Raw genomic sequence first — 111,571 nt, forward strand, 5'->3', positions numbered from 1 at the left:
ACGCCGCCCAAGGCGCCGGGCCCGCTGGATGGCGCGAACGTCACCGACGGTTCGGCCTGCACCAACGATGTCTACACCGCGACGATTGGTCAGGACGTGTTCTACTTCGATCTGGCCGCCAAGTCGGGCGCCGACAAGATCGTTGGCTTCGGCGCGAATGATCTGCTTGTGACCAGCGCCAAGATCTACGACGGCAATGGTGACGGCATCATCGCGTTGAGCGGTGGCAAGGTGGCGATCGACGCGCCGAAGGGAACCGACACGGTCACCCTTTCAGCTGTATCAAATCTGCGGTTGCTGGGTTCGGACGAGAATGGAAACTTTGTGTACGCCGATGCTTCGGTTCGTCCGAAGGGCGCCCTGGAAGGCGGCCTTGGCGCCGACGTCCTGAAGGGCGATGCGACCGACGCCAAGAGCCAGCTTTTCTTCTTCGACAACGGCCTGGGATTGGGCCTTGGTCTGGACAAGGTGACCAACTTCGGCGCCAAGGACGTGATCGTCACCACTTCCGCGCTGAAGGTGGACAGTTCGGGCCGCGTCGTGCTCTCCGCCGACGGGGCAATAAGTCTTGCCGGCAGCGCGCGGACCTATGATCAGGGCGCCGTGACGGTCACGGACCTGAAGGGAGCGGCCGTGACTAAGCTGGAATACGACGGCTCCGTGTTGCTAAGCGGCGTGAAGTACTACCTCTACAGCACCGGCGGCTCCGCCATAGGCCTCGACGTGCTGACCTAATCTTATCCGGTTCAGATGGCTTCATCTAAACCGGACAGGTTGTAAGCGCCGCCGTCCTCTTTGTTTAAGGCGCGCGCCCTGCGTGTTCCGTTGCGTCGTCAGGAGATCAAATCTCGATGCTGGAGAGATCCACGCGCCCGGCATTGGGGGTGGTATGGATCAGGTGCCGGGCCCGCCCCTCCAGCCGAATGGCGCTGAGAACGCCAGTCGCGTAGGCGCCGGTATCGAGACCGATTCGCCGATCGTCCACATGAACTGTTTCCGTCGGCGTATGTCCGTGCACGACCATCTTGGGGAACAGGCGTCGTCCGTTGAGGAACGGCTCTCGGATCCAGAGCATGTCGTTTTCGCGCTGTCGTTGCAACGACACCCCGGGGCGCAGGCCCGCGTGGACGAAGACATAATCCCCGATCACGCAGCGCAGAGCCAGGGTCTGCAGGAAGGCGCGATGGGCCAGCGGGAGGGTGGCGTTGAACTTGGCGCGGGTCGCCTCCCAAGCCGGCGCATCGAGCGGGTCGGCCGGGGCCTTGATGTTGTAGGAAGCCAGCGTCTCGCGGCCGCCGAATTCGCACCAGGCCGGACCTGCGGCGGCGTTGTCCAAGAAGTCGACCAGCACGTGCTCGTGGTTCCCGCGAAGGCAGCGCATCTCGATCTTGGGGTGGGTATGCAGATCGACGAGCGTGTCTATCACCTCGCAGCTCTGGGGGCCGCGGTCGACATAGTCGCCCAGGCCCACCAAGATGACGCGCGAGGCCGGAGTGTCCTCGGCTTCGGCGCGCACCACGTCGAGGATCCGGTCGGCGAGATCGGCGCGGCCATGGATGTCGCCGACAGCGAAAACCACCACGCCCTCAGGGATGGAAGGCGTGCGGGCTGAACCTTGGAAAAGGTCGCTCCAGCGCATTTAAATAAACCGTCTCCGTCGAACCAAGCGGCCTCACGCGAACGGCTATCGTGTTCCTTTACCGCTGAACGAAGTTTAAACCCCGCCGCGGAACCCGCGCCGTCAAGGCGCGGGGTAGAAGGTCTTGTACCACGTCGCGAAGCGACCCAGGCCTTCTGCTAGCGCCACCTTCGGCTTGTAGCCGGTAAGTGCGTGGAGCTTGCTCACGTCCGCATAGGTCGCGGTCACATCACCCGGCTGCATGGGGCGCATGATCTTGATCGCCTCGCGGCCGATGGCCTGTTCGAGCGTCGTGATCATGTCCATCAGGCCGACGGGATCGCTGTCGCCAATGTTGTAGATCTCGTGCGAGCCCGACGGCGGCGGGTTGTCGAGCACGCCCACCACGCCGGCGACGATGTCGTCGATGAAGGTGAAGTCGCGGGCCATCTTACCTTCGCCGTAGACCTCGATCGGCTCGCCCGCGAGAATCTTGTGGGTGAAGCCATAATAGGCCATGTCCGGACGTCCCCACGGACCGTAGACCGTGAAGAACCGCAGGGCCGACATCGGCGCGCCGTAGAGTTTGGCGTAGCTGATGCTCATCAGCTCGTCGGCGCGCTTGGTGGCAGCGTAGAGCGACACGGGCGCATCGACGGGGTCAGTTTCCTTGAAGCCCGCGCCGGCCAGGGGGCGATCGCCATAGACCGAACTCGACGACGCATAGACGAGATGCTCGACCTCGTTACGGCGCGCGGCCTCCAGCACCGTCAGGTGGCCGGCCAAGTTGCTTCGTTCATAGGCGAACGGATTGTCGATCGAGTAGCGGACCCCGGCCTGGGCGGCCAGGTGGACGATGCGCTTGACGGCGTTCTCACGCACCAGGGCGTCGAACGCCGCGTTGTCCGCGACGTCCATGCGCACCATGGTGAAGCCTGGGCGGCCCTCGAGCCGGGCGTGCCGCGCCTGCTTCAGGCGCGGCTCATAGTAGTCGTTGAAGTTGTCGACGCCGATCACGGTCTCGCCGCGATCCAGCAGGTGTTCGGCGACGTGCATGCCGACGAACCCCGCCGCCCCGGTTACGATTACCGGTCCCTTGATCATGCGCGGCCCACCGAAGCGTAGGTGAAGCCGGCGCGTACCATTTCATGAGGCTTGTAGACGTTGCGCAGGTCGACGACGACCGGAGCGTTGAGCAGGCCCTTCAGGCGCTCCAGGTCGAGAGCGCGGAACTGGTCCCATTCGGTGAGGATCAGCAGCACGTCGGCGCCTTGCGCGGCCTCGTAGGGACCGGCGACGAAGGTGACGCCCGGCAGCAGGTGCTCGGCCTCGTGGCGGCCTTCGGGATCGAAGGCCTGAACCTTGGCGCCCTTGGCCTGCAGGGCCGGCAGGATGTCGAGGCTGGGGGCGTCGCGCATGTCGTCGGTGTTGGGCTTGAAGGTCACGCCCAGCACGCCGACGGTCTTGCCGGCCAGATCGTCCGTGCCCAGCACGGCGGCGACCTTCTCGGCCATGGCCTTCTTGCGCGCGTCGTTGACCGCCACCGTGGTCTCGATCAGGCGCGTGGGGGCGCCATAGTCGGCCGCGGTCTTGACCAGGGCGATGGTGTCCTTGGGGAAGCACGAGCCGCCGTAGCCGGGGCCGGCGTTGAGGAACTTGGCGCCGATCCGCTTGTCCAGGCCAATGCCCTTGGCCACCTGCTGGACGTCGGCCCCGACCTTTTCGCACAGGTCGGCCATTTCGTTGATGAAGGTGATCTTCATCGCCAGGAAGGCGTTGGCGGCGTACTTGATCAGCTCGCTGGTGCGGCGGCCGGTGAAGACGATCGGGGTCTCGTTGAGGCTCAGCGGGCGATAGAGCTCGCGCATCACCGCCTGGGCGCGCTCGTCTTCCGTGCCCACCACCACGCGGTCGGGGCGCTTGAAGTCCTCGATGGCCGCGCCTTCGCGCAGGAACTCGGGGTTGGAGACCACGGCGAACTGGGCGTTCGGATTGACCCGCCTGACGATGGCCTCGACCTCGTCGCCGGTGCCGACCGGTACGGTCGACTTGTTGACGATCACCGTGAAGCCGTCGATCAGGCCGGCGATCTCCTCGGCGGCCGCATAGACGTAAGACAGGTCGGCATGGCCGTCGCCGCGGCGCGTGGGCGTGCCGACGGCGATGAACACCGCATCGGCGTCCTTGATCGCCTGGGCCCCTTCCAGAGTGAACGACAGCCGGCCTTCGCGGACGTTACGGGCGACCAGATCGTCCAGCCCCGGCTCGAAGATCGGGATCTCGCCGGCCAGCAGCCGCGAGATCTTGCGCGGATCCTTGTCGATGCACGTCACCACGTGACCGAAGTCCGCGAAACACGCACCCGACACCAAGCCGACGTAACCAGTCCCGATCATCGCAACGCGCATGGGTTTCCTGCTGTCCTGTTTGAACGCTAGGCGGGCCTTTTAGCTGACCAGTTGGCACGTGCACATGCTTTCCTTGGCGCATCAGCGAAATTTCATACGACCGCTCTCGGCTTGAGCATGTCTCTGACGGCTTTTACCGGTTTCCGACGATTTCGAGCTTGGTTTAGGCCGGCGCTAAAGACTTTAGTTTCAGTTAAAACGATGTGACGAGCCGCTGGCTCAAGGCCGAACTTGTTTCTTCTGCGCCTAGTATGCGTAATTAAGGAAATCGCGAACGCATCGCCTGCGTAGCGCGTGGATAGCCGCCGCGGGCGCGGCGCCTGCATTTGCCGCTCGAGCCAAGATAGAAACGCTTTTTTTGCATCTTCCCCTTTAATGATGAGCCGTACCATCTGGGGGACTGCCATTGCTGAAGGTTCTGACCTGCCTGACCGGGCAGCATGACTTCCGGCTCGTGCTCATCGCTGGGCTCGTTTGCTTCGCCGCGTGCTTCACGGCTTTCCGGTTGTTCTCGCGCCTGAGGGGCGCGCGAGGGCTTGTCCGGGGCGCCTGGCTGCTGCTGACCGGCCTCGTCGCCGGCTCGGGGGTCTGGGCCACGCACTTCATCGGCATGGTCGCCTACGACCCGGGCCTGAAGACGGGCTACAGCCCCGCCGGCACCCTGCTGTCCCTGATGATCGCCGTGCTGTTCATGGCGGCCGGCTTCGCCGTGGCCTCGGCCGAGCGCACCCGCACCAACGACTGCGCCGGGGGCCTGATGCTGGGCCTGGGCATCGGCGCCATGCACTACACCGGCATGTCGGCCTTCGTGACCCAGGGCCACGTGGTCTGGGAACAGGCCACCGTCGCGGTGTCGGTGCTGATCGGCGTGGCCCTGTCGTCGACCGCCCTGGTCATCGCCGGCCGCGCCCGCAGCCTGACCAAGCAGTTGATCGGCGGCGGCGTGCTGACGCTCGGCGTCTGCGGCCTGCACTTCACCGGCATGGGCGCGGTGACCATCATGCCCGACGCCAACGTCATCGTCCCCGAGCAACTGCTGTCGGGCGGCGTCCTGACCCTGGCCGTGACCTCGATCACCGGCCTGATCATCCTGGGCGGCCTGGGCGCGGTGACCATCGAATCGTCGACCAGCCGTTCGGCCCTCGACCGCATCCGCCGCCTGGCCAACGCCGCCTATGAAGGCATCGTCGTGGTCCAGGACGGCCGCATCAACGACGCCAACGCCGCCTTCTGCGAGCTGGCCGGCGCGCCGCTGGCCACCCTGGTCGGCAAGCCGCTCTACAACGCCATGCTGACCTTCGACGGCAAGGAGCAGTCGCGCGACGACGTCCGCCGCGAAGGACTTCTTCAGCCTGCCGAAGGCGGCCGCGCCATTCCGGTCGAGGTGTTCTCGCGCCTGATGGACGACGGCGCCCGCACCGAGACCTCGGGCCTCACCGTGCTGGCCATCCGCGACCTGCGCGAGCGCCGCTCGGCCGAGGAGAAGATCCGCTATCTGGCCGAGCACGACGGCCTGACCGGCCTGCCCAACCGCAATTCGCTGCAGACCCGCCTGGCCGCCGCGCTCGATCGCGTCGAGGCCTCGGGCGAGAGCCTGTCGCTGGTCTGCATCGACCTCGACCACTTCAAGGAAGCCAACGACCTGCACGGCCACCTGGCGGGCGACGCCCTGCTGGTCGAGGCCGCGCGCCGGCTTCAGGACTCGGTGAGCGCCCCGTCCTTCGCCGCGCGCCTGGGCGGTGACGAGTTCATCATCGTCCAGATCGCCGCCGGCGATCAGGCCGCGACCGCCGCCGAGCTGGCCGGGCGGGTGCTGGAACAGCTGTCCCTGCCCGCCCAGTACGAGGGCCAGGACCTGGCCATGGGCGCGAGCCTGGGCGTGTCGATGTTCCCCGACGACGGCCGCACGGCCGAGGCCCTGCTGGCCAACGCCGACATGGCCCTCTACCGCGCCAAGGAAAGCGGCCGCGGCGTCTATCGCTTCTTCAAGCGCGAGATGGACGAGACCATCCGCGAGCGCCGCACCCTGGCCCGCGAGCTGCGCCAGGCGATCATCGACGAAGAGCTGATGGTGTTCTACCAGCCGCTCGCCCGCGCCGCCGACGGCGAGGTCTGCGGCTTCGAGGCCCTGGTCCGCTGGAAGCATCCGGTGCGCGGCATGGTCCCGCCGCTCGACTTCATCCCGGTGGCCGAGGAAAACGGCCTGATTACCCAGCTGGGCGAATGGGTCCTGCGCCGCGCCTGCGCCGACGCCGCCAGCTGGGACCGCCCGCTGCGCATCGCCGTCAACCTGTCGCCGCTGCAGCTGAACCAGCCCAACCTGCCGACCCTGGTGCACGAGGTGCTGATCGCGTCCGGCCTGTCGCCGTCGCGGCTGGAACTGGAGATCACCGAAAGCGCCCTGTTCAAGGACTATCAGCGCGCGCTCGACAACCTGCGCCGCCTGAAGGCCCTGGGCGTGCGCATCGCCATGGACGACTTCGGCACCGGCTTCTCGTCGCTGTCGACCCTGCAGTCGTTCCCGTTCGACAAGATCAAGATCGACAAGAGCTTCGTCGAGAACATCCACCGCCACGACCGCGCCACCGTCATCGTGCGCGCCGTGCTGGGCCTGGGCCGCAGCCTGGAGATCCCGGTCGTGGCCGAGGGCGTCGAGACCCAGGAGCAGATCGACTTCCTGCGCGGCGAGGCCTGCGCCGAACTGCAGGGCTACGCCATCGGCCGTCCGGGTCCGATCGACAGCCTGACCGCCTGGACCCTGGCCAGCGCCACCGTCGCGGTCGCGCCCCAAGCCGCCGCGGAGACCGTGTCCGAGACGTCCGAGACCCTGGTGCGCGGCGCGGCCTGACCGCGCCCTGCCGTCTTTAACCTTGGCTGGAACCTTGGCCAATGATGGGCGTTAGCGAAAACGCCCTCCAGGGGGCGTGCGGCGTGACCTAGGGCGACGGCATGGGCCAATTCCTCAGTCGGACGGCGATCCGTTTCGCCTCGTCCGTCGATCGGCCGATCCTCCGGTTCTGCCTGGCCGCCGCCGCCGTGGGCGTGGCCGTGCCGGCACGCTATCTGGCGGCCGCGGTCACCGACTATCCGACCAACTTCCCGACCTTCTTCGTCGCCGTCATGGTGGCGGCCCTGGTCGGCGGACTTTGGACCGGCCTGCTTTCGGTGGTCGCCGCCGGCCTGATCGTCCGTATAGTGTGGATGGACGCGCTCAGCGCCACCGAGACCGCCCAGCTGGCCACCTTCTGCGCCTGCGGCGCGGTCATCGTGCTGGTCGTCGCCGCCCTACGCCTGGCCGTGCGCAGCGGCCTGGCCGCCGAGGAGCGGTTCCGCATCGCCCAGGAGGCCTCGCTCGACGCCTTCGTCATCCTCGAGCCGATCCGGCGCGGCGGCGAGGTGGCCGACTTCCGCTGGACCTACGCCAATCCCGCCGCTCAGGCCATGCGGCCCAAGGGGGTCTCGACCTTGGTCGGCCGCCGGGTGCGCGACGTCTTCCGCGACGCCACCGGTCCGCAGATGATCGACCGCCTCAAGCGCTTGCTCGACGAGGGCGGGCCGGACGACCTGGAGGTGATGCGGGTGATCGATGGCGAGGAGCGCTGGGTGCGCTCGTCGGGCGTGCGGATCAGCGAGGGCCTGGCCATCACCTTCCGCGATGTCAGCCGCGAGCGCCGCGCCCAGGCGGCCCTGCGCACCAGCGAGGAGCAGTTCCGGGGCGTGGCCAACGCCGCCCCGGTGATGATCTGGATCTCCGACGTGCGCGGCGACTGCACCTGGTTCAACGACGCCTGGCTGAAGTTCACCGGCCGGTCGCTGGAGGAGGAGCATGGGCGGGGCTGGGCCGACGGCGTCCACCCCGACGACCTGGAACCGGCCGAGGCCGAGGTGCGGGTCGCCACCCAGGCCCGCCGGCCGTTCCGCGCCGCCTTCCGCCTGCGCCGCGCCGATGGGGCCTGGCGCTGGATCAGCAGCGCCGGCGCGCCGCGCCACGACGCCTACGGCCAGTTCCAGGGCTATATCGGCAGCTGCTTCGACAATACCGAGGTCATCGAGACCACCCTGGAGCTGGAGGCCCGCGTCATCGAGCGCACGGCGGCCCTGGAGGCCAGCATCGCCGAGCGCGCCAAGACCGAGGCGGCCCTGGCCCAGTCCCAGCGGCTGGAGACCGTCGGCCGCCTGACCGGCGGGGTGGCCCACGACTTCAACAACCTGCTGACGGTGATGATCGGCGGGCTGGACATGATCCTCAAGCGGCCCGACGAGGTCGCCCGGGTCAAGCGCCTGGGTGAGGCGGCCCTGGCCGCCGGCCAGCGCGGAGAGCGCCTGACCCGCCAGCTCCTGGCCTTCTCGCGTAGTCAGGAGCTGAAGCTGGAGGTCGTCGACGTGGCCGGCCTGATCCTGCAGGTCGAGCCGCTGGTCCGCCGCGCCGCCGGCGACGCCAAGACCCTGGTGGTCGAGGCCGATCCCAAGGCGGGCTCCAGCCGCGTCGACGCCGCCCAGCTGGAGGCGGCCCTGCTCAACCTGGTGGTCAACGCCGTCGACGCCACGCCCGACGCCGGGACCATCACCGTCTCGGTCCGCGCCGAGCGGCTGGCCGACGGCCAGGCGGGCGAGGCGCCGGCCGGCGACTATGTCTGCGTGGCGGTGACCGACACCGGCCATGGCATGTCGCCCGAAGTGCTGGCCCGGGTGTTCGAGCCGTTCTTCACCACCAAGGAGGTCGGCAAGGGCACGGGGCTGGGCCTGGCCCAGGTCTATGGCTTCGTGCGCCAGTGCGGCGGAGCGGTGACCATCGACAGCCAGGAGGGCCGGGGCACTACCGTGTCGCTCCACCTGCCCGCCGCCGAACCCGACGCGGCCGGCGCGGTCACGCCGCAGGCCGCGCCCGCCGCCGACCTGTCGGGTCTGCGGGTGCTGCTGGTCGAGGACGACGCCAGCGTGCGGGCCATCACCGAAGGGGCGTTGCTGGAAATGGGCTGCGCTGTCGTGGTCGCCGAGCACGGGCCGGCCGCCCTGGCGTTGCTGGAGGTCGAGACCGAGCCGTTCGACGTGCTGCTGTCGGATCTGGTCATGCCCGGCGGCGTCAGCGGCGTCGAACTGGCCCGCGCCGTCGTCCAGCGCGCCCCCGACACCGCCGTCCTCCTGACCACCGGCTACGCCGGCGACCGCCTGGCCGCGGCCCTGGAAGACCTGCCCTGGCCGGTCCTGCGCAAGCCGTTCCGCATCGAGCAACTGGCGCGGGCGCTGGCGGAGTCGGTCAGGGCATAGAAACCCTCCCCCTCCTGGGGGAGGTGGCGCGAAGCGCCGAAGGGGGGCCGTTTTCAGCCTCCGCCGAGATGGTCGACTTCGCAGCCGCTTCCCTCTCCGTCCGCTTCGCGGACACCTCTCCCTTCAGGGAGAGGGTTTGAAAACTACCGCCTTCTGCTCAGGCCCCCCAGCAGCCCGCGCATGATCTCTCGCCCCGCCTGGGACGCCACCGTGCGGATCAGCGACTTGGCGAAGGTCTCGGCCATGCCCTGGCGGTTCGAGGCGCGGGGGCGCGAAGCCCGCGCATCCTCGCGCTCTTCCCGCACCCGTTCGCGCTCGCGCACCTTCGCTTCCGCCGCCCGCTGACGCTCAGCCTCGGCTGCGTCCTCCGCGGCGGCGGCGTCCTTCTGGGCCTGGGCCGCGCGGCCTTGCAGAGTCTCGTAGGCCGAGGCGCGGTCCTGCACCTGGTCGTAGAGGCCCGCCACCGGGCTCTTGGCGATGGCGGCGGCGCGCTCTTCCGGCGTCAGCGGTCCAAGGCGCGAGGCCGGCGGGCGGATCAGGGTCTTTTGCACCACGGTCGGCGCGCCCTTGGCGTCCAGCACCGAGATCAGCGCCTCGCCCACGCCCAGGGCCTGGATGGTCTCGGCGGTGTCGAAGGCCGGATTGACCCGGAACGACTGGGCCGCCGCCTTCAGCCCCTTCTGGTCGGCGGGGGTGTAGGCGCGCAGGGCGTGCTGCACCCGGGCGCCCAGCTGGCCCAGCACCGCGTCGGGAATGTCGGCCGGGTTCTGGGTGACGAAATAGATGCCCACGCCCTTGGAGCGGATCAGCCGCACCACCTGCTCGATCTTCTCGATCAGCGGCTTGGGGGCGTCGTTGAACAGCAGGTGCGCCTCGTCGAAGAAGAACACCAGCTTCGGCTTCTCCGGATCGCCGACCTCGGGCAGTTCCTCGAACAGCTCCGACAGCAGCCACAGCAGGAAGGTCGAATAGAGCTTGGGCGACTGGATCAGCTTGTCGGCCGCCAGGATGTTGACGTAGCCGCGGCCGGTCACGTCGATGCGCATGATGTCGGCCAGCTTCAGGGCCGGCTCGCCGAAGAAGTGCTCGGCGCCCTGGGTCTGCAAGGTCAGCAGCTTGCGCTGGATCGCCCCCACCGTGGCCGGCGAGACGTTGCCGTATTGGGTGCCGATGTCGGCGGCGTGGTCGGCGACGTATTTCAGCGCCGCCTGCAGGTCCTTCAGGTCCAGCAGCAGCAGGCCGTCCTTGTCGGCGACGTGGAAGGTGATGTTCAGCACCCCTTCCTGCACGTCGTTGAGCTCCAGCAAGCGCGACAGCAGCACCGGACCCATCTCCGAGATGGTGGTGCGGATCGGGTGGCCCTTCTCGCCGAACAGGTCCCAGAAGATGGTCGGCGGCGCGCCAGGGGCGAGCGCGATGTCCATCGCGGCGGCGCGGGCCAGCATCTTCTCGTTCGGCGTTCCCGGGGCCGCGACGCCCGACAGGTCGCCCTTCACGTCGGCGGCGAACACCGGCACGCCGGCGTCGGCGAAGGCCTGGGCCATGACCTGCAGGGTCACCGTCTTGCCGGTGCCGGTGGCGCCGGCCACCACGCCGTGGCGGTTGGAGCGGTCGAGCCGCTGGGTGACGGGGCCTTCACTCTCTCCGCCTTGAGAGAGCCCGATCAGGATCTCGCCGTCGCCGATCGCCAGGGTCATGCGCAACTTCCCTACTTGTTTGAGGCTTAAGCCTAGCTGCGCCCTTGTCTCCCGCCAATCGGCCTGAACAATGGCTCCCGAGACTTATGTGAGCAGAGATTCCCGTCGATGACGACCGCCACGCCTTCGATCACCAGCCGCAACGCCGTCGTCTTCCTGGCGGTGGTGGCCGCCGGGGCCGCCATGTACTTCATGCGCGGGATCCTGACGCCGCTGGTCCTGGCCATCTTCCTGGCGGTGATGATCGACAGCTTCGCCCGCGTGCTGCTGGTCCGGGTGCCGAAGTTCCCGCCCAAGCTGGCCCTGCCGATGGCCATCGTGCTGTCGCTGCTGCTGTTCGGCGGCTCGGTGTGGATCGTGGTCGAGAACGGCGCTGGCTTCGTCGGCCAGGCCAAGGCCTATGCCCCGCGCCTCAACGAGGTGATCGCCAAGGTCACGGGCCTGGTGGGCATGCGCGTGCCGCCGACCATCGACGACCTGATCGCCCAGCTCAATCCGCAGCAATATGTCGGGGTCGCCGCCCAGAGCTTGCAAAACTTCGCCTCCAACGCCGTGCTGGTGCTGATCTATCTGGGCTTCATCGTCGCCTCGCGCCGGGGCTTCTCGCGCAAGATCGTCGCCCTGTTCCCCCACAGCGCCGAGCGCGACCGCTCGATGGAGCTGTTCCAGCGCATCCGCAACGGGGTCGAGCAGTACCTGTGGATCCAGACCGTCACGGGCCTGATGATCGCCGTCGGGGCCTGGGCGGTGATGGCCCTGGTCGGGCTCGACAACGCCTTCTTCTGGGCCTTCCTGATCTTCATCGCCAGCTACATACCGATCATCGGCGGGGCCATCGGCTGCATCCTGCCGCCGGTCTTCGCCCTGGTGCAGTTCCCCCACTCCCTGCTGCCGGCGGTGATCCTGGCCGTGGCCTTGCAGGTGATCTTCTTCGTCGTCGGCAACGTGGTGCAGCCGCGAATGCAGGGCGACAGCCTGAACATGGACCCGACCGTCGTCCTGCTGTCCCTGGCCGTCTGGGGCGCCCTGTGGGGCGTCACCGGCATGTTCCTGTCCACGCCGCTGACGGTGGCGGTGATGCTGATCCTGGCCCAGTTCGACGGCACCCGCTGGATCGCCATCCTGCTGTCGGAAGACGGTGATCCCAGCGGCGACAAGGCGGTCGAGCACGGCCCGGCCGGCGTAGCCAAACGAGGTTCGGCGAGAAAAAAGCCAAGTTTGAAAAAAGGGGCTTAAATTCCGAAAGGGCGCGCCTATCTAAGTCTGGAGCCGGGAGCCCCCAGCCCGGCCACCGCGCGACGCCAGCCTGCTTTACCTGGCGCGTCGTAAGCGGAAAACGCCCGCCTCCCCCCCCCAGGCGGGCCTGCGCCGCCGGTCTCCCCCCACCGGCGGCGCTTCCGTTTTCGGAACGGCATTTCCGAACAATCGACGGTCATGCAGCGCCGCTAGAAATGTGGGTGGCGCGATCTTCGGATATTGGCGCATTAGGCAAAATATTGTTCGGTTCTCGGGCGTGTCGGTTGAACGCGCACGGGAAAGAGCTAGGTTTGTCGCCAAAAATTCGCGAGGAAAACCCATGGTCGGCGAAATTGACCGCAAGGCGAACCAGCAGGCGTCCAACGCTTTAGGCGCGGCCCTGGCAACGGCGCTGGGCGGCGCGCTCTCTCCGGCCCAGGCCCAGTTCGCGACCCTGGCGTCGGAAGACTGGTCGGCCGAGGAGCTGCCGGGCGCCGAGGCCGGCGACGTCGCCGCCGAACTGGCCGCCCTCTGGACCTTCGCCGAAGCCTCCGCCGACCAGCCGCTGGCCCTGCGGGTGCGCACCGTCAAGGGCGGCGACGTGCTCGAGATCGTCCAGCCCGACCGTCCCTTCCTCGTCGACTCGATCATGGGCGCCATCGCCGAGACCGGCTTCACGGTCCGCGCCATGTTCCACCCGATGGTCGAGCTGGCCGGCCAGCGCCGCTCGCTGATCCAGGTCTGGCTCGACCCGGTCGGCGCCGACCGCGAGCAGGCCCTGCTGACCGCCGTCCGCGACGCCCTGGGCGACGCCCACCTGGCCGTCGACGACTTCGACGCCATGCGCGCCCTGATGCGCCGCACGATCGACGAACTGCGCGGCGCCGGCGTCGACCTGCCCGCCGAAGAGCGCAACGAGGGCCTGGCCTTCCTCGACTGGCTGGAGGGCGACCACTTCGTGTTCCTGGGCGCGCGGGTCTACGACTATCCCCGCACCGCCGACGGCGGCTATGCCGCCGAGGAGCCGCTGTACCAGCCGGAAGGCAGCCTCGGCGTCCTGCGCGATCAGACCCGCACCGTCCTGCGCCGCGAAAGCGAGCCGGCGATCCTGTCGCCCCAGGTCCGCGACCACCTGCTGCTGGGCGCGCCCCTGGTCGTGGCCAAGTCGAACCTGCGCTCCAAGGTCCATCGCCGCGGCTACATGGATTATGTCGGCATCCGCCGCTACGGCGCCGACGGCAAGCCCTCCGGCGAGGTCCGGTTCGTGGGCCTGTTCACCGCCGAGGCCTACGAGACCCCCGCCCACGAGGTGCCGCTGATCCGCCGCAAGGTCGAACACGTGCTCGATCAGGCCGGCAAGGATCCCGACAGCCACAACGGCAAGCGCCTGCGCAACATCCTCGAGACCTGGCCGCGCGACGAGCTGTTCCAGATCGAGGAGGGCGACCTGCTCTCCATGGCCCTGGGCGTGCTGCACCTCTACGACCGTCCGCGCGTGCGGCTGTTCACCCGCCGCGACCCGTTCGACCGCTTCATCTCGGCTCTGCTGTTCGTGCCGCGCGAGCGCTACGATTCCGGCGTCCGCCAGCGGGCCGGCGACCTGCTCAGCCAGGCCTTCGAGGGCCGGGTCTCGGCCTATTATCCCAGCTTCTCCGACGCGCCCCTGGCGCGGGTGCACTACATTCTCGGCGTCAAGCCGGGCCAGCACGGCGACCCCGACGTCCCGGCCCTGGAAGCGGCCATCGCCGAGACCACCCGCACCTGGGACGACCGCTTCGAGGCCATTGTCCGCGAGCGCGGCGCCACACGTCCGGTGGTCGACACTCTGTCGCGCTGGGCCGGCGGCTTCCCGCCCGGCTATCGCGACCAGTACGACGCCCCCGAAGCCCTGGCCGACATCGCCGTCGTCGACGACATCAAGTCCGGCGAGGCCGTGCGCGTGCGCGCCTTCCGCCGTGAAGGCGACGACGCCATGACCTTCCGGTTCAAGCTCTATCGTCCGGGGGCGGCCGCGCCCCTGGCCGACGTGCTGCCGATCCTCGAGCACATGGGCCTGAAGGCGTTGATCGAGGACGGCTTCAAGCTGAAGCCGATCATCGACGGCCTGATCTCGCCGACCTGGGTGCACGAGTTCGTGCTGCGCGACGAGCAGGGCGAGCACCTGGCCTTCGCCGACGTGAAGAGCGCCTTCGAGGCCGCCTTCGTCGCCATCTGGACCGGCCGCGCCGAGAGCGACGGCTTCAACCGCCTGGTGCTGGAGCTGGGCGTCGACTGGCGCGAGGCGGCTCTCGTCCGCGCCCTGGCCCGCTATCGCCAGCAGACCGGCCTCGACCCGTCGCAGGCGGTGCAAGAAGCCGCCTTGTCCGACAATCCCGGCGTCGCCCGCCTGATCCTGGATCTCTTCCGCATCAAGTTCGACCCGGCGATCGCCGCCGACCTGGCCGCCCGCGAAGAGCAGGCCAAGGCGGTCGAGGAGAAGATCACCGAGGCCCTGCAGGCGGTCGAAAGCCTCGACGCCGACCGGGCTCTCCGCCGCATCGCCGCCCTGGTCGGCGCGATCCAGCGCACCAACTTCTACCAGTTGGCCGAGGACGGCGCGCCCAAGCCGCATATCAGCTTCAAGATCGCCTCGCGCGAACTGGCCGACCTGCCCGCGCCCAAGCCCTATCGCGAGATCTATGTCTCGGCCCCGCATGTCGAGGGCGTGCACCTGCGCTTTGGCCCCGTCGCCCGCGGCGGCCTGCGCTGGTCCGACCGCCGCGACGACTTCCGCACCGAGGTGCTGGGTCTGGTGAAGGCCCAGCAGGTCAAGAACGCCGTCATCGTGCCGGTCGGCTCCAAGGGCGGCTTCTATCCCAAGCAGCTGCCCCGCGGCGGCGACCGCGACGCCATCCAGGCCGAGGCCATCCGCGCCTACAAGACCTTCCTGTTCGGCCTGCTCGACATCACCGATAACATCGACGCCGACAACAAGGTGATCGCCCCGACCTCCGTGGTCGTCCACGACGGCGAGGATCCCTATCTGGTCGTCGCCGCCGACAAGGGCACGGCCACCTTCTCCGACATCGCCAACGGCGTGGCCGAATCCTACGGCTTCTGGCTGGGCGACGCCTTCGCGTCGGGCGGCTCGGTCGGCTACGACCACAAGGTCATGGGCATCACCGCCCGCGGCGCCTGGGAAGCGGTCAAGCGCCACTTCCGCGAGCTGGGAAAGGACATCCAGACCCAGCCCTTCACCGTGGTTGGCGTCGGCGACATGTCGGGCGACGTGTTCGGCAACGGCATGCTGCTGTCCAAGCAGACCAAGCTGCTGGCCGCCTTCGACCATCGCCACATCTTCCTCGACCCCGATCCGGATCCCGCGACCTCGTGGGAAGAGCGCGACCGGATGTTCAAGCTGCCCCGCTCGTCCTGGGCCGACTATGACGCCAGCAAGCTCTCCAAGGGCGGGGCCATCGTGCCGCGGAACCAGAAGGAGATCCCGCTGTCGCCCGAGGTCCAGGCCATGCTGGACCTGAAGGCCGCCAGCGTCTCGCCGGCCGAGCTGATGACGGCGATCCTCAAGTCGCGGGCCGAGCTGCTCTATCTCGGCGGCATCGGCACCTATGTGAAGGCCAAGGGCGAGACCAACGCCGAGGCCGGCGACAAGGCCAACGACGCCATCCGCGTCAATGGCGCCGACCTGCGGGTCAAGGTGGTGGGCGAGGGCGCAAACCTGGGCCTGACCCAGGCCGGCCGTATCGAGTTCGCGCAGGCTACCGGCCATCTCAACACCGACGCCATCGACAACAGCGCCGGCGTCGACAGCTCCGACCACGAGGTCAATATCAAGATCCTCACGGGCCTGCTGGAGCGTTCGGGCGAGCTGACCCGTCCCGACCGCAACACCCTGCTGGCCTCGATGACCGACGACGTCGCCCATCACGTGCTGGAGCACAACTACGACCAGACCCTGGCGCTCACCCTGCTGGAAAGCGACAGCGCCGAGGAGCTCGACTCCCACGCCCGCTTCATGAGCGAGCTGGAAGGCCGCGGCCGCCTCGACCGCAAGGTCGAGGGCCTGCCCGATCCGACCGTCCTGGCCGACCGCGCCCAGGCCAAGAAGGGCCTGACCCGGCCGGAACTGGCCGTGCTGCTGGCCTACGGCAAGCTCGACCTGTTCGACGACATCATCGCCTCGCGCGCCCCGGACGATCCCTGGTTCGAAGCCACCCTGCACGGCTATTTCCCCAAGGCGCTCGGCGTCTATGGCGAGGCCATGCAGAAGCACCGCCTGAAGCGCGAGATCATCGCCACGGTGGTCGGCAACCAGATGGTCAACATGTGCGGCCCGACCTTCCCGAGCCGCCTGCGCGCCGCCGCCGGCTGCGACGTCGAGGCCCTGGTGGTCGGCTTCGCCGCCGCCCGCGAGATCCTCGGCGTCGACGCCCTGTGGGACCAGGTCTCGGCCCTCGACAACCAGGCCGGCGCCGACGGCCAGACGGCCCTCTATAAGGCTTTGGCCTACGCCCTGCGCAGCCTGACCTTCTGGCTGGCCCGCCGGGCCTTCCGCGACAAGTCGAGCGTCAAGCAGCTGGTCGAGGCCTATGGCCCGTCGGTCGCGGCCCTGAAGGGCCTGACCCCGTCCATCCTGTCGGGCTTCGAGCAGAAGACCACGGCCAAGCGCGCCAAGGCCTATGTCGCCGACGGTGCGCCGCAGGCCCTCGCGGAAGCCGTCGCGGCCCTGCAGCCGACGACCACGGCCGCCGACCTCGTCGACATCGGCAATGCCTCCAGCTGGTCGGTCGAGAACGTCGCCCGCCTCTACCACCAGGTCGGCGCGGCGCTGGGCTTCGACCGCCTGCGCTGGGCGGCCGGCCAGTTCGTCGGCGGCGACAGCTTCGAGCGCCTGGCCGTCCGCCGCCTGATCGAAGACCTGCTGTTCGAGCAGGCCGCCATCACCCAGGCGGTCCTGAAGTTCGCCGCCAACGCCCAGGCCGGCGACGACGAGTCCTCCGCCAAGGCCGCCGTGACCTCCTGGGCCGCCCTGCGCGCCGACCGCGTCAAGGCCGCCAAGCGCACGGTGGAAGACATCGAACAGGCCGGCGGCGGTTGGACCTTCGCCAAGCTCACCATCGCCAACGCGGCGCTGCGCGAGCTGTCGGTGCAGGGGTAAGAGGGGGGGGAGGGGCAGAGCAACTCCCCTCTCAACCCGTCATTCCCGCCCTTGTGGCGGGAACCCCTCTGTCAGCCGCAAAGGTGATAGGGGCGACGTGCTGAGCACGTCGCTTGCTCCTCACGTGCGTACGGAACCAGGGTTTCCCGCCACAAGGGCGGGAATGACGGGCGTTTGGAGAAGCACGGGTCGCAAACCAGCTACCCGCCGCCCGCGAAGCTCGTCACCATCCCCCGACTCAACCCCGGGGCAAGCGCCGCATGGCCGCTGACAAAGACCGCATCATCCTGCTCGACGCCCTGCGGGGGCTGGGCGTGCTGGGCATATTGCTGTGCAACGCGCCCGGCTTCGCTTTTCCGACCGACCTCAGCGACGCGGTGCTCGACTGGCCGTTCGGGACGGGGCCGCAGACGATGTCGGTGTGGCTGGTCACCCAGTGGCTGTTCCAGCGCAAGTTCGTCACCCTGTTCTCGATGCTGTTCGGGATCTCGATGTTCCTGGTCGGCGGCGAGCGGTCGCCCAAGGGCGATGGCCTGCTGCATCGGCGCCTGCTCTGGCTGCTGGTGTTCGGGATCGCCCACGGCTTCGCGATCTGGTGGGGCGACGTGCTGCTGAGCTACGCCCTGGCCGGTTTCGTCGTAGCCCAGGCGCGATCGTGGCCGGCGCGGCGGCTGCTGGGCTGGGGAGCGGGGCTGTGGCTGCTGTTCGCGGCCCTGACGGCCCTCGGCCTGGCCCTGCTGTCGGGCGAGCCGCCGTCGGAGACCGCGTCGGAAGCCGCCCGCGAGGCGGCCAAGGGCGCGGCGGCGATCGCGGCCTATCGTGGCGATTTCCTGCAGTCGATGATCATCAACGCCCGCGAGCGGCTGGAAGGCCTGCCCTACGAGCCGATCATCTTCCTGCTGACCAGCAGCCTGATGATGATCGGCCTGGGCGCGTTCAAGCTGGGCGTCTTCACCGGCCAGGCCTCGCGGCGCACCTATGGCGTGCTGATCGCCGTCGGCCTGCTGGCCCTGGCGGCGACCGGCTGGGCCTATTTCGCCTTCGCGCTGGGCGGCAGGGCCATGCCGGTGCTGCACCTGGCCGAGGGCCTGCAGACCATCACCGCGCCCCTGACCACCCTGGCCTATGTCGGGCTGATGGCCCTGGCCGCCCGCTCGACCGGCTTCTGGCGTCGGATCCCCGCCGTGCTGGCTCCGGTCGGCCAGATGGCCTTCACCAACTATCTCTCGCAGTCGCTGATCATGACCGCGATCTTCTACGGCGGACGCGGCCTTGGCCTCTATGCCCGTCTCGACCGCCCGGCCCTGGCCCTGATCGTCGTGGCGATCTGGATCGTCCAGATCCTGTGGTCGCGGTGGTGGCTGGAGCGCTTCTCGATGGGGCCGCTGGAATGGGTCTGGCGGCGGCTCTATCGCGGGCCGACGCCGCTGCGGCGATGATGCTCCCCGAATAACCGTGTGCGTCATATGGTTGTCGCCAGGCGGGACTAACGGCGCTTCAGACGCCGTGGGCGTCCAGTCGGGGAGTGGATTCCATGAAGATCGATCGTCGCGGGCTTCTGGCCCTGCTCGGCACGGGCGCGGCCACCCCCGTCGCCGCCATGGTCCCCAAGGGCCTGCACCCGGGCGAGATCCGTTTCGCCCACGGCCTGGCCTCGGGCGACCCGCTGGCCGACCGCGTCGTGCTCTGGACCCGGATCACCACTGAAGCCGCGACCCTGCCGGTTCCCGTCCGCTGGGACGTGGCGACCGATCCCGACTTCAAGACCATCGTCGCCCAGGGCCAGGCGACCACCGACGCCGGCCGCGACTTTACGGTGAAGATCGACGTGGCCGGCCTCAAGCCGGGCACGGACTATCACTACCGCTTCCGGGGCGTGAAGGCCGGCAAGCCGGTCGGGGCCGGGATCTCGGGTCGCACCCGCACCCTGCCGGAAGGCTCGGTCGAGGACGTGGTCCTGGCCGTGACCTCCTGCTCGCTCTATCCGAACGGCTACTTCACCGCCTACGACGCCATCGCCAAGCTGCCCCGCGTCGACGCGGTGCTGCACCTGGGCGACTACATCTACGAATATGGCGGCGGGCCCAAGGACTACGGCATGAACTCGCCGGTCGCCGCCCAGCGCCGGCCCGACCCGGCGCACGAGATCGTCTCCCTGAGCGACTACCGCCGCCGCCACGCCCTCTATAAGACCGACACCATGCTGCAGGCCGCCCACGCCCGCGCGCCGTGGATCGTCGTCTGGGACGACCACGAGACCGCCAACGACAGCTGGGTCGGCGGGGCCGAGAACCACGATCCCGACAAGGGCGAAGGCGACTGGGCCGCCCGCAAGGCCGCCGCGCTCAAGGCCTATTACGAGTGGATGCCGATCCGCGAGCCGGGGCAGGGGACGCTGCCGGAAGCCGCCTGGCGCCGCTTCCAGTTCGGCGACGTCGCCACCCTCTTGATGGTCGAGACCCGCCTGACCGCCCGCAGCGAGCAGCTGACCTACGAGCGCGACCTGCCCAAGACCGCCGACGGCAAGCCCGACGTGGCCGCCTTCGTCGCCAAGTGGAAGGATCCCTCGCGCCGGATGATGGGCGAGGGCCAGGAGCAGTGGCTGGCCCGCGAGGTCGAGGCCTCGGTCAAGGCCGGCACCGCCTGGCAGGTGCTGGGCAACCAGGTGGTCATGGCCCGCGTCGCCCCGCCGAACCTGAAGGCGACCATGGGGGCCGAGAAGTTCGACGCCCTGATTGCGGCCCTGCCCGACTACGCCAAGGGCCGGGTGGCCGGCAGCGTCGCCATGTCGGCCTACGACATCCCCTCCAACCTCGACGCCTGGGACGGCTATCCGGTCGATCGCCAGCGGGTCTACGACATCTTCAAGGCCAGCAAGGCGACCCCGATCGTCCTGGCCGGCGACAGCCACATGTTCTGGGCCAACGAGCTGTGGGACGACGCGGGCTCCTCGCGCGTCGCCGCCGAGTTCGGCGCCACCTCGATCACCTCGCCCGGCTATGGCGACCTGATGCCCGGCGCCCCGCTCGGCGAGGCCTTCGTCGAGCGCAACAAGGAGGTGAAGTACGCCCACCCCAGCGCCAAGGGCTTCGTCCTGCTGACGCTCGAGAAGGGCAGGGCGACCGGCGAGCTGGTGGCGGTCTCGACCATCCTGTCGACCGACTACACCACCAGCGTCCTGAAGACGTTCGTGGTGACGCCGGCCGATGGGGGCGGGGTGAAGGCGTTGGCGGAGGGGTGATTCCAAGCCCCTACTAAATCTCCCGTCATTCCCGCCCTTGTGGCGGGAACCCCTGGTTCCGCTTTCACGTGAGGCGCAAGCGGCGTGCTGAGCACGCCGCCCCATTCGCCCGTGCGGCTGGAAGAGGGTTTCCCGCCACAAGGGCGGGAATGACGGGAGTTATTGAGCTCAGCGCCGCTCCAGCGCCAGCCGCAGCCCGAAGGCGATGAACACCCCGCCGCTGATGCGGTCCAGCCAGCGCACCACGGCCGCCTCGCGCAGCAGGCCGGCGAGGGGGGCGGTGGCGGCGATCAGCAGGCCGGCCCAGGCCAGGCCCAGCAGCACGTGGATGCCGGCCAGCAGGCTGCCGAACACGCCGGGGTTCGCTCCGGCCGGGATGAACTGCGGCAGGAACGAGATATAGAACACCCCGACCTTGGGATTGAGCAGGTTGGTGAACAGGCCGCGCCGGAAGGAGTCGGCCAGGCCGCCGCCGGTCGGCGCCACCGCCCCCGGCTCGAAGCGGTCTCGGGGCTTGATCAGCATCTTCACGCCCATCCACACCAGATAGGCCGCGCCCGCCCACTTCAGGGCGGTGTAGGCCAGTTCCGACGCGGTCAGCAGCGCCCCGGCCCCGAAGGCCGCCGCCATGCCCCAGGTCATGCAGCCGGCGCCGATGCCCACGGCCGCCGCCGCCGCCCGGCGCGGCCCTTCGGTGGCGGCGCTGCGCAGCACCAGGGCGGTGTCCAGCCCCGGCGTGATGGTCAGCAGGGACGCCGCCAGGGTGAAGGCGACCAGGGCCTCAGGCGTGCTCATGGACTTCCTCCCGCTCGACCAGTTGGCCGTTCTCCCAGACGCGATAGAAGCACGAGCGGAAACCGACGTGGCAGGCCCCGCCGTCGCCTTGCGGGCGCACCTTGATCAGCACCGCGTCCTGGTCGCAGTCGACGCGGATCTCGCTGACGATCTGCAGCTGGCCGCTGGTCTCGCCCTTCTTCCACAGGCCGTTGCGCGAGCGGCTGAAATAGTGGGCCACGCCCGTCTCGACGGTCAGCTTCAGGGCCTCGTCGTTCATCCAGGCCAGCATCAGGATCTCGCCGGTGTCGGCGTGCTGGGCCACGGCCGCCACCAGGCCGTTGGCGTCGAAGCGCGGGGCGAGGGCGCGGCCCCGTTCCAAGGCTTGCTTGTCGGGGGCGGCGGGGAAGAGAGGGCTGGTCATCAAAGACATATGGCGCAAACCCCCCGGTTTGGGCTAGCCTGCGGCTTCGGGACGGGAAATGACGGGACGATGGACCTCAAGTCCAGGATCAAGCACGGCGTGGCGGCGCTTGACCGCGCGGCGCGACCGTGGGCGGAGCGCTCGAAGGCCAACGCATGGGCCTACGAGTTCCTGCTGTTCGGCCTCAAGCAGGCCTGGGCCTGCCTGTTCGGCGCCGTGATGCTGGCCCTGATGTTGGGCACCTTCCTGTTCTGGCCCGAGCAAGCGGTCCTGGCCCGCTACGATTTCCTGGTGATCGCCGCCGTCGCCATCCAGGCCATGCTGCTGCTGTCCAAGCTCGAACGCTGGGACGAGGCGGCGGTGATCCTGATCTTCCACCTGGTCGGCACGGCCATGGAGATCTTCAAGACCGCCCACGGCTCGTGGATCTATCCCGAGGACAGCGTGCTGCGGATCGGCGGCGTGCCGCTGTTTTCCGGCTTCATGTACGCCTGCGTCGGCAGCTACATCGCCCGGGCCTGGCGCCTGTTCGACATCACCTTCGTGAAGTACCCGCCGTTCTGGAGCGCCCACATCCTGGCGGTGCTGGTTTACGTCAACTTCTTCAGCCACCACTATGTCACCGACATGCGCCTGGGGCTGTTCGCCCTGTCGGTGCTGCTGTTTGGCCGCACCTGGTTCGTCTTCACCCCCGACCGCCGGGCGCGGCGCATGCCGATGCTGCTGGGGCTGATGCTGGTGGCGACGTTCATCTGGCTGGCCGAGAACCTCGGCACACTGGCCGGGGCCTGGATCTATCCCAGCCAGGCCGAGGGCTGGCGGATGGTCGGGATCGAGAAGCTCGGCGCCTGGTACCTGCTGATGCTGATCAGCTTCGTCCTGGTCAGCCTGGTCCATCGCCCGCTGGACGCCTGCGTCGAGCGCCTGCGCGAAGGCATCCGCGCGGCCGTCTGACGTCCCGCCCGATCCATAGAAATCCCGGCGTGCCATCGCGCGGCGTGCTATAAGCCGGCATGCGCCGAAGAGCGCGCCCAGAGGCTTCCGTTCGCGGCGTCCTCGACCTGGTTCGGCGGCCCGCCGGTTTCATGCCGTTTTCGTTCATCGCCGCCGCTTCCGGCGCGCCGTCCCCTGGTCGGGACGGGCGTCGGCTCGCGCCTGGAGGACCTGGATGCCCCGCCCTTCGCAGCCCCAGCCGAGCGCCTCGCCGTTCGGTCGCCACGACTACGAGATCACCTATGGCTGGCGGGACGCGGCGCTGAACGTCACCATCGCCGGCCTGTCGGCGACGCCGCCGGCGATCGGCGACATCTACACCCTGGGCTCGCCCGACGGCGGCATCGAGGACTTCACGGTCATGCAGATGACCCGCGAGCGCGGGCGCGGCTGGCTGGCCCGCTGCGCGGTCGCCTCTCGGCCGACGCTGCTGGAGGGCTCCGATGACTGAGGATCCCGACCGTCTCGCGCGGGAAAACGACTATCTCAAGCGCCGCAACGCCCAGCTCCAGGCCGAGGTCAGCGACCTGACAGCCGAGGTGGTCCGCTTGCAGCAGCGGCTGGGCGCCTTCGCCATCCGCGTCGCCACCGCGCCCAACCCGCTGTCGGGCGGCCAATAGGATGGCGCTGGCGCCCGAGCAGGTGACGGCCCTGCGCAACCTGGCCCGCAAGAAGCAGGGCCACGACGTCGACTGGATCAACATCGCCGACGCCCGCGGCCTGACCGAGCTGGGCCTGGCCGAGCGCGGCCGCACCGGCTGGATCATCACCGCCGCCGGCGAGGCGGAGCTCTTGGCCTACGAGCGGGGATAGCTGGGGACCTTCTCCCTGAAGGGAGGGGTGTCGGCGAAGCCGACGGAGAGGGCGGCGCGGCCGAGGCTGTTCAGCGCCTCGGAAGCTGAAAACGCCCCCTCTCCGACCCTTCGGTATTGAAGAAAAGCCGGGGCCCTTCTCCCCTTGCGGGAGAAGGTGGCGGCCGAAGGCCGACGGATGAGGGGTCTCTCAAACGCAAAACGCCGCGACAGCTGACCAGCCGTCGCGGCGTTTCTGTGCGGTGCGACCCCTCACCCGACCCGCGTCGCGGGCCACCCTCTCCCGCAAGGGGAGAGGGGCCTACTTCCGCACCAGATCCATGAACCGCTGCTGCAAGACCTTGTCGGTCTTGAACACGCCGCGGAACTGGGTGGTGATGGTCGAGACGTCGTGGTGGTGGACGCCGCGAGTCGACATGCATTGATGCTCGGCGTCGATCAGCACGGCCACGCCGGCCGCCGAGAGGTGGTCCTCGATGGCGTCGGCGACCTGCATGGTCATGGTTTCCTGCGTCTGCAGGCGCTTGGCGAAGATCTCGACCAGGCGCGCCAGCTTCGACAGGCCCACGACCTTGCCGGTGGGCATGTAGGCGATCCAGGCCTTGCCCAGGAACGGCGCCATGTGGTGCTCGCAGTGGCTCTGGACGTCGATGCCGCGCAGCATGACCATGTCGTCATAGCCTTGCACGTCCTCGAAGGTGCGGGAGAGCTCCTTGGCCGGGTCGCCTTCATAGCCGGCGAACCACTCGCCATAGGCGTCGACCACGCGCTGGGGCGTGTCGAGCAGGCCTTCGCGGTCGGGATTGTCGCCGGCCCAGGCCAGCAGGGTCCGCACCGCGGCCATGGCCTCGTCTCGGGAGGGGCGCTGGGCGGGTTCAAGATCAAGACCGGCGTTGTCGTCAGAGCCGATCAGGGTTCGCTCGCGGGTCAGTGCGTCCATGTTTTCGAAGGGGACTTTCCACGGGCTGAGTTGCGCCGGAGCGCCGTTCGCTCCGGAATTACGCGTGCCACCCGTTAAAGGGCGCGCCTCTCACGTCGCAAAGACGTGGTTCGAAGGCGCGCTCCCCGCTATATGGGTCCGGTTTTTCGTTCCGACAACACCCTTCCGCTGCGTCAAGGCGACCGAGTTTTCATGACCATCAGGCTCTACGACACCATGGCGCGCGAGAAGCGCGACTTCGTTCCCGCCGATCGCGACCGGGTGACGATGTATGTCTGCGGACCGACGGTCTACGGCTACGCCCACATCGGCAACTTCCGTCCGGTGGTGGCCTTCGACGTGCTCTACCGCCTGCTGCGCCACGAATTCGGCGACGAGGCGGTGGTCTATGCGCGCAACGTCACCGACGTCGACGACAAGATCAACAAGAAGGCCGCCGACGAGGGCGTCGAGATCAAGGTCATCACCGACCGCTATCTCGCCGCCTATCACGAGGACGCCGATGCGCTGGGAGCCCTGCGCCCCAACCTCGAGCCCAAGGCCACCGACCACATCGACGCCATCGTCGAGATGATCGGCAAGCTGGTCGACAATGGCAGCGCCTACGCCGCCGAAGGCCACGTGCTGTTCGACACCCAGAGCTTCGCCGACTACGGCCAGCTGTCGGGCCGGCCGCTGGACGACATGATCGCCGGCGCCCGCGTCGAGGTCGCCCCCTATAAGCGCCACCCGGCCGACTTCGTGCTGTGGAAGCCCAGCAAGGAAAACGAGCCGGAATGGGCCAGCCCCTGGGGCGCGGGCCGTCCGGGCTGGCACATCGAGTGCTCGGCGATGATCGAAAAGCAGCTGGGCCTGCCGATCGACATCCATGCCGGCGGCATCGACCTGCAGTTCCCCCACCATGAGAACGAAGTGGCCCAGGGCCGCTGCGCCCATGGCCTGCCGACCTACGCCCGCTACTGGATGCACAACGGCTTCCTCGACATGGCCGGCGAGAAGATGTCCAAGAGCCTGGGCAACGTCATCATCCCGCACGAGCTGGTCAAGACCGTGCCGGGCGAGGCGGTGCGCTGGGCCCTGCTGTCGGCTCACTACCGCCAGCCGCTGGACTGGACGCCGGAGCTGGTCGAGCAGTCCAAGAAGTCGCTCGACCGCCTGTACGGCGCCCTGCGCCGGGCCAAGGACGTCGTTCCCGACCAGGCCGTCGAGGCCCCGCAGGAGGTGATGGACGCCCTCTGCGACGACCTCAACACGCCGGCCGCCGTCGCCAAGCTGTTCGAGGTGTCGAGCGCCATCGAGAAGGCCGTCACCGCGGGCGACCTGACCGAGGTGGCGATCCACAAGTCGCGCCTGCTCGAGGCCGGCGCCCTGCTGGGCTTCCTGCAGGCCGATCCGGACGCCTGGTTCGAGGGCGACGCCTCCGACGACCTCAAGGCCCAGGTCGAGGACCTGCTGGCCCAGCGCGTCGCCGCCCGCGCCGCCAAGGACTGGACCGCCGCCGACTCCATCCGCGGCCAGCTCGACGCCCTGGGCGTCGTGGTCATGGACAGCCCGACCGGCGCCACCTGGCGGATGAAGGACTAAAATCCTTCTCCCCTTGCGGGAGAAGGTGTCGGCGTAGCCGACGGATGAGGGGTCTCTCAAAAGCAAAACGCCGCGAAAGCTGATCGGCTTTCGCGGCGTTTCTGTAGGTGCGACCCCTCACCCGACCCAGCTCTGCGGGGCCACCCTCTCCCGCAAGGGGAGAGGGGATCAGCGCTTCGTAGAGCCACCCTTCTCCGGATCCGGCGGCAACCCCGTTTTCGGATCGCGCGGCACGGGCGCGAAGCCCTCGGCGATGAACAGGTCGGTCCGCCGGGCGCGCTTGCGGTCCAGCCGCACCCGGACGATCTCGTCGCCGGAGGTCGCCTTGAAGTCCTGCTCGATCTTGGCCTTGTAGACCCCCTCCAGGCTGGCGATCAGCGTCCGGCGGCCATAGGCCTGCGTCATCGGGGCCTCGGTCTCGGCCTGGTTCTGCGGATGGGCTTCGTGCACCCAGATGCGCAGCGGCGGGGCGCCGACCGTGCCCCAGTAGTCGCGCCCGTAATAGGCGGCCACGTTGAACAGGAAGCGGTCGTCGACGGCCACCGAGCTCAGGCGCGCGCCGGCCTGCTCCTCGCGGGCCCGGTTGATGATCGCCTGCACCGTCTGGTCCCAGCCGCGCACCCGCTTGAAGCTGTTGGCCAGGCCGATGCCGTCCGCCAGCCGCGGGCTCATCAGGCAGGCCACGAACAGGCCGGCGAAGGCCGCCTGCAGGGCCAGGCCCGCGATCAGCCAGCGCCGCGCGCCCCAGCGCAGCATCCAGCCGGCGGCCAGCACCGAGCCGGCGACATAGGCCGCCGCCGCCCAGTTGGCGTTGGCGCGGCTGACGAAGGCCTGGCCGGCCACGGTCAGCAGCGGCGGCAGGGCGAAGCACAGCAGCAGCACGTCGGCCGGCTGCAGGCGCTTGCGGACCGCCAGCACGATCCCGCCGCCCAGCAGCACGCCGAACGGCACGGGGCCGAACACCCCGAACTGCGAGCCGATGAACTCGACCAGCTCGCGCGGATTGAACAGCGATTTCGCGCCCCAGTTGGCGTTGGCGGCGGTGTGCTCGACCGTGGCGAACTTGTGGGCGGCGTTCCAGATCAGGTTGGGCGCGAAGACGGCGATCAGCACGCCGAAGAACGCCAGGCCCATCGGCCATGTCCACACCTTGCGAGCCTCGCGCGACAGGAGAAGGTGCGCGCCGATGCTGACCAGCACGTAGATCGCCGCATACTTCGACAGGAAGGCCAGGCCCAGGGCCGCGCCCAGGCCGGCGGCGGTCAGCAGGCGCTGGCGTCCTGCTTCCGCGGCCGGCAGCGAGACATAGGCCCAGATCGTCAGGGCCAGGAAGAACAGCAGCGGCGCGTCGGTGCCGATCACGCCCGACGACAGCTGCACCCCCGGCATCAGGGCATAGACCGCCGCGGCCGCCAGCCCCGCCCAGCCGCCGTAGAGGCGCTTGGCGATCCGGTGGACGATCAGAGCGGTCGCTCCGTGCAGCAGCGGCGCGCCCAGGCGCAGCCACGGCTCGGCGTCGCCGCCGATCGAGGTGGTCAGCCAGATCACCCAGGCCACCATCGGGGGCTTGGAATAGTAGCCGAAGTCCAGGGTCCGCGACCAAAGCCAGTACTGGGCTTCGTCAGGGTACAGCTCGAGCGGCGTGGAAAAAATCGCCAGCACCCGGACGATCGTCAGGGCGGCGACCGCGATCAGCGTCAGGCGCCAGGCGCGGGCTTCGGATTCCGGAGTGGGTAAGGCGTTCGCGATCATGCCCCCTCCTTAGACAAGTAAGTGAAAACTGACCAATCGTTCCGCAAACCGCCGTCGTTGTGGCAGTTTCTGGGCGATCGTGGCGTTTCCGTCACCAAACCTTCGAAATGTTTCGTTAAACCCCCCAAACGATGCGGATTGATGCTCACCTTAGGGGCTCGCGTCAAAGAATGAGGGGATCCTTCGATATGAATACGAAAAAAATCGCCTGCCTGGCGTCGACCGCCCTGGTCGGCAGCCTGCTGGCGGCGACGGCCGCGATGGCCCAGTCGACCGCTTCGACCGAAGTCGAACAGGTTGTCGTCACCGCCTCGGGCACCAAGTCGGTCGACGGTCTGCTGACCGCCGAAACCGCCCTGAAGAACCGCTCGGTCATCACTCAGGAATATATCGACACCCAGCCGGCCGGTCAGACCATTGCTCAGACGCTGAACCTGGTCCCGGGCTTCAACTTCACCAACAGCGATCCCTACGGCTCGTCGGGCGGCACGATCCGCCTGCACGGTCAGGACGGCGCCCACATCGGCCTGCTGGTCGACGGCGTGCCGCTGAACGACGCCGGCAACTACGCCATCTACACCAACCAACAGCTCGACCCGGAACTGATCGAGCAGGCCAACGTCAACACCGGCTCGGCCGACGTCGACACCGCCACCGCCTCGTCGACCGCCGGCATTATCAACTACACCACCCTGCGCACCACCAAGGATGCGCGCTTCGTGGTGAAGCCCTCGGTCGGCACCGACAACTTCCGCCGCATCTTCGGCCTGGTGCAGACCGGCGAGTTCGGTCCCTTCGGCACCCAGGCCTGGTTCGCCGCCAACTACACCAAGTACGACAAGTACAAGGGCCCGGGCAGCCTCGAGAAGAAGCAGTACAACTTCCGCATCTACCAGCCGATCCGCGACAACGGCGACTTCATCAGCCTGACCGGCAACTGGAACGAAAACCGCAACGCCCAGTACTATTCGTTCAACATCCACGACGCGACCTACGCCGTGCGTGCTGACGAAGTGAACACCCTCGGCTGGGACGGCGACTACCTGACCACCTGGGTCACGCCGACCGCCGTCAACGGCACGGCCGACACCATTCCGGCGACCAACAGCGCCACCCGCGGCTTCTACGGCTACCGCATCAACCCGTCGAACACCGGCACCATCCGCGGTTCGTCGCGCTGGACCATCCGCGACAACCTGCGCGCCACCTTCGACCCGTCGTTCAACTACACCCTGGCCAACGGCGGCGGCACCTTCACCCTCAGCGAAACCGACCTGCGCGTGGTTTCGGCCACGGGCGTCGGCAAGGACCTGAACGGCGACGGCGACACCCGCGACAGCGTGCTGTTCTACGGCCCGAGCAACACCAACACCCGTCGCTACGGCTTCAACAGCTCGGTGATCTGGGACATCAACGACAGCAACCTGCTGCGCGTCTCCTACGCCTATGACGAAGGCCACACCCGCCAGACCGGCGAGTTCAGCCAACTGGTCAACGGCTTCGCCAGCGATCCCTTCAGCGCCAAGGACGGCCACGAAGACTCGACCGCTCTGATGGTCAACGGTCACGTCGGCCAGAAGCGCGACCGCGACTCGATCGCCGTCCTGCAGCAGTGGAGCGCCGAATACCGCGGTCGCTTCATCGACGACCGTCTGCGCCTGAGCGTCGGCATCCGCGCGCCGCTGCAGAAGCGCGAACTGCACCAGTTCTGCTACTCGCAAGCCGGCTCGTCGACCTACACCTGCTCGGACCGCACCCCGGCCACCTCGGTGAAGCTGGCGACCGACGCCGTCGCCAACGCGGTGACCTTCGGCACCTCGACCACCCGCTACTTCACGCCGTTCAAGGCCATCCGGAAGTACGACGCGGTCCTGCCCAGCTACGGCGCCTCGTTCAAGATCACCGACTCCGGCACGATCTTCGCCAGCTACAGCGAGCAGCAGTCCTCGCCGAAGGTCGACAACCTCTACACCCTGACCTCGACGGGCAAGCTCGGCGAAGTGCAGCCGGAAACCAGCAAGGGCTACGACTTCGGCTACCGCTACAACAAGGGCGGCATCGTCGGCTCGATCAGCGGCTGGGGCAGCACCATCAAGGACCGCATCGTCAGCACCCGCGATCCGACCGACGACACGATCATCGACCGCAACGTCGGCGACGTGGAACTGTGGGGCGTCGACGCTCAGGCCGGTTGGTCGATCGACGAAGCCCTGACCGTCTATGGTTCGGCCAGCTACACCAACAGCGAACTGCAGAACAACCTGTTCGTCGGCGGTACGGCGATCTATCCGGGCGCCGGTCTGGCGGCTGGCTACGCTCCGACCAAGGGCAAGGAACTGGTTGAAACCCCGAAGTGGATGTTCGGTGGTCGCGTGACCTACAAGGTCTCGGACTTCACCTTCGGCGTCCAAGGCAAGTGGGTCGGCGAGCGTTGGGTCACCGACGTCAACGACGTCAAGGTTCCGCACTACGCCGTGTGGGATCTGGACGTCCGCTACGACCTCAACAAGATCGGCATGGAGAAGAGCTACGTTCAGCTGAACGTCTCCAACCTGTTCGACGAGAAGTACTACGGCGACCTGAACGGCACCTCGACCAGCGGTCTGTCCGGCGCCCCGGGCTACAGCGGTCCGTTCGCCCGTCGCGGCGCGCCCCGCGCGGCCATCCTGACCCTGCGCACCGAGTTCTAAGAACTCGCCGCAGGTCACGGGACCTAAGGAAAGGGCGGCTCTTCGGAGCCGCCCTTTTTCTTTTGTCGCACCAATTTGCTAGAAGGCGCGCTTGACCCCCGGGCCATCCGGGGCCATCTGCGCCCCTCGTTTTGACCAGGTTTCGAAAATGACCCTCATCGTTCCCGCCGAGTGGGCTCCGCACCGCGCCATGTGGGTGGGTTTCCCCAGCCACGGCGAACTCTGGCAGGAAGACCTCGAAGTGGCCCAACAGGAGGTCGCCGACCTCGCCCGCGCCCTGGCCGGCCCGGGCGGCGAGCGCGTGCGGCTGATGGTGGTCGGCGACGAGGCCGAAGCCGCCGCCCAGGCCCTGCTTTCCGACACCTCGGTCGAGATCGTCCGCGGCCAGTTCGGCGACATCTGGCTGCGCGACACCGGCCCCATCTTCACCGACACCGACAAGGGCGCCTCGGCGGCCGGGTTCAAGTTCAACGGCTGGGGCGGCAAGTACGACCTGGAGGGCGACGACATCGTCGCCGAGCAGATCGCCGCCGCCTCGGGCGCACCCCTGGTCCGCAACGACTTCATCCTCGAAGGCGGCGCCCTCGACCATGACGGCCTGGGCACCGTGCTGACCACCCGCCAGTGCCTGCTGAACGCCAACCGCAACGCCGGCTGGGACGAAGCCTCGGCTACGTCCGCCCTGGCCGCCGCCCTGGGCGCCAAGAAGGTGCTGTGGTTGGGCGACGGCCTGCTCAACGACCACACCGACGGCCACGTCGACAACCTGGCCCGCTTCGTCGCTCCGGGCGTCGTGGCCTGCCCGATGGCCTTCGGCGCTGACGATCCCAACGCCGAGGTCTATGCCGAGACCGCCCGCCTGCTGGGCGCCATGACCGACAGCCGCGGCTCGCCGCTGCAGGTCGTGCGCATCCCCTCGCCGGGCCGCATCCTCGACGAGGACGGCGAGCCGATCCCGGCCTCGCACATGAACTTCCTGATCGCCAACGAGGCGGTGATCGTGCCGATCTACGCCGAAGAGTCCGGCGCCTTCGCCGTCGAGGTGATCAAGGGCCTGTTCCCCGAGCGCCAGGTCATCGGCCTGGCCTCGACCGCCATCCTGACCGGCGGCGGCTCGTTCCACTGCATCAGCCAGCAAGAACCCGAGGAGTAAGTCCGCATGCCCCGCACGCTCAGCGTCGCCGCCATCCAGACCTCCTACGGCATGGATCTGGACGCCAACATCAAGAAGACCGAGGGCTTCATCCGCGAGGCCGCGTCCAAGGGCGCGCAGGTCATCCTGCCGTCGGAGCTGTTCCAGGGCCCGTACTTCTGCGTCGCCCAGGAAGAGCGCTGGTTCGCCGAGGCCCATCCGTGGCGCGAGCACCCGGTGGTCAAGGCCATCGCGCCCCTGGCCGGCGAGCTGGGCGTGGTCATCCCGATCTCGATCTTCGAGCGCGAGGGGCCGCACTACTTCAACAGCCTGGTGATGGCCGACGCCGATGGCTCCCTGCTGGGCGTCTACCGCAAGAGCCATATCCCCGACGGCCCCGGCTACATGGAGAAGTACTACTTCCGGCCGGGCGACACGGGCTTCAAGGTCTGGGACACGCGTTTCGGCCGCCTGGGCGTCGGCATCTGCTGGGACCAGTGGTACCCCGAGGCCGCTCGCGCCATGGCCCTGATGGGCGCCGAGGCCCTGTTCTACCCCACCGCCATCGGCAGCGAGCCGCATGACGCCAGCCTCGACACGGCCCTGCCGTGGCGGCGGGCCATGCAGGGCCACGCGGTGTCGAACGTCATCCCGGTGGTCGGCGCCAATCGCATCGGCTTCGAGCCCTGGGACGGCTATCCCAACGGCGGCCAGACCTTCTACGGCTCGTCGTTCATCGCCGACCATCGCGGCGACCTAGTCAGCGAACTGGGCCGCGCCGACGAGGGCCTGGTCCAGGCCAGCTTCGACCTCGACTTCCTCACGACCCACCGCGCCGCCTGGGGCTTCTTCCGCGACCGCCGTCCGGAGTTCTACACCAGCCTGGCCGGGCCCCGGCCGAGCGTCTGATCACCTTCACTCCCGTCATTCCCGCCACAAGGGCGGGAATGACGGGAGGAGGGGGTGGCTCCAACACCCCTTGCAACACCCGCGCCCACCGGCCTCATATCTCCCCGTGTCCACCGCTCGGGGAGAGCCCATGACCGACGCGCCAAAGCTGCTCTCAGGCGGCAACCCCCAGATCGCCAAGGGCGATGGCGAGGCCCCGATCCAGGCCTATATCGCCGCCATGCCGGGCTGGAAGAGCGCCGTCGGCGCCCGTCTCGACGCCCTGATTACCGCCGCCGTCCCCGGCGTGCGCAAGGCGGTGAAGTGGAACTCGCCGTTCTACGGCGCGCCCGACGGGGACAAGACCTGGTTTCTCAGCTTCCACGTCTTCGCCCGCTACGTGAAGATCGCCTTCTTCCGCGGCGCGGCGCTCGATCCCCAGCCCCCCGAGCTCTCCAAGAAGAGCGACGTCCGCTATTTCCACATCCACGAAGGCGACGCCCTCGACGAGGCCCTGCTGACCGCCTGGATCGAGCAAGCCGCCGTCCTGCCCGGCGAACGGCTCTAGACGAGGAAACACCCGATGCCCGGTACTGAAGAGTCTGCCGTCGAAGACGCCTCCCAATACATCGACGACCACATCGCGAAACTCGCCGACTGGCGCGGCGAGATCCTGGCCCGCATGCGCGGCCTGATCCGCGAGGCCGATCCGCAGGTGGTCGAGGAGGTCAAGTGGCGCGGCACGCCCGTCTGGTCGCACGCCGGCATCCTGTGCACGGGCGAGACCTACAAGGCCTACATCAAGCTGACCTTCGCCAAGGGCGCCTCGCTGCCGGATCCGGCCGGCCTGTTCAACGCCAGCCTGGAAGGCAACGCTCGCCGGGCCATCGACATCCGTGAAGGCGAGACCGTCGACGCGGCGGCGTTCAAGGCGCTGATCCTCGCGGCCGTGGCGCTCAATACGGCGAAGAAGAAAAAGTGACACCACCCCTCCCCCTCGATGGGGGAGGGGCAGGGGTGGGGGTGACAACGGCGGTAGCGACCGCACAGCCGCAAGCTCAGCAGGCCACCCCCATCCCCGACCCTTCCCCCATCAAGGGGGAAGGGAGGCTATTTCATAACCCGCCGCAGCCCCACATACGCCGCCCCCGCGACCACCACGGCGGGCAGGGTCGCCCCGACCTCCGGCGCCAGCCGGCTGATCGCCTGGTACGCGCCGATCCCGATGACCCAGGCCAGCAGCCCCGCCAGGTTCACCGCCCCGCTCGCCGCGCCCTCGGCCCGCCGGCGGCGCACCACGAAGTGGTCGGCCAGCAGCACGCCGAACAGCGGCGCGAACACCGAGCCGATCAGCAGCAGGAAGCCCTCGTAGCGGCCCATCGGGGCCAGCAGGGCCGCGATCGTGCAGATCGCCCCGAACACCAGGGCCAGGCGGGCCGGCCGCACCGGCGCCAGGGTGGCGGTCGAGACGGCGGCCGAGTGGATGTCGGCGAAGGCGTTGTCGGTCTCGTCGACGACGATCAGCAGCAGGGCGATCCCGCCGCCCGCCGCCGCCAGGGCGCTCAGCAGCAGCCCGTCGCTTCCGGCCGCCAGGGCGTAGGCCGCGCCCAGCCCCATGAACCAGATATTGGCCAGCAGATAGCCGGCGAAGGTCCCCCGGAACATGCCGCGGCCGGTGCTGCCGAACCGCGTGTAGTCGGCGATCAGCGGCAGCCACGACAGCGGCATGGCGGCCACCAGGTCGACGCCGGCGCCGAAGCTGGTTTCGCCCGTGCCGGCCTTGGCCATCAGTGCGGCCAGGTCGTACTGCGACAGCAGCCGCCAGCTCAGCCAGCCGGCCCCGCCCAGCAGCAGCCACAGCCCCCAGGCCCGCAGGAACCGCCGCACGAACGACACCGGCCCCAGCACCGCCAGCGCCGTCGCCAGGGCGCCGAACAGCAGGGTCCAGGCCAGGGGATTGGAAAAGCCAAAGGTCTGCCTGGCCAGGGCGTCGGCGGCGTCGCGCATGGCGATGATCTCGAACGCGCCCCAGCCGGCCAGTTGCACGGCGTTCAGCACCGCCGGAACCGCCGCCCCGCCCTTGCCCAGGGTCCGGCGCAGCGTCCCCATCGACGACAGGCCGGTGTCGGACCCCACGACGCCCGCGGCCGCCAGCAGCAGCGCCCCCAGCCCCGAGCCGACGACGATCGCCGCCAGCGCCATCGGCAGGCTGAGCCCCGGCACGAGGAAGGCGCCGGCCTGCAGCACCAGCAGGCCGATGCCCAGGCTGAACCACAGCGAAAAGGCGTCCCGCGCCCCGAACGCCCGGCGGTCGGCCGGAACGGGGGTCAGGGGATCATATGCGTCGTCGAGCTTGGCCATGCGGCCAGCCTTAGCAGGTCGGAGGGGCGCTTGAACCCCTCTCTCATCGAGAGAGGGAGGGGCCCGCGCCGCAGGCGTGGGAGGGTGAGAGGTTACAAACTATCCGGACAAGGCAAGGCGTCGGCGAGTAGGAAGGGGGCGGCCAACGGTGAAACCCCTCACCCTCCCACCGCTTCGCGGCGGGCCCCTCCCTCTCCCTATGGAAGAGGGGGCAAGTATTAGAACTCCACCCCCACCCGCAGGATCGCCACCACGGCGTTCTTCATCGCCCGGTCGCCGCCCGGCCGAATGACATATTGCAGGTCCGGCTGCAGGGTCAGCGGACCCACGGTGTCGGCATAGGTGATCTCGATCGCCGATTCCGTGTCGCCCAGGTCCTGGCCCTCATCGGCCGCGTTGGCGCGGTGCTTGCCGGTCAGATAGGCCTGGTTGACGCCGATCGAAAAGGCGCTGTCGGGGCGCGAGGCCAGCACCCGGTCGACCTTGATCCCGGCCTGCCAGCCGCCCTGGAACGGGGTGGTGTCGCCGTCCGAGACGCCAAGGCGGGCGAAGGCGGTGGTGCGGCGCACGGCGTCTTCCGCGTCACCGCCCGTCAGGCCGCGCTCCAGCAGCACATAGGCCCCCTGGGCCTTGCGCTTGGCCGGATCGCCCGTGGGGCCAAGATCGCGGATGTCGTCCTGCTTGCGGGTGTAGCGCCAGGCGCCCACGGCCACCTTGCCGGCTCCGGTCCAGCCGGCCTCGGTGATCAGGAGGGCGCCGTCCTCCATCTTGAAGTCGACCCCGCCCGGATCGCCCAGCACCCCGGCATGGGCGTTCAGGGCCGCGGCCTGCACATAGACCCGCTCCGACGGCGTCCAGGCCAGGCGCACCGCCAGGCTGGTCGAGGGAAAGATCGACGGCCCGTTCGGCCCCGTGGCCGCCAACTCCGAGCCGATGCCGAAGGCCGGGCCGATCAGCAGGCCGGCGCTGTCGTTGGCGTAGAATTCGCTGTTCAGGTCATAGAGCCCGGCCCGCACCGAGCCCTTGCCGCGCGCCAGGTCCTGCTCGACCCAGGCCTCGTACAGCCGCACTCGGTGGCGCGAGACCTCGATGTTGTCGACCCCCTGGATCGAACCGGAATCGTCGCCCGGCGCGCCGCCGGAATTGCTCAGCAGCAGGGCGTGGGCCCGCGCGCCTTGCCAGCCGAACGCCTTCTCCAGGTCGAGGTCGGCCCCCACCGTCAGATTGTCCAGCACCCGCCCGCGCCGGGCCGCGCCGCCGTCCACGGTCGCCGCAAGGTCGGCCTTGTAGCCGAACGACAGGTCGAGCGCCTTGGCGGCCTCCGCCTCCCGCGCCTGCGCCGCGCCAGCCGCGCAAGCCGCCAGCGCCGTTCCGATGATCAGGGTCCGCATTCTGCCGCCACATGATGAAGTTGGCGGCCAGCATCGCGGGACAAGACTCAGAAACCCTTTATTCTCAGCTCTTTACAGCGCGACGGAACGTCGCGGCGCCTAGGGTGGCGCGCGCCAGGTCCTACAGCCGCAAGACGCGAGGCGGCGCGAGGGCGACGGACTTGGCGATGTCGGGAGAGGTCCTTGGTGGAGCCGAGGGGAATCGAACCCCTGACCTCCTCATTGCGAACGAGGCGCTCTACCATCTGAGCTACGGCCCCAAGGAAGCGCGGAGATACGGTGGCCGGCGGCGTCCGTCAAGCGGCAGTTGCGCGGGTCGGCGCGGAAGCCGGAAGCGGCGCGGCCTTGCCAGCCGGGGCGGGGCGCGGCAAGAAGCTTGCGACTTCGCATGGAACGCACATGGCCCCGCTGATCAACTTCGTCTTCTTCATCGTCGGCTCGCTGCTAGGCCTGCTCAAGTGGGCGATCATCATCAGCGCCATCATCAGCTGGCTGGTGGCGTTCGACGTCATCAACCTGCGCAACCACGTGGTCTATTCGATCAGCCGCTTCCTCGACGCGGTGACCGCGCCGCTGCTGGCCCCGCTGCGCCGGGTGATCCCGCCGCTGGGCGGGGTGGACCTGTCGCCGATCATCCTGATCCTGGTGATCATCGGCATCGAGAACTTCCTGCTGCCGCCGCTGCACGGCACGCTGCTGCGGATCCTCGGCTGATCCTGGCCTTGGCCGGCGCCGACACCGCCGTCCTGGCCGTGCGCCTGACGCCGCGGGGCGGGCGCGACGCGGTCGACGGCTGGGCCGCCGACGCCGACGGGCGGCCCTATCTGAAGGTGCGGGTCAGCGCCCCGCCGGTCGAGGGCGAGGCCAACGCCGCCCTGACGGCCCTGCTGGCCAAGCGGCTGGGCGTTTCACGCTCGGCCGTGCGGGTGGCCTCGGGCGCCACCGCCCGCCTCAAGCGCCTGGAGGTCGAGGGCCTGGCCCAGGACGCCCTGGATCGCCTGCTGGATCGTCCGGAGCAGGCGCCTTAGCGGCGCTTCGGCGCGCGGCGTGCGACAAATCCGCCCGGACGGGCCGCATCGCCCTCGCAAGCTCGCCCCGCCCATGCCATTGAGAGACCGGCTGGGAGAATAGCGTTCTTTCACATCCTCTTAGCGTTCGGTCGCCGATAGTTTCGGCGAAAGCAGCGATCAATAGGGCCACCGGGGGCCGCGCCATGAGCGCCAAGGCCAATAGCCAAGGAACAAGGCAAGCGGCGATCGTTCGCGCCGCCGCGGCGCGTCGGGGCAACATCTATCTGCGCCTGACCGCCACCATCGCCATGGCCACCATCCTGCATGTCTTCATCGGCATGGGCTGGGTGTGGCTGTGGGCGGCCGCCTACATCAGCGCCCAGCTGTTCGAGCTGTGGCTGTTCCAGCATCTGAGCGCCGGGCCCGAGCGGTTCATGACCGGCTGGCGGCGCTGGGCGCTGGCGGTCATGCCGGCGGTGACCTCGATCATCTTCGGCGCCCTGGCCCTGCCGCTGTTCGCCTCCAGCCAGCGCTTCGCCCCCACCCTGGGCGGCATGCTGCTGGCCGGGGCCCTGCTCAACGTCATCGTCGTCAATGTCAGCCTCCGGTCCGCCACCCTGGCGGCCGCCGCGCCGCACATCGTCTACCTGCTGATCGTGCCGTTCATCGGCCGGGCGGCCAATCCCGGCGCGCCCCTGGCCAACGCCCTGTGGTTCGGGGTGCTGCTGCTGATCTTCTCGGTCGCCGTGGCCGCCCGCACGCTGGAGACCGCCCTGCGCGCCGAGGAGGCCGCCAAGGCCGAGGCCGAGCGCCGCCGCCACGAGGCGGAAGAAGCCGTGGCCGCCAAGAGCGCCTTCGTGGCCATGATCAGCCACGAGCTGCGCACCCCGATCAGCGCCATCCTGGCCGGCGCCGCGCGGCTGCACAGCGAGGTGCCCGAGGCCTCGTCCAAGGTCCACGCCCAGCTGATCGCCGACGCCGGCGGCATGATGCGCACCCTGCTCAACGACCTGCTGGATTTCTCGCGGCTGGAGGCCGGCCGCATGGCGGTGGAGCGCGCGCCGTTCGACCTGCGCCAGGCCCTGGCCGACACCCTGCGCCTGTGGCGCCCGGACGCCCAGAAGAAGGGGCTGAAGCTGCGGCTCGAGGGGGCCAGCGGCCTGCCCCGCTGGGTCGGGGGCGATTCCTTGCGCCTGCGCCAGGTGCTCAACAACCTGCTGTCCAACGCCATCAAGTTCACCGAGCGGGGCGGGATCACCGTCTTCCTCGCCGCCCATCGCCAGGGCGAGGGCTGGACCCTGGAGATCCGGGTGTCCGACACCGGCCGCGGCATCGAGCCCGAGGCCATGCCGCGCCTCTTCACCCCCTTCGACCAGTTGAACGCCGAGGTCGTGCGCCGGCATGGCGGCTCGGGCCTGGGCCTGGTGATCAGCCGCGAGCTGGCCCGGCTGATGGGCGGCGACCTTGTGGCCTCCAGCGACGGCCTGGGCCACGGGGCGACCATGCGCCTGACCCTGCGGCTGGACGAGACCGAGGCGCCGCCGGCCGCCGCCGACACGGCCTCGATCGCCGGGGCCCGGGTGCTGGTGGTCGACGACCACGTGGTCAACCGCCGCGCCATCGAGCTGGTGCTGCAGACCTTCGGCGTCACGCCGATCCTGGCGGAGTCCGGCGAGCAGGCGCTGGAGATCCTGGCCTCCACCGTGTTCGACGCGGTGCTGATGGACGTCTACATGCCGGGGCTGGGCGGGCGCGAGACCACCCGCCTGCTGCGCGCCGAGCCGGGCCTCAATCGCGGGGTGCCGGTGATCGCGGTGACCGCCTCCTCGACCCCCAAGGACTGGGACGCCTGCCGTTCGGCCGGCATGAACGCCCATGTCGCCAAGCCCATCGACCCGGCCCAGCTTCACGCGGCCCTGGTCGAGGTGCTGCCGCCCTCGAACCGGACGGTGGCGGCTTAGATCTCACCCTCTCCCAGAGGGAGAGGGAGGGGCCCAGGCGATAGCCTGGGAGGGTGAGGGGTTTAGATCTATCCGGACAGGGCAGGGACGGCGGGTGCAAGGCGGTAAACGGCGTACCCCCTCACCCTCCCACGCCTGTCGGCGCGGGCCCCTCCCTCTCCCCATGGGAGAGGGTCGCCTGCAACCGCTCCGTCAGCGCGGTCTCGTCCTTCATCTGGCATTCCCAGATCGTCTCGACCCGCCAGCCGGCCTGCGCCAGCGCGGCCTCGCTCCGAACGTCGCGGGCCTTGTTGCGGGCCACCTTGGCCAGCCAGTAGTCGCGGTTGGCCTTGGGCACGCGCGAGCCCCGCGCGCAGTCGTGTCCGTGCCAGAAGCAGCCATGGACGAAGAAGGCGAGCCTGCGTCCCGGCATCACCACGTCGGGCGAGCCGGGCAGGTCCTTGCGGTGCAGGCGGTAGCGGGCGCCCAGGGCGGTCAGCAGCCGCCGCAGGGTCTTTTCGGGCGTGGTGCCCGTGCTCTTCACCCGGGCCATGACGGCCGAGCGCTTGGCCGGATCGAAGACGTCGGTCACGCCGCGCTCCTCGATCCGGCCGGCAGGCCTTACAGCCCCTCGAACAGGGCCGTCGACAGGTAGCGTTCGGCGAAGCTGGGGATGATCGCCACGATCAGCTTGCCGGCATATTCGTCGCGCAGGGCCAGGTCGAAGGCGGCGGTCAGGGCCGCGCCCGAGCTGATGCCGACGGTCAGGCCCTCGGTCGAGGCGGCCTTGCGGGCCATGGCGAAGGCGTCATCGTTGCTGACCTGGACGATGTCGTCGATGACGCCGCGATCGAGGATTCCCGGCACGAAGCCGGCGCCGATGCCCTGGATCTTGTGCGGGCCGGGCGCGCCGCCCGACAGCACGGCCGAGGCTTCCGGCTCGACGGCGACCATCTTCAGGCCCGGCTTGCGGGCCTTCAGCACCTGGCCGACGCCGCTGATCGTGCCGCCGGTGCCGACGCCCGAGACCACGGCGTCCACGGCGCCGGCCGTGTCGTTCCAGATCTCTTCGGCCGTCGAGACGCGGTGGATCAGCGGGTTGGCGGTGTTCTCGAACTGCTGGGGCATCACCGCGCCGGGGGTGGCGTCGATGATCTCCTGGGCGCGGGCCACGGCGCCGCGCATGCCCTTCTCGGCCGGGGTCAGCTCCAGCTTGGCGCCGAGCAGCAGCAGCATCTTGCGGCGCTCGATCGACATGCTCTCGGGCATGACCAGGGTCAGCTTGTAGCCCTTGGCGGCGGCCACGAAGGCCAGGGCGATGCCGGTGTTGCCGCTGGTCGGCTCGACGATCGAGCCGCCCGGCTTCAGCAGGCCCTTGGCCTCCAGATACTCGATCATCGCCACGCCGATGCGGTCCTTGACCGAGGCCAGCGGGTTGAAGAACTCCAGCTTGGCCACGACCTCGCCCTTGGGCTTCAGCTCGGCCGACAGACGCGGCAGGCGGATGATCGGGGTGTCGCCGACGGTGTCGAGGATGGAGTCGTAGATCTTGCCCCGGCCGGCGCGCTTGAAGCGGGCGGCGTCGTACAGGCTGGAAGCGTCGTCCATGTGGATCTCTCGGAGCGTTGAATTTCGGCCCTTGGTGATCTCCACCTTAGGGCGTGGGGATTGGCGTGTCAGCGACCTATTCGGCCGCCAGGGCCGCAGATTTCCTGGTCGCGAGCGGAGTCAGCAGGTGCTCGGCCAGCCAGCGCACGGCCGGGGCCGCCACGCCGTCGCCGATCACGTGCAGCCCGGCCGTGGCGCTCTTGGGCAGGGCGTAGCCGTCGGGCAGGCCCATCAGTCGGGCGCCCTCGCGCGGCGTGACCAGGCGCGAGCGCACCGCGCCCTTGTCGATCACCAGCAGGGTCTGCCGCGAGGAGCCGCCGCGCGGGGTGCGCAGGCAGCCGGCCAGGCCGTCGAACCGCACCTCGGCCCGCTGCTCGCCGCCGCGCATCCGCCGGAACACGCCGCCGACCGCGCGCTCGCCCGAGGCGATGCGGGCGTCGACCGAGGCGCGGTGGGCCGGGGCCATCAGCGCCAGCAGGGCCTGAGTCGCCTCGTCGCTGCGCCAGGCGACGGCGGCGTCGGGCTCCAGCACGGTCGACAGGTCGGTGTTGCGGGCCGGGGGGGCGGGCAGGGCCCACCACAGCCAGCGGTCCTTCAGCGCCTGCGGCAGGCGGGCGGCGGCCTCACGCACGGCGCGGCTGTGGAACGGGCCCTGGCCGGTCAGGCCGTCGGTGGGCGCGCGGGTGGCCACCACGAACACGCGCGGCCGTGACTGCGGGGTGAAGCTGGCCGCGTCGATCTCCAGCGCCCCGAAGCGGTAGCCCTGGTCGGCCAGGGCCTGGCACAGGGCCGTGAAGTCCTCGCCGCGATGCGAGGTCAGCAGGCCGACGACGTTCTCGATGACGATGGTGGTCGGAGCGCGGCCCTCGGCGTCCAGCGCCTCGACCAGCCGCCAGAAGCCGAAAAAGGCCGAGGAGCGTCCGCCATGCAGGCCCGCCCGCGCGCCAGCCAGGCTGAAATCCTGGCAGGGGCTCGAGGCCCAGGCCAGGTCCGCCTGCCCGGGCAGGTCGGCGGCCTCCAGCTTGAAGACGTCGCCCTGTTGGAAGTGGTCCTCGGCGTCGGCGAAGTTGGCGCGGTAGGTGGCTGCCTTCACCGGGTCGAAATCGTTGGCGAAGGCGCAGCTCCAGCCCTCGCCGAGGCCGATGCGGGCCATGCCGCCGCCGGCGAAGAATTCATAGAAGACGGGGCGGGCGTTGTGATTCATCGTATCGCGGACACTAGCTTGAGCCGCCGCTTCGAGGATAGCGCCCGCATGATGCGTTTCGCCGCCGCCGTCGTCGTTGGGGCCGCTTGCCTGCTTCTGGCCGCCTGCGGCGACGGGCCGATGGGCCAGGCCGAGGGGGCCAGCGCCGCGCCCGCCGACGCCCCGGCCGCGGTCGGTCCCGACTATGGCGGCGACTTCGACCTGGTGGGGACCGAGCCGTTCTGGAGCGGCCGCATCCGCGAGGACGGGCTTTTGCTGGATCGCATGGACGGCGGCGCGGTCGCCCTGCCCAATCCCGGCGTGCGCATCGACGGCGAGGAAGGCGTCTGGGACGCCGAACAGCCCGGCGAAGCGGGCGGCGCGGGTCACCGCCTGGTCTTCCGCCTGACGCCCCAGCCCTGTTCGGACGGCATGTCCGACCGGGTCTTCAGCCACGCCGCCGAGGTCTGGCTGGACGGCGCGACCCTGAAGGGCTGCGCGGGGCGGGTCGAGGAGCTGGAAAAGCAGCGGCGGCCTTAGCGGCCCACCACATCAGCAGTCATCGCCCGCTTCATGCGGGCGACCCAAGCTGAGCTTGCCGTCCTGACACGCCGCTTGGGTCGCCCGAACAAGTCGGGCGATGACATTCTTTTAGGTAGCGGTTTGCTGTGTCGCCGAAGGCCGGCGATCAGCCGCCCTTGATGTCCGCCCGGGCGGCGATCAGCCGCCCTTGATGTCGATGGTCTCGATCTGCGACTGGGTGGCCTGCGCCTTGTGCGAGCGGCCCGGGGTGGGCAGCAGCAGGCCGACGGCGATGGCCGCGACGATGGCGAATGCGATGAGGGCCTTGGCGGCCATGGTGTTTCAAGTCCGTTGCGGGTCTGAAAATCCAGCGCCCACGACCGACATATGGTTCCGCCTGCGGAGCTTGCAAGCGGGGAGGGCAGGGGTTTCCTTCTCCCCTTGCGGGAGAAGGTGGCGGCCGAAGGCCGTCGGATGAGGGGTCTCTCAGAAGAAACCGCCTCGCCCAGCCTGACCGCCTTCGCAGCGTCGAGGTCTGAGAGACCCCTCACCCGACCTGCTTCGCAGGCCACCCTCTCCCGCAAGGGGAGAGGGATTTAAAGCCGCCCCCGCGCCCCGCCTTTCAGCGCGTCGATCTTCCGCTCCGGCCTTGGCGGCGAAGCGATCTCCGCCTCCAGCGCCGACAGCCAGCCGCCCGCCGTCCGCGCAGCCCGCTCGGGCGGCAGGGCGACGACGATCTTGCGGACCGTCGCGGCCATCTGGCCCAGCAGCCGCACCTTGTCGCTCGCCTTGCGGAGGGCCTCGCGGTCGAGGCCGTCCTCCATCGCCGCCCAGACGTCATCCATGGCGGCCATCAGCCGCTGCTGGATCTTCGCGCACCAGGCGCGGGAGGTGTCGTTGCTCATGAGCAAGAGCATGCGGCCGGTTTCGAGGCCGGGGATGAGAAACGTGCGTTTTCGTCTAGGGCGCTGGATTCGTTCGCATCAGCACGACGGCCAGCGGGGATAGACCCTCTCCCAGAGGGAGAGGGAGGGGCCCAGGCGATAGCCTGGGAGGGTGAGGGGTTACGCCGCCAGCCGGCGTGCCGGCACGCCGTCTTCCGTCCCTAACCCCTCATCCTCCCACGCCTGCGGCGCGGGCCCCTCCTTCTCCCTCTGGGAGAAGGTGAGACTGGCGCGCCCTGTGGATAACTTCCGCCCTACTTCGTGGCCTCGTGGACTTCCTTCTTGGCCGCCGTGCCCGCTTCCTTGCTCTCGCGGGTGATGTCCTTGCCGGCTTCCTGGGCCTTGTCGCCGGCCTTGGCGCCCGCTTCCTTGGCCGCGTCCACGGCGTCGCCGGCGGCGACCTTGAGGTCGGCGGCGGTTTCCTTGGTGCTTTCCTTCAGGGCCGTCCCGGCTTCCTTGACGTCGGGATCGTTCTTGATCTCGCTGGCGGCCTCCTTGATGTCCTGGCCGGCGGCGGCGGCGCCTTCCTTGATCTGCTGGGCGTGCTGGTCCGAGCAGGCGGCGGCCGACAGGGCCAGGGCGGAGGCGGCGATCAGGGCGAGGGTGCGCATGGGTCTTCTCCAACGCTCGTGGTTGCAAAGAGTCCGGCAAACAACGATGCGCGAACGGTCGAGGTTCCGACTCTCGTCGCGCCCGGCGACTCCGCGCGGCTTTCCCCCGAGCCCCGGCGAGGCTAAACCCCCGCCATGCGCATCGCCTTCCTCGGAACCCCGGACTTCGCCGTCGCCTGCCTGGCCGAACTCGTCGCCAGCGGCCACGAGATCGCCTGCGTCTACTCCCAGCCGCCCGCCCCGCGCGGCCGCGGCCAGGAGCTGAAGCCCTCGCCGGTCCATGCCTTCGCGGAGGGCCTGGGCCTGCCGGTCCGCACCCCGATCTCGATGAAGACGCCCGAGGAGATCGAGGCCTTCCAGGCGCTGGATCTCGACGCCGCCGTCGTCGTCGCCTTCGGCCAGATCCTGGTCAAGGCCGTGCTGGATGCGCCCAAGCTCGGCTGCTTCAACCTGCACGCCAGCCTGCTGCCCCGCTGGCGCGGCGCGGCCCCGATCCAGCGGGCGATCATGGCCGGGGATCCCGTGACGGGCGTCCAGGTGATGCGGATGAGCGAGGGCCTCGACGAAGGTCCCGTCCTGCTGTCGGAGAGCGTGCGCATCGACGCGCTCGACACCGTCTCCAGCCTGCACGACCGACTGGCCGCCGTCGGCGCCCGCCTGCTGCCGGTGGCCCTGGCCGCCATCGAACGCGGCGGCGCGATCGAGACGCCGCAGTCGGAAGACGGCGTCACCTACGCCAAGAAGATCAAGCCGGCCGAGGCCCGCATCGACTGGACCCGCCCCGCCGCCGAGATCGACCGCCACATCCGCGGCCTGTCGCCCTTCCCCGGCGCCTGGTTCGAGGCCCCGTCCGACAAGGGCCCGGTCCGCGTGAAGGCCCTGCTTTCCAAGGTCGAGGACGCCGACGGCGAGGCAGGAACCGTGCTCGACGACGACCTGCTGATCGCCTGCGGGGAGGGCTCCGTCCGCCTGCTCAAGGCCCAGCGCGAAGGCAAGGGCGCGCAGGACGCCGGCGACTTCCTGCGCGGCTTCCCGCTGGCCGCCGGGACGGTCCTGGCCTGATGCCCCGCTACCGCCTCCTCGTCGAGTACGACGGCCGCCCCTATGCCGGCTTCCAGGCCCAGGCGACCCTGCCCAGCGTGCAGGGGGCGATCGAGGCGGCGGTGAAGGCCTTCAGCGGCCAGGAACTGCGCATCGCCGCCGCCGGCCGCACCGACACCGGCGTCCACGCCACCGGCCAGGTCGTCCATGTCGATCTGGAGCGCGACTGGCCGGCCCAGACGGTGATGAACGCCCTCAACGCCCACCTGATGCGCGAGGCGGTGTCGATCCTCGACGCCGAGGTCGCGCCCGAGGACTGGCACGCCCGCTTCTCGGCCAACGAGCGGCGCTACCTCTATCGCATCCTCAACCGCCGCGCCCCGCCGGCCCTCGACAAGGGCAAGGTCTGGCACATGAAGAAGCCGCTGGACGCCGACGCGATGCACGCGGCCGCCCAGGCGCTGGTGGGCCTGCACGACTTCACCACCTTCCGCGACATGCACTGCCAGGCCAAATCGCCGCTGAAGACCCTGGACGTCGCCCGCGTGCGCCAGGTCGGCGAGGAGATCCACCTCGACTTCGAGGCGCGCAGCTTCCTCCATCGCCAGGTGCGCTCGATGACCGGCACCCTGGTCGAGGTCGGCGCCGGCCGCTGGGAGCCCGGTGACGTCAAGGCCGCCCTCGAAGCCAAGGACCGCACCCAATGCGGCCCCGTGGCCCCGGCCGACGGGCTCTATCTGGTCGGCGTGGGGTACGGTGCCCCTTAAAACCCTCTCTCTTCGAGAGAGGGAGGGGCCCGCCGCGAAGCGGTGGGAGGGTGAGAGGTTTCGCAGTCGGCCGGCAAACTCCAAGCCTCTCCAAACCTCAAGTCCCTAAGCGGCGCCTGGCGTGCCGAAGGCTGAAACGCCGAGCTTCATTCGGAGAGTTTGTTACCTCTCACCCTCCCAGGCTTCGCCTGGGCCCCTCCCTCTCTCAAAGAGAGGGATCTCTAAAGCACCGAGCAATTGGTCAGCTGCGCGAACGCCTCCAGCGCCCTGGCCCCAACCACCGACGTCCCGAACCTGTCGAGCTCCGGCGACCACACCGCCACCGTCGCCTTGCCGGGCACGACCGCCACGATCCCCCCGCCGACGCCGCTCTTGGCCGGCAGGCCGACGCGGTAGGCGAAGCTGCCGACGCTGTCATAGATGCCGCAGGTCAGGAGCAGGGAATTGAGCCGCCGGGTCAGGCGCTCGGCGAAGATCGTCTCCTGCACCAGCGGCGAGAAGCCGCCGGCCGCCAGCGGCAGGAAGGCCCGGGCCAGCTGGCGGCAGCTCATGGTCAGGGCGCACTGGCGGCAATAGGCGGCGACCACGGCCTCGGGGTCGTGGGTGATGGTGGCCTTGCCGCGCATCAGGTTGGCGATGGCCCGGTTCTGCCAGGCGTTGGCCAGCTCGGAGGCGGCCACCGCCTCGTCGATCTCGACCGGCCCGTCGGCCAGGAAACCGGCGAAGCCGCGCACCAGGGCGGCGGGATCCTTGACCTTGTCGAGCAGGATGTCGGTCACCGCCAGGGCGCCGGCGTTGATGAACGGATTGCGCGGGAAGCCGCCTTCGGATTCCAGCTGCGACAGGTGGTTGAACGGCGTGCCCGACGGCTCCTTGCCGACCCGCACCCAGACCTCGTCGCCGATGCGGTTCAGCGCCAGGCCCAGGCTCAGCACCTTGGTGATGCTCTGGACCGAAAAGCCCTCGTCGGCGTCGCCGATCACGTGCTCGCCGCCGTCGACCGTGCGCACGGCCATGCCGAACTTGGTCCCCGGCACGGTGGCCAGCTGCGGGATGTAGTCGGGCACCCGCCCCTTGCCGAAGTGCGGCTTCACCAGCACGGCGACCTCGGCGAGGACTTCGTCGATGGAGAGCTCGTTCATGGCCCTGTCTTAGCCGACGCCGTCTATGTTGTCGGCTGGCAAGCCGAGAATGCGCTTGAGGCGCGCTCGATCCTCTTCATCCAGCCCCCTGGAATGTAGCGCGACGCACTCGAAAAGGTCGGAACGATCGACGGATGTAGGAACCGAGGCGAGCACATTGGGCACGTTGTCCAGCCTGTCCATCCAATCCAGGATCGGTTCGCCCCAATCCGGCGAGAGATCCGCACTGCGATCGCCTTGGAAGCGGACGATGTAAGTCGGCTTGAGTCGATTCGAACGGCCCTCGGCCCTGCAGGCTATGTTTACGCCGGTCGCGGCGCGCCAAGGGGCGCGGGCGACGACCTGCTTATCCTTCAGCCATACGACCCCGTCGAGCGAGGCCACTCCGCGCTGATGGCCGGAAAAGGCGGCGATAGTGGCCAGGACGCCGCCCATGGCCAGGACGAGCAGCGTCAGCACAATGCCCCGCACCCGTCGCCCTAGGGCGGGGTGCAGGCGCCAATTCATGACGCCAAACAAACCGGGGACGAAGAAGAACGGCGTAAAGCCGACCGGCCAGGTCAGCCAACCCCAAGGCGCTTCCAAACGCCAACTGGCGACGACGTTTGGCGTCGCGGCGACCGCTGTGGCCAAACGCATGTCATTGCGTGAATCCACCCAGGACAGGCCGGCGAGAAAAAGACCCGCCATGCCGAACGTGAGCGCCCAACCCAGCACTCGCTCGGTTTGAGAGAATTCCCCGTCATAGTCCCTGGCCCAGATCATCAACTCTTGTCGCTCGACAACCGTTGATGTGGCGTTTCAATCCCAGGGTGTGGCGTTCAGGCGAACGCCTCGAAGTACCGCCGGATCAGCGCCTGGTAGGCCACGGCCAACTGCCGCACCTCCTCGACCGGAACCCGCTCGTCCACCTGGTGCATGGTCGAGCCGACGAGGCCGAACTCGACGACCGGGCAGATGGCGCGGATGAAGCGGGCGTCGCTGGTGCCGCCGGTGGTCGAGAGTTCCGGCTCGCGGCCGGTGGCCTCGCGGGCGGCGGCCACGATGACGTCGGTGAAGGCGCCCGGCTCGGTCAGGAAGGCCTCGCCGCTGATCTTGCACAGGGCCTCTACACGGCCCGAGAAGCCTTCGGCGGCTTCCCGGCACTCGCCCTCGATCCAGGCGGCCAGGTCCTTGCCCTTGTGGGCCGGGTTGAAGCGGATGTTGACGCGGGCCCTGGCCGAGGCGGGGATGACGTTGGTGGCGGTGTTGCCGACGTCGACCGTGGTCACCTCCAGGTTCGACGGCTGGAAGCCGGTATAGCCCTCGTCCAGCAGCCGGCTCTGCAGGCGCGACAGGATGTCGACCAGCACCGGGATCGGGTTGGCCGCCCGGTGCGGATAGGCCACGTGGCCCTGCTTGCCGTCCACGGCGATCCAGGCGTTGATGCTGCCGCGCCGGCCGATCTTGACCATGTCGCCCAGCAGGTTGGCGCTGGTCGGCTCGCCGACGATGCAGTGGTCGATGATCTCGCCCTCGGCCGCCAGGGCCTCGACGACCTTGACCGTGCCGTCCTCGGCCACGCCCTCCTCGTCGCCGGTGATCAGGAAACTGATCGAGCCGGGATGCTCGGGGGTGTTGGCCACGGCGGCGACGAACGAGGCGATGGCCGACTTCATGTCGACCGCGCCGCGGCCGTACAGCACGCCGTCCTTGATCTCGGCCTCGAACGGACCGGCGGTCCAGGCCGCATCGTCGCCCACCGGCACCACGTCGGTATGACCGGCGAAGCAGAGGTTGGGCCGCGCCGTGCCGCGCCGGGCGTAGAGGTTCTCGATCTCGCCGAACTTCATCCGGCGGCAGGCAAAGCCCAGCCCCTCCAGCTGGCGTTGCAGCACGTCCATCGCGCCCTCGTCGGCGGGGGTCACGGACGGGCGGCGGATCAGGGCTTGGGCCAGCTCGACGGCGTCGATGCTGACGGAAACGGGCGCGGGGCTGGTCATGGTGCAGGCTTTAGGCTTCCCTTCCGCGCGACGCAATTTCTCACGTTTCTCCTCGAAGACCGACCATGCCCAAGATCGACATCGACCAGGCCCCCACCCGCCACGGCACGGCCTATCCGGCCCCGTTCGACGAACCCTGCAAGGCTCGCCAGCGCTGGAAGCTGGGCGACGCGGTCGGCCTCACCCAGTTCGGCGTCAACCTGATGCGGCTGGAGCCCGGCGTCTGGTCCAGCCAGCGCCATTGGCACACGGCCGAGGACGAGTTCGTCTGGGTGGTCGAGGGCGAGGTGGTGCTTGTCGAGGAAGACGGCGAGACGGTGCTGAAGGCCGGCGACTGCGCGGGCTTCAAGGCCGGCGTTCCCAACGGCCATCAGATCCAGAACCGCTCGAACGCCGTCGCCGTCCTGCTGGAAATGGGCTCGCGCCGTCCCGAGGAGGACGGTTGCGACTACCCCGACCTCGACCTGATCATCCGCCCTGGCGAGGAGACGTATCGGCATCGGGACGGGGCGCCGTATGAGGTCGAGACCGGGCGCAAGCGGTAGGAAATATTGACTTTGCCGCTCGTCGGAGGCACAAGGTCTCGATAGTTCTTAATTTGTTCCGTTGACGATCAGGATCGCGAGGATTCAACTCCGATTCGGAGATTTGCCTTGCCCGTGTCCGCCGTCCAATTCGATCGGGAAAAGTTCAAAGAGGCGATCCTCTTTCTGGCGAGCTATTGCCCGCCGGAGGAGCTGGGCAACGTCAAGCTCCACAAGATGCTCTACTTCGCCGACATGATGAACTTCCTCGAGGAAGGCCGGCCGCTCACGGGTGTCGACTATCTGAAGCAGAAGTTCGGTCCCACGGCTCGGCATCTGACGTCGGCGGTTGAGGAACTGTCGCGTGAAGGTCGCCTCACGGCGCGTGAGGTCGACTATCATGGCTTCTTCAAGAAGGACTACGTCGCCACCGCGCCGTTCAAGGCTTCGCGTCTGGCCGAGCGAGAATTGAACCTGCTGAGCGACGTCGCGGACTTCGTGCGCGGCAAGACGGCGCGTCAGATCAGTGAGATCAGCCACAACGCCGCCTGGGAGGCGGCCGCTCTGGGCGAGGTCATCCCGTATTTCACCGCCTTGCAACTGGCGCCGGTGGAAGTTACGGACGACGATCGGGCTTGGGCGCTGGAAACCGCGGCCGCCCATGCGCACACGCGCCCCTTCTGATCGGCCCCCTTTCTTGATCCGACATTCGGAGCTCTTCGAGGGCGCGGTCTACGCCTTGCAGCGGCAGTTCCCCTTTATCGACGAAGGGGTTCAAAACCTTGAGTGGCAACTGGCGCGCTTGCCGTTCGACAACGAGAGATGCCCGGCCTTCGAAGGGCGGGAACTCTTCGTCGCCGTTACGCCTCGAACCTCACGCGTGCCAGGGCTGAGAGTTCTCTACGAGGTGTCCGGCGCACTCGTCTTTCTGTGGCACCTGTCGGTGCGTTGAGCCAATAGGCTAGAGCCTCTTCGGCTCCGCCCCGTACCGGTTCTCGCCCCGCGTCCCGCGCAGGAAGCCCAGCTCGATCCAGGCCCATCCGGACAACACCAGCGCCGCCAGGGCCAGGGGCAGGCCGACGATGACGCCGCCGTCCTCATAGGCCCAGCCGGCCAGGGCGGTCAGGCTGTAGGGGCCCAGGCCGAAGACCAGGATCCAGCCCGCCGCCTTGCCCCTGTCATGCAGCCGGCGCACGGCGACGCAGATCCCGGCGGCGGCGACTGGCAGGAACAGCAGGCAGGGAACCGCGCCCAGCCAGCCGCCGATCCGGGTGGCGGCGACGACCAGGCACATCAGGATGGCGCTCGCCAGGGCCATGGCCAGCTGCATGCGCCAATAGGTCAGCCGGGTGGCGCGGCCCGAGACGGCGAAGAACGGTTTCAGCTTTCCGACCAGGCCTTGCATGGCCTCGACTAGAGCGTGATCCGGCCGCTCAGGAAAGCGCCGAGAGCACCGCGTCCATCGACGGGCGGGCGCCGCTGTCCGGCTGCACGCAGGCGGCCTCCAGGTCGCGCAGGGCGGCGGGGACGTCGCCGTCCACCCGGTCCAGCACCTCGCCCAGCAGCAGGCCGAAGGCCCGCACGTCGAGCGCCGTCCAGCGCTCCGCTTCACCCGGCGGCGCGAAGGCGGCCGCGCCGAAGTCGCTGAGCACGGCCGTCCCGGTGGTCCCGTCCCACAGCACGTTGTGGGCGTAAAGGTCGCCGTGGCTGAGGCCCCGCGCGTGCAGCCGCGCGGTCCCGGCGGCCACGTCGCAGGCGATGCGGCGGGCGACGTCGAGGGAAAGGCTCAGGTCCGGGGCATAGACGTCGCGGCTGCAGCTCTGGGCGCTCGGCGGGCCGGCCAGCACCCGCCAGCCGTCGGGCAGCAGCGGCATCAGCAGGCCCTGCGCGCCGTCGGGATGGCCGACGATGCGGCCCAGGGCGCCGGTCAGGTTCGGATGCTCGCCGGCGGCCAGGCAGGCGGCCATCTCGCGCTCGGGCAGGCCGTCGCTGGTCATGGTCCCGCGGAACAGCTTCAGGGCGGCAGGTCGGCCGTTCCACGCGGCCTCGAAGACATCGCCCGACGCCCCGCGCCCCAGGGCCTTGCCGACGGTCAGATCGCGCCAGGCGACCGGCGGAACGGCCGCTTCGGGGATGGCGGTGTCGAACGGATTGCCGGCCCAGGCCAGCCAGGCCAGCGCCGGCAGGTCGACCAGCCAGCCGGGCAGGGCCTCGAACCGGTTGGCGGCGATGCGCAGCAGCTCCAGGCTCTTCGCGCCCGCCAGACTTTCCGGCAGGGCGGCCAGGCGATTGCCGGCCAGCATCAGCTTCTGGAGCAGAGGGCGCTCGCCCAGGGCGGCCGGCAGGGTCTCGATGCGGTTGTCGGTCAGGGTCAGCCAGCGCAGCGCCGGCGGCAAGGCCTCGGCGGGGATCATCTCGATCCCGCAGCCCCGGAAACCGACCTGGCTCAGCGCCGGGCAGTCGCCCAGCGCCTCGGGCAGGCGCTGGAACGGCGCGCCGGAGGCGAACAGCACGGTCAGCCGCTTCAGGCGCGAAAAGTCATGGGGCAGGGCCGAGATCCGGGTGGTGCCGATGTCCAGCACCTCCAGCGTCTCGGCCAGAGCGAACACCTCCGGCGGAACCTCGGAAAGGTCCGCGCCGGAGAGGTCCAGCCTCGTCGCGCCGGCCAGGTCGCCGGCGCGCAGGGCGGCCAGTGTCTCGTTCACGGCCGCCCCCATCACGCGGATCAGTCGCGCAGCAGGTCGTTGATCGAGGTCTTCGAGCGGGTCTGGGCGTCGACCGTCTTGACGATCACGGCGCAGTACAGGCTCGGGCCGCCGTTCTTGTCGGGCAGGCTGCCCGGCACCACGACGCTGTAGGGCGGCACCTTGCCGATGTGGATCTCGCCGGTCTTGCGGTCGACGATCTTGGTCGAGGCCGACAGGTAGACGCCCATCGACAGGACCGAGCCTTCGCCGACGACCACGCCTTCGACCACTTCCGAGCGGGCGCCGATGAAGCAGTTGTCCTCGATGATGGTCGGGTTGGCCTGCAGGGGCTCCAGCACGCCGCCGATGCCGACGCCGCCCGACAGGTGGACGTGCTTGCCGATCTGGGCGCACGAACCGACCGTCACCCAGGTGTCGACCATGGTGCCTTCATCGACGAAGGCGCCGATGTTGACGAAGGACGGCATCAGGATGACGTTCTTGGCCACGTACGAGCCGCGACGGACGATGGCGCCCGGGACGGCGCGGAAGCCGCCGGCCTCGAACTGCGGGGCGTCCCAGCCGTCGAACTTGTTCGGAACCTTGTCCCACCACGGACCGACGCCGCCGCCCAGCGAGCCGGCGCGCATCACGGTGTTGGGGTTGAGGCGGAACGACAGCAGCACGGCCTTCTTCAGCCACTGGTGCGTGGTCCACGCGCCGTCGATCTTTTCCGAGACGCGGGCCTTGCCGCCGTCGAGCAGCAGCAGGGCCTCTTCCACGGCGGTGCGGACCGGGCCGGTGGTGGCGGTGGAGACGCCGTCGCGGGCCTCCCAGGCGGCTTCGATCTCGGTCTGCAGATCGGCGAAGGTCAGGGCGGTCATACGGAAGCTTCCTTCAGGCGCGCCGAGCTCAGGAACCCGGCGAGGTCGTTGGTGCGGTGATGGACGTGTTCGGAGGTCGAGGCGGCCGCGTGGGCGCCGACCAGCACGGTGGTCATGCCCAGTCGCGCGGCCGGGACGAGGTTCTTCTCGCTGTCCTCGAAGAAGGCCGTGGTCGGCGGATCGATGGCGTGCAGCTTGCTGATCTTGTCGAAGGTCGCCAGCGACGGCTTGGGGATGTAGTCGGCCGTCTCGATGGCGAAGATCTCGCTGAACAGGCCGCGCAGCCCCAGGTGGCCCAGCACCCGCTCGGCATGGCCCAGCGAGCCGTTGGTGAACACCAGCCGCCGGCCGGGAAGGGCCTTGATCGCCGCGTGCAGGGCCGGGTCGGGGACCAGGTTCTCCATCGAGACGTCGTGCACCTCTTCCAGGAACTGGGCGGGGGGCATGCCGTGATAGGTCATCAGCCCGGCCAGGGTGGTGCCGTGCTCCAGATAGTACTTCTTCTGCAGCGCCCGGGCCTCTTCGCGGGGCAGGCCCGTGAAGCGCTCGACGAAGTCGGTCATCCGGCCCTCGATCAGCCCCATGAACTCGGTCTCGGCCGGGTACAGGGTGTTGTCGAGGTCGAACAGCCAGGTATCGACGTGGGAGAGGTCGGCGCTCATGGCTGGAACCTCCCCCCATGGGGGAGGTGTCCGCATAGCGGACGGAGGGGGGAGGGGCCTTGGCGCGGCGGAAGCTGAAAACGGGGGGGCGCCGGGCGGGCGGGGCCGCCCCCCCCCCCCGGGGGGGGGGGGGGCGCGGCGGGGGGGGGAGGGGGTGCGGCCGCCGGGGGCGGGGGCGAGTGGGAGCCCCCAGGGGGGGGGGGGGGGGGGGGGGGGGGGGGGGGGGGCGGGGGGCGCGCCGGGCGGCGCGGGGGGGGGGGCGGGGGGGGGCGCGGGGGGGGGGGCGGGGGCGGGGGTGTTTCCGTTGTTTTTTTGGGGGTCGCGGGGCTGGGGGGGTGCTCTGTGTTGCCGCGGGGGTCCCTTTGTCTGCGTGGCGCCCCCGCCGGGGGGGGGGGTGGGGGGGGCGCCGCGGCGGGCGGGCCCGCATCTGCTGAGACGGCCAGCGCCCCGGAAGCTGAAAACGGCCCCCTCCGGCGCTTCGCGCCACCTCCCCCAGAGGGGGAGGATTTCGAAAAACTACCCCTCCGCCTTCAGCGGGCGGGAGAGCAGGCCGAGGATGGCGCTGTCGACGTCGACCTCGCCGGCCAGGATGGCGGCGACGGCCTCGCAGATCGGGGTCTCGACGCCCAGTTTCCGAGCCAGGGCGCGGACGGCCGGGGCCGAGGCGACGCCTTCGGCGACGCTAACCTTGCCGGCCAGAGCCTGTTCCAGGGTCTGGCCCTGGCCCAGGGCGAGGCCGACGCTCATGTTGCGCGACTGCGGGCTGGAGCAGGTCAGGACCAGGTCGCCCAGGCCGCAGAGACCCGCGACGGTCTCGGTCTTGCCGCCCAAAGCCACGGCCAGGCGGGTCAGTTCGGCGAAGCCGCGGGTGATCAGGGCGGCGTGGGCGTTGCGGCCCAGGCCCTTGCCCTCGGAGATGCCGCAGGCGATGGCCAGGACGTTCTTCACCGCACCGCCGGCCTCGGCGCCGATCACGTCGGCGGCCCAGTAGGGGCGGAAGGTCGGGATCGCGATGGCCTCGCCGATCTTGCGGCCCAGCGCCTCGTCGTCGCAGGCCAGGGTGGCGGCGGCGGGCAGGCCCCGGGCCACCTCGCCGGCGAAGCTGGGCCCCGACAGCACGGCGATGTCGACGCCCGGCAGGGTCTCGGCCGCCACGTCGGTCATCAGCTTCAGGGTGCCCTGCTCGACGCCCTTGGAGCACAGAACCACCGGAACGCCTGCCTTCAGGTGCGGCTTCAGCGCGGCCATGGCCGAGCGCAGGTGCTGGGCCGGCGGCACGGCCAGGATCAGGTCGCAATCGGCCAGGGCCGCCATGTCGGTGACGGCGGTGATGGCCGGCTCCAGCGCCACGCCCGGCAGGAACAGGGTGTTCTCGCGCTTGTCGGCGATCGAGGCGACGACCTCGGGCTCGCGGGCCTGCAGGGTCACCTTGAGGCCGGCGCGCGCGGCGACCTGGGCCAGGGCCGTGCCCCAGGCGCCGGCGCCGACGACGCCCGCGTGCGTGAAGGTCATGCCTTGGCTCCCTTGCGTCCGAAACTGTTGCTCGGATTGGATAACGCCGCGGCCTCGTCGAGGGGCCAGCGGGGACGCGCGACGGCGTCCAGATCATCGGAAATGCCCGCCGCCAGCCGCTCGGCCCCGGCCAGGGCGATCATGGCGGCGTTGTCGGTGCAATAGGCCAGCGGCGGGGCGTCGAACGTAAAGCCGTTGTCGTCGCAGATCTTGAGCAGGGCCGCGCGCACCGCGCCATTGGCGGCCACCCCGCCGGCGACGACGAAGCGGCGCTCGCCGGCGGGGTGCTCGACGGCATAGGCCTTCATCGCCCGGTCGGAGCGTTCCGACAGCTGGCGGGCGATGGCGAACTGCACGGCGGCGGCCAGGTCGGCGCGTTCCTGGTCGGTGGTCAGGGTCGCGGCGATGCGGGCGGCGGCGGTCTTCAGGCCCGAGAACGAGAAGTCGCAGTCCTTGCGGCCCAGAAGCGCGCGCGGCAGCTCGTATTTCGAGGCGTCGCCCGTCTTGGCCAGCTTTTCCAGGGCCGGGCCGCCCGGATAGGGCAGGCCCAGGCTCTTGGCGATCTTGTCGAAGGCCTCGCCGGCCGCGTCGTCGATCGTCGTGCCCAGGCGCTTGCAGGCCCCGACGCCGCCGACTTCCAGCAGTTGGCAGTGGCCGCCCGAAACCAGCAGCAGCAGGAAGGGATAGGCGACCTCGGCCCCCAGGCGCGCGGAGACCGCGTGGCCCTCCAGATGGTTGACCGCCACCAGCGGCAGGTCGCGGGCCAGGGCTACGGCCTTGCCGAACGCCAGGCCGACCATCACCCCGCCGACCAGGCCGGGACCAGCCGTGGCCGCCACGCCGTCCAGGGCGTCATAGCCGATGCCGGCCGCGCGCATGGCCTCGGCGGCGACGCTGTCGATGACCTCCACATGGGCGCGGGCGGCGATCTCGGGCACCACCCCGCCGAACGGGGCGTGCTGCTCGAACTGGGTGCCGACGATCGACGACAGCACCGTCACCCGGCCGTCCGCGTCCCGGCGCACGACGGACGCGGCGGTCTCGTCGCAGCTGGTCTCCAGACCAAGGATGGTGAGACCCTGCTTCAGGCCCGAGTTCGTAAGGGTCGTCATCCGGTTGCGGGGGTCCCGCGGCTCCTGTAGCAGCGAAGTCTCGTTTCGCATGCAGGTAACCCTCCGACCGTGTCCCGGCAACCCATCCGCATCGGCGCCCGCGGCTCCAAGCTGTCGCTCGCCCAGTCCGGCCACATGCAGGTGCGGATCGCCCATGCGCTCGGCGCGCCGCTGGACGCCGGTCCCGAAGAGATCGCGACCTATGCCCAGCTGATCCCGATCGTCACCAGCGGCGACCGCATCCAGGACCGCCGGCTGATGGAGATCGGCGGCAAGGGCCTCTTCACCAAGGAGATCGAGGAGGCCCTGCTCGACGGCCGCATCGACTGCGCGATCCATTCGCTGAAGGACATGCCGGCCGTGCTGCCGCCGGGCCTCGTTCTGGCCGCCACGCCCGAGCGCGAGGACGTCCGCGACGCCTTCATCAGCCACAAGGCCGAGCGGCTGGAAGACCTGCCGAAGGGCGCGCGCCTCGGCACCGCCAGCTTGCGCCGCCAGGCCCAGGCCCTGCACGTGCGGCCCGATCTCGACATCGTCATGCTGCGCGGCAATGTTGATACGCGCCTGGCCAAGCTGGAGCGCGGCGAGGCCGACGCCATCCTGCTGGCCCAGTCGGGCCTCAACCGCCTGGGCCTGGGCCATATTCCGCAGAGCTGGCTCGATCCGGTCGCCGCCCCGCCGGCGCCTGGCCAGGGCGCCCTGGCCATCGAGAGCCGGGCCGAGGATGTCGACGCCCCCTGGCTGCAAGCCATCCGCTGCCGTCCGACCACCATCGCCGTCGCCGCCGAGCGCGGAGCGCTCTACGCCCTGGAAGGCTCGTGCCGCACGGCCGTCGGCGCCTATGGCCGCCTGGACGGCGCGCGCCTGAGTCTGCTGGTCGAGGCCCTCAGCCCCGACGGCGTCGTCCGGGTCCGCCACGAGGGCCAGGTGGTGCTGACGGGCGAGGACGACGCCGGCAAGGCGCTCGCCCTTGGGCTGGACCTGGGCGCGGCCGTCAAGGCCGAGGGCGGCGACGCCATCATCGCGCCGAGCGAATGACGACGGGCGCGCCCCGCCTCTGGATCACCCGCGCCCGCCCCGGCGCCGAAGCCACCGCCGCGCGCCTTTCCGCCCTGGGCTTCACGCCCCTGGTCGACCCGCTGCTGGAAATCCGCGACCTGCCGTGGACGGCCGATCTGGCCGGCGTCGGCGCCCTGGCCTTCACCAGCCTCAACGGCGTCGCCGCCTTCGTCCGGGCCAGCGGCGAACGCGCCCTGCCGGTTTTCGCGGTCGGGACCGCCACCGCCCACGCCGCCGCCGAGGCCGGGTTTTCCACCATCGAATCGGCGCAGGGCGACGTCGCCGAACTCGCCGCCCTGATCGCCGCCCGGGCCTTCGCCGGCGCGGTGCTGCATCCGGCCGCCGCCGAGCCGGCCGGCGACCTCGCCTCGCCCCTGGCCCGCGCGGGAATTGAGGCGAGGTCGGTCGCCGTCTACGAAAGCATCGAGCGCGCGCCCCAGCCTTCGACCCTCGCCGCGCTCGACGCTCTGGCCGGCGTGCTGCTGCATTCGCCCAAGGCCGCCCGCGCCCTGGCCGCTTTGCTGGAAAGCCGCCCCGCCCCAGGCTTGCGCGCCTTCTGCCTGTCCCCCGCCGTGGCCGCCCCCCTGGCGGAGCTGGCCGACGCCGGCAAGCTCGGCCCTGTGGCCGCCGCGCCGCGCCCCCACGAAACAGCGCTGCTCGACCTGCTGGTCCTCTAAGGCGAAGTTGCACCCAATCGGCGCGTGGGGCACGAATGGAGCCATGAGCGCCGCCCCCGACCCCGCCGAGATCGCCGCCCCCAGCGACCCGGCCCTCTACGCCCGCAAGCCCCTGCTGGGCGCGACCTTCTGGGTGATGATCGGGCTATGCGTGGTCTGCGTCGGGGCCGGGGCGGCCATCGCCCACTACGGCCCGACCTGGTTCTCCAAGCCCGGCGCGACGCCGCAGGCGAGCGTGAGCCAAGGACCGGTCTCGGCCGGCTTTGCTTCGTCCTCCTCTTCGGCGCCCGCGGTCGCCCCCGCGCCCGAGCCCCCCGCCCCCTCGGCCGAGATCGGCCGGCTGGAGCAACGCCTCGCCCTGCTCGAATCGGGCCAGCAGCGCACGCTGGACGCCGCCGCCGCCGCCCTCGCCGCCGCCAGCCTGGCCGAGGCCTCGCAGGGCAGCGAACCGTTCGCCGACGCCGTGGCCAGCCTCGAACGCGTGCTGCCGATGTCGTCGGAGACCCGCGCGCTTGAGCGCCTGGCCCGGTCGGGCGCGCCGACCGTGGCCGGCCTGGCCGCCGGCTTCGACGACCTGGCCGGCGCGGCCTCGGTCGCCGCCCACGACCCGGGCCCCGACGCCGGCGCCCTGGCCCGCCTGCGCCACGCCCTCTCGCGCGTCGTCACCATCCGCCAGGTCGGCTCCATCACCGGGACCAGTCCCGACGCCCTGCTGGCCCGCGCCCAGGCCCGGCTCGACGCCGGCGACGTGCTGGGCGCGCTGAAGGTGCTCGACGGCCTGCCGACCAGCGCCCGCCCGACCCTGGCCGCCTGGCGGGCCGAGGCCGAGCGCCGGGCCGAGATCGACCGCCTGGTCGCCGCCATCCGCGAGCAGGCCCTGAGCGGCCTGGTCCAGGTGTCGCGCAGCCAGGCCGACGCCCGCCTCGCCGGAGCGGCGCCCCAATGATCCGCGCTCTCTTCGCCCTGGTCCTGATCGCCGTCATCGCCGTGGTCGTGGTCTCGCTGACCGGCGAGCCGGGCGCGGCCAGCCTGGAGTGGCTGGGCTGGCGGGTCGAGATGACCGCCGCCACCGCCGCCCTGCTGACCCTGCTGCTGGCCCTGGCCGCCGCCGCCCTGTGGCGCGGCCTGCTGTGGATCATCGAGGCCCCCAAGCGCGCCGCCCGCGCCCGCGCCGAGGCCCGCCGCAACCAGGCCAACGAGGCCCTGTCGCGCGGTTTCCTGGCCGTGGCCGCCGGCGACGGCTCCGAGGCCCGGCGCCTGGCCCAGAAGGCCGCCGGCCTGGCCGACGACACCCCGGCCCTGGTCCGCGTGCTGACCGCCCAGGCGGCCGAGACCGCCGGCGACACCGTCGCCGCGCGCCAGGCCTGGAACGCCATGCTGGGCTTTCCCGAAATGCGCCTGGCCGGCCTGCGCGGCCTGATGCAACTGGCCCTGGCCGAGGGCGACCGCCCGCTCGCCCTGCGCCACGCCGAAACCGCCTACGGTCTGGCCGGCTCGGCCCTGTGGGCCTGGCGCGCCCTGTTCGAAGCCCGCCTCGAGGCCGGCGACTGGGCCGCGGCCCTGCAGCTGGTGCAAGGCGCCCAGGAGCGCAAGATCGTCCCGCCCGTCGTGGCCGAACGGGCCCGCGCGGCCCTGCTGGCCGCCTCGGCGGCAAGTCTCGAAGAGTCCGACGATCCCAAGGCCCTGGCCCAGGCCCTCGACTTCGCCCTGCAGTCGGTGAAGCTGAAGCCCGACTTCGCGCCCGGCGTGGTCATGGCCGCCCGCCTGCTGGCCGCCGACGGCAAGGCCGCCAAGGCCGGAACCCTGATCGAGGCCGCCTGGAAGGGCGCGCCGCACCCGGCCCTGTGGCTGGCCTATCGCGACCTGAAGACCAGCGAGACCCCCAAGCTGCGCGCCGCGCGCCTGTCGGCCCTGGCCCAGCTGAAGCCCGAGGCCCGCGAGAGTCGGATCCTCAAGGTCGAGAGCGCCCTGATCGCCGGCGACGCCGTGGCGGCCCGCGCCGCCGCCCGCCTGCTGCCCGAGGAAGCCGCCCCCACCGCCCGCCTGGCCGGCCTGATGGCCCGCGTCGCCTTCGCGGGCGCCGAGCCCGACGAGGCCCGCGCCTGGATCGCCCGGGGCGTCGCCGCCCCGCAGGAGCCGGACTGGAGCGACCTGGACCCCGAGGGCCAGGCCTTCGCGTATGGCCGCGAGGACTGGGCCCGCCTGGCCGCCAGCTACGCCGAGACCGGCGAGTTGATCCATCCCCGCTTCGAGCGCCGCGAACGCACCATGAGCGATCTGCCCGAGCTGCCCTCGGCCTACGCCCAGGTGAGCCACGCGGCCTCCACCGCCTTCGTCCGCGCCGCCGAGACCGGCGGAGCCCTGATCCCGTTCCTCGACGCCCCCCCTCTCGACGACCATGGCGACCTCGACGATCCGCCCTCGCCGGACGCCCCGGGACCGGCTCCGGCGCCTCGTCGCAACACGAACGCACGCCGACGCTTGGCAAGCGGCCCGCGCCCCGCTAAATAGGCCGCTCCTCGCGCTCGGCGATTCACCGACGCGCCGTGGGCCGCCTTAGCTCAGCCGGTAGAGCGGCGCATTCGTAATGCGTAGGTCAGGTGTTCGAGTCACCTAGGCGGCACCACTTTCCTTCCCTTCGATATCTTCGTCCGGATGTCATGTGGCGTCTCTGTCCCCTTGAGGGAGAGGGACGAGGCCCGCACGTACAGAAGCGCCGCGAAAGCCGATCGGCTTTCGCGGCGTCTTGGTTTTGAGAGACCCCTCATCCGACGGCCTTCGGCCGCCACCTTCTCCCGCAAGGGGAGAAGGACCAGAGGTCAGTGCTGGCTTTCCGGCAAACGCACGACCAAGCCGTCGAGGGCGTCGGTGACCTTGATCTGGCAGGACAGGCGGCTGTTAGGTTCGACGTTCTCGGCGAAGTCGAGCATCGACTCCTCCATGGCCGACTTGTCGCCGGTCTTGTCGGTCCAGGCCGCGTCCACATAGACGTGGCAGGTGGCGCAGGCGCAGGCGCCGCCGCAGTCGGCGTCGATGCCCGGGACGTTGTTCTTCACCGCGCCTTCCATGACCGTAAGGCCCGGCTTGACGTCGAGGGCGTGCTCGGTCCCGTCGAATTCGATGTAGGTGATCTTGGCCATGGTTCCCCTGCGTCTTTAGAGGGCGGCTTTCAGGCCGCCACTTCCTTCATGGATATCGCCGGATCGGACAGCTTTGTCTTAGACACGGGCGTCCGCTTGGCGATCAATTGTTTGCCGGCCATGAACTCGGGCGGCGCGTTGACGGCTTCCACGGCCTGGACGAGGTCGCCCTTGAGGTGGAAGACGGCGAACTTCGCGCCGGCCACGTCGCCGCGCACGATGGTGCTGTCGGCGTCAAACGGCAGGCCGGCGATCTGGAGCTTGAGGTCGTACTGGTCGGACCAGAACCACGGCACTTCCGGCGACGGCCCGGCGCGGCCGACGATGGCGGCGGCGGCCTGCTTGGCCTGTTCCAGGGCGTTGGGCACGCTTTCGAGGCGGAACTGGCGCTCGTAGATCGGCAGCGGCCGGTGGGCGACGTCGCCGATGGCGAAGACGTGCGGGTCGCTGGTGCGGGCTTCGAGGTCGACGACGATGCCGCCGGCGCACTCCAGGCCCGCGTCCTGGGCCAGTTCGACATTGGGATGGGCGCCGACGCCCACGAGCGCGGCGTCGCAGGCCACCACCTCGCCGCCCTTCAGGCGCACGCCGGTGACGTGGCCGTCAGCGCCTTCGAAGGCCTCGACATTGGCGTTGAGCTCGAACTTCACGCCGCGGGCGCCGTGATAGTCCTGGAAGAAGGTCGACAGGGTCTCGCAGGCCACGCGGGCCAGGACCCGGCTCTCGCGCTCGATGATGGTGGCCTCGGCGCCCAGGGCGCGGGCCGAGGCGGCCGCCTCCAAGCCGACATAGCCGCCGCCGACCACAGCCAGGCGCTTGGCCGGGCCGAGCGCGGCCTTCAGGGCCTCGGCGTCGGCCGCCGTGCGCAGGGCCAGCACGCCGGCCAGATCCGCGCCGGGGATCGGCAGCGCGCGGGCGCGAGCGCCGGTGGCGAGAATGAGGAAGTCGTAGGAAATCACCTCGCCCGAGGCGAGGCTGACGGTGCGGTCGCCCCGGTTGAGGCTGGTCGCCACGCCCTGCAGGCGCAGGGCGACATTGGCCTCGGCGTACCACTCCTGGGGCTTGAGGGCCAAGCTGTCGGCGTCGGCCTCGCCCTTCAGCCAGGCCTTGCTCAGCGGCGGACGCTGGTAGGGCAGCAGCGGCTCCTCGCCGATCAGCACGATCGGGCCCCCGTGGCCGTACTGGCGCAGGAAGGCCGCGGCCGAGCCGCCGGCATGGCCGGCGCCGACGATCACCACCTTGGCCTTCGGATCGCTCACGACCGCTTCACTCAACGCGTCTGCCTCCCGCACGAAACAAAATTGACGACCCCGTCATCTTTTGCAAGCCGGGCCGACAACCGTCAGCCCCCAGCCATAGAACAGCACCCGCCCGGCCGCAAAGCGCGCCGGCCGGAAAGCGCGGCAGGCGAACACGCCGCCTGATCGGCGCCCCATATGCGAAAGCCCCGCCGACCAGCGGCGAGGCTTTGCAGACTTATCCGAAAATCCGGAGAAGGCGGGTCGTCAGACCACGCGCTCCACCAGCATCTTCTTGATCGAGGCGATCGCCTTGGCCGGGTTCAGACCCTTCGGGCAGACCTGGGCGCAGTTCATGATCGTGTGGCAGCGATAGAGCTTGAACGGGTCCTCGAGGTCGTCGAGGCGATCGCCGGTGGACTCGTCGCGGCTGTCGATCAGCCAGCGGTAGGCGTGCAGCAAGGCCGCCGGGCCCAGATACTTGTCGCCGTTCCACCAGTAGCTGGGGCACGAGGTCGAGCAGCAGGCGCAGAGGATGCACTCGTACAGGCCGTCGAGCTTTTCGCGGTCCTCGGGCGACTGGCGCCATTCGGTCTGCGGCTCGGGGGTCGTGGTGTGCAGCCACGGCTCGATCGAGGCGTACTGGGCGTAGAACAGCGTCAGGTCCGGGATCAGGTCCTTGACCACCGGCGCGTGCGGCAGCGGGCTGATCGTCACCGCCTTGCCGGGCACCTCGCCGTGGCCGTGGGTGCAGGCCAGGGTGTTGCGGCCGCCGATGTTCATGGCGCACGACCCGCAGACACCCTCGCGGCACGACCGGCGGAAGGCCAGGGTCGGGTCGATGGTGTTCTTGATGTAGAGCAGCGCGTCCAGGACCATGGGACCGCAGGCCTCGACGTCGACCTCGTAGGTGTCCCACCGCGGGTTCATCCCGGTCTCGGGATCGTAGCGGTAGATCTTGAACGAGCGCACTTTCTTGGCGCCGGCCGGGGCCGGCCAGTGCTTGCCGCTCTGAACGCGGGAGTTCTTGGGAAGAGAGAGCTGGACCATCTGCGTTCCCCTAGTAAACCCGTTGCTTCGGCGGGATGTAGTCGATGTCGGTCGACATCGTGTAGTTGTGGACCGGGCGGTAATCGATGCTGACCTTGCCGGTGTCGTTGTCGAGCCAGGCCAGGGTGTGCTTCATCCACTCGGTGTCGTTGCGGTCCGAGAAGTCCTCGCGGGCGTGGGCGCCGCGGCTCTCGGTGCGGTTAGCCGCGCCGTTCACCGTCACGACCGCCTGGCCGATGAGGTTGTCGAACTCCAGGGTCTCCATCAGGTCGGTGTTCCACACCAGGCCGCGGTCGGAAACCTTGACGTCGCTCTTCTTGTCCCAGACGGCCTGAAGACGGGCCACGCCGCTGTCCAGGCTTTCGCCGGTGCGGAACACGGCGGCGTCTTCCTGCATCGCCTTTTGCATTTCGAGGCGCAGGTCGGCGGTCGGAATCGAGCCGTTGGCGTTGCGCAAGCGATCGAAGCGCTCGATGTGGGCTTCGGTCTGCGAGGCCTTCAGTTCCGGCTGCTTGGCGCCGGCGACCAGGGTCTCGGCGCAGCGCAGGCCGGCCGCGCGGCCGAACACCACCAGATCGATCAGCGAGTTGGAGCCGAGGCGGTTGGCGCCGTGCACCGACACGCAGGCGGCTTCGCCCACGGCCATCAGGCCCGGGATCACCTGGTCGGGATTGTCGCCGGCCTTGGTGACCACTTCGCCGTGATAGTTCGTCGGGATGCCGCCCATGTTGTAGTGGACGGTCGGCAGCACCGGGATCGGGGCCTTGGTGACGTCGACGCCGGCGAACACCTTCGCCGTCTCCGAGATCCCCGGCAGGCGCTCGGCCAGGATCTTCGGATCCAGGTGGTCGAGGTGCAGGAAGATGTGGTCCTTGTTGGGACCCACGCCGCGACCTTCGCGGATCTCGATGGTCATCGCGCGGCTGACCATGTCGCGGGGCGCCAGGTCCTTCACCGACGGGGCGTAGCGCTCCATGAAGCGCTCGCCTTCCGAGTTGGTCAGGTAGCCGCCTTCGCCGCGGGCGCCCTCGGTGATCAGGCAGCCGGCGCCGTAGATGCCGGTGGGGTGGAACTGCACGAATTCCATGTCCTGCAGCGGCAGGCCGGCGCGCAGCGCCATGGCGTTGCCGTCGCCCGTGCAGGTGTGGGCCGAGGTGGCCGAGAAGTACGAGCGGCCGTAGCCGCCGGTGGCCAGGATCACGGTCTGGGCCTGGAAGCGGTGCAGGGTGCCGTCGTCGAGCTTCCACGCGGTCACGCCGCGGCAGGCGCCGTCTTCCATGATCAGGTCGAGGGCGAAGTACTCGATGAAGAACTCGGTGTCGTGGGCCAGGGACTGGCCGTACATCGTGTGCAGCATGGCGTGACCGGTGCGGTCGGCCGCCGCGCAGGTGCGCTGGATCGGGCCTTCGCCGAAGTTCTTGGTCATGCCGCCGAAGGCGCGCTGGTAGATCTTGCCTTCGCTGGTGCGCGAGAACGGCACGCCCCAGTGCTCGAGCTCATAGACCGCCGCCGGAGCGTTGCGGGTCAGGTACTCGATGGCGTCCTGGTCGCCCAGCCAGTCCGAACCCTTGACGGTGTCGAACATGTGCCAGCGCCAGTCGTCCTGGCCCATGTTGCCGAGCGAGGCCGAGATGCCGCCCTGGGCCGCCACGGTGTGGCTGCGGGTCGGGAACACCTTGGTGATGCAGGCGGTCTTGAGGCCGGCCTGGGCGGCGCCGAGCGCGGCGCGGAGGCCCGAGCCGCCGGCGCCCACGACGACGACGTCGAACTTGTGGTCGATGAACGTGTAGGCCGACATCAAAGGGCTCCGGTGAAGGCGATCTTCAGGATCGAGACGATCCCCACGGCGCCGGCGAGAATGCAGACGAAGAGGTTGCCGATGACCAGGGCCGCCTTGGGGGCGAAGGCCTCGACATAGTCCTCGATGACCAGCTGGATGGCGTTCTTCAGGTGGACCAGCAGCGCCACGAACAGCAGCGACAGCAGGACGGCGTTCAGCGGGATGGCCACCCAGGCCGCCACCGCGTCGAAGTCGGCGCCGGCCAGGCGGATGCCGGCGAAGGCGCCCCAGATGAACAGCGGGATCAGGGCCAGGCCCGAAACGCGCTCGGCGATGAAGTGGGCGACGCCGTGGTGCGAGGCGCCCAGGCCGCGAGCGCGCGACAGCGGCGTGCGGAATTGGTTGTTGCTGCTGCTCATGATCAGAGCGCTCCCGTCGCGGCGGCGATGATCCAGGTCACGGCGGCGGCGACGATCGCGAAGGCGATCACGGCCACGCCGGTGGCGTCGGCGGTCTTGGGCGCGAAGCCCTTGCCGAGGTCCCAGAAGCTCTGACGGACGATGTAGGCGACGTTGTAGAACACCGCGACGGTGATCCCGAACAGCAGCAGCTTGCCGAGCAGCGAGCCCAGGAGGCCGGTGTAGCAGGCGTAGTGGTCGGGGCCCGAGGCCAGCGACAGGGCCCAGCCGGCGAGCAGCAGGACGCCGATATAAAGCGCGAACAGGCTGGCGCGGTGCAGGATCGAGCACGCCATGGTGATGTGCCAGCGCCAGACCTGGAGGTGCGGCGACAGCGGACGCTCAGGGAGCCCCCGGCTCGTCTCGGTCATTTTTACGTCCAACCTGTGGATTTGTGCGTTGCGGGACGCTTTTAAGCGCGAGCGCCGGGGTGTCAACGAAACGGCCATTACTTGAGATACGTTCTCAATTCGCCTGACGAGAGAAGGCAGGAACTCCTCAAGCCAAGCTTGCGTTATCTCGGACTGTTCATTGGGGAATGACGTTCAAACCATGACTGGGCCGATCGATTTCGAGGCGGTGTTCGATCGGCTGCCGACGCCCTACATGATGCTGGATCGCGACCTGCGTTACGTCGCCGCCAACCAGGCCTATCTCGACACCCTCAACCGCCACTGGGCCGAGCTGGCGGGCCGCACCATCTTCGAGGCCTTTCCCAGCGAGGGCGAGTCGCGCAGCCGGCTTGAGGAGTCGCTGGTCCGCGCCCGCGACACCGGCCGTGTCGATCACCTGCCGCTGATTCCCTACGCCATCGAGCGGCCAGCCCACGAGGGCGGCGGCTTCGAGGACCGGATCTGGAGCGCCACCCATACCCCGATCCCTGGCTCCGACGGCCGCACCGCCTATATCGTCCAACACACCCAGGACGTCACCGCCATCCAGCGGCTGAAGGACGTCGCCTTCGGCCGCGGCGAGATGACCATGCTGCAGGACGACGTGCTGCTGCGGGCGGGGGCCGTCGGCGCGCAGAGCGACGAACTGCGGCGGCTGTTCATGCAGGCGCCCAGCTTCATGGGCGTGCTGCGCGGCCCCGATCACCGCATCGACCTGGTCAACAACGCCTACAGCCAGTTGATCGGCTGGCGCGAGGTGCTCGGCCTGCCGCTGCGCGAGGCCCTGCCCGAGGTGGTGGACCAGGGCTTCATCGCCCTGCTCGACAAGGTCAGCGCCTCGGGCGAAGCGTTCGTCGGCCGCGAGATCAAGGTCGCCCTGCAGCGCACCCCGGACGGGCCGCTGGAAGACCGCTTTCTGGATTTCATCTACCAGCCGATCGTCGAGCCCGACGGTTCGGTGTCGGGCGTGCTGGTCGAGGGCTCGGACGTGACCGACAAGGTGCTGGCCGGCGAGCAGCAGCGGCTGCTGCTCGACGAGCTGAACCACCGGGTCAAGAACACCCTGGCCACCGTCCAGGCCATCGCCCGCCAGACCCTGCGCGGCGTGCAGACGCCGGCGACCTTCGTGCGGGCCTTCGAGGCGCGGCTGCTGGCCTTGTCCCAGACCCACAACGCCCTGACCGACAGCCAGTGGGCGGGGGCGGGCCTTCGCCAGATCCTGGCCCAGGAGCTGGCGCCGTACGATCCCGGCCGCATCGCCATGGACGGGCCGGACGTCAACCTGCCCGCCCGGGTGGCCCTTTCGCTGGGCATGGTGTTCCACGAACTGGCCACCAACGCCGCCAAGTACGGGGCCCTGAGCGTCGAGGCCGGCCGGCTGCACCTGTCCTGGAGCGTCGCGGCGGGCCTGCTGGCCTTCGAATGGCGCGAGGCCGGCGGCCCGCCGGTCATGCCGCCGACCCGCCACGGCTTCGGCTCGCGCCTGATCGACCGCAGCATCGGCGGCGAACTGCGCGGCCAGGTGGCGATCGACTATGCCGAGGCGGGGCTGGCGTGTCGGTTCACGGTGTCGCTGGACCGGGCGTTCTAGCGTCCGTGGACCTTTCGGTCCGACCCGCGCGCTGTTACCTTCGACAGATCCTCACGCGAGACACGGCCATGGCCAACGCGACTTCCCAGTTCCTGCGCACCGCCAACGCGGCGATCCAGTCGAGCACGCCGGCCGGACCAAGCGAGGCCGACGTCCTCAGCCAGCTCGCGTCCGGCAAGGCGGCGGACATCACCTCGCTCGCCAATCTCATGGGCGCGCCGCCCAACATCATCGAAGCGATCGTCGGCAAGCTGATGAGCGATCGTTTCCTTGACTCGACCGCAGACGGCTTCAAGTTGTCCGAGATCGGCGCTCGCGCCGCGCGATACCTCAAACTGACGGAGTTCTGAGGGCTGTTTCGGGGGGAAACGTGTCGCTGGAAATCCGGGTCTATATCGGAATCTGGTTAGCGGCCGCCGTTCTGACCGCGGGCGTGTATTTCTGTTTCAAGACCGCTTTCCAGCGTCGATCGACCTACGGCATCGTCGTCTATGTCGCCGCCGCCCTCGTTCAGCTCTGCCTGGCGCTGCACGCCTTCGCCTTCGGCGGCGGAACGACGGCGGTCGTGGCCGCCCATTACGGTTTTGCGATCTGGATCGGCCTGGCGGTCGGCGCGATGGAGATGGTCTCGCGCTATCAGGACGACCCCTTCGCCCCGCTGGTCAGCGCGCCCGGCCTGTTCTACGTGACGATCAACGGCGCGGCCTCGGCCCTGGCCTATTACCTCACCGGACCGCTGAACGTGACGGTGGCGGAACCGCTGAAGACCTTCGTCGCCGGCTTCGGCGCCATGGCCTTCTTCCGGTCGGGCCTGTTCACGGCGCGGATCGGCAAGACAGAAATCCCCGCCGGTCCGAATCTGGTGCTGCAGGTCTTCCTGCGGGCGCTCGACCGCGCCTACGACCGGGAGCGGTCGGTGCCCCGGGCGAAGTTCGTAAGGCCGATCATGCGCGGCCTGTCCTTCGACGCGATCAAGGCGGCCCTACCCTCCCTGTGCTTCAACCTGATGCAGAACGTCTCGGCCGACGAGATCGCGGGGGTCAACGCTCAGGTCGTCGACTTGGCCAAGGCCGAGATGTCGAACGAAGCCAAGTGCCTGTCGCTGGGCCTGACCCTGATCAACATCGTCGGCGAGAAAACCCTACATTCGGCCATCGTCGCCTTGGGCGGCGACATCCGCAGCTATGTCGCCTTGAGTCGCGAAACCGTGATGGCCTTCGCCACGATAGACCCGGCCTTGGCCGAAAAGACGCTTCCGGACGTCTGCGCTCAACTCGCCCAGACCAACCATGTGCGCGCGATCGACGGTGACCAGAATCTGGAGCCGCCGGACTTCAAGGCGAGTGTTCCCGCCCTGCCGCTCGAAAGCCGCGCCCTGCTGATGCTCTACAAGCTGGTTGCGTTCTATGGCGAGCCGTCGATCAAGGTGGCGATCCGCATCCTCAGCCAGGCGCCGCCCGACGCCGGCGATGCACCAAACCCCGCGCCGGCCGCGCCCGTGGCCGCGCCGCCGCCTTCGTCCCCTAGTCCCTGACCCGCGCCACGTAATCCGCCGACCGCATCTCCTGCAGTCGCGACACCGTCCGCTCGAACTCGAACGAGCCATCCCCCGCCGGATACAGCGCCTCGGGCTCGCCGGCGGCCAGGGCGACCAGCTTGGCGTCGGCCTCGTAGAGGGCGTCGATCAGGGTGTTGAAGCGCTTGGCCGCGTCGCGCTTCTCGGGGACCAGCAGCGGGATGTCTTCCAGGAAGATGGTGTGGAAGCGCGCCGCCAGGGCCAGGTAGTCCTGCGGTCCCAGGGCCTGCTGGCAAAGGCTGGCGAACGAGCTGCGCACCAGGCCGCCGGCGGCGCGCGGCAGGCGCAGCTTGCGGCCCATCACCTCCAGCGTCGCGCCGGTCTCCTCAGCGCCGTCCAGCATGTCGGCCCACAGTGTGTCGAACTCGGCCTCGGTCGCCTTGCCGAGGGGCGAGAGCCAAGTGCGACCGGCCCGCAGGCGATCGAGGCGGAAGTCCACCGGCCCGCGCACGGCCACGACCTCCATCTTCTCCTTCAGCATGGCGATGAAGGGGGTGAAGAGCTGGCGGTTGAGGCCGTCCTTGTAGAGGTCGTCGGGCGGGCGGTTGGAGGTGGCGACCAGGGTCACGCCCTCGGCGAACAGCGCCTCGAACAATCGGCCCAGGATCATGGCGTCGGCGATGTCGGTGACCTGCAGCTCGTCGAAGCACAAAAGCCGGGCCTGGTCGGCGATCAGCTCGGCCGTCGGCGCGATCGGGTCGTCGCCCTTGTGGCGGCCGAAGCGAGCCTTGCGCTCCGAAGCGTCGCCCTTGCGCCAGGCGTCGATGTGGGCGTGGACCTCGGCCATGAAGACGTGGAAGTGCACCCGTCGCTTGCGGCCGACCGGCGCGCTCTCGAAGAACAGGTCCATGACCATCGACTTGCCGCGCCCGACCGGGCCCCAGATGTAGAGGCCGCGCTGGCTCTTGGGCTTGCGGCCGAAGAACGAGAAGCTGGGCTCGCCGGCCCCGTCGAGATCGGCTTCCAGCCGGGCCAGGGCCTCGATGGCGGCGGCCTGGGCGACGTCGGGACGAAGCTCGCCGGCGGCGAGGCGCTCACGATAGGCGGTGCGGACGGACTGGGGTTCGTTTCGGGGCTCGGGCATCGGGAATTGCGGTTAGCGCGGGATGGTGCGCGGGGAAAGGGGAACGTGGCGCGACCTAGTCGCGGTCCGCCGATCGTCGGCCCGCTCGATCCTGTAGTGGGGCAAGCCGTCTTCGACCAAGGTGAAATCGGACCGGCGTGCGCAGCCCTGGTTGTCGACACCGACCATCCCTTGGTTGGGGGCGTCGAGCGTGTAGGACCGCGCGACGCGGCAGCCGTCCATCACGAAGGTGATGTTGGTGTCGCCGCTGACGTAATAGAGCGGCAGGCTGCGAAGCCAGACGTTGCATTTGGCCAGGCCGCTGACGCGCGACTGGGCGACGACAAGCCGGAACTGGTGGGCGGCGGTCGAGAACCAGATCTCGCCGGCGTCGTCAGGATTGACGGTGCACATGATCTGGTCGGTTGGCGTCGCCGCGAGGAACTCACGGGCGTCTCGCCGGGGCTCGTCGACGAAGGTGCAGCCGGCCAGCAGTCCCGCGCCGCCGACCAGCGCCAGGGCGCTCGACGCCCGCCGCAAGCTTTTCGCCATCACGCCCCCACGCCCTTTGGTTGCGTGAGCATAGGAAATCTCCCCGCCCGCCTCAATCGCGGAACGTGGCTGGGCGGCGCTCCGTTGTCTCTCCGAACCCCAGGAGAACACCCATGGCCGAACCCGCCGACACCGAAGCCGACGACGCCGCCTACGATCCCTCGACGCCCGAGGCCAACCGCGCCATCCAGCAGGGGATCGGCGTCGGCGCCCGCGACCTGGCCGCCCAACGCGATCCGGGCGAAGGCGACGCGCCGCTGGAGGATGCGGTGGATGAGGACGAGGACGGCTAAGTCCCTTCTCCCCTTGCGGGAGAAGGTGGCGGCCGAAGGCCGTCGGATGAGGGGTCTCTCAGAAATCAGACGCCGCGCCCGGCCGTGCCGCCGTCGCGGCGGAAAGGTTTGAGAGACCCCTCACCCGACCTCGCGCCGCGAGGCCACCCTCTCCCGCAAGGGGGAGAGGGACAAACAAAAAGCCCCGGCCTTTCGGCCGGGGCTCTTGTCTTCAACCGCTCAGGCCAGCATCAAGCGGCCCGGCGCGCCTTCTTGACCTTGGCCATGGCGCGGTCGCGGCGCAGGCGCGAGAGGTGGTCGATGAAGAGAACGCCTTCCAGGTGGTCCATCTCGTGCTGGATGCAGACGGAGAACAGGCCCTCGGCCTCTTCTTCCACCTGTTCGCCCTGGTAGTTCAGGTAACGCAGCTTGATGCGGGCCGGACGCTCGACGGCGTCGTAATATTCCGGCACCGACAGGCAGCCTTCCTCGTAGACGAACAGCTCTTCCGACGGATCGAACAGCTCGGGATTGACGAAGAAGCGCGGGGCCGGCTCCTCGCCCTCGCGGGCCAGGTCCATGACGATGACCCGCACGGGCTCGCCGACCTGCACGGCGGCCAGGCCGATGCCGGGGGCGTCGTACATGGTCTCCAGCATGTCATCCATGAGGGTGCGCAGGTCGTCGGTGACGGCCTCGACGGGCGTGGAGATCTTCTTCAGCGTCGCCAGGTCGGCGGGGCTGTCGATGGTGAGGATGCGACGGATAGCCATAACGTCACTCAGGTAGGCGTCCCGTTTCCGAGGGTCAAGGCGGGGGATTGTCCCACCCCGTCCGTAACTTCCGTGATGTCCAGCTTTGTGACGGTGCGCACGGCCGTATCGACCGCCGCCAGCTCATCGATGCCCTTGCCGCCGTGCTCGACCTTCAGCTTCTCGAACTCGCGGGCCTTGGGCAGCACCCGGCTCTCCAGCGAGCCGACGAAGGCGTTGTACTTGTCGACGGCCTGCGACAGCGAGCGCCCCACCCCCGCCACGTGGCCGCCCATGTCGGCGACGCGCTTGTAGAGTTCGCGCCCCAGGGCGGCGACCTCGACGGCGTTCTTGGCCTGCTCCTCGACCCGCCAGCCGTAGGACACCGCCTTGCAGAGGGCGAACATGGTCGAGGGGGTGGCGATGATCACCCGCTTCTCCATGGCCTCGGTCATCAGCTCGGGCGCGCGCTCCAGGGCGGCGGCCAGGATGCCGTCGCCGGGCACGAACATGGCCACGAAGTCGGGCGAGACCTCCAGGGCGTCCCAATAGGCCTTGGCCGACAGCTGCTGGATGTGGGTGCGCAAGCTGGCGGCGTGGCGCAGATAGGCGGCCTCGCGGGTGACGTCGTCGACGGCGTCCTGGGCTTCCAGATAGGCGTTCAGCGAGCACTTGGCGTCGATGACGAAGGCGGCGTTGCGCGGCATCCGCACGACCACGTCGGGACGGATGCGGCCGCCGTCCAGCTGCACCTGCTCGGTGAAGTCGACCCCGTGCTTGAGGCCGGCCATCTCCAGCACGTTGCGCAGCATCTGCTCGCCCCAGCGCCCCTGCACCCCCGCGCCCCGACGCAGGGCGGCCGACAGCTTGCGGGCCTCGGTCTGGGTGGCGGTCGAGGCCTCCATCAGGGCGGCGATCTGGGCCTTCAGCCCGCCGCTCTCCTCGGCCCGCGACTTCTCGACGGCGGTGACCTGGGCCTCGAACTTGGCCAGGGTCTCGGCCACCGGCTTCAGCTGGGCCTCCAGGCGCGCGTGGGTCAGCTGGTCGCGGCTCTTGGCGTTGTCGTCGGCCCGCTTGATCAGTTGCTCGGCCACGGCCTGGGCGCTTTTTTCTGCCTGGGCGCGGATCAGCTCGATCTGGGTCGCCGACTGGTCTTCCAGCATCTGAAAGCGCGCATTGGCCTGCTCCAGCTGCGAGCCCAGCCGCCAGACTTCCTGCTGGGCGCCTGCAGCCTTGCGCTGCGCCACGATCGCCCAGACGACCGCTCCGGCCGCGGCGAGCAGGAAAACGAGGGCGAGGATCAGATAGGGGGCGACGCTGTTCATGCTCCGTTCTTAGCCGGAGTCGAAGGTGGAAGAAAGGCGGGCGTCAGTCCGCCACGCGCCAGGGCGCGATCGGGACCGCGGTGGCGCAGGCCGGGCCGCCGTCCCTGGCCTTGCCGGGCAGCAGGACCTCGAGCACAGCGCCCTCCAGGGCCCGCGCCAGCAGGTCCGCCGGGATGGTGTGAATGTCGATCTTGGCGCGCCGGCTCCAGGGCGAGGCATGATCGCCGGCCGAGGTTCCGATGGCGATATAGACGAACCGCCGGCTGGGGCCTTCGCTGCGGACGAACTCGCCGAGGAACCGCGGACCGGGCGCCAGGCGCACGGGCACGTCGAAGGCCAGCGGCGCGTCGCCAGCAAGCACCGGTCCCACGGGGTGGTTCTTCTTGTCCTGCAGGCTGTAGGCCACGCCCGGGATCGGGTCCTGGATGCGCAGCCTTAGCGTGATCGGCTGACCGGTCATGGTGCTTCTCCCGGGGCGAAGTCGTAGACGACGCCGCGCCCGGGCGAAACTCCTCTACTTCGCGTAGCGGGCCGCCACCGGTTCGTAGCGATCCCAGACCTGGCCGTCGGCCAGCGAGCGCAGCAGCTTCAGGTACTCGGCGTGCGACCAGGCCAGGGGCGTGGCCGAGTCCGTGCCCTCGCCCTTCACATAGGGGTGGCGGGCGTCGGCGCCGACGCCGTCCCACACCTGTTCGGGGATCAGCAGGCCGTCATTGGCGAACAGCTCGATGGCCTTGACGTAGCGGGCGCGGATGGCGGCAATCTGGGCCTTGGAAGGCTTGCCCTTCTCGGCGGCCAGGGCCAACTCGTAATGGCCCCGCTCGCCGGTGAAGATCGGCCACACGCGGCCGCGCTGGCCGGGGCTCATTTCGCCGCCCTCGCCGTAGTTGCCGCCGGTCTTGGCGTCCTCGCCATAGCCGTCGACGTCATAGCGCCGCCAGCCGGGGAACTCGCCCTTCACCCCCGGGAAGCTGAAGTCGTAGCGCACGCGATAGAGGTCGTCGCGCGCCGTGTCGTCCAGCTCCGGCAGGCTGCCGACAATGTGGCTGTCGTCGGCCCGGCGCACGCCGTAGCGGACCAGCTCCAGGAACCCGCCGTCCACGACCTCGTCCTCGGGCGGGGCGATCTGGCCGTTGGCGGCGCCGATCGGGGCTTTGTCGTTGGGGTCCTCGTTCTTGTTCAGGCGCATGAAGTAGCTGCCGTCGCCGAACTTGCCGCGGGTGGTGAACATCCGCGCCTCGACCTTGGCCGAATAGGCGTCGGCCGTGGCCCGGTAGCGGTCGCCCGAGGCCTTGTCGCCCGCCAGGTCAGCGATGTCGCCGGCGGTGACGAGGCCGGCGATCACCGCGGCCGTGGTCGAGGGCGAGTGGCCGTCCTGCTCCTCCCAGCGCTCCTGCTGGCTGTAGGGCGGCGTGATCGTGGCCTTATTCCAGCCGATCCCGACCTTGCCGCCGTCCACCAGGAAGTCGGCCGCCGGCTTGATCATCCGGGCGTAATAGGCCTTGAGGTCGGGCTCGCTCAGCCAGCCCAGCTTCCACAGCTTCCAGCCCAGCATGATCGGCATGGCCGTCTGGTCGAGCTGGACGCCGACCCATTCGGGCGTGCCATCGACCTCGGTCTTCTGCAGGAACCAGCCGCCGGCGCCGGTGTTGCCAGGCGTCTTGGGGCCGACCTGCACGGTGGGCAGGTAGTGGAAGGCCGCCAGCGGAGTCTCCTTGTCGCCCAGGGCCGCGAGAGCCATGGCGCACTGGTAGAAGTCGCGCGGCCAGACGGCCTTGTAACCGGTCGAGGGCTTGCCGGCGTCGACGGTGTCGCCCCAGGGGTTGGACAGCGAGGCGATCAGGGCGCCGGCGTGGGTGCGGTCTTCCTGCACCTTCAGCATCAGGGCGCTGGCATAGGCCAGCTTGCCGCCGTCGGCGCTCTGGGCGGCCACGCGCGGCAGCTCGCTCAACGAGGCGAGATAGTCGCTCCAGCCCACCCGCTCGCCCTCGCCGTTGTAGCGGGCCAGCACCTCGGCATAGCCGGTCTTCAGGCTGGCCAGGGCGGTCTGGGCCGAGACGCCGGGGTCGGCGCCGAAGCCGATGGCGAAGTCGTAGGTGGCCTCGCCGGCCTGGGTCGGCAGCTGGGCGGCCAGGACGATCGCCCCCTTGGCTTCGGAAGTGGCGGGGAGAACGCCGTCGCCGAGGATCTTCAGGGCGTCATTGCCCTCCAGCTTGGCGGCGGCGGCCTTGGCGAAGGGGCGGTCGCCGCGCAGGGTCAGATAGACCTTGCCCTCGCCGGCCGTCAGGCCTTGCGCGCCGGCCGAGCCGACGTCGTTGCCGCCGGTGTTGGCCATGTGCGGCTCCAGCACCAGGAACGGCGTCACCGGCCCTTTGAGAGCCTTGACCGTCACCCGCAGGAACAGGGCGTTGCGGTCGGGATCGGTGAAGATCCGCTTCTCGATGACGAAGCGGCCGGCCTTGTCGGTGGTGGTGATCTTGTAGGCCGGCGACAGCGGTCGGCCCTTTTTATCCGTATACAGATATTCGGTCTTGGCGGTCGTGTCGCGACCCTCCACCGCAAGACCGTCGGCGGTCTTCACGGCGATCCGCATCTGCTTGATCTGGGCCTCGTGGATCAGGCCGTACATGGTTTCGGTCAGCACGCCGTCGGCGACCGAGAACCACACCTTCGACACCGCGCCCGTGCGGCCGCCGTCCTTGTAGGCGCCGTCGACATAGGCCTCGTACGAGGCGCCGACGGCGGTCTTGGCCGAATAGGCCCAGGTCGTGGCGGGCTCGGCGGCGCAGGCGGCCGAGGCGGTGACGGTCAGGGCCGAGGCGGCCAGGATCAGGGTCTTGAGGGTACGCATCAGGGGCCTCACGAAGCAGACTTGGCCAGCCGCTTGGGCTCGCCCGGGTCGTTGACGGCGAAGACGGCGACGGCGGCGATCAGGAACGAAGCCGCGCCCAGCACGAGCGCATAGATCGCCTGGCCGTCGAAGAAGGTCTTGAGCAGCAGGCCCAGCAGGGTGGCGGCCAGGAGCTGCGGGATGACGATGAAGAAATTGAACAGGCCCATATAGATGCCCATCTTCCGCACCGGCACCGAGCCCGACAGGATCGAATAGGGCGCCGACAGGATCGAGCTCCAGGCGAAGCCGACGCCGACCATGCCGAGCACCAGCAGCTTGGAGTCGCGGATCACCAGGAACGACAGCAGGCCAAGCCCGCCGAGAACGAGGCAGATCGCGTGGGCGACGCGGCGGCTGGTGGTGCGGGCGATGACCGGGATCAGCAGGGCCGCCAGGGCCGCCACGCCGTTATAGACCCCAAACAGCACCCCCACCCAGTCGGCGCCGGCGTTGTAGGCGGCCGAACTCGTATCGGTCGCGCCGTAGTGGAAGGCCGCCACGCCGGGCGTGGTGTAGATCCACATGGCGAACAGGCCAAACCACGAGAAGAACTGCACGACGGCCAACTGCTTCATCGTGGCCGGCATGGCGAACAGGTCCTCGACCACCTCGGAGAAGCCGTTCTTCGTACGCGCCGCCCGCTTCAGCAGGCCGGCGACCAGTTGGGCGACGCCGAAGCCGGCGATCAGGGCGGCCAGGACGTAGAGTTCCTTTTCCAGCCTGGTGGCATAGACGCCCGCCGCGACGGCGAGGCCGACGATCGTCCACAGCGCGCCGCCGGCCAGGTAGGCGGGAACGCCACGGCCGGCCGCCTCCCCTTCAGCCAAAACGGCCTCTCCCTTGGCGGCGGCCTCGGCGGCCTCGAAGGCGGCCATCTGCTCGGGCGGATATTCGCGGGTGGTGAAGACGGTCCACATCACCGCCAGCAGCAGCACCGCGCCGCCGGCGTAGAAGGCGATGCGCACCGAGTCCGGGATCTGGCCGGCCGGGGCGGTGTTGGCCACGTGCAGCCAGTTGGTCAGGATCCACGGCAGGCACGAGGCCAGCACGGCGCCGGTCCCGATGAAGAAGCTCTGCATGGCGTAGCCGGTCGAGCGCTGCTCGTCGGGCAGGTTGTCGCCGACGAAGGCCCGGAACGGCTCCATGGTGATGTTGATCGAGGCGTCCATGATCCAAAGCGCTCCGGCCGCGATCCACAGGCTCGGCGAGTTGGGCATGACGAACAGGGCGGCCGTGGTCAGGATCGCGCCCCAGAAGAAATAGGGTCGCCGGCGGCCGAGGCGCCCCCAGGTCTTGTCGGACAGGTAGCCGATGATCGGCTGGACCAGCAGGCCGGTGGCCGGCGCGGCGATCCACAGGATGGCCAGCTTGTCGACCTCGACGCCGAGGGTCTGGAAGATGCGGCTGATATTGGCGTTCTGCAGGCCGAAGCCGATCTGCACCCCGAAGAATCCGAAGCACATGTTCCAGATCTGGAAGAGGCTCAGCCTGGCCTTGGTCATCGCTTCCCCGCCGTGACGCCGCCGGTTTTCCCGGCCGTTTGCGCAAGTTTTTGCAGTGCGCCTTGCGGCGGGCATTTGTGCATGGGGTGGCGGGGGATGCAACGGCGAAGTGGGGATTTGTTGGGATTCTTGGGGTGGAAGGCGCCGTTACACGGCTGAGGCGGCCGCAAATCCCTTCAGAAACCAGGTTGCTCGCGACTAGCTCTGCGCAATAATTTCCATAAATTTGCAAACTCTCCGAGCACCCCCGCGGAGGCGGGGGCCCAAGCTGAGCTGCAAGATCACCAGCGGCGGTTCGAACCGACCGCCGCTTGGATCCCCGCCTCCGGGGATGCTCGGTGGAGGGGCTTACCCTAAAAGAAAGTCATCGCCCGCTTCATGCGGGCGACCCAAGCGGACTCGGCCGTCTCGGCTTGGGTCGCCCGGACAAGCCGGGCGATGACTCCTCAAGAAGAGAGACGGGAAGCCTACCGCTTCAACGCCACGAACCGGATCGCCTGGCCGCCGCCGGGGGCCAACCGCAAGGTCAGCGTATCCGCCGCCGTGACCTCTCGGGTCTCGATGACGATGTCCTGCGGCGCGGTCTTCCAGTCAGCCTTGTCGCCGTCGCGGTAGATCTCGGCCCGGTACTTGCGGCCCGGATCGAGGAACGACAGCGGCGCGCTCAGCACCCGGCCCTGCTCGTCGCTGACCGCGCCCAGGTACCAGTCGTCGCTCTTGCGGTCCTTGCGGGCGATGGTGACGAAGTCGCCGATCTCGCCGTTGACCACCTTGGTGTCGGCCCAGTCAACCGGCACGTCCTCGATGAACTTGAACGGCTTGGGATTGGCCTCGTAGTTCTCGAGCAGGTCGGCGGCCATCTGGATCGGGCTGTAGATGACGACATAGAGCGCCAGCTGCTTGGCCCAGGTGGTGGCCACGCCGTCGGGGGCCTTGGTCTTCATGCCGAAGATGCCGGGCGTATAGTCCATCGGACCGGCCAGCAGGCGGGTGAAGACGAGGTTGGCCTCATGCTCGGGCGGGTTGCCGGGCTGGCCCCAGGCGCTGAACTCCATGCCCCGCGCGCCCTCGCGGCTGATCCAGTTGGGATAGGTGCGGCGCAGGCCGGTGTCCTTGATCGGCTCGTGCGAGTTGATGGCGATCTGGCGCTTGGCGGCCGCTTCCAGCACCCGCACATGGTGCCCGGCCAAGGCCTGGCTTTCGTGCCAGGCGAAGTGGACCTTGCCGTCCGGACCCAGCACCTGGGCGCCGCCGGCGTCGGCGACGTAGCCGGTCTTGACCGCGGGCACGCCCACCGACTTGTAGAGGTCGAAGGCCGCGTCCATCTGGCGCTCGTAGACCACGGTGTTGCCGGCCGTCTCGTGGTGGCCGATCAGCACCACGCCCTTCTGGCGGGCGTAGTCGGTGAGCTTCTTCAGGTCGAAGTCCGGATAGGACTCGGTGAAGCTGAACTCCGAGCCGTCGGCGAACCAGGCGCCGTCCCAGCCCTTGTTCCAGCCCTCGACCAGCACCCCGCCCAGGCCGTGCTTGGCGGCGAAATCGATGTGGCGCATGACGTTGTCGTTGGTCGCGCCGTGCTTGGGACCCGAACCCCAGGTCTTGTGGTCGAGGTGCATCTCCCACCAGACGCCGACATATTTCATCGGCTTGATCCACGAGACGTCGCCCAGCTTGTTGGGATCGTTCAGGTTCAGGATCAGGCTGGAGGTCACCAGGCCGCCGGCGCTGTCGGCGATCTGCAGGGTGCGCCAGGGCGTGGGGAACGGCAGGGCCCGCTCGACCTTGGCCTCGCTGATGCCCGGCGTCAGGCTGGCCTTGAAGCGGCGGTCCTGGGCGCGGGCCAGGTTCATGCCGGCATAGTCTACGAGGGCCGCCTCGTGGATCGAGACGTGCAGCCCGTCCTTGGTGCGCAGGGTCATCGGCGTCTGGGCGATCGACACCTCTTCGATCGGGGTCTTGTTGTAGAGATATTCCTCGCGGTTCCACTCATAGGCGGGGATCCACCAGGCCGTGGCCTCATCGACGAGGCTGAACTCGGTCAGCTCCTCGCCGATACGGGCGGTCTTCAGGTTGGCCTGGTCGGGGAACTCGTAGCGGAAGCCCAGGCCGTCGTCATAGAGCCGGAACACCACGTCCAGCCGCCGGTGCAGCGGGGTCTTCTCGACCAGGGTCACCCGCAGCTCGTTGAAGCGATTGCGCACGGACTTGCGTTCGCCCCAGGGCAGGTCCCAGGTCTCGTCGACGCTGCGGGTCTTCTGGTCGGCGACCTCGAAATTGCGCTGCAGCTTGGGGGCGTCGACCAGGATGAAGCCCAGCTTCGAAGGGGCGATCACCGGCCGGCCCAGGCGGCTGACGGAATAGGTGGGCTGGCCGTCGTTGTCGGTGGTGACCGACACGCTCAGCACCTTGTCGGGCGAGGTGGCGGTCGCGGTCACCGCCGCCAGCGAAGGCGACGCCGCGAACGCCAGGGCGGCGATGGCGAGAAGGCGTAGGATCATGCTTCTGCTCCTGGAGTCCGCATGGCGCCGCACTTGCCAAGCGCGGGCGTCGATGCGTTAAGAGGGCTACTGAAAACTTTTGCGGCAAAATTTGCGGCCGCGAAAACGCACGGGGTCGGGGAACGGTGAGCAAGGGGGCGACGCGTCTGGAAGACCTGGCCAGGATGGCCGGCGTCTCGATCTCCACCGCCTCGCGGGCGCTGAACGACAGTCCCGCTGTCAACCAACGCACCAAGCAGCTGATCTGGAAGCTGGCGCGCGAGATGGACTATCCGTTCCGCCGCTACATGCCGGCCGGCCCGATCGGCGCCGAGGGCACGATCGCCATCGTCGTGCCGCGCCCGCAGCACCGCGAGGGCCGGCTGTCGGACCCCTTTTTCCTCGAACTGTTCGCCGGCGTCGGCGAGGCCGCGCGCGAGCGCGGCTGCGATATCCTGGTCAGCCACGTGGCCCCGGGCAGCTTCGAGGACCTGTCGGCGGCCATGACCACCAGCCGCGCCGACGGGGTGATCTTCCTGGGCCAGTCCTGGCTGCACACCGCCTTCAACCGCCTGGCCGAGACCGAGGCCCGCTTCGTGGTCTGGGGCGCGCAACTGCCCGACCAGGCCTATTGCTCGGTGGGTTCGGACAACCCCCTGGGCGCCAAGCGCGCGACGCTGCATCTGGCCCGCCTGGGCCGCAAGCGCATCGTCTTCCTGGGCGACACCGAGGCCCCCGAAGCCATGCAGCGCCACCGCGGCTATCTCGACGCGGTCGAACAGTTCGGCCTCGGCGTCGATCCGGACCTGGTGGTGCCGGCCCACTTCGAGGTCGAGTCGGCCGAGGCCAGCATCGACTCGCTGATCCAGCGCGGCGTGAAGTTCGACGGCGTCGTGGCCGCCTCCGACCTGATCGCGCTCGGCGCCATCCGCGCCTTGCAGCATGCGGGGCTTTCCGTGCCCGGCGACGTCTCGGTGATCGGCTACGACGATGTGCCCTTCGCCCGCTACTCGCGTCCCGCCCTGTCGACGATCTCGCAGGACACGGCCAAGGCCGGCCGGCTGATGGTGTCGAAGCTGCTGGACGCCAGCGGCCAGGGCGCGAGCCGGTCCGAGCGGGTGCCGACGGATCTGATCATCCGGGAAAGTTGCGGGGGCTGATGCCCACTCTCTTTTATTCCCGTCATTCCCGCCCTTGTGGCGGGAAACCCTGGCTCCGCTCGCAGGTGAAGCGCCAGCGGATCGCCAGCGATCCGCCCCTCCTGCCCTTGCGGCTGTCAGAGGGCTTCCCGCCCCAAGGGCGGGAATGACGGGAGATAAAAATTGAAAGCCCTCTCCCCCATCGAGGGGGAGGGCTTTGCAGGAGACGATCACCCCCGCTTCGCCAGCAGGCCGCCCAGCGGCGGCACGGCCCCCGGCGCGCCGAGGTTGACGCTGTCGATCACCATCCAGCCCTGCGGCAGCTCCCACGGCACGGCCTCGAAGCCGAGGTTGAATACGCACAGCAGGGCCGCCTCGCCCTCGCCGCGTTCGAACACCAGCAGCGGGCTGTTGGTATCGACGAGATGCATGCCGCCGGTCTTCAGGGCCGGCCACTGGGCGCGCAGGCCGATCAGGCGGCGGGCGGTGTGCAGGGTCGAGGCCGGGTCGGCCTCCTGCGCGTCCACCGACAGCGGCAGATGCTCAGGATCGACCGGCAGCCAGGGCTCGACGGTGGAGAAGCCGGCATTGACCGCCCCGGCCTTCCACGGGATCGGGGTGCGGGCGCCGTCGCGGCCCAGGGTCTGGGGCCAGTTGGCGATGGCTTCCGGATCGACCAGCCGCTCAAACGGCACGTGGGCCTGGGGCAGGCCCAGCTCCTCGCCCTGATAGACGAAGACGTTGCCACGCAGGGTGGTCAGCAGCAGCAGGGCCATCTCGGCGAAGGCCTTGCGGTCGCGCCCCCGGGCCCAGCGCGACACCGCCCGCGGGGCGTCGTGGTTGGAGAAGGTCCAGGACGGCCAGCCCTCGCCCTCGGCGCCCGGCCAGTCGGTCGCCCCGCCGCGCACCAGCTCGTCGCGTAGCTCGTCGGCATAGAGGTAGAGGAAGCTGTAGGCGCTGTTGAGGTGATCCTCGCCGGCCGTGAACCGCTTCATCTCCTCGTCGGCCCGGTCGCCGCCGATCTCGGCCACCGAGAAGCGGTCGCCATACTGGTCGGTCAAAGCCCGAAGCCGGGACAGGAACTTCGGAATGTCCGGATGGCCCTGGTTATGGACCTTGTCCTGGAAGTCGAACGGCCGGGTGCGCTTGCCGCCCGGCGGCAGGGGCGGATTATCGGTCAGGGCCGGGTCGTGCATCGAGAAATTGATGGCGTCGAAGCGGAAGCCGTCGACCCCGCGTTCCAGCCAGAAGCGGGTGACGTCGAGCAGCGCCTCCTGAACCTTGGGATTATGCAGGTTCAGCTGCGGCTGCGAGGCCAGGAAGTTGTGCATGTAGTACTGGCCGCGCCGGGCGTCCCAGGTCCAGGCCGGACCGCCGAACACAGACTGCCAGTTGGACGGCGGCGAGCCGTCGGGCTTGGCGTCGGCCCACACATACCAATCCGCATACGGATTATCTCGACTTTCGCGGCTCTGGGCGAACCAGGCGTGCTCGTCGCTGGTGTGGGAAAACACCAGGTCGATGATGATCTTGACGCCCAGGCGGTGGGATTTTTCGATCAGGGCGTCGAAGTCGGCCAGGGTCCCGAAGATCGGATCGACGTCGCGATAGTCCGACACGTCGTAGCCGAAGTCCTTCATCGGCGAGGCGAAGAACGGCGACAGCCAGATCGCATCTACGCCCAGCGACGCGATATGCTCCAGATGAGCGGTAATGCCCGGCAGGTCGCCCACCCCGTCGTCGTTGGAGTCGGCGTAGCTGCGCGGATAGACCTGATAGATCACCGCGCCGCGCCACCATTCGGCGGGCGCGGGGGAAACGGCGGGGGCGGCGGATTGCGCCAGGCTTTCGATGGTCACTGTGGCGCGCCCTCCGAGACGCAGATCTTGTAGTCGAGCGGCGCGATCGTCACGCGGTAGCTGCCCGGGGCGGCGGCGGCCGGGGCGCAGGCCCCGACAGCCGAACGCCAGGTCGCCGAAGTCGTCTCGACCTCGACCGGGGCCTCCACCGGAACCTGGCCGGTGTTGAACAGGACCAGGGCCTCGCGACCCTGGAGCAGACGGGAAACGGCCAGCAGGCCGGGCTTGTCGCCGGCGGCGCGGATCACCTGACGGCCCGAGCGCAGGGCCGGATCGGCGGCGCGCACCTTGGCCATGCCGGCGAGGGCGCGATAGAGCGGCGCGGTCGGATCGAAACGATCGGCGGAGCCTGGCTTGCCGCCGATCAGGCGGTTGTCGTTGTAGACGTCCACCTTGCTGGCGAACATGTCCTCGCGGGCGTCCTTGTCGTCGCCGTCGCCGGTGAAGCCCTGCTCGTCGCCGTAATAGAGGGTCGGCGCGCCGCGCAGGAACATCAGCATGGCGTGGGCCAGCACGTCGCGCTGGACCAGCTCGGCGTCCGGGGCGTCGGGATGGCCCTTCAGCAGCCGGCGACCGAAGCGGCCCATGTCGTGGTTGCCCAGAAAGGTCGGGATCTGGACGCCCGCCGTCTCGCCGCCACGATACAGCGCGTCGGCGGCGTAGAGCCGGGCGAAACGGTCGGTTCCGGCCTTGCCCGCCACCACCTCGGTCGCCGCCTGCTGGAAGGCGAAGTCGAGCGGAGCCGGAAAGCCGTCGACCACGGTCGAGCGGGCCAGGGTCACCGGATCGGGATCGGCCACCTCGGCGAAGATGTGGAAATTTGGGATCCCCCGCTTCTTCGCGCGATCGAGCATGGCCGGCACGAAGGCCTGCCAGAACTGCGGATTGACGTGCCGGGCGGTGTCGACGCGGAAGCCGTCAATCCCGAACTCGTCGATCCACTGGCCGTAGACGTCGATGAAGCCGGCCACCACGCGCGGATGCTCGGTGTAGAGGTCGTCCAGCCCGGCGAAGTCGCCATAGAGCGAGCTCTCGCCGACGAAATCGCTCTCGCCGCGGTTATGATAGTAGATCGGGTCGTTCAGCCAGTCGGGCTTCTTGACCCGTGCCTCGGCCGCCGGGACGTAGGGCGTGTAGGCGAAGTCGGGCCGAGTCAGCTTTGCAAAATTCTCAGTCGAGCCGTCGGCGTCGCCCGCGAAACCGGCGTTGATCGCCGCGCCCGAAACCCCGCCGCGCCGGCTGACCGGATAGTCGGCCTTGCCGCGATAGTCGCAGCGCCGGCCCTCGCATTCCTTCAGCTTGATGACGTCTGCCGTGTGGTTGATGACGATGTCGAGATAGACCTTCATCCCCCGCGCATGGGCCGCATCGACCAGGGCCTTGAAGTCGGCCTTGGTTCCCAGATGCGGATCGACGTCGGTGAAGTCGGTGATCCAGTAGCCGTGATAGGCGGCGCTTTCCTGGCCCTTGGGGCCCTGCACCACCTTGTTGACGAAGATCGGCGCCAGCCAGATCGCGGTCGCGCCCAGGCCCTGGATGTAGTCGAGCCTGCCGGCCAGGCCCTTGAAGTCGCCGCCGTGGAAGAAGCCCTTGTCGGCCGGGTCGTAGCCGGTGGCCAGGCGATCGCCCTTCAGGCCGCCACGGTCGTTAGCCGGGTCGCCGTTGGCGAAGCGGTCGGGCAGCACGAAGTAGATCACTTCGTCCTGGGGAAGCCGGTCGCGGAAGGTTTCGGAGGCCGCCAGGGCCGGGGCCGGGACGACGGTCGCGGCGAGACCGGCGCAGCCGAGCGCGGCCGCCAGCGTCCCCCACCGATTGCGGGTGCTCATCCCCGTCGCCTCCATCCCTTGTGTCGCGATCATCGACGGCGGGGCCGCGAGATCGATTTTGCATATATTTGCAAAGCCACTGACCTGCTGTCAATCCATTCGACCGGTGATCAGCCGCCGAAGACCTGTCGCACTGTGGCCAAATAGCCGCAAAAACCCCGCCTCAGCGCAGGAAAACGCAAGCTGCCGTCACGGAACATGACAATCCGTCCATTTTTCAGTTGCAAAAGGCGGAAGTCATTTGCAGTAATTTGCGCAACACGGCGCGGGAGAACCGCGCGGACAACTTTGCGGGAGGGAACATCATGGACATCCGATTCAAGCTGCGCCGCGCGGCGCTGATGAGCGGGGCCGCCACCGGCCTGGCGCTGCTGGTCGCCGCCGGGGCCGCGCAGGCCCAGGACGCCGCCGCCCAGAGCACCGAGACCACGGTCGAGGAAATCACCGTCACCGGCATCCGGGCCTCGATCGAGAACTCGATCGCCCTGAAGAAGGCCTCGACCTCGATCGTCGAGACCGTCTCGGCCGAAGACATCGGCAAGCTGCCCGACACCTCGATCGCCGAATCCCTGGCCCGCCTGCCCGGCCTGACCGCCCAGCGCCTCGACGGCCGCGCCCAGTCGATCTCGGTCCGGGGCCTGGGTCCCGACTTCAACACCGTGCTGCTGAACGGCCGCGAGCAGGTCTCGACCAGCGACAACCGCGGCGTCGAGTTCGACCAGTATCCGTCCGAAATCCTCAGCGGCGTCGTCGTCTACAAGACGCCCGACGCCAGCCTGGTGGGCCAGGGCCTGGCCGCCACGGTCGACCTGCGCACCATCCGCCCGCTGGACTACGGCAAGCAGGTCATCTCAGCCAACGCCCGCTACGAGATGAACGGCGAGAAGAAGCTGAACCCGGACGCCGAGGACACCGGCCGCCGTTTCAGCGCCACCTATGTCGACCAGTTCGCCGACGACACCATCGGCGTCGCGGTCTCGGCGTCGTACATCTCCTCGCCGACCCAGAGCCGCCGCTTCAACGCCTGGGGCTATCCGACCACGGGCGCCAACAACGCCCTGGTGATCGGCGGCGCCAAGCCGTACGTGCAGTCCAATAACCTCAAGCGCACCGGCGTCATCGGCGTGCTGGAGTACAAGCCGACCGACAAGTTCCGCAGCGCGCTCGACGTCTACTATTCCGAGTTCAAGGAAAAGCAGATCCTGCGCGGCATCGAGCTGCCGCTCTACTGGAGCTCGGCCTCGCTGCAGCCGGGCTACACCGTCACCGACGGCATCGTCACCTCGGGCACCTATACGGGCGTCAAGGGCGTGATGCGCAACGACCTCAACACCCGTGACGCCAAGCTCGGCTCGCTGGGCTGGAACACCTCCTACGAGCTCGACAACGGCTGGACCCTGGCCGCCGACCTGTCGTGGTCGCACGCCGAGCGCAAGGACGTGATCTTCGAGTCCTATTCGGGCACCGGCCCCAGCGGCACGGGCGCGACCGACACCCTGGGCTTCACCACCACCCCGGGCGCGGGCACCATCTTCAGCTCGACGCTGGACTACACCAACGCCTCGCAGATCGTGCTGACCGACCCGCAAGGCTGGGGCGGTGGCGCGGCGGGCGGCGCCCTGACCCAGGCCGGCTTCTACAACACGCCCTCGATCGAGGACGAGCTGAAGGCCATCAAGCTGTCGGCCAAGCGCGACCTGTCGTGGGGCCCGATCAACAGCGTCGAGATCGCCTACAACGGCAGCAAGCGCGAGAAGGAAAAGGAAGTCCACGAAAGCTTCCTGACCTTCGGCGGCCGCATCGCCGACGGCGCCCCGACCAGCCGCGCCATCCCGACCGCCGCCATCATCGGCACGGCCGACCTAAGCCTGATCGGCATCAAGGGCATGCTCGCCTATGATCCGATGTACCTGCTGAACAACGGCTACTACACGCTGATCGCCGACCAGAACCCGGCCGTGCAGACCCGCAACTGGTCGGTGCGCGAAGAGGTGCACCTGGCCTATGTGAAGTTCGGCATCGACAGCGAAGTCGGCTCGATCCCGGTGACCGGCAACGCCGGGGTGCAGGTGGTCTATACCGACCAGTTCTCGACCGGCGTGGCCGTCGATCCCAACGACGTCGCCAACCCGACCTCGACCGACGACGGCGACAAGTACACCTACGTCCTGCCCAGCCTGAACCTGATCTTCGGCCTGCAGAACGACACCAAGCTGCGCGTCGGCCTGGCTCGCACCCTGGCCCGCGCCCGGATGGACGAACTGCGCGCCAGCCAGTCGTTCAACCAGACCCCGGCCTACCTGACCTCGACCGATCCGAACCGCTCGTACTTCAGCGCCAGCGGCGGCAACCCGAACCTGCGCCCCTACATCGCGGACGGCATCGACGTCTCGGTGGAGAAGTACTTCGGCCGCTCGTCCTACCTGTCGGTCGCCGCCTACTACAAGAAGCTGTCGAACTACGTGAATTCCAACGCCTCGAGCTACAAGGACTTCGCGGCCTTCACCTACCTGCTGACTCCCGCCCAGCGCGCCGCGCTCGGCACCACCGTCGGCCTGGTCACCGGTCCGGACAACGGCAAGGGCGGCTATATCCGCGGCGTCGAGTTCTCGACCACGCTGCAGGGCGACCTGCTGTGGGAGCCGCTGAGCCACTTCGGCCTGCAATTCAGCGCCTCGCTGACCGACAGCGAAGTCAAGCTGACCGACGACAGCGACCCGATCGACATGCCCGGCCTGTCGAAGAAGGTGATCAACACCACGTTCTACTACGAGAACAACGGCTTCAACGCTCGGATCAGCAACCGCTATCGCGGCAAGTTCCTGGGCGAGGTCGCCGGCCTGTCGGCCGCCCGCACCTACCGCACGGTGGACACCGAGTCGGTCCTCGACGCCCAGATCGGCTACGAGTTCCGCGCCGGTCCGCTGGAAGGCCTGTCGCTGATGCTGCAAGCCAACAACATCACCGACGAGCCGTTCAAGACCTACGAGAACGGCGATAAGCGCCGGACCATCGACTACCAGAAGTACGGCACCACCTACATGTTCGGTGTCGCCTACAAGTTCTAGGGCGCGATCTTCCCCCGTGCCTCACCCCCGTCGGCTTCCTGCGCCGACGGGGGTTTTTCTTTTTTGTAGGAGACGGCGACGATCAGGGAGCGCCCCGACAGAAAGGGCGACCGCGAGCCGCAAAGGGAGGACGCCATGGATACGGGACCGATCCGCAACGTGGTCATCGTCGGCGGCGGCACCGCCGGCTGGATGAGCGCGGCTCTGCTGGCCAAGGCCCTCGGCTCTTCGGCCAGGATCCGGCTGGTCGAGTCCGAGGAGATCGGCACGGTCGGGGTCGGCGAGGCCTCGATCCCCCAGCTGCGCCACTTCAACGCCTTCATCGGTCTCGACGAGGACGCCTTCCTGCGGGCGACCGAAGGGACCATCAAGCTCGGCATCGAGTTCATCGACTGGTTCAAGCGCGGCCACAGCTACATGCACGCCTTCGGCCCGGTCGGCCGCACGCTGGGCACGACGCCCTTCCATCACTATTGGCTGGACGCCCGCCGACGCGGGGCCGCCGACGAGGACTTCTGGGCCTGGTCGGCCAACGCCCTGGCCGCCCGCACCGGCCGCTTCGGCCGCGCGCCGAGTGGCGGCGACGAGCCGCTGACCTGGGCCTTCCATTTCGACGCCGTGCTCTATGCCCGCCACCTGCGCGCCCATGCCGAGGCCCGGGGCGTCGAGCGCCTGGAAGGCCGGGTGGTCGAGATCGACCAGGATCCCGACAGCGGCTTCGTCCGGGCCGTGGTTCTGAAGGACGGCCGGCGGGTGCAGGGCGAGCTGTTCATCGACTGCTCGGGCTTCCGCGGCCTGCTGATCGAGGAGGCGCTGAAGACCGGCTACGAGGACTGGCGGGGCTGGCTGCCGATGGACAGCGCCTGGGCCGTGCCCAGCCGCGATGCGGCCGCTCCCGTTCCCTACACCCGCGCCTGGGCCCGCGAGGCCGGCTGGCAGTGGCGGATCCCGCTACAGCACCGCACAGGCAACGGCCACGTCTTCTCCAGCGCCTGGACCGACAAGGACACCGCTCGCCAGGTGCTGATGGACAATCTGGAAGGCGAGGCCCTGGCCGAGCCGCGGCTGCTGACCTTCGTCACCGGCCGCCGCAAGCAGGCCTGGAACCGCAACGTCGTGGCCCTGGGCCTGGCGTCGGGCTTCATGGAGCCGCTGGAATCGACCAGCATCCACCTGGTGCAGTCGGGCCTGGCGCGACTGCTGGCGCTGTTCCCCGACACTGGCTTCGACCCGGCCCTGACCGCCGAGTTCAATCGCCAGACCGCCGAGGAATACGCCAATATCCGCGACTTCATCGTGCTGCACTACAAGGCCACCGAGCGCGAGGACACCCCGTTCTGGGCCAGTCGCAAGGCGATGGAGATCCCCGACAGCCTGGCCGCGCGGATGGCGCTGTTCGCCGGGCCCGGCCGGATCTTCAGTCGCGAGGAGGATCTCTTCAAGGAAGGCAGCTGGGTGCAGGTGCTGCTGGGCCAGGGCGTGGTCCCGGCCGCCAGCCATCCGATGACCGCGACGGTCGCCGACGCCCAGGCCGACGGCTGGCTGTCCAACCTGGCCCACATCGCCGCCCGCACCGCAGGATCGTTGCCGACCCACGCCGATTTCCTGGCCGCGCTGGGATCGTCTCCGAACGCGCGCCTGGCCGGCTGAGGTCAGCCGACGGGCTTCTTGGCCATCATGTCGGAGATCTTGATGAACGCCGGCCCGAGGATGACGACGAACAGCACCGGCAGGAAGAACACGATCATCGGCACGGTCAGCTTGGGCGGCAGGCTGGCGGCCTTCTTCTCGGCGGCCGACAGGCGCAGCTCGCGGTTTTCCTTGGCCATCACCCGCAGGGCCGTGCCCAGGGGCGTGCCGTAGCGCTCGGCCTGGATCATGGCCGTGGCCACCGACTTGATGCCGGGGTGGTTGGTGCGTCGGGCCAGGCCCTCATAGGCCAGGCGCCGGTCGGGCAGGTAGGACAGCTCGGCGGTGAGCAGGCTGAGCTCCTCGGCCAGCTCCATCGAGGACGAGCCGACCTCGGCGCCGACCTTCTGGATCGCCGCCTCGATCGACATGCCGCTTTCCACGCAGATCAGCAGCAGGTCCAGCGCGTCGGGAAAGGCCGAGACGATGGACTCGCGGCGCTTCTGGGCGACGTTCTGGATGTAGACGTTGGGGGCGTAGTAGCCGATCGTCAGCCCGCCCACGCACAGCGCCAGCTTCTGCATGCCTTGCAGGCCGAAGTCGTTGATCCCGTAGACATAGATCGCCGCCAGCAGGGCGAAGGCGAACGGCATCACGAAGCGGAAGAAGTAGAAGGTCGAGACCGGCTTGGGGCCGCGGAAGCCGGCCTGGGCCAGCTTGTCGACGACCTTGGGGTCTTCGAGCAGACGCGACAGCTGCAGCCGGTCGACGATGGTCTTGTAGACGCCATCGTCGGTGTGGCGCAGGGACGAGCCGGAGTTCGTCCCGCCCTTCTGGGCCATGGCGGCGCGCGAGCGGCGGCGCAGCTCCTCGCGGCGGTTGGCCACCGACTTCAGCCGGCTTTCCAGCCCGTTGCTGGTCATCGCCGGCGCGGCCAGGGTGATGATGGTGGCGAACACCACCAGCGCCACGAAGGCGCTCAGCAGGTTCGACGGATCGGTCAGCATCGCGGCCATGCGTTCCCTCCCCCTAGAACTTGAAGTTGATCATGCGGCGCATGATGAAGATGCCCATGCTCATCCAGATCGCCGCGCCCAGCAGCAGCACCCGGCCGCGCACGTCGCTGAACAGCACGGCCATGTAGTCGGGAGCGATCACCGAGATCAGGATGGTCACGCCGGGCGGCAGGCAGCCGATGATGAAGGCCGAGGCGACGGCTTCGGCCGACAGCGCCTTGATCTTCTCGGCCATCAGCTTTCGCGAACGCAGCACGGTCGACAGGTTGCCCAGCGCCTCGGCCAGGTTGCCGCCGGTCTTCTGCTGGATGTTCAGGACGATCGCGAAGAACCGCACTTCCGAGGTCGGCATGCGCTCGTAGAGGCGCTCCAGGGCGCTGTCGAGCGGCATGCCCATGCCGATGTTCTCGGTCAGGGTGCGGAACTCGCCGGCCAGGGGCTCGGGGCACTCCTTGCCGATGATCTTCAGACAGTCGTGGACCGGCAGGCCCGACTTGATGCCGCGCACGATGATGTCGACGGCGTCGGAGAAGGCTTCGGTGAACTTCTTGGTCCGGCCCTTGGCCATGAAGCCGACGACCCAGCGCGGCAGGCCGAAGCCGGCCGCGAAGCCGCCGCCCAGGGCCACCAGCGGCATCTTCTGGACGAGCAGCAGCACCAGGGCGACGACGACGCCCAGCACCCCGCTGATGATCCAGAACATCTTGACGTTTTCGCCCAGGCCGGCGGCGCGCAGGCGGGCGGCGATCGTCAGGGTCGCCTTCTTCTGCTTGCGGTCCTGCTCCTTGAGCGTCTTGAGGATCTGCTTGCGGCGGGCGTCGGGGGTGTTGGCCGCGACCTTGGCCCGCGCGGCGGCCTGGCGCTCGCCGCCGCCGACGATCACCTGGGCGCGCTTGGCGGCCTTGGCGCCGCCGCTTTCGCCGCCGCCGGTCAGCACGAAGCCCAGCCCCGCGATGGTGATGAAGCCGAGAACGGCGATCAGGATGAACATGCCCGCGCCCTACTCCGCCGCGTCCAGCGCTTCGGCCAGCTCGCGCTCGAGGCCGTAATAGCGGGCACGGTCCCAGAAGCGCGGCCGGGCGATGCCGGTCGAGCGGTGCTTGCCGATCACCTTGCCGTCGGCGTCCTCGCCGGTGATCTCGTAGACGAACAGGTCCTGGGTGACGATGACGTCGCCTTCCAGCCCGACCACCTCGGTGACGTGGGTGATGCGGCGGCTGCCGTCGCGCAGGCGAGCGGCCTGGACGATGACGTCGACCGAGCCGACGATCATCTCCTTGATGGTCTTCGAGGGCAGGCCGTAGCCGCCCATGGTGATCATGCTCTCGATACGGCTGATCGCCTCGCGCGGGCTGTTGGCGTGCAGCGTGCCCATCGAGCCGTCGTGGCCGGTGTTCATGGCCTGGAGGAGGTCGAAGGCCTCCGGGCCGCGGACTTCGCCGACGATGATCCGCTCGGGACGCATCCGCAGGCAGTTCTTGACCAGGTCGCGCATGCTGACCGCGCCCTGGCCTTCCAGGTTCGGCGGACGGGTTTCCAGGCGCACCACGTGCGGCTGCTGCAGCTGCAGTTCGGCCGCGTCCTCGCAGGTCACGACCCGCTCGGTGGGGTCGATGAAGGCGGTCATGGTGTTGAGCAGGGTGGTCTTGCCCGAGCCGGTGCCGCCCGAGATGACGATGTTGCAGCGGCAGGCGCCGATGACGCCGAGGACGCGCGCGCCCTCGGGGCTGATGGACTTGAAGTCCACCAGGTTCTTCATCGTCAGCTTGTCCTTCTTGAACTTCCGGATGGTCAGGGTGGGACCATCCAGCGCCAAGGGGGGCGCGATCACGTTGACGCGGCTGCCGTCGGGCAGGCGGGCGTCGCAGATCGGCGAGCTTTCATCGACCCGGCGGCCGACCTGGCTGACGATCCGCTGGCAGATGTTCATCAGCTGCAGATTGTCGCGGAAGCGAACGTTGGTCAGCTGCACCTTGCCGGCGACTTCGATGAACACCCGGTGGGCGCCGTTGACCATGATGTCGGCGATGTCGTCGCGGGCCAGCAGCGGCTCGAGCGGGCCGTAGCCGAGGACGTCGTTGATGATGTCCTGGACCAGGTGCTCCTGCTCGGAGACCGACATCGAGACGTTCTTGATCGCCACCAGCTCGGCGACGATGTCGCGGATCTCCTCGGCGGCCTGCTTCTGGTCGAGCTGGGCCAGCTGGGAGAGGTCGATGGTGTTGAGCAAGGCGTTGAAGATCGTCGTCTTCGTGGCGTGGTAGTAGTCGCTCTGCTCACGGACGATATTGGTGGTCTGGTTGGCCGCGCCTTGGGCGGCGCGCAGCTGCTCCAGGCCCTGGGTGGCCTTGGGAGCGGCGGTCTTGGCCGGGGCCGGAGCCTCCGCCGCGGCGGGATCGACGCGCTGCGGGCGCGTGGCGATGGCCGCCCCGCCGGTGGGGGCGGGCGGCGGCGCCTGGCGCTCGCTGACGGTGGCCTGATCGCGCTTGCCGAACATTCGCCCCTACTTCTTCTTGAACAGGCCCGACAGGATGGAAGCCGACTTGACCGCGGCCGGCGCCTCGCGACGGCTGATCAGCCGCGCCAGGTGATCGACGCCCTCGGCCGCCTTCGACTTGGGGGCGACCTCGGCGATCATCTGGCCGTTGTTGGCCGCCTGGCCGAACAGTTTGGGATCGAAGGGCAGCACCAGCGACGGCGTCACGCCCAGGGCCTCGCCGAAATCCTTGACCGGGATCTCGGGACGGCCGGGCACGCCCACCTGGTTCAGCACCAGGCGCGGCGGCGCGTCGTTGGGACGGCCCTGGCGCACCAGGTCGACGATGTTCTTGGCGTTGCGCAAGCTGGCCAGGTCCGGCGTGGCGACGATGACGAGATCGTCGCTGCCGACCAGCACCCGGCGGGTCCAGGGGGCCCACAGGTGAGGCATGTCCAGCACCACGAACGGGGCGGCGCCGCGCATCTTCTGCGTCACCTCCTCGTAGGCGTCGGCGCCGATCTCGTAGTCCTGCTCCAGGGTCGCCGGGGCCGCCAGCAGCGACAGGCGGTCGCCGCAGCGGACCATCATGCGGTCCATCAGCACCGGGTCGAGGCGCTCGGGCTGGCTCAGCGCGTCGAGCACGCCTTGCAGCGGGTCCTGGTTGAAGTCGAGGCCGGCCGTGCCGAACGGCAGATCGAGGTCAACGATGACCGTGGCGGCCTCGACGCGCTCGGCCATCGACCAGGCGAAGTTGTGGGCCAGGGTCGAGGCGCCGACGCCGCCCTTGGCGCCGACGAAGGCCACCTGGCGACCGACGAAGGGCGCGGCCGGATCGGCGTAGAGCGCGGTGACCGCGCGGATCACCTGCAGCGGGCTCTGCGGCTGGGCCAGGTATTCGCTGACCCCGCGGCGCATCAGCTCCCGATAGAGGGCGATGTCGTTGGTCTGGCCGATGACCACGACCTTTGTGCCCGGGTCGCAGACCTGGGCAAGGCCGTCCAGCAGGGCCAGCATGCGCTGGGCCGAGTCCATGGTCTCGACCAGCACCAGCGAGGGGGTCGCCTGGTTCTGGTAGAAGTCGACGGCGGTCTCGAGGCCGCCGGTGCGGGTGGTGACGCTGGCCCGGGCCATGCGGCGGTCGGCGGCCGCGGCCTCGATGATGGCCAGGGTTTCGGCGCGGACGCCGAAGGCGTGGATGGCGATGCGCGGCACGCTGGCGTCGCCGGTCGTGGCGTCGACGCCAGGCAGGATCTCCTCGGCGACCGGGGCCGACCAGACCGGCGCGGCGGCCGGAACCTCGGGCGGACGCGCCAGGTCGAGCAGGGCGGCGGCGGACGGACCCGTCAGCTCGGCGAACGGATTGGACGCGACCGGCACGGCGGCGGCTGCCTCGCCGCGCGGGCGCGCCGGCGGGAAGTCGTCGAACGGATCATGGCCGATGGCCGAGGCCGGCGCCGCGCGCCAGGGGTCGCCGGCGACCGGCGAGGCGAACTCGTCGTCGGCCTCGAAGCCCAGGTCGAAGGGATCTTGGTCTCGAGTCGTCACTTCGCAACCTCTGACAGTGTTCCGACCGCCTGGGCGTCTCGGTTCGAGGCGGTCTGTTCGCCCTTGCGGTACTTGGCCATGACCGTGTCGCGCCGCTCGGCGTCGGCCGGCGTCGTCGCGCGCGGACCGGCGAGGTCCTGCGGATTGGCCACCTGGGCGGCGATGTTGGCGGTGATCGCGCAGCCGAAGCTGGCGTAGGCGTCGTTCCTGCGGGTGGCCGTCAGGTCGCCCCAGGCCTGGTCGCAGCGGGGCGTGACCACCGCATGGCGCAGATAGCCGACGCGCAGCACCGGGCTCTTTTCGTTGGTGGCGTCGTAGCTGGCGACCCGGACCGTCGTGCTGGTGGCGCCCGCATCGACCAGGCGCTCGCGCACGGCGGCGACCATGGCCTGGGAGACGCGCCCGTCACGGCCGGCGGCCGGGACGCCGACCACGATCTCGCGACCGTCGGCCTCGATCCAGCGGGCCACCAGGGCGTCCAGCGCTTCGGCCTGGCGCTGCGACAGGCCTTCGGCATGGATCGCCAGCAGGATTTCGTCAGGCGCCGTCTCGACCCGCACCCGGCTTTCCCACTGCTGGGTGTCGGTCGGGGCGGCCAGGGCGGCGGCGCGCTGTTCTTCGGTCGCGCTCGAGGCGCAGCCGGCCAGGGCCGAAAGGGCGGCGAGGCCCGCGACGGTCGCGGACAGGCGCACGAGAGTCCAATGCGTCATGGCCGGGTTCCTATTCGATGACATAGCCGACGGGTCCCTGATAGCTGCGCTCGGCATTGGAGCCGGCGGGGGCCTTGACCACCTTGTTGAGGCGACCGAACAGCACCGTGCTCATGTCGCCGGCCATCCGCAGACCGTCGGCCGGGGTTTGCAGGTCCTGAGACCGGGCCGGATCGACGATATAGGGGGTGATGATCACCACCAGCTCGGTCTCGCCGTTCAGGTAGTCGCGCGAGCGGAACAGCGAACCCAGGATGGGGAGCGACTTCATGCCCGGGACCGCGTCGATGTTCTCCTTGGTCTGCTGGTGCAGCAGGCCGGCGATCATCAGCGACCCGCCCGAGGGCAGTTCGACCGTGGTCTCGGCGCGGCGGACCGACAGGCCCGGCACGACCAGGGTGGACGAGGTGCCCGAGGTCAGGGTGAAGGCGCCCAGGCTCGACAGCTCGGACACTTCGGTCGACAGCTTCAGCGAGATGCGGCCGCCCGACATGACCACCGGCGTGTAGCCGAGGCCGACGCCGTAGGGCTTGAACTCGATGGTGACGCGGCCTTCGTCGTCCGAGCCCGTCGGGACCGGGAACTCGCCGCCGGCCAGGAACTTGCCGGCCTCGCCCGACACGACGGTCAGGTTGGGCTCGGCGAGCGTGCGCACCAGGCCCACGCGCTCGAAGGCCTGAAGGCAGAGGCTGGTGCTGCCGCCCGTCGCCACGCTGTAGGCGGTGCTGGCCGCGCTCGATATCAAGCCGGTCAGGGTGTTGGCGGTGCTGCCGCTGTCGCCGTCGGCGGTCGTGCTGGTCGTGGTGGTGGTGTTGCCGTTGACCTCGGTGGTGGTCACGGTCGTACTGCCGGAATTGGCGTTGCCGCTGGTGACGGTGCCCTGGTTGCTGACCGAGGCGTTGTTGGAATAGTTGGTGGTGCGGGTGTTGTTGCGGCCGTAGCAGGCCGAGGCGCCGCCGATCTGCGAGCCGTTGACGCCGTAGGTGCTGCTCTGCCCCAGGCCGTAGGTCTTGTAGCCGTCGTTGATCAGGACGTCGGTGGAGACGCCCAGCTGCTTGATGACATTGCGCTGGACCTCGACGATCCGCACCTTCAGCATCACCTGGTCCTTGCCGGCGATCGCCAGCATGTTGACCACCTGCTCGGGCTTGGAGACGAATTGCTCGGCGACCAGCACCGCCTTGCTGGCGTCGCCGGCGTTGGCGACCATGCCGGTCAGGATGACGCTGTCACGGACCGGCTGGACCTCGATGCGCGAGTCCGGCAGCACCTTGCGCAGGGTGTCCTGCAGCAGGCCGGAGTCCTCGTCGACGCGGATGGCCAGGGACAGCAGCTTGCGGCCGGCGGCGTCGAAGAACACCGCGTCGGTCGAGCCCTTGCCCACGCCCAGCACATAGATGCGGCGCGGCGTGCGCAGCACGGCGTCGGCCACCTGCGGGTTGGTCACCAGCAGGTCGCGCACGTCGGTGGGCAGTTCGATGATCGCCGACTTGCCGCGCGGCAGGTTCAGCGTGCGGGCCCCGGGCCCGGAGGTCAGGTCGATGCGCAGCACCTGGTCGCCGGCGGGCGGCGCATAGGCCGGCGCGGCGACGGGCGCGGACCGGACCGCGCGGGTCGGGCGATAGACCCGGTCGCCGGCCGGCGGGCCGTCGGCCCAAGCCGCCACGGGGGCGAGAGCAGGCGTCAGGGCCGTCAGGACGGCGAGGGAAACGGAGGCGAACCGGCGGATCATTGGCGCACCGCGATGCTGGAGGTCTGCCCGCCGCGATTGATGCGGACGACCGTGGAATCCTGGGAGTCGGCGGCGACGCCCGAGGGCCCGCCGAGATCGGTGTAGGCGCGCAGCGCCAGGGTGACCGGACCGCCCGCCTTGGCGCGGGTCAGGGCCACGGCCTCCTCCGGACGCACCTCGAGGGTGGCGGTGGCGGCGACGATGGTCTTGGCTTCCTTGTCGGCCGTGGTCGACTGGTCGAGGGCCAGGACGCGGATGTTGCGCAGCACGGTCTCGGCCACGACCTGCTTGGTCTGGCTGGAGCCGTCCGGATTGGGGGCGTCGTGGGTCTGCAGCACGTCGACGCGGTCGCCGGGCAGGATGAAGCCGCCGACGGCGTTCTCGGAGGTCACGGGCACGGCCATGGCGCGGGCGCCGGGCGACAGCACGACGGAGAGATAGCCGCCTTCGCCGCCGCGGACGATCTTGCGGGCCACGATGGGCTCGCCGGCCAGCAGCGGGTCGCGGACGATCGCGCCCTCGACGGCGGACTCGGGCGGCGCACCGCCCAGGCCGGCGGCGTCGCCGACGGTCTTGACCGCCTTGGCCGCGTCGTTCTGGGGTTCGGCCGCGGCCGCGCCGTTGGTGATGTAGACGGGGCTGACGGCGTCGGCCGGCCAGGCCTTCCACTCGACGTCGTCCTTGCCCAGACGCACGCCGATCGCCAGGTCGCGCTTGGCGACCAGGACCTGGGTCATGGGTTTGGAGTCGATGGCGGGCGCCGAGACGGCGGCGACGGTCTCGGACCGCTTGCCGCCCATGGCGCTTTGCATCAGCACGGCCAGGCCGATCGCCGAGACGGCGGCCACCAGGACGATGATGATTCTGACAGGATTCATGCGCGGCGATGCTCTGACGTCGGCAGGACGGGTTCGGCGCGCTCGGGGGCTTCAGCCTTCCAGACGCAGGGATCGAACAGCCGTTCTGGCCGCATCGCAAACTGGGGCGCCCATGGTTAACAGCCGCTAAAGGGTCGGCTGCTCTGAGGGTTTTCCTGCCGCGACAGCCTGACGCGGGCGCAAAAGCGACCCGAAACCAGGCTTTTGGCGATCAGTTGAGAATTGCCTGGCCGATCGCGCTCTGCGGGAGAGCGGCCAGGGCGCCGAAGGCGATGGCCACGCCGTAGGGGATGTCGCCCTTCTTGTCGCCGAGGCGACGCACCCAGGCCGGGCCGCCGGCGATGATCGGTTCCAGCCAGCCCGAACGCAGGCTCATCAGGCCCAGGGTCAGGGCGCCGCCGGCCAGGGCCGTGGTCAGCAGGAAGGACAGGCCGGCCGGCCAGCCCAGCCACAGAGCGCAGACGGCCAGCAGCTTGGCGTCGCCGCCGCCGAACCAGCCGAAGGCGAACATCGCCAGGCCGACCAGCAGCACGCCGACGCCCAGGGCCAGGCAGACGCCCGCGCTCGCCCAGCCGATGCCGCCGGCCAGGGCGCCGATCGGGAAGGCCGCGATCAGGGCCAGGGAGATCCAGTTGGGAATGGTGTAGCTGGTGATGTCCTTCAGCCCGGCCACGACGACCAGACCGGCGAAGACGATCAGCGGAAGAAGCTGCAGGAACTGCATGGCGGCTCTCGAACCCTGGCGAACCCTGGATGTGCGGACAGTCTAGACCGCGCCGATGAAGCAATGGTTTCCAGACATAAAGCCTGTCGCCTTCGGGCAAACGGCCGGCCGGCGCGCAGCCGGACAAAGAGAAAGGGCCGCGACGTTTCCGCCGCGGCCCTTTCAAAAGACTTCGAACCTCTCCTTGTGGGAGACGATCTACTTGCCTGCCCCGTCGAGTACGGTGGCCGTCCGGCTGTACATGCCCTTGATGGGCGCGCTCAGACTTTGGACGGCGGCCAGGACCGCAATGCTGATCAGCGCAGCGATCAGGCCGTACTCGAGAGAGGTCGCGCCTCGATCGTCCTTTAGGAAACGAGCGATCAGCGATGCCATGGCGCGCCTCCCCGAGAGGTTCCGCGTCTTACTTCGCGGCGTCGAGCTGAGCGCCGGTGCGGGTGAAGGCGTCCTTCAGCTTCGGGGTCAGGATGCCGAAAGCGGCAACGATGACCGTAGCGATCAGGGCGATGATGAGGCCGTATTCGATGGCCGTGGCGCCCGACTCGTCCTTCAGGAAGCGCGTGACAAACTTCGACATGACTTGATCTCCTGCTGAGAAAAACTTGGCTGGGCCTGCAAGCCGTGACGACTTGTTCATCCCCGAAAACACGATCAATTTCGCCCACCTCACTTAATCGACAGTAAACGTCGTAGATTTTTCTCCGTTTTTCTTTTGGTTTATTCAGTTTTACCATTATCAATTCTTAACCATGACGCTTACGGAGCGCCGAAATGCCCTTATCTGTAAGGGATATTGAACGGTCGCATTTGTCGCAGGCAGGCTGTTCTTAGTCTTTTATTGACCATTCTTCGGCAGGGTGCGGACATCGATTTTGTTCCGACGGGACCGCCATGCGCCGCCTTTCGCTCGCCTTCGCCGCCTTCTTCAGCCTCTGCGCGGCCGCCGCGACCGCCCAGGCGGCGTCTCCGGCCGCCGCTCCGACCGCCCCGCGGACCCTGTCCGTGGCCGCCGGCCAGGCCACGACGGTCCTGCTCAACGGCGCCGTGCGCGACGTGGTGGTCGGCGATCCGCAGATCGCCGACGTCAGCGTGGTCAACGACCGCACCCTGGTGGTGCTGGGCAAGCGCACGGGCGTGACCAGCCTCTTCGCCTTCGACGCCCAGGGCCGCACCCTCACGGGCGGCCAAGTGCTGGTCAGCGACGTGGCCGCCGACGCCGTCACCGTCCAGCGCGGCTCGGCCGCCTCGACCTATGCCTGCGACGGCCGCTGCACGACCCTGACCTCGGCCGCCCAGCCGAACGCCGGCCAGCCCTGATCCCATACGCACACGTGAGCGCGCGCGGGCCCCTGCCCGGGCGCGCGCTTTCCATGAGATCCGGGCGCGCCGGTTAGGAGCCGGTTAGGGAGACGCCGCTAAGGTCGCCCGATCGCAGACATGGACCGTCTCATGCGGAATCCGCCCAGATCGTTCGGAGCCCGCCTCAGGCTCGCCGCCCGCCGCCCGTCGTTCGGCCGCGCGCGCGCCCTGGCGCATGACGAGAGCGGCGCGACGGCCGTCGAGTTCGCCCTGCTGCTCGTGCCGTTCCTGATCCTGTTCTTCGGCCTGTTCGAACTGGGCTTCGTCTATTTCGCCACCCTGACCCTCGACGAGGCCGTCACGGGCTCGGGCCGGCAGATCCGCACCGGCGAGGTGCAGACCACCGGCGGCACGGCGGCCACCTTCAAGACCGCGGTCTGCAAGAACATGGGCCTGCTGACGGATATGTGTCCCTCGGCCCTGCGCATCGACGTGCGCACCGTCTCGACCTTCGCCTCGACCACCAGCCTGACCACGCCGACCAACACCTGCTGGGATCCGGGCGGCCCGGCCTCGCTGGTGGTGGTGCGCGCCTATTTCGACTGGCCGCTGATCGTGCCGCTGCTGTCGCAGGCCCTGGAAACGGCCAACGGCAAGCGCACCCTGACCTCGGCCACCGCCTTCGTGAACGAGCCCTACAACAACACCACGGCGAGCGCCGTCACATGCCCATGACCGCGCGCCCCGCCTCGACCGCCCGCCGCTTCGCCCGCGAGATCCGCGGCGCCGTGGCCGTGGAATTCGCCGTGCTCGCGCCGCTGCTGGTGCTGCTGTACTTCGGCATGAGCGAGATGACCCAGGCCTTCATGGCCAAGCGCCGGTTGGGCAACACCGCCTCGCTGATGGGCGACATCGCCGCCCAGAACCCGACCATCACCCAGGCGCGCGTCGACGACATCTTCCAGATCGGCAACACCGTGATGCGCCCGTTCGCGACCACCACCCTGCGCTGGTGCGTGGCGAGCGTCGTTTCCGACAGCGACGGCAAGGACACCATCGCCTGGGTCGCGCCCAAGAACAGCCCGACCGACTGTCCCGCCAAGGGCGCGGTCGTGAGCTACGTCTCGCCCGACCTGCTGCCGGCCAGCGCCAGCGTGATCATGAGCAGCGTCAGCTACGAATACGTGCCGACCCTGAAGCTGCTGGGGACCAAGTTCGTCTTCAAGAAGAGCTTCTACCTGCGCCCCCGGAAGTCCGACAGCGTCGCCTGGGCGACGTCATAGGCTCGCCGAGGTCAGCGCCGCGACCCTCGGATCCCCGCCCAGCGTCCGGCCGTCCAGCCGCAGCAGCGGCCGCACGCCGGTAAGGCTGTTGGTCAGGAACGCCGCCTGGGCGCCAGCCACCGCCTCCGGGCCGACCTCGACCTCGGTCACGGCCAGGCCCATGGCCCGCGCCGCGGCGATGACGCGCCCGCGCGCCAGGCCCGCCAGCACCCCGCACGACACCGCCGGCGTCGCCAGGGCCTCGCCGTCCAGCCAGAACAGGTTGCCGGCGCTGGCGCAGGCCAGATGGCCGCGGTTGTTCAGCATCAGCGCCTCGTCGGCGCCGGCCGCCCGGGCCTCGCTCCGGGCCAGCACGTTGTCGAGATAGGCCAGGGTCTTCAGCCGCGAGGCGGGCGAGCCCTCGTTTCGGCGCACCGTGGCGATGATCGCCTCGGCCGGCGCCCCCGCGGGCGGAGCCGGAGCGCAGCCGGCCAGCAGGCGCAGGACAGGCGCCTCCGGCCGATCCAGCCCGCGCCCGCCCGAGCCGGCGGTCAGGGTCAGGCGCACCGCCGCGCGGCCGGCGGTTAGCCCGGCCGCGGCCGGCGCCGCCTCGACCAGGCTCCGGGCCGCGTCACGGTCCAGCGGCGGCAGGCCCAGGGCTTCGCAGCCGGCGGCCATGCGATCGAGATGGGCCTCGAGATGGCGCACCGCGCCGTCCACCGTCAGCAGGGTCTCGAACAGGCCATCGCCCAGCAGCAGGCCGCGGTCCGTGAGTGGAACCCCGTCGATGGTCATGTCCCCTCCCCGGTCAGCGCCCGGCGCAGGGCGTCGATCTTGGCCTCGGCCTCCAGCCGTTCGGACAGCGGATCGCTGTCGGCGACGATGCCGGCCCCTGCCTTGGCCTCCAGCCGCCAGCCGCCGACCTCCTCGGTGAGGGCGACGCTGCGGATCAGCACGCTGGACTCGAAGGCCCCGTCGAACCCGGCCCAGAACAGCGAACCGCAATAGGGGCCGCGCGGCCCCTCCAGGCCGGCGATCACCTTCATCGCCTGGACCTTGGGCGCGCCGGTGATCGAGCCGGGCGGGAAGGTCGCCCGCAGCAGGTCGGCGACGCCGAGGCCGGGCTTCAGCCGGCCCTCCACCGTCGAGACCAGGTGATGGACGTTGGCGAAGGTCTCGACCTTGAACAGTTCGGGCGTGCGCACCGTACCGGCCGGGCTGACCCGGGCCAGGTCGTTGCGCATCAGGTCGACGATCATCAGGTTCTCGGCCCGGTCCTTGGCGCTGGCCGACAGTTCGAAGGCCAGGGCGCGGTCTTCGGCGGGCGTGCCCCCGCGCGGCCGGGTGCCCTTGATCGGACGGGTCTCGATCGCCCCGCCGCGCACTTTCAGGAACCGCTCGGGCGAGTTGGAGACCATGGCCCGCCCGGGCAGGCGCAGCCAGGCCGAGAACGGCGCCGGGCTGGTGCTCCGCAGACGGACGAAAAGGTCGAAGGGGTCCGCACCGGCGGCCAGGCGGCCTCGCCAGGCCCGGGCGATATTGGCCTGGAAGATCTCGCCGGCCAGAATCCGCTCGACCACCTGGGCCACCGCGGCCTCGTAGGCGGCCGGCGGCTCGCCCTCCAGCGCCTCGCACAGCCGGCCCTCGAACGGATCGCGGGCCGGGGCGTCCAGCCAGGCCAGGGCGGCGCGGGCGCGGGCCTCGGCTTGGGCCTTGCCCTCGCCGCGCCCAACGGCGACGACTGTGCGGGCCAGGTGGTCGAAGGCCAGCAGGGCGGGATAGCGGGCGCAGACCAGGTCGGGCCAGCCGCCGCGCGGCAGGTCCAGCGCCTCGATCCGGTCGCCCAGCTCATAGGCGGCCAGGCCCACCACCCCGCCCTGGAACGGCGGGCCTTCGGGATCGGCGGGCAGTGCGGGGCCGACCAGGGCGGCCAGGGCCTGGAACGGGTCGCGGCGGTCTTCGGGCGGCAGGACCAGCGTCTGGTCGGGATCGCGTAGCAGGTAGGACCACCGCTCGCCCGCCCCGCCCGACAGCAGGGCGCAGGCGAAGGGCTCGTCCCGCCAGGGGGCCGCCGCCCAGAGAGGGTCGCGCCAGGGGGCGGCGATGAGGGCGACGTCGCGCATCGCCGGGTGATAGGCGCGTCCGGCTACGGCCTCAAGCCTCGCGTCCGCCGCCGCGCACGGCGAACAGGGCGACAAGGCCCAGCGCCAGCAGGGCGACGATCGGCAGGAAACCGGCGGTCTGGCTGTGGAAGATCGAGGTTGCCGCCGCCACCAGGGCCGAGCCCAGCCACACCGTCGCCGTGCCCGACAGGGCGTAGAGCCGAAGAAGGCCGCCGTGCGGTCCGGCGGGGCCAGGCGCACCAGCAGGGTCCGGCTCGAGGCGTATTGGGCGGTGACGCAGACGGCGATCACCAGGCCCAGGCCCAGATAGATCAGCTCGGGCGCGGTGCGAAACAGCGGCCCGTCCCACACCGCTGGCGCGGCGGGGTCGTAGGGAAAGACATAGAGGATCCGGTCGCGGCCCATGCCCAGGAGGCAGATCAGCGTCGCCAGGCAGCCGGCGATCTCGAGCTGCACGGCGCGCCGGGGTCCCAGCTTGCGGTCGAGCATCGGGGCCAGGAAGCCGCCCAGCGCGCCCACCGTGCTCAGCGACACGGCGTAGACCAGCATCTCCAGCGCGCCCCAGCCCATCACCCCGGCGGCGAACAGCCCGCCGAACACCAGCAGGGCGGTCATGCCGTCGCAATAGAGCATCCGCGCGCCCAGGAAGGTGGCCACGTCGCGATGGCCCTTGAGGTTGGCGAAGGTGTCACGCAGCAATTTCAGCCCCGCCGCCAGGCTGGCCCGCGGCGACAGGCCGGTGCGCGGCGCGTCCGGCGTCCACAGCAGGAACGGGATCGCCCCCAGGGCCATGATCAGGGCCGACAGCGGTCCGGCCAGTCGGCTGGGCTCGTGGTTGTCGGACGACAGGCCCAGCAGCGGCGTTCCGGGGATCCCGGGCCAGTCGACCACGCCCGGCAGCACGAAGCCCCACAGCATCAGGGCCAGCATCAGCACCGACAGGCCGTTGGACAGCGCGAAGCCCAGGCCCGACAGCAGCGGCGCCTGGTCCGGGCTCGCCGCCGCCCGGGGCAGCAGGGCGTTGTTGAGGGCGTCGCCCCAATTATAGGTCAGGCCCAGCAGGGCCAGGATCGCGATGGTCGCGCCGATCGGCAGGCCGCCGGCGGGCATGGCCCACCACAGCAGGGCCAGCAGCGGCAGCATGGCGGTCAGCACCACGGTGATCAGCGGCTTGCGCGGCCCGTACTGCTCGATGGTCGCGCCCAGGACCGGGGCGGTCAGGGCCACCAGCAGGCCGTAGGCCGTGGTGATCTGGGCCATGATCGTCTGGCCCTTCACCGGGTCGCCCACCAGCGTCCCCGAGAAGTAGGGCGCGAAGATGTAGATGTTGATCAGCACCACATAGACGTCGCGCGAGCCCTGGTGCAGCACCCAGGATAGACCGCCCCGCGTCAGCGGCGTGCGCGCCGCGACTGATCCGACGCCCAGGCGCGACGGCGCGCCGTCCAGGACCTCGCTCATGCCTTTTCCTTCCCACCAAGGGCCGTCTTGGCGCGGCCCTAGGGTTGAGCCTGATCCGCGAACACGCGTTTGTCACGCATTCTTCACGCGAAGGCGGCCCGGCCGCACGCCATGAGCGGCGCGGAAACGCCTCGCGAAGTGCGACCGCGAACTGTAGCCGGCCGCCTGGGCCGCCTGGGCCACGCTGTAGGCGTCGTGGGTCAGCAGATCCTGGGCCGTGGTCATCCGGGTCTCCAGCAGCAGTTCGCGGAACGATCCGCCTTCGGCCGCCAGCCGTCGCCGCAGGGTCGAAGCCCCCAGGCCCATGGCCCGCGCCAGGGCCTCGACCCGCCAGGTCCGCCCGGGATCCTGGCGGACGATCTCCTCGGCCCGAGCGCGGATCGTCGCGGCGAAGAGGCCGGCGGCGGCCGGCGCCCGCCGCACCAGCAGCAGGATCTCGAGGATCCGGTGGCGCGCCAAGGCCGTGGCTTGGCTAGGATCGGTCAGGGCGGCGGCGGCGTGGCCGAACGCCTCGACCAGATCCGGCGTCAAGGCGATGGCCGGCCCGGAAACCCCGCGTCCGGCGCGGCCCGGTTCGTCCCCGGCTCCCGCAAGCCGGCGCGCCGATCGCCTCAGGTCCTCGTCGATGGTGATGGCGACGGACTCATAGCGCCCTGTGACGGGGTCGGGCGCATTGACGATGTCGAAGGTCACGCCGGCGGGGATCACGAAGGGAACGCCGGCCGGAAGGCGCTCGCAGCGCTCGCCGGCCCACAGCTCCTTGGCGCCGCTGAGCACGACGACGATCAGCGGATCGGCGAGGCGCAACTGGGCGATGCGCTCGCGGACGAAGCAGCAATAGCCGAACACCGCGCCGCCGTTCGATCCGGCGTAGTGATGGGCGCCCGCCGCACCCTGGGACCTCAGCGCCGCCAGTCGCGCCAGCAGGGCCTGGCGCAGGCTTTTGTCGGCGATCGGGAAGGGGTCGAGGGCCATGCCCCAGCCTTCGACGGACGGGCGTGGCCTGGCAAGCCGCAAAGCGAGCGTTTCGGGCTCATGCGAGAGCGCCCGGGGGCCTTGCCCCGCCCCCGCGCGGCCTAGTCCAGCCGCCAGATCCACGAGTGAGGACGACATGCGTAGAGCCTGGCTGAAACTGACGACGAGCCTTTTCCTGACCCTCGCCGCCCCCTTGGCCGCGATCCCGGCCCAGGCCGCGGCGCCGGCGGCGCTGCGCCTGTGGCGACTGGACTGCGGCCGGATCCAGATGAACGACGCCTCGCCGCTGTCGGATACCAGCGCCTATGCCGGCCAGACGCGGCGGCTCAGCAACGGCTGCTATCTCGTCCAGCACGGCGACGACTACCTGCTGTGGGACGCCGGCCTGCCGCGCGCGCTGCTGGACAAGCCGCTGAACAATCAGCCGATCAGCGCCACCCTCGATCGGGACCTGGAAAGCCAGCTGGCCGCGATCGGCGTGCGTCCCGAGCAGATCAGCCGGCTGGCGATCAGCCATTATCACTTCGACCACGTCGGGCAGGCCGCCCTCTTCCCGCGCGCCACCCTGCTGATCGGCGCGGCGGACCTGGCTGCCCTGCGCGCGGGATCGCCGCCGTTCGCCGATCCCAGCCTTCTGGCCCCCTGGCTGACCGGCGACGGCGTGACCGACCCGGTGCAGGGCGACCGCGACGTGTTCGGCGACGGCTCGGTCACCATCCTCGCCGCGCCCGGCCACACGCCCGGCGAGCAGGCGCTGCTGGTGCGGCTTCCTCAAACCGGCGCGGTGATCCTCAGCGGCGACGTCGCCCACCTGGAGGCCCAGCTGGCCCCGCGCCGCGTGCCGACCTGGAACACCGACCGCGCCGGCTCCCTGGCGTCGATCGATCGCCTCGCGCAACTGGCGGCTGCGCTGAAGGCGCGGATCATCGTCCAGCACGACCCCGAAGACGTGCCGCGGCTGGCGCGTTTTCCCGAGGCGTCCCGCTAGGCCGCCCGCCCCCCCGCTAAGCCAGCCCCCGGCTAAGCCAGGATGTGCGCCGCGATCGCCTCGCGTGTCCGGGCGTCCACGCCCAGCACCGTCTCCAGATAGGCGTCGATCGAGCCGTGGGCGGCCTCGATGGCTTCGATTGAGGCCAGGATGTACTCGGCCTCCACCGCCAGGGCGGCGCGGATCGCCGCTTCCGGCGGGACCGATCCGGTGTAGCCGGCCAGGTAGCGGCCGATGCCCTCGCCGATGCGGGCGTAACGTTCGGGATCGTTGGTGGCCAGGTAGTCCTCGACCAGGTCGTCGCGCGACACCCCGGCCAGGTGGTGGGTCAGGGCGGCCAGCAGGCCGGTGCGGTCCTTGCCGGCGGCGCAGTGGATCAGCACCGGACCCCTGGCCTTAGCGAGCACCGCGAAATAGCGCCGGAAGAGATCGACATGGCGCGGGGTGAAGGGCTTGCGGCGATAGGACTCGACCATGTAGCCGCGCAGGTCGGCCTCCGAATGATCCCAGCCGCGCAGGAAGGTCTGCCAGGGATCGTCGCCCTCCCCGCCCAGGTCGTTGTCGATCACCTCGGCGGCGAAGCTCTTCCAGCGGCGCGACGGCTCGCGCTGGCGCTCCTGGGCGCGGCGCAGGTCGACGATGGCGACCAGGCCCAGGGCGGCAATGGCCTCAAGGTCGGCATCGGTGGCGGCGGCCTGGTGGGCGGCCCGGAACAGCAGGCCCTTCTTCATCCGGCCCGCGCCGGCGGCGTAGTCGCCGAAGTCGCGGAAGTTCTCGACGCCTTGCAGGGGGATGTGACGGGTCATGCCCCCGATGTAGTCGCAGGTCGCGACGAAATCGAGACTCTGGACGGATCGTGCATCTGCGCAGAAACTGTCGGCATGGTCCCGGTGCAGCGTTTCCAGAGTTTCGACGGCGTCTCCATCGCCTATCGCACCTTGGGCGAGGGCTGGCCGACCCTGCTGCTGCACGGCTTCCTGGCCAGCGCCGAGAGCAACTGGTTCCTGCCGGGGATCGCCGACGCCCTGGCCCAGGCCGGCCGCAAGGTGATCGCCCCGGACCTGCGCGGCCACGGCCGCTCCGACGCGCCGACCGATCCCGCCGCCTGGCCCGCCGACGTGCTGGCCCTGGACCAGCTGGCCCTCGTGTCGCACCTGCACCTGATCGACTACGACCTCGTCGGCTACTCCCTGGGCGCGCGCACGGCGGCGCGGATGATGGTGCGCAGCGCCCGGCCCGAGCGGCTGGTGCTGGCCGGCATGGGCGCCTCGGGCCTGATGGGCGCGGGCGAGCGGGCGGCGATGTTCGAGGACGCCATCCGCCACGGCGAGCAGGCCAGGGATCCCCGCTCCGGCCGCCGCGTCCAGGCGATGATGGCGGCGGGAAACCTCAAGCCCGAAGCCATGCTCGGCGTGCTCAACGCCTTCGTCCCGACCCCGGCGGAAGACATCGCCCGCATCGACGTCCCCACCCTGGTCATCGCCGGCCAGCGCGACGACGACAACGGCTCGGCCGAGGCCCTGGCCGCCCTGCTCCCCGACGGCCGCGCCCAGCGCGTGCCCGGCGACCACCTGAGCGCGGTCATGGAGCCGGCCCTGGCGGCCGGCATCGTCGGGTTTCTGGAGCGGACGGAACTCTAGGACCCGGCGATTGACGCTTCCGCCGACACCCGCCAAAGCTGCAAGGCTCAAGCTTGCCGCGATTGGCGGTCTAGCAAGGCCCAGTGAAAGTCATCGACCATGGCGCGCGCCGTAAGCGTTCCCAACAGGCGCCGCATTGTCGTCGCCCCCATCGCTGTGCTTGGCCTGATTGCCCTGTTCGCCGCAGGCGGCGCGGCTCGGGCCGCCGATCCCGCTCCGGCTCCGGCTCCGGCTCCGGCTCCCGCTGGTCAGCCCCAGGTCACCCGCCCCCACTGGACGCGGAAGCCCGATTTCGGGGACTTCGCCCGCTTCTACCCGGCCGCGGCCAAGCGCGCCTATATCGGCGGCCGGGCGGTGATCGAGTGCACGGTCGGCCCCAAGGGCGGCCTCGAAACCTGCTCGGTCGTGGAGGAGACGCCCGCCGGGTACGGCTTCGGCCAGGCGGCGCTGGACCTCAGCCGCTATTTCCGCATGAGCCGCCAGACCGACGAAGGAACCTCCACCGCCGGGGGCGTGGTGCGGATCCCGCTCAACTTCACCCCGCCGCAGTGACTCCGACAGTGGCGCGCGACGCCGATAGCCAATGAAAAAGGGGCGGTGGATGACCACCGCCCCTTCGTCGTTTCCGACGTGTCGCTCCTACCGGAAGGGCGGCTCGTCGAAGGCGCGCAGCTTGCGCGAGTGCAGGTTGGGGCCTTCCTCGTGCAGCAGCTGGCAGGTCAGGATGCCGATCTGCAGGTGTTGGCTGATCGCCCGCTCGTAGAAGGCGTTGGCTTGGCCCGGCAGCTTGATCTCGCCGTGCAGCGGCTTGTCCGACACGCACAGCAGCGTCCCGTACGGCACCCGGAAGCGATAGCCCTGGGCGGCGATGGTGGCGCTTTCCATGTCGATGGCGACGGCGCGGCTCTGGTTGAAGCGCAGGGCCGACAGGCTGTGGCGCAGTTCCCAGTTGCGGTCGTCGGTGGTGACCACGGTGCCGGTGCGCAGGCGCTTCTTCAGCTCCTGGCCGGTGTCGCCGCTGATCGCCTTGGCCGCGTCGTAGAGGGCGCGCTGCACCTCGGCGATCGACGGCACCGGGATCTCCGGCGGCAGCACCACGTCGAGCACGTGGTCGTCGCGCAGATAGGCGTGGGCCAGCACGTAGTCGCCGATGGTCTGGGTGTCGCGCAGGCCGCCGCAGTGGCCGATCATCAGCCAGGCCTGCGGGCGCAGCACCGCCAGGTGGTCGCAGATGGTCTTGGCGTTGGACGGGCCGACGCCGATGTTCACCAGGCTGACGCCCTGACCGTTCGGGGCGATCAAGTGGTAGGCCGGCATCTGGTGCTTGCGCCACGCCCCGTCGGCGATCGCTTGCTCGGCGTTCGGCGTCTCGGCCGTCACCACCACGCCGCCCGAGCACGACAGCGCCGTGTACGGACTATCGGGCTTCTTCAGCTGCTCGACGCCCCAGCGCACGAACTCGTCGACATAGCGGTGGTAGTTGGTGAACAGGATGAACGGCTGCACGTGCTCGGCCGGCGCGCCGGTGTAGTGGCGCAGGCGGGCCAGCGAGAAGTCGGTGCGCAGGCCGTCGAACAGGGCCAGCGGCCGGGTCTCTTCCAGCGCCGGGTTCCAGACGCCGTCGGCGATCTCGTCGCCGATGAAGGCCAGGTCCGTCGTCGGGAAGAAGCGGGCGATGTCCTCGCTGCGGACGTCGGCCTGGTTCAGGTCGATGCTGGCGTCCAGCACGTAGGGATAGGGGATCTCCTGCTCGGAGCGGGCGACCTCGATCTCGACCTCGAAATCGTCCATCAGCAGGGACAGCTGCTCGACCAGGTAGTCCTGGAACTGGGCCGGCTTGGTGATGGTGGTCGAATAGACGCCCGGACGGCTGACCCGGGCGAAGGCGCGCGCCAGTTTCGGCGGCAGGGCCTCGGGGTCGTAGGTCAGGCGCAGCTCGGGATAGGTGAACGAGCCATCGAACCGCATCTGCGGGTCCGGGCGGGTTCCATGTTCGAGATAGGCCCTAAGGGCGGTGCGCAGGGCCTCGACGGCGCGCTGGTATTCGGAGTTGAGCCGCTCGACGACGGCGATCGCTTTTTCTTGGTTTGACATGGGTCTTTATAGCGACATTTCACGACATTGGCGAGACGGGCGGCTGGCCCAGGTGGAAAACTTTCTTACTTAGCGAGGCCGCTCCGTCCCGGGTCAATCCGGGAACGGGCAACGGCCTTCGGTCTCGACAGGTCCGCCTGTTTATCCGGCGTGGCGCGATGCAAGCCGGGCAGGATCACCTGTAGGGCATGGACGAACCCAGGTTCGTCGGCCACAAGGGCGGAAATGCTCAAATAAGGAGCGAATGGCGGCGCGGACCATCTCGCGCGTCTTTCCTCCATAGCCAGAACACTTCCGTCGACGCCGACGGCGCGCCAGGGGGCCCGCATGAACAAACGCTTCGCCTATCTGATCATCGGCGCGATGGTGCTGGGGGTGCTCGTCGGCTGGGGGTGCAACCAGTTCCTCGACGCGGACGGCGCCAAGTCGGCGGCCTCGAACCTCGGCTTGATCACCGACATCTTCCTGCGGCTGATCAAGATGATCATCGCCCCGCTCGTGTTCACCACCCTGGTGGCCGGCATCGCCCACATGGAGGACGCCGCCGCGGTCGGCCGGATCGGGGCCAAGACCCTGGGCTGGTTCATCGGCGCCTCGGCCGTGTCGCTGCTGCTGGGCCTCTTGATGGTCCACCTGCTGCAGCCGGGCCATGGCCTGCATCTGGTGGAGGCGGCGGTCTCCTCGAAGCCGGCGGCGACCACCGAGGCCTTCACCCTCAAGGGCTTCATCACCCATCTGGTGCCGACCTCGATCTTCGACGCCATGGCCAAGAACGAGATCCTGCAGATCGTGGTGTTCTCGCTGTTCGTCGGCACCGCCGTGGCGGCGCTCG

Annotated in this window: 99 protein-coding genes and 2 tRNA genes (1 of these 101 cut by a window edge); 44 read left to right on the top strand and 57 right to left on the bottom strand. The window is 69.5% G+C overall.

All coding sequences use genetic code 11. The features are described 5' to 3' along the window. Positions 1–735, top strand: a 735-nt coding sequence (locus tag I4Q42_RS19840; protein WP_198577825.1) for a hypothetical protein, incomplete at its 5' end; no start/stop codon positions are given. 106 nt (positions 736–841) lie between these two features. Here the strand turns inward: I4Q42_RS19840 and I4Q42_RS19845 are convergent. The 3 genes from I4Q42_RS19845 to I4Q42_RS19855 form a co-directional block, all read right to left on the bottom strand. Next, positions 842–1,639, bottom strand: a complete 798-nt coding sequence (locus I4Q42_RS19845) for a metallophosphoesterase family protein (RefSeq protein WP_198577826.1) — start codon at positions 1,637–1,639, stop codon at positions 842–844. 102 nt (positions 1,640–1,741) lie between these two features. After that, complete coding sequence (locus I4Q42_RS19850) at positions 1,742–2,722, bottom strand: NAD-dependent epimerase/dehydratase family protein (RefSeq protein ID WP_198577827.1); 981 nt, start codon at positions 2,720–2,722, stop codon at positions 1,742–1,744. Next, positions 2,719–4,026 (bottom strand): UDP-glucose dehydrogenase family protein, encoded by a 1,308-nt coding sequence (locus tag I4Q42_RS19855; RefSeq protein ID WP_198577828.1) that lies wholly within the window; start codon positions 4,024–4,026, stop codon positions 2,719–2,721. Before I4Q42_RS19855 ends, I4Q42_RS19850 begins: the two co-directional genes overlap by 4 nt. A gap of 400 nt (positions 4,027–4,426) precedes the next feature. Here I4Q42_RS19855 and I4Q42_RS19860 point away from each other — a divergent pair, with 400 nt between their 5' ends. Further along, entirely contained in the window at positions 4,427–6,874 is a 2,448-nt protein-coding gene (locus tag I4Q42_RS19860) for an EAL domain-containing protein (protein WP_408611111.1), read from the top strand. A gap of 101 nt (positions 6,875–6,975) precedes the next feature. Then, complete coding sequence (locus I4Q42_RS19865; RefSeq protein WP_198577830.1) at positions 6,976–9,294, top strand: hybrid sensor histidine kinase/response regulator; 2,319 nt, start codon at positions 6,976–6,978, stop codon at positions 9,292–9,294. Between the two features lie 143 nt (positions 9,295–9,437). On the opposite strand, the gene I4Q42_RS19870 is transcribed toward I4Q42_RS19865, so the two are convergent. Beyond that, complete coding sequence (locus tag I4Q42_RS19870; RefSeq protein ID WP_198577831.1) at positions 9,438–10,991, bottom strand: helicase HerA-like C-terminal domain-containing protein; 1,554 nt, start codon at positions 10,989–10,991, stop codon at positions 9,438–9,440. 108 nt (positions 10,992–11,099) lie between these two features. Between I4Q42_RS19870 and I4Q42_RS19875 the strand changes: the two genes are divergently transcribed. The 4 genes from I4Q42_RS19875 (at position 11,100) to I4Q42_RS19890 (ending at position 20,623) form a co-directional block, all read left to right on the top strand. After that, the gene (locus tag I4Q42_RS19875; RefSeq protein ID WP_198577832.1) at positions 11,100–12,227 is read left to right on the top strand and encodes an AI-2E family transporter; all 1,128 of its coding nucleotides are present in this window, start codon (positions 11,100–11,102) and stop codon (positions 12,225–12,227) included. A 340-nt stretch (positions 12,228–12,567) separates the two neighbouring features. Further along, positions 12,568–17,382 (top strand): NAD-glutamate dehydrogenase, encoded by a 4,815-nt coding sequence (locus I4Q42_RS19880; RefSeq protein ID WP_198577833.1) that lies wholly within the window; start codon positions 12,568–12,570, stop codon positions 17,380–17,382. Positions 17,383–17,642: 260 nt separating this feature from the next. Next, positions 17,643–18,821 carry a DUF418 domain-containing protein gene (locus I4Q42_RS19885; protein ID WP_198577834.1) on the top strand — a complete coding sequence of 393 codons (1,179 nt, stop codon included), beginning with the start codon at positions 17,643–17,645 and terminating at the stop codon, positions 18,819–18,821. Between the two features lie 95 nt (positions 18,822–18,916). Beyond that, positions 18,917–20,623: an alkaline phosphatase D family protein gene (locus tag I4Q42_RS19890; protein ID WP_198577835.1), complete on the top strand. Its 1,707-nt coding sequence runs from the start codon at positions 18,917–18,919 to the stop codon at positions 20,621–20,623. A gap of 168 nt (positions 20,624–20,791) precedes the next feature. Here the strand turns inward: I4Q42_RS19890 and I4Q42_RS19895 are convergent, their stop codons facing one another. Both I4Q42_RS19895 and hisI read right to left on the bottom strand, forming a co-directional pair. Then, on the bottom strand, positions 20,792–21,418 hold the full coding sequence (locus I4Q42_RS19895; RefSeq protein WP_198577836.1) for a LysE family translocator: 627 nt from the start codon (positions 21,416–21,418) through the stop codon (positions 20,792–20,794). Next, positions 21,405–21,821, bottom strand: coding sequence for a phosphoribosyl-AMP cyclohydrolase (hisI, locus tag I4Q42_RS19900; protein WP_198577837.1), 417 nt, complete (start codon positions 21,819–21,821; stop codon positions 21,405–21,407). The genes I4Q42_RS19895 and hisI overlap by 14 nt, the downstream gene beginning before the upstream one ends. Before the next feature lie 69 nt (positions 21,822–21,890). On the opposite strand from hisI, the gene I4Q42_RS19905 reads away from it, so the two are divergent. The 4 genes from I4Q42_RS19905 (at position 21,891) to I4Q42_RS19920 (ending at position 23,627) form a co-directional block, all read left to right on the top strand. After that, a complete protein-coding gene (locus I4Q42_RS19905; RefSeq protein ID WP_198577838.1) occupies positions 21,891–22,775 on the top strand; it encodes a DUF817 domain-containing protein in 885 nt (294 codons plus the stop codon). Positions 22,776–22,989: 214 nt separating this feature from the next. Next, the gene (locus I4Q42_RS19910) at positions 22,990–23,265 is read left to right on the top strand and encodes a hypothetical protein (RefSeq protein WP_198577839.1); all 276 of its coding nucleotides are present in this window, start codon (positions 22,990–22,992) and stop codon (positions 23,263–23,265) included. Continuing rightward, the gene (locus tag I4Q42_RS19915; RefSeq protein WP_198577840.1) at positions 23,258–23,434 is read left to right on the top strand and encodes a hypothetical protein; all 177 of its coding nucleotides are present in this window, start codon (positions 23,258–23,260) and stop codon (positions 23,432–23,434) included. Before I4Q42_RS19910 ends, I4Q42_RS19915 begins: the two co-directional genes overlap by 8 nt. 1 nt (position 23,435) lies before the next feature. Further along, positions 23,436–23,627, top strand: coding sequence for a hypothetical protein (locus I4Q42_RS19920; protein WP_198577841.1), 192 nt, complete (start codon positions 23,436–23,438; stop codon positions 23,625–23,627). A gap of 300 nt (positions 23,628–23,927) precedes the next feature. Here I4Q42_RS19920 and folE read toward each other — a convergent pair whose 3' ends face one another. Continuing rightward, positions 23,928–24,566 carry a GTP cyclohydrolase I FolE gene (gene folE / locus I4Q42_RS19925; protein ID WP_198577842.1) on the bottom strand — a complete coding sequence of 213 codons (639 nt, stop codon included), beginning with the start codon at positions 24,564–24,566 and terminating at the stop codon, positions 23,928–23,930. A 192-nt stretch (positions 24,567–24,758) separates the two neighbouring features. Here folE and cysS point away from each other — a divergent pair, with 192 nt between their 5' ends. After that, the gene (gene cysS, locus I4Q42_RS19930) at positions 24,759–26,150 is read left to right on the top strand and encodes a cysteine--tRNA ligase (protein ID WP_198577843.1); all 1,392 of its coding nucleotides are present in this window, start codon (positions 24,759–24,761) and stop codon (positions 26,148–26,150) included. Between the two features lie 168 nt (positions 26,151–26,318). Here the strand turns inward: cysS and I4Q42_RS19935 are convergent, their stop codons facing one another. After that, on the bottom strand, positions 26,319–27,902 hold the full coding sequence (locus tag I4Q42_RS19935) for an ArnT family glycosyltransferase (protein ID WP_198577844.1): 1,584 nt from the start codon (positions 27,900–27,902) through the stop codon (positions 26,319–26,321). A 188-nt stretch (positions 27,903–28,090) separates the two neighbouring features. Here I4Q42_RS19935 and I4Q42_RS19940 point away from each other — a divergent pair, with 188 nt between their 5' ends. The 5 genes from I4Q42_RS19940 to I4Q42_RS19960 all read left to right on the top strand — a co-directional run bounded on the left by I4Q42_RS19940 (position 28,091) and on the right by I4Q42_RS19960 (position 33,594). Continuing rightward, positions 28,091–30,592, top strand: a complete 2,502-nt coding sequence (locus I4Q42_RS19940) for a TonB-dependent receptor (RefSeq protein WP_198577845.1) — start codon at positions 28,091–28,093, stop codon at positions 30,590–30,592. 148 nt (positions 30,593–30,740) lie between these two features. Then, positions 30,741–31,745, top strand: coding sequence for an agmatine deiminase family protein (locus I4Q42_RS19945; protein ID WP_198577846.1), 1,005 nt, complete (start codon positions 30,741–30,743; stop codon positions 31,743–31,745). 6 nt (positions 31,746–31,751) lie between these two features. After that, positions 31,752–32,633 carry an N-carbamoylputrescine amidase gene (aguB, locus tag I4Q42_RS19950; RefSeq protein WP_198577847.1) on the top strand — a complete coding sequence of 294 codons (882 nt, stop codon included), beginning with the start codon at positions 31,752–31,754 and terminating at the stop codon, positions 32,631–32,633. 130 nt (positions 32,634–32,763) lie between these two features. Further along, positions 32,764–33,180 carry a DUF1801 domain-containing protein gene (locus I4Q42_RS19955; protein ID WP_198577848.1) on the top strand — a complete coding sequence of 139 codons (417 nt, stop codon included), beginning with the start codon at positions 32,764–32,766 and terminating at the stop codon, positions 33,178–33,180. 15 nt (positions 33,181–33,195) lie between these two features. Continuing rightward, positions 33,196–33,594, top strand: a complete 399-nt coding sequence (locus tag I4Q42_RS19960) for a DUF1801 domain-containing protein (RefSeq protein ID WP_198577849.1) — start codon at positions 33,196–33,198, stop codon at positions 33,592–33,594. A 128-nt stretch (positions 33,595–33,722) separates the two neighbouring features. Here I4Q42_RS19960 and cytX read toward each other — a convergent pair whose 3' ends face one another. From cytX to I4Q42_RS19975, 3 genes are all read right to left on the bottom strand, one after another. Continuing rightward, entirely contained in the window at positions 33,723–34,973 is a 1,251-nt protein-coding gene (gene cytX, locus I4Q42_RS19965; RefSeq protein WP_198577850.1) for a putative hydroxymethylpyrimidine transporter CytX, read from the bottom strand. Positions 34,974–35,191: 218 nt separating this feature from the next. Further along, complete coding sequence (locus I4Q42_RS19970; protein ID WP_198577851.1) at positions 35,192–36,364, bottom strand: carbohydrate porin; 1,173 nt, start codon at positions 36,362–36,364, stop codon at positions 35,192–35,194. 184 nt (positions 36,365–36,548) lie between these two features. Further along, positions 36,549–36,624: transfer RNA gene (locus tag I4Q42_RS19975), tRNA-Ala, on the bottom strand. Positions 36,625–36,763: 139 nt separating this feature from the next. On the opposite strand from I4Q42_RS19975, the gene I4Q42_RS19980 reads away from it, so the two are divergent. The 3 genes from I4Q42_RS19980 to I4Q42_RS19990 all read left to right on the top strand — a co-directional run bounded on the left by I4Q42_RS19980 (position 36,764) and on the right by I4Q42_RS19990 (position 39,335). Next, entirely contained in the window at positions 36,764–37,078 is a 315-nt protein-coding gene (locus tag I4Q42_RS19980) for a YggT family protein (protein WP_198577852.1), read from the top strand. A gap of 8 nt (positions 37,079–37,086) precedes the next feature. Further along, a complete protein-coding gene (locus I4Q42_RS19985; RefSeq protein ID WP_198577853.1) occupies positions 37,087–37,392 on the top strand; it encodes a DUF167 family protein in 306 nt (101 codons plus the stop codon). A 185-nt stretch (positions 37,393–37,577) separates the two neighbouring features. Next, positions 37,578–39,335 (top strand): ATP-binding protein, encoded by a 1,758-nt coding sequence (locus I4Q42_RS19990; protein WP_198577854.1) that lies wholly within the window; start codon positions 37,578–37,580, stop codon positions 39,333–39,335. 121 nt (positions 39,336–39,456) lie between these two features. Here the strand turns inward: I4Q42_RS19990 and I4Q42_RS19995 are convergent, their stop codons facing one another. The 3 genes from I4Q42_RS19995 to I4Q42_RS20005 all read right to left on the bottom strand — a co-directional run bounded on the left by I4Q42_RS19995 (position 39,457) and on the right by I4Q42_RS20005 (position 42,126). Continuing rightward, complete coding sequence (locus tag I4Q42_RS19995) at positions 39,457–39,906, bottom strand: very short patch repair endonuclease (protein ID WP_198577855.1); 450 nt, start codon at positions 39,904–39,906, stop codon at positions 39,457–39,459. 29 nt (positions 39,907–39,935) lie between these two features. Continuing rightward, complete coding sequence (gene cysK, locus I4Q42_RS20000) at positions 39,936–40,922, bottom strand: cysteine synthase A (RefSeq protein WP_198577856.1); 987 nt, start codon at positions 40,920–40,922, stop codon at positions 39,936–39,938. Between the two features lie 76 nt (positions 40,923–40,998). Further along, the gene (locus I4Q42_RS20005) at positions 40,999–42,126 is read right to left on the bottom strand and encodes a DNA cytosine methyltransferase (protein WP_198577857.1); all 1,128 of its coding nucleotides are present in this window, start codon (positions 42,124–42,126) and stop codon (positions 40,999–41,001) included. 48 nt (positions 42,127–42,174) lie between these two features. On the opposite strand from I4Q42_RS20005, the gene I4Q42_RS20010 reads away from it, so the two are divergent. Then, positions 42,175–42,645 carry a COG3650 family protein gene (locus I4Q42_RS20010; RefSeq protein WP_232793311.1) on the top strand — a complete coding sequence of 157 codons (471 nt, stop codon included), beginning with the start codon at positions 42,175–42,177 and terminating at the stop codon, positions 42,643–42,645. 180 nt (positions 42,646–42,825) lie between these two features. Here the strand turns inward: I4Q42_RS20010 and I4Q42_RS20015 are convergent, their stop codons facing one another. The 3 genes from I4Q42_RS20015 to I4Q42_RS20025 all read right to left on the bottom strand — a co-directional run bounded on the left by I4Q42_RS20015 (position 42,826) and on the right by I4Q42_RS20025 (position 44,182). After that, complete coding sequence (locus tag I4Q42_RS20015) at positions 42,826–42,963, bottom strand: hypothetical protein (RefSeq protein WP_198577858.1); 138 nt, start codon at positions 42,961–42,963, stop codon at positions 42,826–42,828. A gap of 260 nt (positions 42,964–43,223) precedes the next feature. Continuing rightward, positions 43,224–43,544, bottom strand: a complete 321-nt coding sequence (locus I4Q42_RS20020) for a hypothetical protein (protein ID WP_198577859.1) — start codon at positions 43,542–43,544, stop codon at positions 43,224–43,226. 281 nt (positions 43,545–43,825) lie between these two features. Continuing rightward, the gene (locus tag I4Q42_RS20025) at positions 43,826–44,182 is read right to left on the bottom strand and encodes a cell surface protein (RefSeq protein WP_198577860.1); all 357 of its coding nucleotides are present in this window, start codon (positions 44,180–44,182) and stop codon (positions 43,826–43,828) included. 135 nt (positions 44,183–44,317) lie between these two features. On the opposite strand from I4Q42_RS20025, the gene fmt reads away from it, so the two are divergent. Further along, positions 44,318–45,244, top strand: coding sequence for a methionyl-tRNA formyltransferase (fmt, locus tag I4Q42_RS20030; protein ID WP_198577861.1), 927 nt, complete (start codon positions 44,318–44,320; stop codon positions 45,242–45,244). Beyond that, the gene (gene truA, locus I4Q42_RS20035; RefSeq protein ID WP_198577862.1) at positions 45,244–45,990 is read left to right on the top strand and encodes a tRNA pseudouridine(38-40) synthase TruA; all 747 of its coding nucleotides are present in this window, start codon (positions 45,244–45,246) and stop codon (positions 45,988–45,990) included. The genes fmt and truA overlap by 1 nt, the downstream gene beginning before the upstream one ends. 221 nt (positions 45,991–46,211) lie before the next feature. On the opposite strand, the gene I4Q42_RS20040 is transcribed toward truA, so the two are convergent. From I4Q42_RS20040 to dapE, 3 genes are read right to left on the bottom strand one after another with little or no spacing between them, the layout of a single operon-like run. Beyond that, entirely contained in the window at positions 46,212–47,132 is a 921-nt protein-coding gene (locus I4Q42_RS20040) for a glutaminase (protein WP_198577863.1), read from the bottom strand. Between the two features lie 9 nt (positions 47,133–47,141). Then, on the bottom strand, positions 47,142–47,897 hold the full coding sequence (locus tag I4Q42_RS20045; protein WP_198577864.1) for a hypothetical protein: 756 nt from the start codon (positions 47,895–47,897) through the stop codon (positions 47,142–47,144). A gap of 56 nt (positions 47,898–47,953) precedes the next feature. Then, positions 47,954–49,114, bottom strand: a complete 1,161-nt coding sequence (gene dapE, locus I4Q42_RS20050; protein ID WP_198577865.1) for a succinyl-diaminopimelate desuccinylase — start codon at positions 49,112–49,114, stop codon at positions 47,954–47,956. 65 nt (positions 49,115–49,179) lie between these two features. Here dapE and I4Q42_RS20055 point away from each other — a divergent pair, with 65 nt between their 5' ends. Further along, entirely contained in the window at positions 49,180–49,659 is a 480-nt protein-coding gene (locus I4Q42_RS20055) for a cupin domain-containing protein (protein WP_198577866.1), read from the top strand. Between the two features lie 114 nt (positions 49,660–49,773). Further along, entirely contained in the window at positions 49,774–50,322 is a 549-nt protein-coding gene (locus tag I4Q42_RS20060; RefSeq protein ID WP_332873120.1) for a Panacea domain-containing protein, read from the top strand. Positions 50,323–50,599: 277 nt separating this feature from the next. Here I4Q42_RS20060 and I4Q42_RS20065 read toward each other — a convergent pair whose 3' ends face one another. The 6 genes from I4Q42_RS20065 to tsaD form a co-directional block, all read right to left on the bottom strand. Beyond that, positions 50,600–51,043, bottom strand: coding sequence for a DUF805 domain-containing protein (locus I4Q42_RS20065; protein WP_198577868.1), 444 nt, complete (start codon positions 51,041–51,043; stop codon positions 50,600–50,602). A 28-nt stretch (positions 51,044–51,071) separates the two neighbouring features. Continuing rightward, a complete protein-coding gene (locus I4Q42_RS20070) occupies positions 51,072–52,343 on the bottom strand; it encodes a leucine-rich repeat-containing protein kinase family protein (protein ID WP_332873119.1) in 1,272 nt (423 codons plus the stop codon). Between the two features lie 20 nt (positions 52,344–52,363). After that, positions 52,364–53,209, bottom strand: coding sequence for a 2,3,4,5-tetrahydropyridine-2,6-dicarboxylate N-succinyltransferase (gene dapD, locus I4Q42_RS20075; protein WP_198577870.1), 846 nt, complete (start codon positions 53,207–53,209; stop codon positions 52,364–52,366). Continuing rightward, positions 53,206–53,871 carry a pyrimidine 5'-nucleotidase gene (locus I4Q42_RS20080; RefSeq protein ID WP_198577871.1) on the bottom strand — a complete coding sequence of 222 codons (666 nt, stop codon included), beginning with the start codon at positions 53,869–53,871 and terminating at the stop codon, positions 53,206–53,208. The genes dapD and I4Q42_RS20080 overlap by 4 nt, the downstream gene beginning before the upstream one ends. Before the next feature lie 516 nt (positions 53,872–54,387). Further along, the gene (locus I4Q42_RS20085) at positions 54,388–55,383 is read right to left on the bottom strand and encodes an NAD(P)H-dependent glycerol-3-phosphate dehydrogenase (RefSeq protein WP_198577872.1); all 996 of its coding nucleotides are present in this window, start codon (positions 55,381–55,383) and stop codon (positions 54,388–54,390) included. Next, positions 55,380–56,495: a tRNA (adenosine(37)-N6)-threonylcarbamoyltransferase complex transferase subunit TsaD gene (gene tsaD / locus I4Q42_RS20090; protein WP_198577873.1), complete on the bottom strand. Its 1,116-nt coding sequence runs from the start codon at positions 56,493–56,495 to the stop codon at positions 55,380–55,382. Before tsaD ends, I4Q42_RS20085 begins: the two co-directional genes overlap by 4 nt. A 69-nt stretch (positions 56,496–56,564) precedes the next feature. On the opposite strand from tsaD, the gene hemC reads away from it, so the two are divergent. From hemC to I4Q42_RS20115, 5 genes are all read left to right on the top strand, one after another. After that, entirely contained in the window at positions 56,565–57,533 is a 969-nt protein-coding gene (hemC, locus tag I4Q42_RS20095; RefSeq protein ID WP_198577874.1) for a hydroxymethylbilane synthase, read from the top strand. Beyond that, the gene (locus tag I4Q42_RS20100) at positions 57,530–58,231 is read left to right on the top strand and encodes a uroporphyrinogen-III synthase (RefSeq protein WP_198577875.1); all 702 of its coding nucleotides are present in this window, start codon (positions 57,530–57,532) and stop codon (positions 58,229–58,231) included. The genes hemC and I4Q42_RS20100 overlap by 4 nt, the downstream gene beginning before the upstream one ends. Positions 58,232–58,274: 43 nt before the next feature. Further along, positions 58,275–59,177 (top strand): COG4223 family protein, encoded by a 903-nt coding sequence (locus I4Q42_RS20105; RefSeq protein WP_198577876.1) that lies wholly within the window; start codon positions 58,275–58,277, stop codon positions 59,175–59,177. Then, positions 59,174–60,742, top strand: coding sequence for a heme biosynthesis protein HemY (locus I4Q42_RS20110; protein ID WP_198577877.1), 1,569 nt, complete (start codon positions 59,174–59,176; stop codon positions 60,740–60,742). The genes I4Q42_RS20105 and I4Q42_RS20110 overlap by 4 nt, the downstream gene beginning before the upstream one ends. Positions 60,743–60,781: 39 nt before the next feature. Further along, positions 60,782–60,857, top strand: a tRNA-Thr gene (locus tag I4Q42_RS20115). 193 nt (positions 60,858–61,050) lie between these two features. On the opposite strand, the gene I4Q42_RS20120 is transcribed toward I4Q42_RS20115, so the two are convergent. From I4Q42_RS20120 to sdhC, 6 genes are all read right to left on the bottom strand, one after another. Continuing rightward, positions 61,051–61,371, bottom strand: coding sequence for a 2Fe-2S iron-sulfur cluster-binding protein (locus I4Q42_RS20120; RefSeq protein ID WP_198577878.1), 321 nt, complete (start codon positions 61,369–61,371; stop codon positions 61,051–61,053). Between the two features lie 29 nt (positions 61,372–61,400). After that, positions 61,401–62,630, bottom strand: a complete 1,230-nt coding sequence (locus I4Q42_RS20125; RefSeq protein ID WP_198577879.1) for an NAD(P)/FAD-dependent oxidoreductase — start codon at positions 62,628–62,630, stop codon at positions 61,401–61,403. A gap of 246 nt (positions 62,631–62,876) precedes the next feature. Next, positions 62,877–63,659: a succinate dehydrogenase iron-sulfur subunit gene (locus I4Q42_RS20130; RefSeq protein WP_198577880.1), complete on the bottom strand. Its 783-nt coding sequence runs from the start codon at positions 63,657–63,659 to the stop codon at positions 62,877–62,879. A 10-nt stretch (positions 63,660–63,669) separates the two neighbouring features. Further along, the gene (gene sdhA, locus I4Q42_RS20135) at positions 63,670–65,457 is read right to left on the bottom strand and encodes a succinate dehydrogenase flavoprotein subunit (RefSeq protein ID WP_198577881.1); all 1,788 of its coding nucleotides are present in this window, start codon (positions 65,455–65,457) and stop codon (positions 63,670–63,672) included. After that, the gene (sdhD, locus tag I4Q42_RS20140; RefSeq protein WP_198577882.1) at positions 65,457–65,858 is read right to left on the bottom strand and encodes a succinate dehydrogenase, hydrophobic membrane anchor protein; all 402 of its coding nucleotides are present in this window, start codon (positions 65,856–65,858) and stop codon (positions 65,457–65,459) included. The genes sdhA and sdhD overlap by 1 nt, the downstream gene beginning before the upstream one ends. A 2-nt stretch (positions 65,859–65,860) precedes the next feature. After that, on the bottom strand, positions 65,861–66,268 hold the full coding sequence (gene sdhC / locus I4Q42_RS20145) for a succinate dehydrogenase, cytochrome b556 subunit (protein ID WP_198577883.1): 408 nt from the start codon (positions 66,266–66,268) through the stop codon (positions 65,861–65,863). 181 nt (positions 66,269–66,449) lie between these two features. Between sdhC and I4Q42_RS20150 the strand changes: the two genes are divergently transcribed. The 3 genes from I4Q42_RS20150 to I4Q42_RS20160 all read left to right on the top strand — a co-directional run bounded on the left by I4Q42_RS20150 (position 66,450) and on the right by I4Q42_RS20160 (position 69,414). Continuing rightward, entirely contained in the window at positions 66,450–67,880 is a 1,431-nt protein-coding gene (locus I4Q42_RS20150) for a sensor histidine kinase (RefSeq protein WP_198577884.1), read from the top strand. Between the two features lie 68 nt (positions 67,881–67,948). Next, positions 67,949–68,230, top strand: a complete 282-nt coding sequence (locus tag I4Q42_RS20155; RefSeq protein ID WP_198577885.1) for a hypothetical protein — start codon at positions 67,949–67,951, stop codon at positions 68,228–68,230. Between the two features lie 20 nt (positions 68,231–68,250). Then, positions 68,251–69,414, top strand: a complete 1,164-nt coding sequence (locus tag I4Q42_RS20160) for a hypothetical protein (protein ID WP_198577886.1) — start codon at positions 68,251–68,253, stop codon at positions 69,412–69,414. On the opposite strand, the gene zapE is transcribed toward I4Q42_RS20160, so the two are convergent. Next, complete coding sequence (zapE, locus tag I4Q42_RS20165) at positions 69,404–70,540, bottom strand: cell division protein ZapE (protein ID WP_198577887.1); 1,137 nt, start codon at positions 70,538–70,540, stop codon at positions 69,404–69,406. The two genes, I4Q42_RS20160 and zapE, sit on opposite strands and share 11 nt — an antisense overlap. 12 nt (positions 70,541–70,552) lie before the next feature. Then, complete coding sequence (locus tag I4Q42_RS20170) at positions 70,553–71,071, bottom strand: hypothetical protein (protein ID WP_198577888.1); 519 nt, start codon at positions 71,069–71,071, stop codon at positions 70,553–70,555. A 113-nt stretch (positions 71,072–71,184) separates the two neighbouring features. On the opposite strand from I4Q42_RS20170, the gene I4Q42_RS20175 reads away from it, so the two are divergent. Then, on the top strand, positions 71,185–71,364 hold the full coding sequence (locus tag I4Q42_RS20175; RefSeq protein WP_198577889.1) for a hypothetical protein: 180 nt from the start codon (positions 71,185–71,187) through the stop codon (positions 71,362–71,364). A 230-nt stretch (positions 71,365–71,594) separates the two neighbouring features. Here I4Q42_RS20175 and def read toward each other — a convergent pair whose 3' ends face one another. From def to I4Q42_RS20205, 6 genes are all read right to left on the bottom strand, one after another. Beyond that, positions 71,595–72,116: a peptide deformylase gene (gene def, locus I4Q42_RS20180; protein ID WP_198577890.1), complete on the bottom strand. Its 522-nt coding sequence runs from the start codon at positions 72,114–72,116 to the stop codon at positions 71,595–71,597. Between the two features lie 8 nt (positions 72,117–72,124). Further along, the gene (gene rmuC / locus I4Q42_RS20185; RefSeq protein WP_198577891.1) at positions 72,125–73,420 is read right to left on the bottom strand and encodes a DNA recombination protein RmuC; all 1,296 of its coding nucleotides are present in this window, start codon (positions 73,418–73,420) and stop codon (positions 72,125–72,127) included. Between the two features lie 43 nt (positions 73,421–73,463). Then, positions 73,464–73,880, bottom strand: coding sequence for a DUF5990 family protein (locus tag I4Q42_RS20190; protein ID WP_198577892.1), 417 nt, complete (start codon positions 73,878–73,880; stop codon positions 73,464–73,466). Positions 73,881–73,934: 54 nt separating this feature from the next. Then, a complete protein-coding gene (locus I4Q42_RS20195) occupies positions 73,935–76,271 on the bottom strand; it encodes a glucan 1,4-alpha-glucosidase (protein WP_198577893.1) in 2,337 nt (778 codons plus the stop codon). Between the two features lie 8 nt (positions 76,272–76,279). Continuing rightward, a complete protein-coding gene (locus I4Q42_RS20200) occupies positions 76,280–77,815 on the bottom strand; it encodes an MFS transporter (RefSeq protein ID WP_198577894.1) in 1,536 nt (511 codons plus the stop codon). Between the two features lie 467 nt (positions 77,816–78,282). Beyond that, positions 78,283–80,313 carry a glycoside hydrolase family 97 protein gene (locus I4Q42_RS20205; RefSeq protein ID WP_198577895.1) on the bottom strand — a complete coding sequence of 677 codons (2,031 nt, stop codon included), beginning with the start codon at positions 80,311–80,313 and terminating at the stop codon, positions 78,283–78,285. A gap of 89 nt (positions 80,314–80,402) precedes the next feature. Here I4Q42_RS20205 and I4Q42_RS20210 point away from each other — a divergent pair, with 89 nt between their 5' ends. Next, positions 80,403–81,452 (top strand): LacI family DNA-binding transcriptional regulator, encoded by a 1,050-nt coding sequence (locus I4Q42_RS20210; RefSeq protein ID WP_332873121.1) that lies wholly within the window; start codon positions 80,403–80,405, stop codon positions 81,450–81,452. Between the two features lie 209 nt (positions 81,453–81,661). Here I4Q42_RS20210 and I4Q42_RS20215 read toward each other — a convergent pair whose 3' ends face one another. Both I4Q42_RS20215 and I4Q42_RS20220 read right to left on the bottom strand, forming a co-directional pair. Then, on the bottom strand, positions 81,662–83,290 hold the full coding sequence (locus tag I4Q42_RS20215; RefSeq protein ID WP_198577896.1) for an alpha-amylase family glycosyl hydrolase: 1,629 nt from the start codon (positions 83,288–83,290) through the stop codon (positions 81,662–81,664). Continuing rightward, positions 83,287–85,116 carry an alpha-amylase family glycosyl hydrolase gene (locus I4Q42_RS20220; RefSeq protein ID WP_198577897.1) on the bottom strand — a complete coding sequence of 610 codons (1,830 nt, stop codon included), beginning with the start codon at positions 85,114–85,116 and terminating at the stop codon, positions 83,287–83,289. The genes I4Q42_RS20215 and I4Q42_RS20220 overlap by 4 nt, the downstream gene beginning before the upstream one ends. Before the next feature lie 305 nt (positions 85,117–85,421). Here I4Q42_RS20220 and I4Q42_RS20225 point away from each other — a divergent pair, with 305 nt between their 5' ends. Together I4Q42_RS20225 and I4Q42_RS20230 are read left to right on the top strand one after the other, a co-directional pair. Then, positions 85,422–88,184, top strand: coding sequence for a TonB-dependent receptor (locus I4Q42_RS20225; protein WP_198577898.1), 2,763 nt, complete (start codon positions 85,422–85,424; stop codon positions 88,182–88,184). Between the two features lie 135 nt (positions 88,185–88,319). Beyond that, positions 88,320–89,834, top strand: coding sequence for a tryptophan halogenase family protein (locus tag I4Q42_RS20230; protein WP_198577899.1), 1,515 nt, complete (start codon positions 88,320–88,322; stop codon positions 89,832–89,834). A gap of 2 nt (positions 89,835–89,836) precedes the next feature. Here the strand turns inward: I4Q42_RS20230 and I4Q42_RS20235 are convergent, their stop codons facing one another. The 10 genes from I4Q42_RS20235 to I4Q42_RS20280 all read right to left on the bottom strand — a co-directional run bounded on the left by I4Q42_RS20235 (position 89,837) and on the right by I4Q42_RS20280 (position 99,474). Further along, a complete protein-coding gene (locus I4Q42_RS20235) occupies positions 89,837–90,829 on the bottom strand; it encodes a type II secretion system F family protein (protein ID WP_198577900.1) in 993 nt (330 codons plus the stop codon). Positions 90,830–90,842: 13 nt separating this feature from the next. After that, on the bottom strand, positions 90,843–91,820 hold the full coding sequence (locus I4Q42_RS20240; RefSeq protein ID WP_198577901.1) for a type II secretion system F family protein: 978 nt from the start codon (positions 91,818–91,820) through the stop codon (positions 90,843–90,845). Between the two features lie 9 nt (positions 91,821–91,829). Then, the gene (locus I4Q42_RS20245) at positions 91,830–93,326 is read right to left on the bottom strand and encodes a CpaF family protein (protein WP_198577902.1); all 1,497 of its coding nucleotides are present in this window, start codon (positions 93,324–93,326) and stop codon (positions 91,830–91,832) included. Between the two features lie 6 nt (positions 93,327–93,332). Continuing rightward, positions 93,333–94,853 carry a cellulose synthase operon protein YhjQ/BcsQ gene (locus I4Q42_RS20250; protein WP_198577903.1) on the bottom strand — a complete coding sequence of 507 codons (1,521 nt, stop codon included), beginning with the start codon at positions 94,851–94,853 and terminating at the stop codon, positions 93,333–93,335. Then, on the bottom strand, positions 94,850–95,563 hold the full coding sequence (locus tag I4Q42_RS20255; RefSeq protein ID WP_198577904.1) for a CpaD family pilus assembly protein: 714 nt from the start codon (positions 95,561–95,563) through the stop codon (positions 94,850–94,852). The genes I4Q42_RS20250 and I4Q42_RS20255 overlap by 4 nt, the downstream gene beginning before the upstream one ends. Before the next feature lie 10 nt (positions 95,564–95,573). Then, positions 95,574–97,295 (bottom strand): type II and III secretion system protein family protein, encoded by a 1,722-nt coding sequence (locus tag I4Q42_RS20260; protein ID WP_198577905.1) that lies wholly within the window; start codon positions 97,293–97,295, stop codon positions 95,574–95,576. Continuing rightward, a complete protein-coding gene (gene cpaB / locus I4Q42_RS20265; RefSeq protein ID WP_198577906.1) occupies positions 97,292–98,173 on the bottom strand; it encodes a Flp pilus assembly protein CpaB in 882 nt (293 codons plus the stop codon). Before cpaB ends, I4Q42_RS20260 begins: the two co-directional genes overlap by 4 nt. Positions 98,174–98,384: 211 nt before the next feature. Beyond that, on the bottom strand, positions 98,385–98,897 hold the full coding sequence (locus I4Q42_RS20270) for an A24 family peptidase (RefSeq protein WP_198577907.1): 513 nt from the start codon (positions 98,895–98,897) through the stop codon (positions 98,385–98,387). A 198-nt stretch (positions 98,898–99,095) separates the two neighbouring features. Then, on the bottom strand, positions 99,096–99,272 hold the full coding sequence (locus I4Q42_RS20275; RefSeq protein ID WP_198577908.1) for a Flp family type IVb pilin: 177 nt from the start codon (positions 99,270–99,272) through the stop codon (positions 99,096–99,098). Positions 99,273–99,300: 28 nt separating this feature from the next. Beyond that, complete coding sequence (locus I4Q42_RS20280; RefSeq protein ID WP_198577909.1) at positions 99,301–99,474, bottom strand: Flp family type IVb pilin; 174 nt, start codon at positions 99,472–99,474, stop codon at positions 99,301–99,303. Positions 99,475–99,788: 314 nt separating this feature from the next. Here I4Q42_RS20280 and I4Q42_RS20285 point away from each other — a divergent pair, with 314 nt between their 5' ends. The 3 genes from I4Q42_RS20285 to I4Q42_RS20295 all read left to right on the top strand — a co-directional run bounded on the left by I4Q42_RS20285 (position 99,789) and on the right by I4Q42_RS20295 (position 101,479). Beyond that, the gene (locus tag I4Q42_RS20285; RefSeq protein WP_198577910.1) at positions 99,789–100,214 is read left to right on the top strand and encodes a pilus assembly protein N-terminal domain-containing protein; all 426 of its coding nucleotides are present in this window, start codon (positions 99,789–99,791) and stop codon (positions 100,212–100,214) included. 132 nt (positions 100,215–100,346) lie between these two features. Next, positions 100,347–100,931 carry a TadE/TadG family type IV pilus assembly protein gene (locus tag I4Q42_RS20290; protein WP_198577911.1) on the top strand — a complete coding sequence of 195 codons (585 nt, stop codon included), beginning with the start codon at positions 100,347–100,349 and terminating at the stop codon, positions 100,929–100,931. Then, positions 100,928–101,479 carry a TadE/TadG family type IV pilus assembly protein gene (locus tag I4Q42_RS20295; protein WP_232793313.1) on the top strand — a complete coding sequence of 184 codons (552 nt, stop codon included), beginning with the start codon at positions 100,928–100,930 and terminating at the stop codon, positions 101,477–101,479. The genes I4Q42_RS20290 and I4Q42_RS20295 overlap by 4 nt, the downstream gene beginning before the upstream one ends. On the opposite strand, the gene I4Q42_RS20300 is transcribed toward I4Q42_RS20295, so the two are convergent. From I4Q42_RS20300 to I4Q42_RS20315, 3 genes are all read right to left on the bottom strand, one after another. Further along, positions 101,474–102,253: an aminotransferase class IV gene (locus I4Q42_RS20300; RefSeq protein ID WP_198577913.1), complete on the bottom strand. Its 780-nt coding sequence runs from the start codon at positions 102,251–102,253 to the stop codon at positions 101,474–101,476. The two genes, I4Q42_RS20295 and I4Q42_RS20300, sit on opposite strands and share 6 nt — an antisense overlap. Then, entirely contained in the window at positions 102,250–105,042 is a 2,793-nt protein-coding gene (gene pabB, locus I4Q42_RS26675; protein ID WP_408611110.1) for an aminodeoxychorismate synthase, component I, read from the bottom strand. The genes I4Q42_RS20300 and pabB overlap by 4 nt, the downstream gene beginning before the upstream one ends. A gap of 72 nt (positions 105,043–105,114) precedes the next feature. Further along, entirely contained in the window at positions 105,115–106,017 is a 903-nt protein-coding gene (locus tag I4Q42_RS20315; RefSeq protein WP_198577915.1) for a helix-turn-helix transcriptional regulator, read from the bottom strand. 136 nt (positions 106,018–106,153) lie between these two features. On the opposite strand from I4Q42_RS20315, the gene I4Q42_RS20320 reads away from it, so the two are divergent. Further along, on the top strand, positions 106,154–107,005 hold the full coding sequence (locus I4Q42_RS20320; protein ID WP_198577916.1) for an N-acyl homoserine lactonase family protein: 852 nt from the start codon (positions 106,154–106,156) through the stop codon (positions 107,003–107,005). Between the two features lie 32 nt (positions 107,006–107,037). Here the strand turns inward: I4Q42_RS20320 and I4Q42_RS20325 are convergent, their stop codons facing one another. Beyond that, positions 107,038–107,811, bottom strand: coding sequence for a tyrosine-protein phosphatase (locus I4Q42_RS20325; RefSeq protein ID WP_198577917.1), 774 nt, complete (start codon positions 107,809–107,811; stop codon positions 107,038–107,040). 75 nt (positions 107,812–107,886) lie between these two features. On the opposite strand from I4Q42_RS20325, the gene I4Q42_RS20330 reads away from it, so the two are divergent. Both I4Q42_RS20330 and I4Q42_RS20335 read left to right on the top strand, forming a co-directional pair. Next, on the top strand, positions 107,887–108,645 hold the full coding sequence (locus tag I4Q42_RS20330; RefSeq protein ID WP_198577918.1) for an alpha/beta fold hydrolase: 759 nt from the start codon (positions 107,887–107,889) through the stop codon (positions 108,643–108,645). Positions 108,646–108,744: 99 nt separating this feature from the next. Further along, positions 108,745–109,197: an energy transducer TonB family protein gene (locus I4Q42_RS20335; RefSeq protein WP_198577919.1), complete on the top strand. Its 453-nt coding sequence runs from the start codon at positions 108,745–108,747 to the stop codon at positions 109,195–109,197. Positions 109,198–109,284: 87 nt separating this feature from the next. On the opposite strand, the gene I4Q42_RS20340 is transcribed toward I4Q42_RS20335, so the two are convergent. After that, positions 109,285–110,739: an AMP nucleosidase gene (locus I4Q42_RS20340; RefSeq protein ID WP_198577920.1), complete on the bottom strand. Its 1,455-nt coding sequence runs from the start codon at positions 110,737–110,739 to the stop codon at positions 109,285–109,287. A gap of 327 nt (positions 110,740–111,066) precedes the next feature. Between I4Q42_RS20340 and I4Q42_RS20345 the strand changes: the two genes are divergently transcribed. Next, positions 111,067–111,571: the 5' end (the start) of a dicarboxylate/amino acid:cation symporter gene (locus tag I4Q42_RS20345; protein ID WP_198577921.1), read on the top strand. Its footprint extends 749 nt past the window's final position; 505 of the gene's 1,254 nt are visible here — the first part of the coding sequence; it begins with the start codon at positions 111,067–111,069; its stop codon lies off the right edge, out of view.

Source organism: Caulobacter hibisci, assembly GCF_016135805.1.
GTDB lineage: Bacteria > Pseudomonadota > Alphaproteobacteria > Caulobacterales > Caulobacteraceae > Caulobacter > Caulobacter hibisci.

What these genes read in the sequence shown, in the direction of transcription:
- I4Q42_RS19845 (WP_198577826.1), bottom strand. Translation starts at nt 1,639, where the DNA reads ATGCGCTGGAGCGACCTTTTCCAAGGTTCAGCCCGCACGCCTTCCATC.
- I4Q42_RS19850 (WP_198577827.1), bottom strand. Translation starts at nt 2,722, where the DNA reads ATGATCAAGGGACCGGTAATCGTAACCGGGGCGGCGGGGTTCGTCGGC.
- I4Q42_RS19855 (WP_198577828.1), bottom strand. Translation starts at nt 4,026, where the DNA reads ATGCGCGTTGCGATGATCGGGACTGGTTACGTCGGCTTGGTGTCGGGT.
- I4Q42_RS19865 (WP_198577830.1), top strand. Translation starts at nt 6,976, where the DNA reads ATGGGCCAATTCCTCAGTCGGACGGCGATCCGTTTCGCCTCGTCCGTC.
- I4Q42_RS19870 (WP_198577831.1), bottom strand. Translation starts at nt 10,991, where the DNA reads ATGACCCTGGCGATCGGCGACGGCGAGATCCTGATCGGGCTCTCTCAA.
- I4Q42_RS19875 (WP_198577832.1), top strand. Translation starts at nt 11,100, where the DNA reads ATGACGACCGCCACGCCTTCGATCACCAGCCGCAACGCCGTCGTCTTC.
- I4Q42_RS19880 (WP_198577833.1), top strand. Translation starts at nt 12,568, where the DNA reads ATGGTCGGCGAAATTGACCGCAAGGCGAACCAGCAGGCGTCCAACGCT.
- I4Q42_RS19885 (WP_198577834.1), top strand. Translation starts at nt 17,643, where the DNA reads ATGGCCGCTGACAAAGACCGCATCATCCTGCTCGACGCCCTGCGGGGG.
- I4Q42_RS19890 (WP_198577835.1), top strand. Translation starts at nt 18,917, where the DNA reads ATGAAGATCGATCGTCGCGGGCTTCTGGCCCTGCTCGGCACGGGCGCG.
- I4Q42_RS19895 (WP_198577836.1), bottom strand. Translation starts at nt 21,418, where the DNA reads ATGAGCACGCCTGAGGCCCTGGTCGCCTTCACCCTGGCGGCGTCCCTG.
- hisI (WP_198577837.1), bottom strand. Translation starts at nt 21,821, where the DNA reads ATGACCAGCCCTCTCTTCCCCGCCGCCCCCGACAAGCAAGCCTTGGAA.
- I4Q42_RS19905 (WP_198577838.1), top strand. Translation starts at nt 21,891, where the DNA reads ATGGACCTCAAGTCCAGGATCAAGCACGGCGTGGCGGCGCTTGACCGC.
- I4Q42_RS19910 (WP_198577839.1), top strand. Translation starts at nt 22,990, where the DNA reads ATGCCCCGCCCTTCGCAGCCCCAGCCGAGCGCCTCGCCGTTCGGTCGC.
- I4Q42_RS19915 (WP_198577840.1), top strand. Translation starts at nt 23,258, where the DNA reads ATGACTGAGGATCCCGACCGTCTCGCGCGGGAAAACGACTATCTCAAG.
- I4Q42_RS19920 (WP_198577841.1), top strand. Translation starts at nt 23,436, where the DNA reads ATGGCGCTGGCGCCCGAGCAGGTGACGGCCCTGCGCAACCTGGCCCGC.
- folE (WP_198577842.1), bottom strand. Translation starts at nt 24,566, where the DNA reads ATGGACGCACTGACCCGCGAGCGAACCCTGATCGGCTCTGACGACAAC.
- cysS (WP_198577843.1), top strand. Translation starts at nt 24,759, where the DNA reads ATGACCATCAGGCTCTACGACACCATGGCGCGCGAGAAGCGCGACTTC.
- I4Q42_RS19935 (WP_198577844.1), bottom strand. Translation starts at nt 27,902, where the DNA reads ATGATCGCGAACGCCTTACCCACTCCGGAATCCGAAGCCCGCGCCTGG.
- I4Q42_RS19940 (WP_198577845.1), top strand. Translation starts at nt 28,091, where the DNA reads ATGAATACGAAAAAAATCGCCTGCCTGGCGTCGACCGCCCTGGTCGGC.
- I4Q42_RS19945 (WP_198577846.1), top strand. Translation starts at nt 30,741, where the DNA reads ATGACCCTCATCGTTCCCGCCGAGTGGGCTCCGCACCGCGCCATGTGG.
- aguB (WP_198577847.1), top strand. Translation starts at nt 31,752, where the DNA reads ATGCCCCGCACGCTCAGCGTCGCCGCCATCCAGACCTCCTACGGCATG.
- I4Q42_RS19955 (WP_198577848.1), top strand. Translation starts at nt 32,764, where the DNA reads ATGACCGACGCGCCAAAGCTGCTCTCAGGCGGCAACCCCCAGATCGCC.
- I4Q42_RS19960 (WP_198577849.1), top strand. Translation starts at nt 33,196, where the DNA reads ATGCCCGGTACTGAAGAGTCTGCCGTCGAAGACGCCTCCCAATACATC.
- cytX (WP_198577850.1), bottom strand. Translation starts at nt 34,973, where the DNA reads ATGGCCAAGCTCGACGACGCATATGATCCCCTGACCCCCGTTCCGGCC.
- I4Q42_RS19970 (WP_198577851.1), bottom strand. Translation starts at nt 36,364, where the DNA reads ATGCGGACCCTGATCATCGGAACGGCGCTGGCGGCTTGCGCGGCTGGC.
- I4Q42_RS19980 (WP_198577852.1), top strand. Translation starts at nt 36,764, where the DNA reads ATGGCCCCGCTGATCAACTTCGTCTTCTTCATCGTCGGCTCGCTGCTA.
- I4Q42_RS19990 (WP_198577854.1), top strand. Translation starts at nt 37,578, where the DNA reads ATGAGCGCCAAGGCCAATAGCCAAGGAACAAGGCAAGCGGCGATCGTT.
- cysK (WP_198577856.1), bottom strand. Translation starts at nt 40,922, where the DNA reads ATGGACGACGCTTCCAGCCTGTACGACGCCGCCCGCTTCAAGCGCGCC.
- I4Q42_RS20005 (WP_198577857.1), bottom strand. Translation starts at nt 42,126, where the DNA reads ATGAATCACAACGCCCGCCCCGTCTTCTATGAATTCTTCGCCGGCGGC.
- I4Q42_RS20010 (WP_232793311.1), top strand. Translation starts at nt 42,175, where the DNA reads ATGATGCGTTTCGCCGCCGCCGTCGTCGTTGGGGCCGCTTGCCTGCTT.
- I4Q42_RS20015 (WP_198577858.1), bottom strand. Translation starts at nt 42,963, where the DNA reads ATGGCCGCCAAGGCCCTCATCGCATTCGCCATCGTCGCGGCCATCGCC.
- I4Q42_RS20020 (WP_198577859.1), bottom strand. Translation starts at nt 43,544, where the DNA reads ATGCTCTTGCTCATGAGCAACGACACCTCCCGCGCCTGGTGCGCGAAG.
- I4Q42_RS20025 (WP_198577860.1), bottom strand. Translation starts at nt 44,182, where the DNA reads ATGCGCACCCTCGCCCTGATCGCCGCCTCCGCCCTGGCCCTGTCGGCC.
- fmt (WP_198577861.1), top strand. Translation starts at nt 44,318, where the DNA reads ATGCGCATCGCCTTCCTCGGAACCCCGGACTTCGCCGTCGCCTGCCTG.
- truA (WP_198577862.1), top strand. Translation starts at nt 45,244, where the DNA reads ATGCCCCGCTACCGCCTCCTCGTCGAGTACGACGGCCGCCCCTATGCC.
- I4Q42_RS20040 (WP_198577863.1), bottom strand. Translation starts at nt 47,132, where the DNA reads ATGAACGAGCTCTCCATCGACGAAGTCCTCGCCGAGGTCGCCGTGCTG.
- I4Q42_RS20045 (WP_198577864.1), bottom strand. Translation starts at nt 47,897, where the DNA reads ATGATCTGGGCCAGGGACTATGACGGGGAATTCTCTCAAACCGAGCGA.
- dapE (WP_198577865.1), bottom strand. Translation starts at nt 49,114, where the DNA reads ATGACCAGCCCCGCGCCCGTTTCCGTCAGCATCGACGCCGTCGAGCTG.
- I4Q42_RS20055 (WP_198577866.1), top strand. Translation starts at nt 49,180, where the DNA reads ATGCCCAAGATCGACATCGACCAGGCCCCCACCCGCCACGGCACGGCC.
- I4Q42_RS20065 (WP_198577868.1), bottom strand. Translation starts at nt 51,043, where the DNA reads ATGCAAGGCCTGGTCGGAAAGCTGAAACCGTTCTTCGCCGTCTCGGGC.
- dapD (WP_198577870.1), bottom strand. Translation starts at nt 53,209, where the DNA reads ATGACCGCCCTGACCTTCGCCGATCTGCAGACCGAGATCGAAGCCGCC.
- I4Q42_RS20080 (WP_198577871.1), bottom strand. Translation starts at nt 53,871, where the DNA reads ATGAGCGCCGACCTCTCCCACGTCGATACCTGGCTGTTCGACCTCGAC.
- I4Q42_RS20085 (WP_198577872.1), bottom strand. Translation starts at nt 55,383, where the DNA reads ATGACCTTCACGCACGCGGGCGTCGTCGGCGCCGGCGCCTGGGGCACG.
- tsaD (WP_198577873.1), bottom strand. Translation starts at nt 56,495, where the DNA reads ATGACGACCCTTACGAACTCGGGCCTGAAGCAGGGTCTCACCATCCTT.
- I4Q42_RS20100 (WP_198577875.1), top strand. Translation starts at nt 57,530, where the DNA reads ATGACGACGGGCGCGCCCCGCCTCTGGATCACCCGCGCCCGCCCCGGC.
- I4Q42_RS20105 (WP_198577876.1), top strand. Translation starts at nt 58,275, where the DNA reads ATGAGCGCCGCCCCCGACCCCGCCGAGATCGCCGCCCCCAGCGACCCG.
- I4Q42_RS20110 (WP_198577877.1), top strand. Translation starts at nt 59,174, where the DNA reads ATGATCCGCGCTCTCTTCGCCCTGGTCCTGATCGCCGTCATCGCCGTG.
- I4Q42_RS20120 (WP_198577878.1), bottom strand. Translation starts at nt 61,371, where the DNA reads ATGGCCAAGATCACCTACATCGAATTCGACGGGACCGAGCACGCCCTC.
- I4Q42_RS20130 (WP_198577880.1), bottom strand. Translation starts at nt 63,659, where the DNA reads ATGGTCCAGCTCTCTCTTCCCAAGAACTCCCGCGTTCAGAGCGGCAAG.
- sdhA (WP_198577881.1), bottom strand. Translation starts at nt 65,457, where the DNA reads ATGTCGGCCTACACGTTCATCGACCACAAGTTCGACGTCGTCGTCGTG.
- sdhD (WP_198577882.1), bottom strand. Translation starts at nt 65,858, where the DNA reads ATGAGCAGCAGCAACAACCAATTCCGCACGCCGCTGTCGCGCGCTCGC.
- sdhC (WP_198577883.1), bottom strand. Translation starts at nt 66,268, where the DNA reads ATGACCGAGACGAGCCGGGGGCTCCCTGAGCGTCCGCTGTCGCCGCAC.
- I4Q42_RS20150 (WP_198577884.1), top strand. Translation starts at nt 66,450, where the DNA reads ATGACTGGGCCGATCGATTTCGAGGCGGTGTTCGATCGGCTGCCGACG.
- I4Q42_RS20155 (WP_198577885.1), top strand. Translation starts at nt 67,949, where the DNA reads ATGGCCAACGCGACTTCCCAGTTCCTGCGCACCGCCAACGCGGCGATC.
- zapE (WP_198577887.1), bottom strand. Translation starts at nt 70,540, where the DNA reads ATGCCCGAGCCCCGAAACGAACCCCAGTCCGTCCGCACCGCCTATCGT.
- I4Q42_RS20170 (WP_198577888.1), bottom strand. Translation starts at nt 71,071, where the DNA reads ATGGCGAAAAGCTTGCGGCGGGCGTCGAGCGCCCTGGCGCTGGTCGGC.
- I4Q42_RS20175 (WP_198577889.1), top strand. Translation starts at nt 71,185, where the DNA reads ATGGCCGAACCCGCCGACACCGAAGCCGACGACGCCGCCTACGATCCC.
- def (WP_198577890.1), bottom strand. Translation starts at nt 72,116, where the DNA reads ATGGCTATCCGTCGCATCCTCACCATCGACAGCCCCGCCGACCTGGCG.
- rmuC (WP_198577891.1), bottom strand. Translation starts at nt 73,420, where the DNA reads ATGAACAGCGTCGCCCCCTATCTGATCCTCGCCCTCGTTTTCCTGCTC.
- I4Q42_RS20190 (WP_198577892.1), bottom strand. Translation starts at nt 73,880, where the DNA reads ATGACCGGTCAGCCGATCACGCTAAGGCTGCGCATCCAGGACCCGATC.
- I4Q42_RS20195 (WP_198577893.1), bottom strand. Translation starts at nt 76,271, where the DNA reads ATGCGTACCCTCAAGACCCTGATCCTGGCCGCCTCGGCCCTGACCGTC.
- I4Q42_RS20200 (WP_198577894.1), bottom strand. Translation starts at nt 77,815, where the DNA reads ATGACCAAGGCCAGGCTGAGCCTCTTCCAGATCTGGAACATGTGCTTC.
- I4Q42_RS20205 (WP_198577895.1), bottom strand. Translation starts at nt 80,313, where the DNA reads ATGATCCTACGCCTTCTCGCCATCGCCGCCCTGGCGTTCGCGGCGTCG.
- I4Q42_RS20220 (WP_198577897.1), bottom strand. Translation starts at nt 85,116, where the DNA reads ATGAGCACCCGCAATCGGTGGGGGACGCTGGCGGCCGCGCTCGGCTGC.
- I4Q42_RS20225 (WP_198577898.1), top strand. Translation starts at nt 85,422, where the DNA reads ATGGACATCCGATTCAAGCTGCGCCGCGCGGCGCTGATGAGCGGGGCC.
- I4Q42_RS20230 (WP_198577899.1), top strand. Translation starts at nt 88,320, where the DNA reads ATGGATACGGGACCGATCCGCAACGTGGTCATCGTCGGCGGCGGCACC.
- I4Q42_RS20235 (WP_198577900.1), bottom strand. Translation starts at nt 90,829, where the DNA reads ATGGCCGCGATGCTGACCGATCCGTCGAACCTGCTGAGCGCCTTCGTG.
- I4Q42_RS20240 (WP_198577901.1), bottom strand. Translation starts at nt 91,820, where the DNA reads ATGTTCATCCTGATCGCCGTTCTCGGCTTCATCACCATCGCGGGGCTG.
- I4Q42_RS20245 (WP_198577902.1), bottom strand. Translation starts at nt 93,326, where the DNA reads ATGTTCGGCAAGCGCGATCAGGCCACCGTCAGCGAGCGCCAGGCGCCG.
- I4Q42_RS20255 (WP_198577904.1), bottom strand. Translation starts at nt 95,563, where the DNA reads ATGACGCATTGGACTCTCGTGCGCCTGTCCGCGACCGTCGCGGGCCTC.
- I4Q42_RS20260 (WP_198577905.1), bottom strand. Translation starts at nt 97,295, where the DNA reads ATGATCCGCCGGTTCGCCTCCGTTTCCCTCGCCGTCCTGACGGCCCTG.
- cpaB (WP_198577906.1), bottom strand. Translation starts at nt 98,173, where the DNA reads ATGAATCCTGTCAGAATCATCATCGTCCTGGTGGCCGCCGTCTCGGCG.
- I4Q42_RS20270 (WP_198577907.1), bottom strand. Translation starts at nt 98,897, where the DNA reads ATGCAGTTCCTGCAGCTTCTTCCGCTGATCGTCTTCGCCGGTCTGGTC.
- I4Q42_RS20275 (WP_198577908.1), bottom strand. Translation starts at nt 99,272, where the DNA reads ATGGCATCGCTGATCGCTCGTTTCCTAAAGGACGATCGAGGCGCGACC.
- I4Q42_RS20280 (WP_198577909.1), bottom strand. Translation starts at nt 99,474, where the DNA reads ATGTCGAAGTTTGTCACGCGCTTCCTGAAGGACGAGTCGGGCGCCACG.
- I4Q42_RS20285 (WP_198577910.1), top strand. Translation starts at nt 99,789, where the DNA reads ATGCGCCGCCTTTCGCTCGCCTTCGCCGCCTTCTTCAGCCTCTGCGCG.
- I4Q42_RS20290 (WP_198577911.1), top strand. Translation starts at nt 100,347, where the DNA reads ATGCGGAATCCGCCCAGATCGTTCGGAGCCCGCCTCAGGCTCGCCGCC.
- I4Q42_RS20295 (WP_232793313.1), top strand. Translation starts at nt 100,928, where the DNA reads ATGACCGCGCGCCCCGCCTCGACCGCCCGCCGCTTCGCCCGCGAGATC.
- I4Q42_RS20300 (WP_198577913.1), bottom strand. Translation starts at nt 102,253, where the DNA reads ATGACCATCGACGGGGTTCCACTCACGGACCGCGGCCTGCTGCTGGGC.
- pabB (WP_408611110.1), bottom strand. Translation starts at nt 105,042, where the DNA reads ATGAGCGAGGTCCTGGACGGCGCGCCGTCGCGCCTGGGCGTCGGATCA.
- I4Q42_RS20315 (WP_198577915.1), bottom strand. Translation starts at nt 106,017, where the DNA reads ATGGCCCTCGACCCCTTCCCGATCGCCGACAAAAGCCTGCGCCAGGCC.
- I4Q42_RS20320 (WP_198577916.1), top strand. Translation starts at nt 106,154, where the DNA reads ATGCGTAGAGCCTGGCTGAAACTGACGACGAGCCTTTTCCTGACCCTC.
- I4Q42_RS20325 (WP_198577917.1), bottom strand. Translation starts at nt 107,811, where the DNA reads ATGACCCGTCACATCCCCCTGCAAGGCGTCGAGAACTTCCGCGACTTC.
- I4Q42_RS20330 (WP_198577918.1), top strand. Translation starts at nt 107,887, where the DNA reads ATGGTCCCGGTGCAGCGTTTCCAGAGTTTCGACGGCGTCTCCATCGCC.
- I4Q42_RS20335 (WP_198577919.1), top strand. Translation starts at nt 108,745, where the DNA reads ATGGCGCGCGCCGTAAGCGTTCCCAACAGGCGCCGCATTGTCGTCGCC.
- I4Q42_RS20340 (WP_198577920.1), bottom strand. Translation starts at nt 110,739, where the DNA reads ATGTCAAACCAAGAAAAAGCGATCGCCGTCGTCGAGCGGCTCAACTCC.